This is a genomic window from Nonomuraea sp. NPDC050022, assembly GCF_044460705.1.
Taxonomy (GTDB): domain Bacteria; phylum Actinomycetota; class Actinomycetes; order Streptosporangiales; family Streptosporangiaceae; genus Nonomuraea.
Genome location: NZ_JBITKE010000021.1, coordinates 1 through 114,770, shown reverse-complemented (window position 1 = coordinate 114,770; position 114,770 = coordinate 1). Strand labels below are relative to the sequence as shown.

The 114,770-nt window shown below is 70.8% G+C and carries 103 protein-coding genes and 1 pseudogene (1 of these 104 running past the window's edge); 49 read left to right on the top strand and 55 right to left on the bottom strand.

Going from position 1 to position 114,770, the window contains the following annotated elements; translation table 11 throughout:
* The 3 genes from ACIBO2_RS55375 to ACIBO2_RS55365 form a co-directional block, all read left to right on the top strand.
* On the top strand, window positions 1-154 hold the 3' end of the coding sequence (locus tag ACIBO2_RS55375; RefSeq protein ID WP_358541422.1) for an ISAs1 family transposase. It extends 920 nt beyond the left edge of the window; the window shows 154 of its 1,074 coding nt (coding positions 921-1,074); its start codon lies beyond the left edge, outside the window; the stop codon is at window positions 152-154.
* 92 nt (window positions 155-246) lie between these two features.
* Entirely contained in the window at window positions 247-519 is a 273-nt protein-coding gene (locus ACIBO2_RS55370; RefSeq protein ID WP_358443838.1) for a hypothetical protein, read from the top strand.
* Between the two features lie 301 nt (window positions 520-820).
* Window positions 821-2,002 carry an ISAs1 family transposase gene (locus tag ACIBO2_RS55365; protein WP_358541130.1) on the top strand — a complete coding sequence of 394 codons (1,182 nt, stop codon included), beginning with the start codon at window positions 821-823 and terminating at the stop codon, window positions 2,000-2,002.
* A gap of 72 nt (window positions 2,003-2,074) precedes the next feature.
* Here the strand turns inward: ACIBO2_RS55365 and ACIBO2_RS55360 are convergent, their stop codons facing one another.
* Entirely contained in the window at window positions 2,075-2,599 is a 525-nt protein-coding gene (locus ACIBO2_RS55360) for an NUDIX domain-containing protein (RefSeq protein WP_358541132.1), read from the bottom strand.
* A 40-nt stretch (window positions 2,600-2,639) separates the two neighbouring features.
* Window positions 2,640-4,013 carry a transcriptional regulator gene (locus tag ACIBO2_RS55355; RefSeq protein ID WP_397305068.1) on the bottom strand — a complete coding sequence of 458 codons (1,374 nt, stop codon included), beginning with the start codon at window positions 4,011-4,013 and terminating at the stop codon, window positions 2,640-2,642.
* A 273-nt stretch (window positions 4,014-4,286) separates the two neighbouring features.
* Between ACIBO2_RS55355 and ACIBO2_RS55350 the strand changes: the two genes are divergently transcribed.
* Window positions 4,287-4,511, top strand: a complete 225-nt coding sequence (locus tag ACIBO2_RS55350) for a hypothetical protein (protein WP_358541137.1) — start codon at window positions 4,287-4,289, stop codon at window positions 4,509-4,511.
* 475 nt (window positions 4,512-4,986) lie between these two features.
* Here ACIBO2_RS55350 and ACIBO2_RS55345 read toward each other — a convergent pair whose 3' ends face one another.
* The gene (locus ACIBO2_RS55345) at window positions 4,987-6,210 is read right to left on the bottom strand and encodes a helix-turn-helix domain-containing protein (RefSeq protein WP_358541140.1); all 1,224 of its coding nucleotides are present in this window, start codon (window positions 6,208-6,210) and stop codon (window positions 4,987-4,989) included.
* 141 nt (window positions 6,211-6,351) lie between these two features.
* On the opposite strand from ACIBO2_RS55345, the gene ACIBO2_RS55340 reads away from it, so the two are divergent.
* From ACIBO2_RS55340 to ACIBO2_RS55330, 3 genes are all read left to right on the top strand, one after another.
* Entirely contained in the window at window positions 6,352-6,954 is a 603-nt protein-coding gene (locus ACIBO2_RS55340; protein WP_397305067.1) for a hypothetical protein, read from the top strand.
* Window positions 6,955-7,141: 187 nt separating this feature from the next.
* Window positions 7,142-7,669 (top strand): MFS transporter, encoded by a 528-nt coding sequence (locus tag ACIBO2_RS55335; protein ID WP_358541144.1) that lies wholly within the window; start codon window positions 7,142-7,144, stop codon window positions 7,667-7,669.
* 85 nt (window positions 7,670-7,754) lie between these two features.
* Window positions 7,755-9,623: a cytochrome c oxidase assembly protein gene (locus ACIBO2_RS55330; RefSeq protein ID WP_397305066.1), complete on the top strand. Its 1,869-nt coding sequence runs from the start codon at window positions 7,755-7,757 to the stop codon at window positions 9,621-9,623.
* A gap of 21 nt (window positions 9,624-9,644) precedes the next feature.
* On the opposite strand, the gene ACIBO2_RS55325 is transcribed toward ACIBO2_RS55330, so the two are convergent.
* Complete coding sequence (locus tag ACIBO2_RS55325; protein ID WP_397305065.1) at window positions 9,645-11,945, bottom strand: glycoside hydrolase family 3 N-terminal domain-containing protein; 2,301 nt, start codon at window positions 11,943-11,945, stop codon at window positions 9,645-9,647.
* A gap of 230 nt (window positions 11,946-12,175) precedes the next feature.
* On the opposite strand from ACIBO2_RS55325, the gene ACIBO2_RS55320 reads away from it, so the two are divergent.
* Complete coding sequence (locus ACIBO2_RS55320) at window positions 12,176-13,186, top strand: substrate-binding domain-containing protein (protein ID WP_358541150.1); 1,011 nt, start codon at window positions 12,176-12,178, stop codon at window positions 13,184-13,186.
* A 96-nt stretch (window positions 13,187-13,282) separates the two neighbouring features.
* On the opposite strand, the gene ACIBO2_RS55315 is transcribed toward ACIBO2_RS55320, so the two are convergent.
* Window positions 13,283-14,020, bottom strand: a complete 738-nt coding sequence (locus ACIBO2_RS55315; RefSeq protein ID WP_358541152.1) for a phytanoyl-CoA dioxygenase family protein — start codon at window positions 14,018-14,020, stop codon at window positions 13,283-13,285.
* A gap of 93 nt (window positions 14,021-14,113) precedes the next feature.
* Between ACIBO2_RS55315 and ACIBO2_RS55310 the strand changes: the two genes are divergently transcribed.
* A complete protein-coding gene (locus ACIBO2_RS55310; protein ID WP_358541154.1) occupies window positions 14,114-14,959 on the top strand; it encodes an AraC family transcriptional regulator in 846 nt (281 codons plus the stop codon).
* Window positions 14,960-14,993: 34 nt separating this feature from the next.
* On the opposite strand, the gene ACIBO2_RS55305 is transcribed toward ACIBO2_RS55310, so the two are convergent.
* Entirely contained in the window at window positions 14,994-17,072 is a 2,079-nt protein-coding gene (locus ACIBO2_RS55305; protein WP_358541157.1) for an alpha-galactosidase, read from the bottom strand.
* A gap of 512 nt (window positions 17,073-17,584) precedes the next feature.
* On the opposite strand from ACIBO2_RS55305, the gene ACIBO2_RS55300 reads away from it, so the two are divergent.
* Window positions 17,585-23,809, top strand: coding sequence for an RHS repeat-associated core domain-containing protein (locus tag ACIBO2_RS55300; protein WP_397305064.1), 6,225 nt, complete (start codon window positions 17,585-17,587; stop codon window positions 23,807-23,809).
* 185 nt (window positions 23,810-23,994) lie between these two features.
* Here the strand turns inward: ACIBO2_RS55300 and ACIBO2_RS55295 are convergent, their stop codons facing one another.
* A complete protein-coding gene (locus tag ACIBO2_RS55295) occupies window positions 23,995-24,648 on the bottom strand; it encodes a TetR/AcrR family transcriptional regulator (RefSeq protein ID WP_358541163.1) in 654 nt (217 codons plus the stop codon).
* 110 nt (window positions 24,649-24,758) lie between these two features.
* Between ACIBO2_RS55295 and ACIBO2_RS55290 the strand changes: the two genes are divergently transcribed.
* A complete protein-coding gene (locus ACIBO2_RS55290; RefSeq protein WP_358541165.1) occupies window positions 24,759-25,244 on the top strand; it encodes an RDD family protein in 486 nt (161 codons plus the stop codon).
* Here ACIBO2_RS55290 and ACIBO2_RS55285 read toward each other — a convergent pair.
* Together ACIBO2_RS55285 and ACIBO2_RS55280 are read right to left on the bottom strand one after the other, a co-directional pair.
* Window positions 25,231-26,013 carry an alpha/beta fold hydrolase gene (locus ACIBO2_RS55285; protein WP_397305063.1) on the bottom strand — a complete coding sequence of 261 codons (783 nt, stop codon included), beginning with the start codon at window positions 26,011-26,013 and terminating at the stop codon, window positions 25,231-25,233. The genes ACIBO2_RS55290 and ACIBO2_RS55285 overlap by 14 nt on opposite strands.
* Complete coding sequence (locus ACIBO2_RS55280; protein ID WP_358541171.1) at window positions 26,004-27,206, bottom strand: MFS transporter; 1,203 nt, start codon at window positions 27,204-27,206, stop codon at window positions 26,004-26,006. The genes ACIBO2_RS55285 and ACIBO2_RS55280 overlap by 10 nt, the downstream gene beginning before the upstream one ends.
* A gap of 80 nt (window positions 27,207-27,286) precedes the next feature.
* On the opposite strand from ACIBO2_RS55280, the gene ACIBO2_RS55275 reads away from it, so the two are divergent.
* The gene (locus ACIBO2_RS55275) at window positions 27,287-28,165 is read left to right on the top strand and encodes a LysR family transcriptional regulator (RefSeq protein WP_397305062.1); all 879 of its coding nucleotides are present in this window, start codon (window positions 27,287-27,289) and stop codon (window positions 28,163-28,165) included.
* On the opposite strand, the gene ACIBO2_RS55270 is transcribed toward ACIBO2_RS55275, so the two are convergent.
* Window positions 28,146-28,619 carry a hemerythrin domain-containing protein gene (locus ACIBO2_RS55270; protein ID WP_358541177.1) on the bottom strand — a complete coding sequence of 158 codons (474 nt, stop codon included), beginning with the start codon at window positions 28,617-28,619 and terminating at the stop codon, window positions 28,146-28,148. The genes ACIBO2_RS55275 and ACIBO2_RS55270 overlap by 20 nt on opposite strands.
* A gap of 86 nt (window positions 28,620-28,705) precedes the next feature.
* Here ACIBO2_RS55270 and ACIBO2_RS55265 point away from each other — a divergent pair, with 86 nt between their 5' ends.
* Window positions 28,706-29,248 (top strand): isochorismatase family cysteine hydrolase, encoded by a 543-nt coding sequence (locus ACIBO2_RS55265; protein WP_358541180.1) that lies wholly within the window; start codon window positions 28,706-28,708, stop codon window positions 29,246-29,248.
* A 3-nt stretch (window positions 29,249-29,251) separates the two neighbouring features.
* Here the strand turns inward: ACIBO2_RS55265 and ACIBO2_RS55260 are convergent, their stop codons facing one another.
* Window positions 29,252-30,283, bottom strand: a complete 1,032-nt coding sequence (locus tag ACIBO2_RS55260; RefSeq protein WP_358541183.1) for a LuxR C-terminal-related transcriptional regulator — start codon at window positions 30,281-30,283, stop codon at window positions 29,252-29,254.
* The gene (locus tag ACIBO2_RS55255; protein WP_358541186.1) at window positions 30,270-31,256 is read right to left on the bottom strand and encodes a LuxR C-terminal-related transcriptional regulator; all 987 of its coding nucleotides are present in this window, start codon (window positions 31,254-31,256) and stop codon (window positions 30,270-30,272) included. The genes ACIBO2_RS55260 and ACIBO2_RS55255 overlap by 14 nt, the downstream gene beginning before the upstream one ends.
* Window positions 31,257-31,404: 148 nt before the next feature.
* Between ACIBO2_RS55255 and ACIBO2_RS55250 the strand changes: the two genes are divergently transcribed.
* A complete protein-coding gene (locus ACIBO2_RS55250) occupies window positions 31,405-35,373 on the top strand; it encodes a S8 family peptidase (protein WP_397305061.1) in 3,969 nt (1,322 codons plus the stop codon).
* Between the two features lie 52 nt (window positions 35,374-35,425).
* Here ACIBO2_RS55250 and ACIBO2_RS55245 read toward each other — a convergent pair whose 3' ends face one another.
* From ACIBO2_RS55245 to ACIBO2_RS55205, 9 genes are all read right to left on the bottom strand, one after another.
* On the bottom strand, window positions 35,426-36,367 hold the full coding sequence (locus ACIBO2_RS55245; RefSeq protein ID WP_358541192.1) for a hypothetical protein: 942 nt from the start codon (window positions 36,365-36,367) through the stop codon (window positions 35,426-35,428).
* 116 nt (window positions 36,368-36,483) lie between these two features.
* Window positions 36,484-39,423, bottom strand: a complete 2,940-nt coding sequence (locus ACIBO2_RS55240; RefSeq protein ID WP_397305060.1) for an AAA family ATPase — start codon at window positions 39,421-39,423, stop codon at window positions 36,484-36,486.
* Between the two features lie 81 nt (window positions 39,424-39,504).
* A complete protein-coding gene (locus tag ACIBO2_RS55235) occupies window positions 39,505-39,981 on the bottom strand; it encodes a hypothetical protein (RefSeq protein ID WP_358541198.1) in 477 nt (158 codons plus the stop codon).
* A gap of 129 nt (window positions 39,982-40,110) precedes the next feature.
* Window positions 40,111-40,284 (bottom strand): winged helix-turn-helix transcriptional regulator, encoded by a 174-nt coding sequence (locus tag ACIBO2_RS55230; RefSeq protein WP_358541201.1) that lies wholly within the window; start codon window positions 40,282-40,284, stop codon window positions 40,111-40,113.
* Between the two features lie 224 nt (window positions 40,285-40,508).
* Entirely contained in the window at window positions 40,509-41,144 is a 636-nt protein-coding gene (locus ACIBO2_RS55225; RefSeq protein WP_358541203.1) for an SRPBCC family protein, read from the bottom strand.
* 65 nt (window positions 41,145-41,209) lie between these two features.
* A complete protein-coding gene (locus tag ACIBO2_RS55220; protein WP_358541207.1) occupies window positions 41,210-42,106 on the bottom strand; it encodes an AEC family transporter in 897 nt (298 codons plus the stop codon).
* Window positions 42,107-42,233: 127 nt separating this feature from the next.
* On the bottom strand, window positions 42,234-43,046 hold the full coding sequence (locus ACIBO2_RS55215; protein WP_358541210.1) for an SAM-dependent methyltransferase: 813 nt from the start codon (window positions 43,044-43,046) through the stop codon (window positions 42,234-42,236).
* A gap of 173 nt (window positions 43,047-43,219) precedes the next feature.
* Complete coding sequence (locus ACIBO2_RS55210; RefSeq protein WP_358541213.1) at window positions 43,220-44,125, bottom strand: CHRD domain-containing protein; 906 nt, start codon at window positions 44,123-44,125, stop codon at window positions 43,220-43,222.
* A gap of 193 nt (window positions 44,126-44,318) precedes the next feature.
* Window positions 44,319-44,681, bottom strand: coding sequence for a nuclear transport factor 2 family protein (locus ACIBO2_RS55205; RefSeq protein WP_397305059.1), 363 nt, complete (start codon window positions 44,679-44,681; stop codon window positions 44,319-44,321).
* 219 nt (window positions 44,682-44,900) lie between these two features.
* Here ACIBO2_RS55205 and ACIBO2_RS55200 point away from each other — a divergent pair, with 219 nt between their 5' ends.
* The gene (locus ACIBO2_RS55200) at window positions 44,901-45,443 is read left to right on the top strand and encodes a hypothetical protein (RefSeq protein WP_397305058.1); all 543 of its coding nucleotides are present in this window, start codon (window positions 44,901-44,903) and stop codon (window positions 45,441-45,443) included.
* Between the two features lie 69 nt (window positions 45,444-45,512).
* Entirely contained in the window at window positions 45,513-46,142 is a 630-nt protein-coding gene (locus ACIBO2_RS55195) for a TetR/AcrR family transcriptional regulator (RefSeq protein WP_358541222.1), read from the top strand.
* A gap of 69 nt (window positions 46,143-46,211) precedes the next feature.
* Here ACIBO2_RS55195 and ACIBO2_RS55190 read toward each other — a convergent pair whose 3' ends face one another.
* From ACIBO2_RS55190 to paaA, 8 genes and pseudogenes are all read right to left on the bottom strand, one after another.
* The gene (locus ACIBO2_RS55190; protein WP_358541225.1) at window positions 46,212-47,162 is read right to left on the bottom strand and encodes a 3-hydroxyacyl-CoA dehydrogenase family protein; all 951 of its coding nucleotides are present in this window, start codon (window positions 47,160-47,162) and stop codon (window positions 46,212-46,214) included.
* Window positions 47,159-47,899, bottom strand: coding sequence for an enoyl-CoA hydratase/isomerase family protein (locus ACIBO2_RS55185; RefSeq protein ID WP_358541228.1), 741 nt, complete (start codon window positions 47,897-47,899; stop codon window positions 47,159-47,161). The genes ACIBO2_RS55190 and ACIBO2_RS55185 overlap by 4 nt, the downstream gene beginning before the upstream one ends.
* Window positions 47,896-48,069: pseudogene (locus tag ACIBO2_RS55180) on the bottom strand (3-oxoadipyl-CoA thiolase); the annotation flags it as partial. The pseudogene ACIBO2_RS55180 and the gene ACIBO2_RS55185, both read right to left, overlap by 4 nt.
* Before the next feature lie 541 nt (window positions 48,070-48,610).
* The gene (gene paaE, locus ACIBO2_RS55175) at window positions 48,611-49,702 is read right to left on the bottom strand and encodes a 1,2-phenylacetyl-CoA epoxidase subunit PaaE (protein WP_358541231.1); all 1,092 of its coding nucleotides are present in this window, start codon (window positions 49,700-49,702) and stop codon (window positions 48,611-48,613) included.
* 1 nt (window position 49,703) lies between these two features.
* Window positions 49,704-50,222 carry a 1,2-phenylacetyl-CoA epoxidase subunit PaaD gene (gene paaD, locus ACIBO2_RS55170; RefSeq protein WP_358541425.1) on the bottom strand — a complete coding sequence of 173 codons (519 nt, stop codon included), beginning with the start codon at window positions 50,220-50,222 and terminating at the stop codon, window positions 49,704-49,706.
* An 83-nt stretch (window positions 50,223-50,305) separates the two neighbouring features.
* The gene (gene paaC, locus ACIBO2_RS55165) at window positions 50,306-51,214 is read right to left on the bottom strand and encodes a 1,2-phenylacetyl-CoA epoxidase subunit PaaC (RefSeq protein ID WP_397305057.1); all 909 of its coding nucleotides are present in this window, start codon (window positions 51,212-51,214) and stop codon (window positions 50,306-50,308) included.
* Between the two features lie 111 nt (window positions 51,215-51,325).
* The gene (gene paaB / locus ACIBO2_RS55160; RefSeq protein ID WP_397305056.1) at window positions 51,326-51,619 is read right to left on the bottom strand and encodes a 1,2-phenylacetyl-CoA epoxidase subunit PaaB; all 294 of its coding nucleotides are present in this window, start codon (window positions 51,617-51,619) and stop codon (window positions 51,326-51,328) included.
* Complete coding sequence (gene paaA / locus ACIBO2_RS55155) at window positions 51,616-52,614, bottom strand: 1,2-phenylacetyl-CoA epoxidase subunit PaaA (protein ID WP_397305054.1); 999 nt, start codon at window positions 52,612-52,614, stop codon at window positions 51,616-51,618. Before paaA ends, paaB begins: the two co-directional genes overlap by 4 nt.
* Before the next feature lie 170 nt (window positions 52,615-52,784).
* Here paaA and paaZ point away from each other — a divergent pair, with 170 nt between their 5' ends.
* Together paaZ and ACIBO2_RS55145 are read left to right on the top strand one after the other, a co-directional pair.
* The gene (gene paaZ, locus ACIBO2_RS55150) at window positions 52,785-54,839 is read left to right on the top strand and encodes a phenylacetic acid degradation bifunctional protein PaaZ (protein ID WP_358541239.1); all 2,055 of its coding nucleotides are present in this window, start codon (window positions 52,785-52,787) and stop codon (window positions 54,837-54,839) included.
* A 1-nt stretch (window position 54,840) separates the two neighbouring features.
* Window positions 54,841-55,701, top strand: a complete 861-nt coding sequence (locus ACIBO2_RS55145; protein WP_358541241.1) for an enoyl-CoA hydratase-related protein — start codon at window positions 54,841-54,843, stop codon at window positions 55,699-55,701.
* A 142-nt stretch (window positions 55,702-55,843) separates the two neighbouring features.
* Here ACIBO2_RS55145 and ACIBO2_RS55140 read toward each other — a convergent pair whose 3' ends face one another.
* From ACIBO2_RS55140 to ACIBO2_RS55130, 3 genes are read right to left on the bottom strand one after another with little or no spacing between them, the layout of a single operon-like run.
* A complete protein-coding gene (locus ACIBO2_RS55140) occupies window positions 55,844-56,998 on the bottom strand; it encodes a M20 family metallopeptidase (RefSeq protein ID WP_358541244.1) in 1,155 nt (384 codons plus the stop codon).
* Window positions 56,995-58,413 carry an aldehyde dehydrogenase family protein gene (locus ACIBO2_RS55135; RefSeq protein ID WP_397305053.1) on the bottom strand — a complete coding sequence of 473 codons (1,419 nt, stop codon included), beginning with the start codon at window positions 58,411-58,413 and terminating at the stop codon, window positions 56,995-56,997. Before ACIBO2_RS55135 ends, ACIBO2_RS55140 begins: the two co-directional genes overlap by 4 nt.
* 36 nt (window positions 58,414-58,449) lie before the next feature.
* Entirely contained in the window at window positions 58,450-60,012 is a 1,563-nt protein-coding gene (locus ACIBO2_RS55130; RefSeq protein ID WP_397305052.1) for a GMC family oxidoreductase, read from the bottom strand.
* Between the two features lie 132 nt (window positions 60,013-60,144).
* On the opposite strand from ACIBO2_RS55130, the gene ACIBO2_RS55125 reads away from it, so the two are divergent.
* On the top strand, window positions 60,145-60,621 hold the full coding sequence (locus ACIBO2_RS55125; RefSeq protein WP_358541251.1) for a hypothetical protein: 477 nt from the start codon (window positions 60,145-60,147) through the stop codon (window positions 60,619-60,621).
* On the opposite strand, the gene ACIBO2_RS55120 is transcribed toward ACIBO2_RS55125, so the two are convergent.
* Window positions 60,618-61,127 (bottom strand): Lrp/AsnC family transcriptional regulator, encoded by a 510-nt coding sequence (locus ACIBO2_RS55120; protein WP_358199960.1) that lies wholly within the window; start codon window positions 61,125-61,127, stop codon window positions 60,618-60,620. The two genes, ACIBO2_RS55125 and ACIBO2_RS55120, sit on opposite strands and share 4 nt — an antisense overlap.
* Window positions 61,128-61,247: 120 nt before the next feature.
* On the opposite strand from ACIBO2_RS55120, the gene pdhA reads away from it, so the two are divergent.
* From pdhA to ACIBO2_RS55085, 7 genes are all read left to right on the top strand, one after another.
* Complete coding sequence (gene pdhA / locus ACIBO2_RS55115; protein WP_397305051.1) at window positions 61,248-62,354, top strand: pyruvate dehydrogenase (acetyl-transferring) E1 component subunit alpha; 1,107 nt, start codon at window positions 61,248-61,250, stop codon at window positions 62,352-62,354.
* Window positions 62,344-63,372, top strand: a complete 1,029-nt coding sequence (locus ACIBO2_RS55110; RefSeq protein WP_397305050.1) for an alpha-ketoacid dehydrogenase subunit beta — start codon at window positions 62,344-62,346, stop codon at window positions 63,370-63,372. The genes pdhA and ACIBO2_RS55110 overlap by 11 nt, the downstream gene beginning before the upstream one ends.
* Window positions 63,369-64,886, top strand: coding sequence for a dihydrolipoamide acetyltransferase family protein (locus ACIBO2_RS55105; RefSeq protein ID WP_397305048.1), 1,518 nt, complete (start codon window positions 63,369-63,371; stop codon window positions 64,884-64,886). Before ACIBO2_RS55110 ends, ACIBO2_RS55105 begins: the two co-directional genes overlap by 4 nt.
* A 100-nt stretch (window positions 64,887-64,986) precedes the next feature.
* The gene (hisC, locus tag ACIBO2_RS55100) at window positions 64,987-66,042 is read left to right on the top strand and encodes a histidinol-phosphate transaminase (protein ID WP_397305047.1); all 1,056 of its coding nucleotides are present in this window, start codon (window positions 64,987-64,989) and stop codon (window positions 66,040-66,042) included.
* A gap of 174 nt (window positions 66,043-66,216) precedes the next feature.
* Window positions 66,217-67,035 (top strand): SDR family oxidoreductase, encoded by an 819-nt coding sequence (locus ACIBO2_RS55095; protein ID WP_358541264.1) that lies wholly within the window; start codon window positions 66,217-66,219, stop codon window positions 67,033-67,035.
* Window positions 67,036-67,167: 132 nt separating this feature from the next.
* Window positions 67,168-68,199 (top strand): LacI family DNA-binding transcriptional regulator, encoded by a 1,032-nt coding sequence (locus tag ACIBO2_RS55090; protein WP_397305046.1) that lies wholly within the window; start codon window positions 67,168-67,170, stop codon window positions 68,197-68,199.
* Window positions 68,200-68,239: 40 nt separating this feature from the next.
* Entirely contained in the window at window positions 68,240-70,345 is a 2,106-nt protein-coding gene (locus ACIBO2_RS55085) for a beta-galactosidase (RefSeq protein WP_397305045.1), read from the top strand.
* A 48-nt stretch (window positions 70,346-70,393) separates the two neighbouring features.
* On the opposite strand, the gene ACIBO2_RS55080 is transcribed toward ACIBO2_RS55085, so the two are convergent.
* From ACIBO2_RS55080 to ACIBO2_RS55055, 6 genes are all read right to left on the bottom strand, one after another.
* A complete protein-coding gene (locus ACIBO2_RS55080) occupies window positions 70,394-70,702 on the bottom strand; it encodes a MiAMP1 family antimicrobial peptide (RefSeq protein WP_225291077.1) in 309 nt (102 codons plus the stop codon).
* Between the two features lie 135 nt (window positions 70,703-70,837).
* Window positions 70,838-71,575: an SDR family oxidoreductase gene (locus ACIBO2_RS55075; protein WP_358541271.1), complete on the bottom strand. Its 738-nt coding sequence runs from the start codon at window positions 71,573-71,575 to the stop codon at window positions 70,838-70,840.
* 150 nt (window positions 71,576-71,725) lie between these two features.
* Window positions 71,726-72,280, bottom strand: a complete 555-nt coding sequence (locus ACIBO2_RS55070; protein ID WP_358541273.1) for an HNH endonuclease family protein — start codon at window positions 72,278-72,280, stop codon at window positions 71,726-71,728.
* A gap of 70 nt (window positions 72,281-72,350) precedes the next feature.
* Window positions 72,351-72,854, bottom strand: a complete 504-nt coding sequence (locus ACIBO2_RS55065) for a GNAT family N-acetyltransferase (protein WP_397305044.1) — start codon at window positions 72,852-72,854, stop codon at window positions 72,351-72,353.
* 41 nt (window positions 72,855-72,895) lie between these two features.
* Complete coding sequence (locus ACIBO2_RS55060; RefSeq protein WP_358541279.1) at window positions 72,896-73,921, bottom strand: substrate-binding domain-containing protein; 1,026 nt, start codon at window positions 73,919-73,921, stop codon at window positions 72,896-72,898.
* Window positions 73,905-76,334, bottom strand: coding sequence for a glycoside hydrolase family 3 N-terminal domain-containing protein (locus ACIBO2_RS55055; RefSeq protein ID WP_397305043.1), 2,430 nt, complete (start codon window positions 76,332-76,334; stop codon window positions 73,905-73,907). Before ACIBO2_RS55055 ends, ACIBO2_RS55060 begins: the two co-directional genes overlap by 17 nt.
* A 276-nt stretch (window positions 76,335-76,610) precedes the next feature.
* Between ACIBO2_RS55055 and ACIBO2_RS55050 the strand changes: the two genes are divergently transcribed.
* The 4 genes from ACIBO2_RS55050 (at window position 76,611) to ACIBO2_RS55035 (ending at window position 80,281) form a co-directional block, all read left to right on the top strand.
* The gene (locus tag ACIBO2_RS55050; RefSeq protein ID WP_397305042.1) at window positions 76,611-77,948 is read left to right on the top strand and encodes an extracellular solute-binding protein; all 1,338 of its coding nucleotides are present in this window, start codon (window positions 76,611-76,613) and stop codon (window positions 77,946-77,948) included.
* Complete coding sequence (locus ACIBO2_RS55045; protein WP_357952107.1) at window positions 77,945-78,871, top strand: sugar ABC transporter permease; 927 nt, start codon at window positions 77,945-77,947, stop codon at window positions 78,869-78,871. Before ACIBO2_RS55050 ends, ACIBO2_RS55045 begins: the two co-directional genes overlap by 4 nt.
* 1 nt (window position 78,872) lies before the next feature.
* A complete protein-coding gene (locus ACIBO2_RS55040; protein WP_358541287.1) occupies window positions 78,873-79,766 on the top strand; it encodes a carbohydrate ABC transporter permease in 894 nt (297 codons plus the stop codon).
* Between the two features lie 188 nt (window positions 79,767-79,954).
* On the top strand, window positions 79,955-80,281 hold the full coding sequence (locus ACIBO2_RS55035; protein WP_358541289.1) for an STAS domain-containing protein: 327 nt from the start codon (window positions 79,955-79,957) through the stop codon (window positions 80,279-80,281).
* Between the two features lie 36 nt (window positions 80,282-80,317).
* Here ACIBO2_RS55035 and ACIBO2_RS55030 read toward each other — a convergent pair whose 3' ends face one another.
* From ACIBO2_RS55030 to ACIBO2_RS55015, 4 genes are all read right to left on the bottom strand, one after another.
* Window positions 80,318-80,968, bottom strand: a complete 651-nt coding sequence (locus ACIBO2_RS55030) for a hypothetical protein (RefSeq protein WP_397305041.1) — start codon at window positions 80,966-80,968, stop codon at window positions 80,318-80,320.
* An 85-nt stretch (window positions 80,969-81,053) separates the two neighbouring features.
* Entirely contained in the window at window positions 81,054-81,347 is a 294-nt protein-coding gene (locus ACIBO2_RS55025) for a hypothetical protein (protein WP_358199743.1), read from the bottom strand.
* Between the two features lie 3 nt (window positions 81,348-81,350).
* Window positions 81,351-81,668 (bottom strand): hypothetical protein, encoded by a 318-nt coding sequence (locus ACIBO2_RS55020; protein ID WP_357952112.1) that lies wholly within the window; start codon window positions 81,666-81,668, stop codon window positions 81,351-81,353.
* Window positions 81,669-81,757: 89 nt separating this feature from the next.
* Window positions 81,758-82,228, bottom strand: coding sequence for a hypothetical protein (locus ACIBO2_RS55015; protein WP_358541295.1), 471 nt, complete (start codon window positions 82,226-82,228; stop codon window positions 81,758-81,760).
* A gap of 218 nt (window positions 82,229-82,446) precedes the next feature.
* On the opposite strand from ACIBO2_RS55015, the gene ACIBO2_RS55010 reads away from it, so the two are divergent.
* Both ACIBO2_RS55010 and ACIBO2_RS55005 read left to right on the top strand, forming a co-directional pair.
* The gene (locus tag ACIBO2_RS55010) at window positions 82,447-83,664 is read left to right on the top strand and encodes a cytochrome P450 (protein WP_358541298.1); all 1,218 of its coding nucleotides are present in this window, start codon (window positions 82,447-82,449) and stop codon (window positions 83,662-83,664) included.
* Between the two features lie 14 nt (window positions 83,665-83,678).
* Window positions 83,679-83,873, top strand: coding sequence for a ferredoxin (locus ACIBO2_RS55005; protein ID WP_397305040.1), 195 nt, complete (start codon window positions 83,679-83,681; stop codon window positions 83,871-83,873).
* Window positions 83,874-83,884: 11 nt separating this feature from the next.
* On the opposite strand, the gene ACIBO2_RS55000 is transcribed toward ACIBO2_RS55005, so the two are convergent.
* Window positions 83,885-84,532 (bottom strand): TetR/AcrR family transcriptional regulator, encoded by a 648-nt coding sequence (locus tag ACIBO2_RS55000; protein ID WP_397305039.1) that lies wholly within the window; start codon window positions 84,530-84,532, stop codon window positions 83,885-83,887.
* Window positions 84,533-84,733: 201 nt separating this feature from the next.
* Here ACIBO2_RS55000 and ACIBO2_RS54995 point away from each other — a divergent pair, with 201 nt between their 5' ends.
* Together ACIBO2_RS54995 and ACIBO2_RS54990 are read left to right on the top strand one after the other, a co-directional pair.
* Window positions 84,734-86,188, top strand: coding sequence for an MFS transporter (locus ACIBO2_RS54995; protein WP_397305038.1), 1,455 nt, complete (start codon window positions 84,734-84,736; stop codon window positions 86,186-86,188).
* Window positions 86,189-86,230: 42 nt separating this feature from the next.
* Entirely contained in the window at window positions 86,231-86,896 is a 666-nt protein-coding gene (locus tag ACIBO2_RS54990) for a helix-turn-helix domain-containing protein (RefSeq protein ID WP_358541310.1), read from the top strand.
* A gap of 67 nt (window positions 86,897-86,963) precedes the next feature.
* Here the strand turns inward: ACIBO2_RS54990 and ACIBO2_RS54985 are convergent, their stop codons facing one another.
* The 7 genes from ACIBO2_RS54985 to ACIBO2_RS54955 form a co-directional block, all read right to left on the bottom strand.
* A complete protein-coding gene (locus ACIBO2_RS54985) occupies window positions 86,964-88,148 on the bottom strand; it encodes a tetratricopeptide repeat protein (RefSeq protein ID WP_397305037.1) in 1,185 nt (394 codons plus the stop codon).
* Window positions 88,145-89,554, bottom strand: coding sequence for an ATP-binding protein (locus ACIBO2_RS54980; RefSeq protein ID WP_358541316.1), 1,410 nt, complete (start codon window positions 89,552-89,554; stop codon window positions 88,145-88,147). The genes ACIBO2_RS54985 and ACIBO2_RS54980 overlap by 4 nt, the downstream gene beginning before the upstream one ends.
* Window positions 89,555-89,719: 165 nt before the next feature.
* Complete coding sequence (locus tag ACIBO2_RS54975; protein WP_358541319.1) at window positions 89,720-90,670, bottom strand: catechol 2,3-dioxygenase; 951 nt, start codon at window positions 90,668-90,670, stop codon at window positions 89,720-89,722.
* Between the two features lie 12 nt (window positions 90,671-90,682).
* Window positions 90,683-91,837, bottom strand: coding sequence for a 4-oxalomesaconate tautomerase (locus tag ACIBO2_RS54970; RefSeq protein ID WP_397305036.1), 1,155 nt, complete (start codon window positions 91,835-91,837; stop codon window positions 90,683-90,685).
* Entirely contained in the window at window positions 91,834-92,544 is a 711-nt protein-coding gene (locus tag ACIBO2_RS54965; RefSeq protein ID WP_397305035.1) for a 4-carboxy-4-hydroxy-2-oxoadipate aldolase/oxaloacetate decarboxylase, read from the bottom strand. Before ACIBO2_RS54965 ends, ACIBO2_RS54970 begins: the two co-directional genes overlap by 4 nt.
* Window positions 92,541-93,329, bottom strand: a complete 789-nt coding sequence (locus ACIBO2_RS54960) for a PIG-L deacetylase family protein (protein WP_397305034.1) — start codon at window positions 93,327-93,329, stop codon at window positions 92,541-92,543. Before ACIBO2_RS54960 ends, ACIBO2_RS54965 begins: the two co-directional genes overlap by 4 nt.
* 72 nt (window positions 93,330-93,401) lie before the next feature.
* On the bottom strand, window positions 93,402-94,052 hold the full coding sequence (locus ACIBO2_RS54955) for a GntR family transcriptional regulator (RefSeq protein ID WP_397305033.1): 651 nt from the start codon (window positions 94,050-94,052) through the stop codon (window positions 93,402-93,404).
* A 148-nt stretch (window positions 94,053-94,200) separates the two neighbouring features.
* On the opposite strand from ACIBO2_RS54955, the gene ACIBO2_RS54950 reads away from it, so the two are divergent.
* Both ACIBO2_RS54950 and ACIBO2_RS54945 read left to right on the top strand, forming a co-directional pair.
* On the top strand, window positions 94,201-95,493 hold the full coding sequence (locus tag ACIBO2_RS54950) for an MFS transporter (RefSeq protein ID WP_397305032.1): 1,293 nt from the start codon (window positions 94,201-94,203) through the stop codon (window positions 95,491-95,493).
* 82 nt (window positions 95,494-95,575) lie between these two features.
* Window positions 95,576-96,253, top strand: coding sequence for a GntR family transcriptional regulator (locus ACIBO2_RS54945; RefSeq protein ID WP_358541337.1), 678 nt, complete (start codon window positions 95,576-95,578; stop codon window positions 96,251-96,253).
* A 64-nt stretch (window positions 96,254-96,317) separates the two neighbouring features.
* Here ACIBO2_RS54945 and ACIBO2_RS54940 read toward each other — a convergent pair whose 3' ends face one another.
* Window positions 96,318-97,067 (bottom strand): SDR family NAD(P)-dependent oxidoreductase, encoded by a 750-nt coding sequence (locus ACIBO2_RS54940; RefSeq protein ID WP_397305031.1) that lies wholly within the window; start codon window positions 97,065-97,067, stop codon window positions 96,318-96,320.
* Window positions 97,068-97,223: 156 nt separating this feature from the next.
* Between ACIBO2_RS54940 and ACIBO2_RS54935 the strand changes: the two genes are divergently transcribed.
* From ACIBO2_RS54935 to ACIBO2_RS54920, 4 genes are all read left to right on the top strand, one after another.
* Window positions 97,224-97,778: a TetR family transcriptional regulator gene (locus ACIBO2_RS54935; RefSeq protein ID WP_397305030.1), complete on the top strand. Its 555-nt coding sequence runs from the start codon at window positions 97,224-97,226 to the stop codon at window positions 97,776-97,778.
* Window positions 97,779-97,918: 140 nt separating this feature from the next.
* On the top strand, window positions 97,919-99,502 hold the full coding sequence (locus ACIBO2_RS54930; protein ID WP_397305029.1) for an AMP-binding protein: 1,584 nt from the start codon (window positions 97,919-97,921) through the stop codon (window positions 99,500-99,502).
* 202 nt (window positions 99,503-99,704) lie between these two features.
* A complete protein-coding gene (locus tag ACIBO2_RS54925; protein ID WP_397305028.1) occupies window positions 99,705-102,056 on the top strand; it encodes a CoA transferase in 2,352 nt (783 codons plus the stop codon).
* A gap of 70 nt (window positions 102,057-102,126) precedes the next feature.
* On the top strand, window positions 102,127-102,909 hold the full coding sequence (locus tag ACIBO2_RS54920; RefSeq protein WP_397305027.1) for an enoyl-CoA hydratase/isomerase family protein: 783 nt from the start codon (window positions 102,127-102,129) through the stop codon (window positions 102,907-102,909).
* Window positions 102,910-102,989: 80 nt separating this feature from the next.
* Here the strand turns inward: ACIBO2_RS54920 and ACIBO2_RS54915 are convergent, their stop codons facing one another.
* Entirely contained in the window at window positions 102,990-103,331 is a 342-nt protein-coding gene (locus ACIBO2_RS54915) for a ferredoxin family protein (protein ID WP_357952134.1), read from the bottom strand.
* 33 nt (window positions 103,332-103,364) lie between these two features.
* Window positions 103,365-104,336 (bottom strand): NAD(P)/FAD-dependent oxidoreductase, encoded by a 972-nt coding sequence (locus tag ACIBO2_RS54910; protein WP_397305026.1) that lies wholly within the window; start codon window positions 104,334-104,336, stop codon window positions 103,365-103,367.
* Between the two features lie 248 nt (window positions 104,337-104,584).
* Between ACIBO2_RS54910 and ACIBO2_RS54905 the strand changes: the two genes are divergently transcribed.
* From ACIBO2_RS54905 to ACIBO2_RS54865, 9 genes are all read left to right on the top strand, one after another.
* A complete protein-coding gene (locus tag ACIBO2_RS54905; protein ID WP_397305025.1) occupies window positions 104,585-105,871 on the top strand; it encodes a Rieske 2Fe-2S domain-containing protein in 1,287 nt (428 codons plus the stop codon).
* Window positions 105,871-106,815 (top strand): hypothetical protein, encoded by a 945-nt coding sequence (locus tag ACIBO2_RS54900; RefSeq protein ID WP_358541358.1) that lies wholly within the window; start codon window positions 105,871-105,873, stop codon window positions 106,813-106,815. Before ACIBO2_RS54905 ends, ACIBO2_RS54900 begins: the two co-directional genes overlap by 1 nt.
* Window positions 106,812-108,122, top strand: a complete 1,311-nt coding sequence (locus ACIBO2_RS54895) for a hypothetical protein (protein ID WP_358541361.1) — start codon at window positions 106,812-106,814, stop codon at window positions 108,120-108,122. The genes ACIBO2_RS54900 and ACIBO2_RS54895 overlap by 4 nt, the downstream gene beginning before the upstream one ends.
* A 14-nt stretch (window positions 108,123-108,136) precedes the next feature.
* A complete protein-coding gene (locus ACIBO2_RS54890; RefSeq protein ID WP_358541364.1) occupies window positions 108,137-108,994 on the top strand; it encodes an alpha/beta hydrolase in 858 nt (285 codons plus the stop codon).
* A 2-nt stretch (window positions 108,995-108,996) separates the two neighbouring features.
* Complete coding sequence (locus ACIBO2_RS54885; RefSeq protein WP_358541367.1) at window positions 108,997-109,131, top strand: hypothetical protein; 135 nt, start codon at window positions 108,997-108,999, stop codon at window positions 109,129-109,131.
* Window positions 109,132-109,139: 8 nt separating this feature from the next.
* On the top strand, window positions 109,140-110,018 hold the full coding sequence (locus tag ACIBO2_RS54880) for an alpha/beta fold hydrolase (protein ID WP_358541369.1): 879 nt from the start codon (window positions 109,140-109,142) through the stop codon (window positions 110,016-110,018).
* Window positions 110,018-110,974, top strand: a complete 957-nt coding sequence (locus tag ACIBO2_RS54875) for a zinc-binding dehydrogenase (RefSeq protein WP_358541372.1) — start codon at window positions 110,018-110,020, stop codon at window positions 110,972-110,974. The genes ACIBO2_RS54880 and ACIBO2_RS54875 overlap by 1 nt, the downstream gene beginning before the upstream one ends.
* A 297-nt stretch (window positions 110,975-111,271) precedes the next feature.
* Window positions 111,272-111,487: a DUF2933 domain-containing protein gene (locus ACIBO2_RS54870; protein WP_358541375.1), complete on the top strand. Its 216-nt coding sequence runs from the start codon at window positions 111,272-111,274 to the stop codon at window positions 111,485-111,487.
* Window positions 111,484-114,051, top strand: a complete 2,568-nt coding sequence (locus ACIBO2_RS54865; protein ID WP_358541378.1) for a heavy metal translocating P-type ATPase — start codon at window positions 111,484-111,486, stop codon at window positions 114,049-114,051. The genes ACIBO2_RS54870 and ACIBO2_RS54865 overlap by 4 nt, the downstream gene beginning before the upstream one ends.
* Before the next feature lie 194 nt (window positions 114,052-114,245).
* Here the strand turns inward: ACIBO2_RS54865 and ACIBO2_RS54860 are convergent.
* The coding region (locus tag ACIBO2_RS54860; RefSeq protein ID WP_397305023.1) for a universal stress protein at window positions 114,246-114,770 on the bottom strand (525 nt) is incomplete at its 5' end.

Below are 114,770 nucleotides of genomic sequence, written 5' to 3'. Positions count from 1 at the left end.
CCGCACCGGCACCGCACCCCGGATCATGGCCAGCCTCCGCAACCTGGCCATCGGCCTGGCCCGCCTGATCGGCTGGACCAACATCGCCGCCGCCACCGACCACTACCGCAGCCACCCCGCCGACGGCCTCCAGCTACTCGGTCTTACAACATGAGAACGTTTCGACCCTGGGCTGAAAGCGATCGGTGAGCGATCTGTAAGCGCCGTTTCCTACGGTTGCGGCATTCCCAACTTCGAGGAGAGTCGATGCGAGTATCCAAGCTGGCCGCCGGTGCGCTGATGGCCGCCGCGCTCGTCACCCCCGCCCTGGCGGCCACCCCCGCCCTGGCGGCCACCGCAGCGCAGGCGGCGCCGCCGCCGACCACGACGGACTGGACCCAGGAGGGGCCGTTCTCCACGTTCGACGCCTGCGATCACCGCAGGCGCTTCTGGGACCAGCTCGACGGGCGTTCGCACTACTGCCAATGGGCCGACGGCACCCACGAGAACCGCGGCTGGTGGATCCGCACCCGTGGCTGAGCCGCGCTAGCGCCGCCGCAGCAGGTACGTGTCCATGGTCCAGCCCTTGCGCGCGCGGGCCCGCGCACGCACCTGTTCGAGGTGGCCGGCCACCTCGGACAGCGGGCCGGCGATCAGGATCTCGTCGGGCGTGCCGGGGTAGGCACCCAGTCAGGGGCGAAGCGTTCTCGGCTGGTAGGACCTACGCGGGCTCGACGAGGCCGGGTGGTTGAGGGCACCCCCGGGGTGTGAATGACAAACGCGGCCCCTGATGATCGTTGGTTGTCTACGCCAGTCGATCAAGAACAGGGGCCGCGTTCGCGTGCCATCATCCCCGATCGACGTGCTCGCCCGCCACCTGGAGCACGTCTCCCTCACCGACCCACTGACCGACCTGCTCGATCTGCCGGCCCTGGCCGAAGTGCTGGACACGGTGCCCGACCCGCGCAGCCGCCGGGGACGCCGCTACCGGCTCGGCCCGCTGCTAGCGTTATCCCTGCTCGCCGTGCTCGGCGGCGCAACTTCCCTGGCGAAGATCACCCGGGTCATCGCCGGATACGACCCACACCTTCGCGCCCGCGCCGGGCTGCCTGGCACGGCCAAGCTGGCCGCCAGCACCCTGGGGCGGCTGCCGTCCCGGCTGGACGGCGACGCCTTCGACACTGCCACCTGCGGCTACCTGGCCTCACTCGCCGCCTGCGGCCCACCCTCGGACCGAACCCCGCTCATCGGCCTGGCCGTGGACGGCAAGACCCTGCGCGGCAGCCGCACCCCCGACACCACGGTGCACCTGCTGGCCGCCACCCGCCACGACACTCAGACCGTCGTAGCTCAGCGGCAGGTCGAAGCCCACAGCAACGAGATCCCCGCGTTCACACCCCTGCTGTCCGGACTCGACCTCACCCACACGGTGATCACCGCCGACGCCCTGCACACCCAGCACGAACACGCCCGCCACATCATCGCCGCCGGCGGCCACCACCTGTTCATCGTCAAGGGCAACCAGCCCACCTTGCACCGCCGACTCAAGGCCCTGCCCTGGCGCGAAGCGATCCTCAACGACCGCACCGACGAGACCGGACACGGCCGCCGCGAGATCCGCCGCATGAAGATCTGCACCGTCCGCCCCGGGCTGCCCTTCCCCCACGCCGCCCAGGCGATCCAGGTCAAACGCCGCCGCACCGACCACCGCACCGGCAAGACCACCATCGTCACGATCTACGCCGTCACCAGCCTCCCACCAGGACGCATCACCCACGCCCAGCTCGCCGCCCTGATCCGCGGACACTGGAGCATCGAAAACCGGCTCCACCACGTCCGCGACGTCACCTACGGCGAACACCACTCCCAAGCCCGCACCGGCAACGCACCCCGCAACATGGCCGCCCTGCGCAACCTCGCCATCGGCGCGCTACGCCTGACCGGCGCGACCAACCTCGCCCAAGCCATCCGGCACCTCTCCCGCGACGCCACCCGCCCCCTGACCATCCTCGGACTCACATGATCAACTAACTTTGCCGGGGCCCTGGAAGAACCGCGAAGCGGTGAGGGCTGGCGGCACCACAGCCGCGAGTCGCTACACCCCCGCGAGGACGTAGAGCAGAGCGTTCATGCTGGTGCCGCTGATGATGTCGCGCTTGTCGATCAGGCGGCGGATGTCCGTCAGGGGGACCCATTCGATGCGCTCCGCCTCCCATCCTTCGGTGGGCGGCCCGATGTGCTGGGCGCTGTCGGCGCGGAAGATGTGGTGCTCGGAGTCGGAGATGCCGTTGGTCGGCTGGGTGTAGAGCAGTGGCGACAAGGGGCCAGGTCGCCAGCCGGTCTCTTCTTCGACCTCGCGGGCGGCGGCGGCGATCGGTTCCTCGCCCTCCTCGATCTTGCCGATCGGGATCTCCCAACCCCAGGTGTCGGTGATGAAGCGGTGCCGCCAGATGAGCAACACACGGTTCTGCTCGTCAGTGACGACTGCACCGGCTCCGGGCGCGGTGCGGATGAGCCGATGATCAAGATGCCGTCCGTCTGGCAGTTCCACATCGGCCACGCGGACGTCGAGCCAGCGGTCAGTGTAGAGCGGTTCTTCCGAGTGGACCTGCCAGCGCATGCGACTGCTCCCCTGCGTGGACGCCTGGACCGGCACCACGCTACAAGGGGATGCCAGCCTGCTGCCTCGCGCGGGCGACAAACACCTTGACCGGTTGCGTGTCGTAGGCACTCAGGGCCGTCGTCACCGATTCGATGCGCTCGGCAAGGCGCTCGGACTCCATGCCCTCGGTACAGTCGAGCATGCTTTCCGCGGTGGAGGCGGCTTGTTCCAGTTCTCCGCGTTCGGCCAGGATCAAGGCGAGAGTCGCCTGCCGGTGAGCCTGCCCCCGTAGATGGCAGGTGCTGGCCGAACGCAGAGCCTCCTCTGCGTACTCTTGGGCAGGTGTCAGGTCGCCGAGACGGCGCAGGGCCTCGGCGTGCTGGCACTCAAGCAGACCTGGTTGTACATAGCCGGTCTCCGGAGGCTCCTCTCCTTGCCGGATCTGCCCTGCCGTGGCCTCCGACAGGCGCATGTGCGCGTGGCAGCTCGCCCGGTCGCCGACACGTGCGTACGCCTTCGCTTGGAGAATGTGCAGGTCCGTCGCGAGGGCGGGACTCAGGTGACCCCGCGCTGCGCGCAGAGCTGTCTCGCAATACTGGATGACGCGCCGGTACTTCGCCTGGGCCATCGCCTGGTTCGCCAGCAACGCGATCACGTAGCCGCCGAAGGCCAGGTTGCTCGACGCTTTGGCCGTCCTGAGCGCGTGGAACAGGTAGCGCTGCGACAGCGCCTGCCTGTCGGAGTCGTACGCACATATGCCCGCGAGCGCGATCAGCCCACCAGCCGCCCGGAACAGTCGCCTGCCGATCTCGTCGTCATGGCTACCTCTGAGCAACGGCGTCACGCCGGTGTTGAGGAAGGCCACGAGGCGCGGCCGTACCGGGATGCCGCCTACCCTGCGGTACATCTGCTCATGGCGGCCACGCGCGTCCTTGAGCACCTGGACGTCGTCCATCGACACTGGGCGCGGACCTCGCTGCGAGACGTCGATCTCGTACGGCGGGTTCTCCCACTCGAAGACCGGTGCGATGGCGGCCGAGCCCTCGATCAACGATGCGCCCACCGGAAAGACCTTGTTCCCCAGGTCTCCTCGCCACAGGGCGACGGCCTGGTCAACAACCTTGGGCAACTCCATCTCACAGGCGTCACCCGCCGTTCTCGCCATCCCGATATCTGACAGTGCGAGGACCCGCCCGACCTTGGGCCCGATGATCTCGCAGATGATCTCCGGAACGTCACCCCTTGGGATGGCGTGATCTCTGACCCATCGCGCTACGGCCGTGTGGTCGTAGCGCGTGGGGCGACGGGCGGTCGCGGTGGCCTTGTTGATTCGTGCGGCCATTCCCGCGTGCGAGATGCCCGCCTCCGCAAGCAAGGCATCCAGCAGGATGTTCGGCTCACTCACTTCAGCCCCTCCGTCGAGCGACGCCATATCCGGAGTGTAAGCAGAAAGTTACAGAACGAACAGGCAGGTCGACAGGCGAGCGCATCACAGCTTTATCGCATTCACACAGGGTGTGAACCGACTCCCACCACCCGTCGCGATCACGCGCTTATGAGAGCGATCCCGCGCCGAGTCCACTGGCTCCATGACCCGGAACCAACCAGAAATCACTCGCCCACCTCACCCCTTGCATGCCGCCCGCGACATAGGCCAAGCCTCGGCGTCCCTGCCGACATCCACGATGGATACGGGCTGGCCCTGGTGTCGGTTTGGGTGGGCCTGGTGGTCTGGTGCGATGGCGACCGCTACTGGTGGCGTACCGGCTGGGACCCGCACCGCAAACGGGTCATCTACGCCTACCATCCCGCGCTCGATCCCGAGCGGGCTGCCCGTCGCGTCGCCTCCCGCTACGCGGACCTCCGCAGAAGCCATCCCCTACCCCAGCCGATATACGTGCAGGCGGCAGCTTCGGGGCCAGTCAGTTGAGCATCGACACGCGACAAGTGGGAAGCCGCGTCACGATCACGGAACTCCTGCACAGCCACGCACGAACCCGCGCTCACCGTGCCAGGCTCATCGGGCGTAGCGGCACAGTGATCAGGATCCTCACCCACGGTACCAACGCCTTGATCCGGCTTGACGGGGATCACTTCGACCTGCCCGCCGGCATTCGCCGTTGGCCTGTCCATTGGGATGACCTCACCATCGAACCCGTTGCCGATGCGGGAACAGCACCCCCGCGCGAGTACCGGACGGGCGTCTTGGGAAGCGGGCAGGACGCCGTACTACACGCCGTGCTCCCCGGCACATCCACCGGCCTGTGCGCGGAGCCGGTCGGCCCTCTGCCGATCTGCGGCTGGTCTCTGCCGTTCGCGCCGACCTCGCGCCGCGCCTGCGTCCGATGCGTGGCCTTGCAGGCATCTCCATCTTGACCGCCGCACATGGCCGTGCCCCAACCGCCTCACCGGGCCAGCAGGCGCGCCACCGCCGTGCTGAGCATCCGTACGCCGAGGGTCGACCCGGGCTCGAGGCCGGTCACCTTGCGGGCGCGCTGCAGCCGGTAGTCCAGGGTGCGCGGATGGATGCGCAACGCTGCCGACGCCGCCGCACGGTTCATGTCGTGGCTGTAGTAGGCGTGCAGGGTCGCCACGAGGTCCGGCCCCTTGGACAGCCGCCGGGCGAAGGCGCGCAGCCATGCGTCGATTTCCGGCGTGTTCGCCACGGCCATCTCCACGAACAGGTCGGCGAGGACGTACAGGCGGGCCGGCCGGTCCTCCGTCGGCGCCACCCGGCTGGCCTCCCGCGCCCAGGTGAGGGATTCGGCGAGCTGACCGGTCACGCCCTCCACGGAGGCGACCTGGCAGGCCCGCCCGAGCAGCGCCACCGCCGACCGCACTTGGTGCAGCGCCACCGTACGATCCACGGTGCCGGGAGTCAGGAGGACCAGCTCGCCACAGCTCAGCCAGGCGACCAGCGAGCCGGTGGCGAGCGCGCTCACCACGGTGGAGCGGTCCCGCTCGGGTACGGCGGGGGCGGGGACGCGCACCACTGACACCGCGTAGCGGGAGGCCACCAAGGGCCGCAGCGGGTCGGTCAGTCGCGGCTCCACCGGCTCGTCCGCGAGCAATGTGCGCGCGAGCAGCTCGTTGCGGGTCGCCAGCGACCGTGACCGGCCCACCCCGTCGGTGTACCCGTGCAGGTACGCGCTTCTGGCCCGGACGCTCTGCGAGCCGACCCAGCCGAGCATCCGCAGCAGGTCGTCGCCGTCCTCCGGGCCGGCCACCTGGTGGATCTCCTGAAGTGTGAGATGCGTGTGCAGCCCGAGTACCCGCTGCTGCGACAGTACGGACAGCCCCAGCTCGGCACGCTGGCGGCCCACCGACGAGATCGTCGACAGGTCATCGTCGTTGAGCGGCAGCCGCGCCGGTGCCAGGTCGAGCCTGCGGGACCGGATGAAGACGGCGAAACCGTACATGCTCGCCTGGTGGTCGCGCTCGCCGCCGATGCTCGGGATGTCTCGATACTCGGGGATCTCGCGCTGATACGCCGACACGGCGTTGCGCGCGTTGTCCTCCACCTGCTCACGTAACGACTCGAACAGTCCGCCCACGTTCCGTTCCCCCTCAACGGTCAGGTTCGGTGCTTGCCCCCCGGCGTATTCGTCGTCCCGCTCGTCGTGGATCAATGCTCCTTACGCGAACGCGCAACAGCGCGTGTGACCTTGTGTCGCCGCCACGAAGACCTGCTCGCCGGGCGAATTTGATACTTGGCAGGCCGCAGCGTGGTTCGGCTGCGGCGCCATCCACCCTCCGACGAAGGGATCGGTATGCGACTGCGTCATCTCATCCTGACCGTGCTGCTGGCGTGCCTGGGCGCGACCTGGCTGGGCGCCTCACCCGCCCAAGCCGCACCGCTCACAGTCCAATCGGTCGACGCCTACCTGGGCGGCGTCGACCTCAACGGCTACTGCAGGTCGATCGGGTACGACCATGCCAAATTGGTGGGCAGCCATTTCGATGGCTGGCGGTGCGTCAGCGGCAACGACGAAGTCGGCCTCTCGGTGGCCAGTGCCTGCCAGTGGCAGTTCAGCCCGCTCGTGGCCGCCGGCTATCCGGTCACCGCGTCGACCAACGGCACCAGCGCCGGCGAGTGGAAGTGCCATGCCACGCCGGGAGCGACCGAGTTCTACAAGGGCATGAACCTCGCCGGTTTCTGCCAGTCGATCGGCTACAACGGCGCGAAGCACTTGGGCGACAATGTGACCGGCTGGGTCTGCACCAGGAACGACGGTGCTCAGATCCGCCTCGACCTGCATGCGGCCTGCACCTGGCAGCACGCTGACAAGGTCGCCCAGGGATGGACCTTGGTAGGGGTCTGGGAAGGCTACGGCGACTCGTTCAAGATCAATTGTCGGGGCTTGCACGCCTGACGCTCACCTGATCAGCGCGCCGGTGGTCCCGATACGGATGCCACCGGCGCGCGCTCATGCGTTGAGCGGGCCGCTCGGCGTCACCGTTATAAGCCTGGAAAAGCTGAAATTTCGGATAAACGCTATAGGTGGGAACGCGCCTCACGGCGAGCTGCTGGTGTGGGAGCATTTGGGCACCATGCGAGCCATGCTGCCGTTGCGATTAGCGCGGTCGGCCCTCTTCGCGGCCGTCTGTGTGACGCTGGCCGCCCTGGCCCACTGGTTCGCCGACGGCACTCTGCCGGGCCCCGGCCATCTCGCGCTCGGCGCCGGACTCGTGACGGCGAGCGCCGCCGCGCTGGCCGGCCGGGAGCGCGAACCGGTCCCGATCGCCGTCCTGCTCGGCTCGGCACAAGTCCTCCTGCACGGGCTGTTCTCCTGGCACGACGCCCCCGTACCCATGCCGCCCGGACACGGACCGGCAACCGACGCGGGCATGGTGCTCTGCCACCTCACCGCCACTCTGGTGAGCGGATGGTGGGTGGCCAGGGGCGAGACCGCGCTGTGGGCGGTGCTGCGGCGGCTGGCCGTACGCCTGCTCCTGGTCCTGGCGCCGTGCCCCGCATCCCCACGCACTCCACCGGCGCCCGCCTATCGCTCACCCGGCGGACCGTACGAAAGCGTCCTGCGTCACGCGGTCGTCCGGCGTGGACCACCGCTCCCGGCTGCCTTCTGACCCCCCGTCCCGCAGCCACGTGGAGATCACCATGCCGTCAACCCCCCGATGCCGTCGACCCCTGCCCTTCGGCACCTGAGCAGCCGTGTCCACTTTCCGAGGCGGGGCGACGCCGGCCCGCCGATATGCCGTCGTCGCCGTGGCCGCCGGAGTCCTGGTGCTGGTCGCGGCCCTGCTGTTCGGCGGAAGCGTACCGCAGCCGTCGATCCCGGGCCTGCCCAAGGCGGGACCGTTCACCGACTGGGGGATGCCCCTGGCCCGGTTCGCCTACGACCTGTGCGCCTTCGCCACCGTCGGAACGCTGGTGGCCGCCGTGCTCCTGGCGCCGCGCGGCACGCCGCAGGCCGCCGCCTGCCTGCGCGCCGCCGGCCGCTGGGGGCTGGGCTGGGCCGCCGCCGCGGCGGCGACGTACCTGCTGACGATCTCGGAGGTCGTCGGCCTGCCGCTCACCGACCTGTTCGAGAGCCCGTCGATCCTGTCGTTCGGCACGACCGTCCCGCAGACCCAGGCGCTGCTCATCGTGGCCGCGGCGGCGGGGGTGGTGGCGATCGGCACCAGCTTGTGGCGTTCGCCCTGGTGGAACGCCTTCCTGCTGGCGGTCGCCGTCTTCGCGATCCTGCCGCCCGCCTACGTCGGGCACGCCGCCTCGGCGGGTGACCACGACATCGCGATCTCCGCGCTGATGGCGCACCTGGCGGCGGTGGCGGTGTGGGTGGGCGGCCTGGCCGCCGTCCTGGTCCACTTCCGGCGGTCGGACCGGCTCACGGACGTGGTGCCCAGGTTCAGCACGCTGGCCCTGGCCTGCTTCGGCGCGGTGGCCGTGTCGGGCGTGGCCAGCGCGTGGGTGCGCCTCGACGCCGTCGCACAGCTGTGGCAGACCCGTTACGGCCTGCTCATCCTGGCCAAGGCGGCCGCGCTGGTGGCCCTGGGCGTCTTCGGCCAGAACCATCGCCGCCGTACCGTCGCGGGCCTGGCCGAACGCCCGGTGCGACGCACGTTCGTCCGCCTGGCCACCGGTGAGGTGATCGTCATGGCGGCGGCCGTCGGGCTCGCGGTCGCCCTGTCACGCACCCCGCCGCCGCCTTCAGAGGGCGGCGGCGGCCACGACCACCTCCTGCTGGAGTACAACCTGCCGCCCTTCTCGATCGGCGGCCTGCTCACCGAGATCAGGCTGGACCCGCTGATCCTGCTCGTGCTGGCCGGCCTCGCGATCGGCTACCTCGTCGGGCTGCGCCGCCTGGCCCGCGACGGGATCGTGTGGCCGCCGGGCCGTACCGCCGCGTGGCTCGCCGGGCTCGCGGTGCTGGCGTTCGCCCTGCTCAGCGGCGTGGGCGGCTACGCCCGCGCGATGCTGTCCGCGCAGGCGCTGCAGTACGGACTGGTCGCGCTCGTGGCGCCCCTACTCCTGGCGCTGGGCGCGCCGCTGACGCTCGCCGCCCAGACCACCACGGACCGGTCCCAGTACGGCGACGTGACCCGCGCGATCCTGGACAGTCGCCTCGCCTCGCGGCTCACCCATCCGGTGATCGTCGCCGCCGCGCAGATCGTGCCGATCGCGGTGCTGTACGGGACCGGCTGGCTGGGGCAGTCCTTGTACAGCTACGCGCTCCATCTGCTCACCCTGACGGTGCTCTTCTGCACCGGGGCGTTGTGCTTCTGGGCGCTGGCCGGGGTGGATCCGCTGCCGCGCCCGATCACCTGGGTGGCGCGGGTGCGGCTGCTCGCGGTGGTCGCCGTGGCGCAGCTCGCGCTCGGGCTGGCCCTGCGGTTCGGGCCGGGGGTGGGCGTGGACTGGTTCACGCTGGTGTCGCCGCCGGGGGTGTCGGACCTGTCCGCCGACCAGCGGACTGCCGGGCTGACGGTGCTGGTCGTCGCGGTCGTGGTGCTCGTGGCGCCGGTGGTACGACTGGCGTCGTGGCGGCGGGCCGCTCAGCGGAGAAGGACACTCGTCTGAACGACTGTGGTCAGCCGCCGTTCAGTGGAGGAGGACGCTTGTCTGATTGACCGTGGTCAGCCGCCGTTCGGCGCCGGTGATCTCGTACACCGGCCCGGTCAGCGTCACCGACCGCTCGGCGACGACGTCGGTGACGGAGCGGCGGACGCTCACCGTCACCTCGCCGGGCTCGACGACCCGCCGGCCGTCGCGCCCGGTGAAGGCCAGCAGCCGCGTCGGCACCTCGAAGCCGACCGAGGCCCGCTCGCCGGGCGCGAGCTCGACGCGCGCGTATCCGACCAGCTGGGCGACGGGCCGGGTCACCGAGGCGACCACGTCCGACGCGTAGACCTGCACGATCTCCGCGCCCGCCCGCTCACCCGCGTTGCGGACGACGATCGAGCAGTGGATCGACCCGTCCGCCGCCGGAGCGGTCGCGGCCACGGACACCTCGTCGTAGGCGAAGCTCGTGTAGCTCAGCCCGTGACCGAACCCCAGCTCCGGAGCGGGGTCGATGTTGCTCACCGAACCGGCCGCGCCGAGCCGGGGATGCAGGTAGCTGTACGGCTGACCGGCGGGCGAGCCGGGCATGCTCATCGGCAGCCGCCCCGACGGGTTGACGGCTCCGCTGATCACCCGGGCGATGGCCCCCGCGCCCTCCTCGCCGGGGAAGAACGCCTGCACCACGGCGGCGGCCTCGCGCAGGATGCCCGGCACGGCGTAGGCCCGGCCGGTCAGCAGGACCGCCACGACCGGAGTGCCCGTGGCGAGGACCGCGTCGGCGAGTGCCTGCTGGGCGCCAGGCAGGTCGAGGGTGTCCACGTCGCAGCCCTCGCCGGAGGTGCCCCGGCCGAACAGGCCGGACCGGTCGCCGAGCACGAGGATCACCACGTCGGAGGCGGCCGCCAGGTCCACGGCCTCGCCGAACCCCGCGCGGTCACCGTCGTCGACACCCGTGCCGTGCGCGACCCGCAGCACCGCGTCCGGGAACTCCGCCCGCAGGGCGTCGAGCGGCGTGGGCGACTCGATGCCCGGCTCGACCTCGGGAAAGTGCGGCAGGACGTGGTTGACGAAGGAGTAGCAGCCGAACAGCGCGGTGACGCTGTCCGCGTTCGGGCCTATGACGGCGATGCGCTGTCCCGCGCCGTCGCCGAGGGGGAGCAGGCCGTTGTTGGTCAGCAGCACGATGGACTCTTCCGCCAGCCGCCGCGCCAGCGCCCGGGACTCGGCACCGTCCAGGTCGACGGGCCCCGAAGGAACCGGCTCGTAGTCGTCGTCGAGCAGGCCGAGCTTCGCCTTCTGCAGCAGCACCCGGCTCAACGCCCGGTCGATCAGCGATTCGGCGATCCGCCCGCTCGACACGGCCTGCTTCAACGGCGCCAGATAGGCGACCCCGGTGGGGAGCTCGACGTCGATCCCCGCCGTGAGCGCCTGCACGGCGGCGTCCTCGGCGTCGGTGGCGACGGCGTGCAGCGTGTGCAGGAAGGCGACCGCGAAGTAGTCCGCGACGACGGTGCCGTCGAAACCCCACTCGTCACGCAGGATCCGGGTGAGGTAGTGGTCGTCCGCGGCGATCGGGATCCCGTCGATCTCGGCGTAGGAGTTCATCACCGAACCCGCCCCCGCGTCCCGGATCGCCACCTCGAACGGGAACAGCAGCACGTCGGCCACCTCACGCGGCCCCGCGTGGACCGGGGCCAGGTTTCGCCCGGCGCGGGAGTTCGAATAGCCGACGAAATGCTTCAACGTGGCGATCACGCCCGCGGACTGGAGCCCCCGCACGTACGCCGCCCCGATCGTCGCGACCTCGTACGGATCCTCGGACACGCACTCCTCGACCCGCCCCCACCGCTGGTCGCGAATCACGTCGAGCACGGGAGCGAGCCCTTGGTGAACGCCGAGCGCGGCCATGCTCGACCCGATCCGTTGACCCATCCGCTCGACCAGCTCGGGGTCGAACGACGCGCCCCAGGCCGGCGGGACGGGGTAGGTCGTCGCCTGCCAGGCCGCCAGGCCGGTGAGGCATTCCTCGTGCGCCAGTGCCGGGATGCCGAGGCGGGTGTGGTCGAGCAGCCATCGCTGCCGCGCGGCCAGCAGGGTGCTCGCCCACTCAGGATCGACGGGCCGGGTCCCGTAGTGCCGGGTGATCTGCCCGAGTCCGTGGCGGGCGAACTCCTCGAACGCGACGTCCTCGCCCTGCATCGAATCCTGCAGCGGCGCGACGACACCCTCTTCGCGATTGACGTTCAGCCACACGCCCACGAGCTGCGCGAGCTTCTCGTCGAGCGACATGTCGGCCAGCAGGTCGCCGACACGTCGCGCTCGACGCTCATCGATCGTCATGCACGCACCCTCACTGTTGATCCGGTACGCCCGGGTGGGCGCGGGCTTCCGTCATCGCATCGGAAAGTTTCCGGATAGTTTTCCGAAAAGATGCCGTGACATTGCCGTTTCGTTACGGTAGATTCAGGCTTGCAGTCGTGTCAACACTTGCCGCACGCGCCTGATCAGCCCAGTTGGATAAGTGCCTGCGGGCCAGACAATTTTCCGAAAGTCGGCAAACGGGAGGTACTGTGCCCCGACCCACGCTCTCCGATGTCGCGGCGGCGGCCGGGGTGTCGGTCCCCACGGTCTCGAAAGTGCTGAGCGGCAAGAAGCACGTCTCCGCCGCCACCCGCGGCAAGGTGCTCGAAGCGGTCCGCGCCTCCGGGTACGAAGCGCTCCGCCCGCCCAGCGCCCCGCAAGTCGGGCTGGTCGACCTGCTCATCGACGGGCTCGGCTCGCCCTGGGCCGAGGTTCTGGTCAAGGGTGCGGAGCAGGCGGCCGCGCGCTGGGGATTCTCGCTCGTCGTGACCTCCTCCGCGCGCGCCGACTTCGACCTGCGGCGCTGGATCGGGATGGTGCGCAAGCGCGGCACCGACGGCATCGTCCTGGTGCTCTCCCGCGCCAACCAGGAGGAGATCGCGGCCGTCGAAGAGCTGCTGCGGGTCCCGCTGGTGCTCCTGGATCCGGTCGGCAAGCGCGACCCCCGGCTCTCGACCGTGGGCGCGACCAACTGGTCGGGCGGGGTGATGGCCACGACCCATCTCCTGGAGCTGGGGCACGAGCGGATCGGCTTCATCGGCGGGCCGCTCGACACGCAGTGCACCCTCGACCGCTACGAGGGCTATCTGGCCGCGCACCGCACCTTCGGCGTCGAGCCGTCGGCGGACCTGACGCGGTTCGCCGACTTCCAGGTCTCCGGCGGCAAGACGTTCGGCGCCGAATTGCTCGACCACCCCGACCGGCCCACAGCCATCTTCGCGGGCTCCGACCTGCAGGCCGCAGGCGTCTACCAGGCGGCGACCGAGCGCGGCATCCGCATCCCCGAAGAGGTGTCCGTGGTCGGCTTCGACGACTCCCCGCTGTGCGAGATGCTGTCCCCGCCGCTCACCACGGTCCGTCAGCCGCTCGACGACATGGCCAACGAGGCGGTCCGGCTGATCACCGAAGAGCTGGCCCATCGCAGAGGTTCGGCCGGCACCCGGATCGAGCTCGCCACGAGCCTCATCGTCAGAGGCAGCGCGACACGCCGACCCGGGTGACGCCGGGGTGCAGAGGCAGCACGACGCGCCGACCCGGGTGACGTCGTCGGGTCCAGAGGCAGCACGACGCGCTGACTCGAATGACGTCGGGGTCGATCAGCGAGCGAAGCTGGGGAAGTGCTCGTCGGGCAGCGGCAGGCCGGGGGTGAGGCCGAGGGGGTCGGTCAGCACGTGCGCCGGTTCGGCGGCGAAGACCGCGTCGGCGTCCATGTAGATGACCACGTGCGCGATGCGCGGGTCGTCGGTGAAGTTGGGCGTGGCGCAGTGCGCCAGGTACGAGTTGTGGAAGGTGCAGTCCCCCGCCCTCAACGGGACGGTCACCCGCTGCCGCCACCGCAGCTCGGGCGCGATCCGGAAGAGGTCCTGGCCGTCCGACAAGTCCTGGGCGCGCAGGTCCTGGAGGTCCTGCGAGCCGGGCACGAACGTCATGCAGCCCCGCTCGACCGGCACGTCGACCAGCGCGATCCAGGCCGACAGGGCGTGCCGCGAGCCGGTGTGCGGCCAGTACGGCTGGTCCTGGTGGAACTCGGTGGCCGCGCCGTTGTGCGGCTTCTTGATCAGCAGCTGGTCGTGCCACAGCCGCAGCGGCACGCCCGCCAGCTGGGTCGCGAGCGCGGCGAGCCCCGGGTGCAGGGTGAGCTCGCGCAGCGTCTCGTCCTGCTGCCAGAGCTGCAGCAACTGGACGAAGATGTCACCTTCCCGATTGTCCCGTACGGTCTCTTGTGCGGCCAGCGCCGCCTTGGCGTACCGGGCGGCCTCCTCGCGCGAGATCACCTGGGGCAGGTGGATGAAACCGTCACGTCGGTACGCGGACACCTGAGCGTCGTCAAGCATGTTCTTCTCCCTTGTCGGTGGTGCCTCCACTCTTGCCGGGCGGTGCCGGGACGGGCTAGGACGGGGGTTGCTCGCATGTAGCACAATCCTGATGTGCACCATGTACGACGCGACGACGTCTTCACCCCCGACCGGCTGCCCGTGGTGGCGGAGCGGCACGCGCTGGCCGCCGACAACAGCGCGCACAGCCACGACTTCCTGGAGCTGGCCGTGGTCACCAAGGGGACGGCCACGCACGTCTCGGCCATCGGGGAGCAGGAGCTGAGCCGTGGCTCGGTCGCGCTGCTGCGACCGGGCGACTGGCACGGCTACCGCGACTGCCGCGGGCTGGTGGTGCACAACGTGTATGTCGGTCCGGAGATGTTCCAGCGGGAGCTGGCCTGGCTGCGGGCCGAACCGCACGTCGGCAGGCTGCTGCACCGCTCGGGGCATGTGTCGCGGCTGGACGACGGGGCGCTCGCGGTGGTCGAGGCCGCGCTTCCGGCGGCGGTGGGCGGGCACATCACGCAGGTGGGAGCGCTGCTGTGCCTGCTGGGCGGGGCGGCGGCCTCACTGGCCTCGCTGACTTCGCTCGGTGAGCCCGCCGCCGGGAGCGCGGGGACGCATCCCGCGGTGCTGCTGGCCGTACGGGAGCTGGAGGGCGACCCGCGGCGGGACTGGTCGGTGGACGACCTGGCGGTGCTCGCGCGCGTCTCGGCCGCCCATCTGGCCAGGACGTTCACCGCCCAGCTCGGCATCGCGCCGATGGCCTACCTGAACCGGCTGCGCGCCGAGCGGGCGGCGGCGTTGCTCATCGAGACGGATCTGCCGGTCGCGGCGATCGGCAGGCAGGTGGGGTGGAGCGACCCCAACTACGCCAGCCGCCGCTTCCGGCAGTTCTTCGCGATGAGCCCATCCGGTTACCGAGCCAGGTTCAGCGCATCCGCGCCAGAGGCGTGACCAGCGCCATGACGAGCGCGGTGGCGGGCGAGGGTCAGCGCACCTCCTCCAGCTCGAAGACCAGCGCGGTGGCGGGCTTCAGCGCCGGGGACGGCAGACCGATCTCGGCCAGGACCGAGCCCTGCAGGCGTACCGGGGCCGCCGTCCACTCCGGCAGCCCGACACCCGTGGGCAGGCGGCCGGCCACCCGCACCTCATAGACGGCCTCGGGGTCCAGTCCGGGCAGGCGCAGTGGGGCCGGGCCCATGGCCACCCGGGAGGCGAGCTGGACGCAGGCGAACACCGCGTGCCCGTCCCGGACCACGCCGTGCAGCAGCACCGCCGGGTCGGGATGGTCGGCGCGGACCACCGTCCCGCCGTGCAGCGTCGGCCGCAGCCGCTTGTGCAGGGCGATCCATTCCGCGAGCTCCTCGCGTTCGGCCTCGCTCGCCGACGTCAGGTCCCACTCGACGCCCATGTGACCGAACAGCGCGGTGGCGCAGCGGAACGACAGCGCCAGCGACCGGCCGGTGACGTGGTCGCGGGGCGCGCCGACGTGGCTGCCCATCAGCTCCGGCGGCACGAGCAGGCCGGTCCAGCGCTGAATCGCCTGCCGGTCGAGCGCGTCGTTGCTGTCGGAGGTCCAGACCCGGTCGGTACGGGCCAGGATGCCGTAGTCGATCCGCGCGCCGCCGGACGAGCACGACTCGATCTCCAGCCCGGGATGGCGGCGGCGCAGCTCGTCGATCAGCCGGTAGGCGGCCACGGTCTGCGCGTGCACACCCGCCACGCCGTCATGCACGGGCTCGGCGATGTCGCGGTTGTGGTCCCACTTGATGTAGTCCAGCTCGTACTCGCTCACCAGCGTGCCGATCCGGTCCAGCAGGTAGTCGAAGACCTCCGGCCGGGCCAGGTCGAGCACGTGCTGGTTGCGCTGCGGGGGCGGGAGCCGATCGGCGCGGCCGAGGACCCATTCGGGGTGCTCGCGGGCGAGGTCGGAGTCGAGATTGATCATCTCCGGCTCGAACCAGAGCCCGAACTGCATGCCGAGCTTGCGCACGTGCTCGGCCAGCGGGTGCAGGCCGTCGGGCCACACCCCCTCGTCCACGTACCAGTCGCCGAGCCCGGCCTTGTCGTCGCGGCGGTGCCGGAACCAGCCGTCGTCCAGGACGAACCGCTCGATTCCCACCTCCGCGGCCCGGTCGGCCAGCGCCAGCAGCCGGTCGAGGCCGTGGTCGAAGTAGGTGGCCTCCCAGTTGTTCAGGGTGACCGGGCGGGCCGGGCGCGGGCCGCGCGAGCGCAGGTGACCGTGCAGCCGCCCGGCCGCCGGGTCCAGCCCGGAATCCGACCAGGTGAAATAGACCAGCGGCGTCTCGTACGTCTCGCCCTGGCCCAGGATGATCTCGCCGGGCGCGAGCAGTTCACCGGCCGCCAGCAGCGTCACGCCCTCCGGCAGCCGCTCGACGTAGTGGACGTGGTCACCGCTCCATCCGGCGTGCGCCGCCCACACCTCGCCGTGCCGGAACCCGAACCCGCCCGTTCCCGCCACGAGCAGGCCCGTGCCGTCGTGACCGGTGCGCCCGCGCCGGTTCTCCCGCGACCAGACGCCGTAGGCCAGCGGCCGGCGCTGCGGCACCTTCTCCAGCGCCCACCGCCCGGTGAAGTCGAGCAGTTCATCCGCCCGCGCTGGCAGCGGCAACGCGCAGGTCAGCTCCTCCACGCGGTACGGGTCGGCGGCGGTGTTGGTCAGCGCGTGCCGCATCGTGACCACGCCGTTGGCGTCCATGGCCAGCTCGCTCACCAGCCGGAGCCCCGCCTGTTCGTCGCTCGCGGTCACGGTCACGCTGCCGCCCGCTCCGGGCACGGCCCGCGTCTCGACCGGGCCGTAGAGGCTCCACCTGACCGGCCGATGCGCGGACGTACGGGCTCCTGACAGGCCCGGCCGGCCGTACCAGCTGTCGCCCTGGAGCGGCACCAGCGGCGGCGCGGGCGTCAGAGAGGCCAGCGCGGGCAGGAGGTGCTCCTCGGCGACCGCACCGATGTCTGCGCCGAAATGGCGCACTCGCGGCAGGCCGGAGCCCGCGACGTCAAGGACGAGACAGGTGCCTGCAGCGGAAAGGATCACGGGGGACACGTCGGGCTCCTCACACTCGGACGGGCGCCGGGCCCGCTTTCGTGTAAGAGGTTCGCACGGTGCGCTGAGCGACCGGCGAGCAGGTGCCGCAATCGGCGCGCCGGGCGACAAATCGCAGCTTCTCGCTCGCGGAGCCGGAACGGAAGAAGAGCGGAAGAAAAACGGAAGATCATTCTCTTAACGTCGGCCTCGACCTGGTAGACGAAGCGATGACCGAGTGCCGGTGCCGCATGACGGCACCGGATGAAGATGGAAATCGGGCGCATGGCCATCGCGGCCGGCCAGGACGGGACGGCGACCCTCCGGCTCACCCCGCGTCACGACGGCGTGCTGAACCCCCCACAGATTTTCCCAATAGCCGCACACCAGTCCCGACTCGTTCCGCAGATTGGGTGAGCTCAATGGATGAACCGTCCGAGTTAGACCTGCCCGAATCTCACTGGAATCGGTTTCAACAACCACCACGTCCGTCGCCGTGGCCGCGGCGGCTGGCGACCATCCTGGCCGTCATCATGGTCGTGCCGCTGACGCACGCGATGCCCGCGAGCGCCGCGCCGCGCTCGGCCCCGGCCACGCAGAGCGACACCCCGGTCCGCGGGCGGGCGGTCCCGGTGCGGCCCATGGCGCCCGATCAGGCGGCGAAACAGGCGTGGCAGGCCCCGCCCGGCGTCTCCTGGCCGAAACCGCAGGCCGTCGAGCTGGACGCGACCGGCAAGACGCAGACCCTGACCGCCGGCTTCCCGGTGCGGCTCGCCCTGCCGAAGTCGGCGGCCAAGACGACTGAGGCCAAGACGACTGAGGCCAATACGACCACGGACAAGACGACCACGGACAAGACGGCCAAGACGACTGAGGCCAACACGACCGCGGACAAGACGGCCAAGACGGCTGAGGTCGAGGCGGCCACTCCTGATCGGGTCCGCGTCGAACTGCTCGACACCGCGCCGACGGGTCTGCTCGGGCTCGCACTGCGGGTCTCGCCAGGGCAGGGCCTTGCGGCCAAGAACGGGAAGACCCGTCTGGAGATCGACTACTCCGGGTTCCGCTACGCGTTCGGCGGCGACTACGGCGCCAGGCTGCGCATGGTGCGGCTGCCGGAATGCGCGCTGACCGCCGCGGCCGGGTGTCCCCGGCCGGAGCCGGTACCCAGCGACAACGACACGAAGACCGGCAAGCTGTCCGCCGACGTCGACCTGCCGGCACTGTACGCGGTGACGGCCGCGCCGTCGGGCTCGTCCGGCGACCACTCCGCCACCTCGCTGGCCCCCTCCGCAGACTGGAGCGTCGGCACCCAGTCGGGCGACTTCAGCTGGAGTTACGAGCTGCGCGCGCCGCCGGCGCTGGGTGGTGACGAGCCGGAGATGTCGATCGCCTACTCCTCGCAGAGCGTGGACGGCCGCACCGCCGCCACCAACAACCAGCCGTCGTGGGTGGGCGAGGGCTTCGAGCTGACCCCGGGCGGCTACATCGAGCGGCGCTACAAGTCGTGCATGCTCGACGGCAAGAAGACCGGCGACCTGTGCTGGGACCAGGAGAACGCCACGCTGTCTCTTGGCAACTCGTCCGTGGAACTGGTCAAGGACGCCACGACCAAGCAGTGGCGGCCCAAGCGCGACGACGGCACCCGGATCGAATACCTCACCGGAGCGGTGAACGGCGACAACAACGGTGAGTACTGGCGCGTCACCACCGCCGACGGCACCCAGTACAGCTTTGGGCTCAACCGCCTGCCCGGCTGGGCGTCGGGCAAGCCGGAGACGAAGTCCACCTGGACGAATCCGGTGTTCGGCAACAACAGCGGCGAGCCCTGCTACTCCAGCACCCCGGCCAACGCCTGGTGCCAGCAGGCGTACCGGTGGAACCTCGACCTGGAGGTCGACACCCACGGAAACGCCATCACCTACTGGTACGAGGCGGAGAAGAACTTCTACGGCCGCAACATGAAGCCAGAGCTGGGCACGGAGTACGTGCGCGGCGGCTATCTCACCCGGATCGACTACGGCTACCTGCGCAACGAGCTGTTCACCAAGGCGCCCGCGGCCCGCGTGGCCTTCGACGTGGCCGAGCGGTGCGTCCCCGGCGGGACCGTCACCTGCGCCGTCGACCAGCTCAAGAAGGAGACGGCGAGCCACTGGCCGGACGTCCCCTTCGACCAGATCTGCGGCTCAGGCCAGAAGTGTACCGACCGGCTCGCGCCGACGTTCTTCAGCCGCAAGCGGCTGGCGAAGGTCACCACGCAGGTGGTCAACACCGACGCCGCCAAGTGCTCGGGCGCGCAGTACTGTGCGGTGGACTCCTGGGTGCTGGCGCACCAGTTCCCCGCCACCGGTGACGGCCTCAGCCCGTCGCTGTGGCTGGCCTCGATCCAGCAGAGCGGCCACGTGGGCGGCACGATCACGCTGCCGAAGATCACGTTCATCGGTGTCCAGCTGCCCAACAGGGTGGACGCCACCGAGGGCCGCGCGCCGCTGGTCAAGTGGCGGGTCCAGGCGGTGAACAACGAGAGCGGCGGCGAGCTCCGGATCAACTACGCCCCAGCCGACTGCAAGCCGGGCGACCTGCCGGCCGCCGACAAGAACACCCGGCTCTGCTTCCCGCAACGGTGGGCACCGCCGGACGAGGGCGAGGTCACCGACTGGTTCCACAAGTACGTCGTCAAGCAGACCCTCGAGGTGGACCGGGTCGCTGGTTCGCCGCCGGTGGTCACCGACTACGAGTACCTCGACGGGGCCGCCTGGCGCTACGCCGACAACATCCTGGTCAAGCCCGCGCACCGCACCTGGTCGGACTGGCGCGGGTTCGGCCGGGTGCGCGTCCGCGAGGGCGACGGCCAGGACGGCAAGCGCACACTCACCGAGCTCAGGTACTTCCGTGGCATGGACGGCGACCGCCTGGCCGACGGGTCCAAGCGCGACGTGCAGGTGGTGGACTCCGAGGGCGGCAAGCTGGACGACCTCGACCAGTACGCCGCCATCCAACGGGAGGAGATCCTCTACGACGGCGACGGCGGCGCGATCCTTTCGGCGACGGCGGAGGAGCCGTGGTCGCTGAAGACCGCCCAGTCCAGCCAGGACGGTGTCACCAAGACCGCGTACATCGTCGAGAAGAAGTCGATGGTCAACCGCGAGACACTGGCGGGCGGCAAGTGGCGGCGCGTCGGCGAGACCCGCGCCTTCGACGAGCACGGCCTGCTCACCCAGGTGGACGAACAGGGCGACCTGGACACCTCCGACGACGACCAGTGCACACGCTTCACCTACGCCCGCAACAGCGCGGCCTGGATGCTCGACTACACCAGCAGGATCCAGAAGGTCGCCGCCGGCTGCGGCGCCGCAGTGGCCAAGCTGGCCGCCGGTGACGTGATCTCCGACGAGCGGGTGCAGTACGACGGCAAGCCCTACGGCCAGGGGCCGGTCAAGGGCGACGTCACCACCATCCAGCAGACGTCCGGAGATGGCACGACCATCACCAACTCCGTCCTGACCTACGACACCTACGGGCGCACGACCAGCGAGACCGACGCGGTCGGCACCAAGGTCACCACCACCTACTCGCCGGCCTCCGGCGCCCCGGCGACCGAGGTCAGGGAGACCAACCCGCTCGGGCACATGGAGCGTACCTTCCTCGAACCGGCCTGGGGCGAGCCGGTGGCCGAGATCGACGCCAACGACCGGCGCACCGACATGGAGCACGACGCGCTGGGCCGCCTGGTCAAGGTGTGGCAGGCCGACCGGAGCAAGGCGGCGGGTCAGTCGCCCAACACCGAGTACTCCTACCTGACCCGCACCGACGGCCCGAACGTCGTCACCACCAAGACGCTGCGCGGCGACGGCGGCTACACCACCAGCTACGAGCTGTACGACGGCCTGCTGCGCGACCGGCAGACCCAGGAGCCCGCCCCGCGCGACGACCAGACGCAGGACCCGGCGCTGCGCGACGGGCGCACGATCACCGACACCTTCTACAACTCCTTCGGTGAGGTGGCCAAGAACAACAGCGGCTACTTCAGTCCGGGCGAGCCGTCCACCGACCTGCTCGGGGTGGCCGACACGGACGTGCCCACCCAGATGGGCTACCTGTACGACGGCGCCGGTGACGTGCGCGCCCAGGTCCTGCGGGCCAAGGGCGTGGAGAAGTGGCGGGCCGGTGTCACGCAGGAGGGCGACCGGGTGCACATCACGCCTCCGCCCGGCGGCACCGCCGTCACCCGCATCGGCGACGCCGACGACCGGCTCATCGAGCTGCGGCAGTACAAGGGCGGCACGCCGACCGGCGAGTACGACGCCACCAAGTACGCCTACGACAACGCGGGCCGGCTGTCCACCGTGACCGACGCCGCCGGCAACGTCTGGCGCCACACCTACGACCTGCGCGGACGGGAGATCAAGACCGAGGATCCGGACAAGGGCGTCACCACCTTCACCTACAACGACGCCGACGAGATGCTCACCTCCACCGACGCGCGCGGCAAGACTCTGGCCTACGACTACGACGTGCTGGGCCGCAAGGTGGCCACCCACGAGGGCTCCAGGGACGGCCCGCTGCTCGCGGAGTGGAAGTACGACGAACTGGCCAAGGGGCACCAGAACGCCGGCATCCGTTACGTCGGCGGGCAGGCGTACAAGGCGGAGATCAACGCGATCGACGCCGAGTACCGCGCTCTGCGGGAGACCGTCACCGTCCCGGAGCGGGAAGGGAAGCTGGCCGGTTCGTACGTGCTCAACACCCGCTACACCCTCGACGACCAGGTCCAGTCGGTCAGCTTCCCGGCCGCGGGCGGGCTGGACGAGGAGTCGGTCGTCTACACCTACGACGAGCTGAGCCAGCCGACCAAGGTCGCCGGTCTGTCGTCGTACGTCACGGCCGCCCGTTACTCCAAGATGGGCGAGACTCTTCAGTACGAGCTGAGCGCCGGCGGCAAGAAGAGCTGGCTCACCTTCACCCACGACGAGGTCACCCAGCGGCTGACCCGGACGCGACTCGACCGCGAGAACGCCCCGGAGAGCGATCTGGATCTCAACTACACCTACGACCCGGTCGGCAACATCACCAAGGTCGCCGACAGGGCGGGCGGGCAGTCGCCGGACACCCAGTGCTTCACCTACGACTACCTGCGCCGCCTGACCTCGGCGTGGACGGCCACCGACGACTGCGCGAGCGGCACCCCGCAGTCGGACAAGATCGGCGGCGTGGCCCCGTACGCGACCAGCTACGCCTACGACGTCACGGGCAACCGGATCAAGGAGACCAAGCACGCCTGGGGCGGCGCGCCCGAGTCGGTCCGCACCTCCACCTACCCCAAGCCGGGTGAGAAGCAGCCGCACGCCCTCCAGTCGGTGGGAGCCGACACCTTCGCCTACGACGAGACGGGCAACACCACCAGGCGCAAGGTCGGAACCGCCGACCAGACCCTCGTCTGGGACGCCGAGGGCAACCTCGAGTCGGTGACGGAGGCGGGCAAGACCACCTCGTTCGTCTACGACGCCGACGGCGACCGGCTCCTGCGCAAGACGCCGACGGACTCGACGCTCTACATCGACGACATGGAGCTGCGCCTGGACAACGCCAAGGACGTCGTCGAGTGCACCCGCTACTACACCATCAACGGCGAGCCGGTGGCGGTGCGCACCCCCGACGACAATGTCTACTTCCTGGCCTCCGACCACCAGGGCACCGCGCAGGCCGCCGTCAACGCCGCCAACGGTGAGGTCGCCGTCCGGAGGATGACGCCGTTCGGCGAGGACCGCGGCAGCCCGCCACCGTGGTGGCCAGGCCAGCGCGGATTCGTCGGCGGCGTCCAGGATCACTCGATCGGGCTGGTCCAGCTCGGAGCCCGCGAGTACGACGCCAGGAACGGGCGGTTCCTGTCCGTCGACCCCGTCATCGACGAGGAGGACCCGCAGCAGTTCAACGCCTACGCCTACGCCAACAACAGCCCCGTCACCATGAGCGACCCCGACGGGCAGTGGGTCTGGATCGCCGCCGCCGTCATCGCCAGGCTCGCGGCGCGGGCGCTGGCCAGAAAGCTTGCCCAGCAGGCGCTGAGACGGGCGATCGCCGCCCGCCGGGCCCTGATGCGGGCCCTTGCCAAAGCGGCCAGGAAGTTGAAGGAGGCACTGGCCAAGAAGAGAAAGGCGCTGAAGGAAGCGAGAGAGGCCGCGGCGAAGGCCAAGAAGAAGGCGAAGGAACTGCAAAGGCGGAAGAAGGCGGAGGAGGCCAAGAAGAAGGCGGAGGAGATGCGCAAGAAGGCCGCCGAACAGGCCCGCAAGCGCAGAGCCGCGAAGGCCGCACGGCAGGCCAAGAAGGTCGCGAGACAGACCAGGAGACACGTGAAGAAGGTGACCAACGGGCGGGTGACCAGGCTCCCGGTCAGACAATCGACACGCCCACGTCCCGCCAGGAGACCGACCAGCCACCGGGCGGCGCAGCGGCAGTCGCCGCCCAAGGCGACCCGCTCGGCCGCCGTGCGGCCGGGACAGGTCTACGGCAACAACGGCGTGGCGCAGCCGACCCAGTCCGTCTCGGTGTTCCGCAACGGGAAGATGTATCCGGACGGGGAACCGCCGCCCAACCTGGTCCCGCCCTCGAATTCGGGCCAGGGCATGAGACAGGACTACAAGCCGCTGGAGCAGGAGCCGCCCCAGACGAAGACGGGCACCATCAGCGACACCACGGGTCGTTTCATCCGTTACTTCGACCAGAGCGGCCTTGACGACTTCTTCGGAGGACTGTTCTGATCCGACCGGCGCGTCTGATCTGACCGGCGCGGGGCCCGGGGCCCCGCGCCGACTTAGCGCGCTGAGCGCACATAGCCGTCTTCAGAGCGTGGCTTCAGAGCGTGGCTTCAGAGCGTGGCTTCAGAGCGTGGCTTCAGAGCGTGGCTTCAGAGCGTGGCTTCAGAGCGTGGCTTCAGGGCGTGGCTTCAGGGCGTGGCGAGGGCGAGGTCGAGGACGTGCCGGGCCGTGGCGTCCAGAAGCTCGGGGCCGGGCGGGCCGCCGTGGACGAGCGCCTGATAGTAGAGCGGGCCGAGCAGCACGCTCAACAGGGTGTCCACGGCGGGCTCGGCCATCGCGCGGCCGGTGTGACGTTCGAGCACGGCGCGCAGCCCCCGCAGGTCGCGTTCGCGCTGCTCACGCAGGAACTTCTCGCGCAGCGCCTCAGCGGTGGCCTGGTCGGTCTGGGCGTGGCCGAGCAGCGCCCGCAGGACCTGGCCCGCCGGCTCCTGGAAGAACCCGGCGATCCGGTGGAGCTGCGCTTTCAGCTCCTCCTCGGCGTCCTCCTCAGCGTCCACCTCGCCACCCGGCCAGGCCAGCGCGTCGCGGGCGTCGTCGGCCAGGGTGTCGAGGAGGATGTCGACTTTTGACTTCCACCATCGGTAGACGGTCTGCTTGGCGACCCCGGCCCGGGCGGCGATGCCCTCGATGGTCACCCCGTTGAACCCCCGCTCGACCAGGAGATCGTCGGCGGCGTTGAGCACCGCGAGCCGGATGCTCTCGCTGCGCTTGGGGCCCGTCCGGCTCACCACGGCCGTCCGTCCGGCGGCGGGCTCGGCGTTTCGGTCGGCGGGGATGGTCATTCGTCCTCTCGGGTACGTCTCGGCACCTCGATTCTGGCATGCCCCCGGTCCGTGGAACGCGATGGAACGCCCCTCGGAGAGACCACTACTCAATTAACCGGAGAGAATCCATGTCCGAGTCAGTGTGGCGCGACGGCCCGCCCTACGGCCATCTCGCGCAGGAGTTGATCGCGGGACGCTGGCGGCGGCTACTCGCCGGTCTCTTCGATGCCGTCCTCCTGGTCTTGCTTACCCGGCCCCTCCTGGCGCGGGCCGGGGTCTTCGAGCCGATGGACCCGGCGAAGGACTTCGCCGACTTCGTCTTCCACCTGGACTGGCGCTGGCTGATCGCCGGGGCGCTCGCGTGGTACGCCTATCACTGGCTGCTGGTCGGCTACTGGAACGGGCAGACCGTCGGCAAGAAGGCGTTCGCCATCCGCGTGGTGCGGGAGAACGGTGCCCGGCTCACCCCGGCCATGGCGGCGGGGCGCGCGCTGATGTCCGGGTTCTTCGTCGCGGTGGGCCTGACCGTGATCGACCTCGTCTGGATCATGTTCACCCGGCGCAAGCACGCCCTGCACGACCTGGCCGCCAACACGGTGGTCATGATCGACTGATCAGGAAGTCCAGGACCGCCGGGCCCGCGACCTCGCGGAACTCCTCGAAGTAGGCGTGCCTGGCGCCGGGGATGAGACGGAGCGTCGCGCCGGGGATGCGGCCCGCGAGCAGGGGCGCGTTGGCCGCCGGGTTGAAGACGTCGTCGGTGCCGTGGACGATCAGCGTGGGCGCGGTGATGCCGGGCAGCGCGTCCCAGGCGTCGTGCCCCGCGCTGGCGGCCAGGTGCCGCCGCCGGGCGAAGGCGGGCATGCCGGGATCGCCGATGGTGGTGTACGGGCCGGGGTGGGTGGCCAGCCAGGCCGGGGTGTACATCAGCTCCAGCAGCGCCTGCCGCGCCGCCTGCCGGTCGGGTTGGGCCAGCGACCTCTTCACGGTGTTGTCCCGTTCGAGGCCGTGCGTGCCGCCCGGCGAGGTGCAGCCGAGGATCAGCGACCCCACCCGGTGCGGGTGGTCGGCGGCCAGCCACTGGGCCACGCGCCCGCCCATCGACGTGCCGTACACGTGGGCCCGGTCGGCGCCCAGGTGGTCGAGGACGGCGACCACGTCGGCCGCGAAGCCGCGGGTGGTGTAGGGGACGTCGGGCTTGTCGCTGTCCCCGGTGCCGCGGTAGTCGAGGGTGACGGTGGTGTGGCGGTCCTCGAAGTCGTCCCTGACGCCGTCCCACCAGTGGTGGTCGTTGGCCTGCCCGGCCAGCAGGACGAGGGGTTCGCCCCGGCCGCGGATCTGGTAGGAGACGGCGACGCCGTCCCCGGTGACGGCTACCGGCATGATCGGGTGTCGAAGCGGCGGGCCAGGTCCAGCAGGAATCCGGCGCCGACGAGCAGACCGACGGAGACGGTGATCACGCTCGTCCAGCCGCCGGTCTCCCACCGGTAGGCGGCCAGCGAGCCGAAGACCGAGCTGCCGGCGTAGTAGGCCAGCAGGTACAGCCCCGCGGCCTGGCCCACGCCGACGCCGACCCGGTGGGCGCGGTCGGAGACCCAGCCGCTGACCAGGGAGTGCGTACCGAGGAAGGCGAAGGTCACCAGGGCCAGTCCGATCACGATGGCGGGGAGTTGGGGTGCGGCGGTGAGCAGCGTACCGGTCACCAGGAGCGCGACACCGAGCAGGGCGGCCAGGCCGAGCCCGCGCCGCAGTGCCAGCCGCCCGGCGGCCAGTGGCCCCGGCACGCCCACCGGATAGGCCAGGAACACCAGCGCGCCCGCGCCGCCCAGCAGATAGGGCGCCGCCTCCAGGCGGAAGGTCAGCGCGTTGCACAGCCCGACGAACGCCCCCATCGTGGCCGCGCCGACCAGGCACAGCGCCACCAGGGACGGGTCCCGCAGCGTGAGCGCGGTGTTGCGCAGCAGGTCGCCCAGCCGCGGGCTGGAGCGTTCGAAGTGCCGCGACGGCGGCAGCAGGACCCACAGGCCGATGGCGCAGAGCAGCGTGACGACCCCCACGACGGCGCTGGCACCGCTCCAGCCCCACACCGCCTGAACAGGGCCGGGCAGCAACCGCCCCGCCGCCCCGCCGAGGGCCGTGCCGGTGATGTAGGTGGCGTTGGCCCGTACGTGGGATCCTTCGGGCATCTCCTCACGCAGGTAGGCGAGCGCCACGGCGGGCAGCCCGGCCAGCGCGACGCCCTGCAGCCCGCGCAGGATGAGCAGTGAGTGCCAGGTGGGCGCGAACGCGGTGGCGATGCCCAGGACGGCGCAGCCGGTCAGCGACCACCGCATGATCACCACCCGGCCCACCACGTCGGAGATCGGGCCGACGAACAGCAGCGCGACCGCCATCGTGATCGTGGCCAGCGACAGCACCGCCGTCGACTCCGAGGCGGAGACCCCGAAGTGGTCGGCGACGCCGGGCAGCAACGGCTGGACGTAGTAGAGCGCGAGGAAGTTGGCCAGGCCGCCGAACATCAGCCCGTATCTGATCCGGAGGGAGGCGCGATCCCCTGACACGCGAGTCGAGAGCACCCGTCGAGCGTGCCCGCTCAGGGCTGATGCGCAAAATGCATAATTTGCCGGAGCTGATGTAAAAGGGGCATCATCGCAGGATGGAGCTGCAGACCCTGCGCTGGTTTCTGACGCTGTGTGACACGGAGAACATGCGCGACACCGCGGCGATGGAGGGGATCAACCAGTCCACGCTGTCGCGGGCGCTCGCCCGGCTGGAGGCCGACCTGGGGGTCGAGCTGTTCCACCGGCATGGGCGCCGGCTCGCGCTCAACCGGTTCGGCCTGCTGTTCCGCGAGCACGCCGCCCGCGCCGTGGACGAGCTTCAGGGCGCGCGCCGCCGCATCGACGCCCTGACCAACCCGGACACCGGCCTGATCCGGCTGGGCTTCCTGCACTCGGTGGGCCGCTGGCTGGTGCCGGAGATCCTGCGCGACCTGCGGGCGGGCGCGCCCGGCATCCGCTTCGAGCTGCACCAGGGCTTCGCCAGGGAGCTGTTCACCTGGCTGGCCCAGGGCGACATCGACGCCGCCCTGGTCACCCCGCCGCCGGAGGGCAACCCCGCGCGCTGGCACCCGCTACGTGAGCAGCGGCTCTGCCTCGCCCTGCCCGTCGAGCACCCGCTCGCCGCCGTTCCGGGGCTGACGCTCGCCGACGTATGCGACGAGCCGTTCGTCGCCTTCGCCCCGACGACGGACCTGCGCCGGGTGATCGACCGGCTGTGCGAGGAGGCCGGGTTCGAGCCGGTCATCGCGTTCGAGAGCGAGGAGATCGCCACCGTACGCGGCCTCATCGGCGCCGGGCTCGGCGTGGGCGTCCTGCCGCTGCCCGCCTCGCTGGAACACGACGACCCGACCTACCGTCCGCTCGCCCCGGCCCAGCACCGCCCCATCGGTCTGGCCTGGAACCCGCTACCTGCCCCGACCGCGGCCGCGGCCCTGTTCGTGGACCACGTGACAACTACTGCGAGGCGCTCTTGACGGCGAGCGGCTCGGCGGGGGCCTCGGCCTTGGCGGCTTCCATGCGCTCGCCGAGCTCCCGCAGCTCCTTGCGCCCCATCGCGGCACGGACCTGCGGGAACCAGTCCTTCTCCTCCTCCTCGACGTGGTGCCGGACGTTCTCGATGAGCACCGTGACCTTCGCTTTGAAGTGCTCGTCCTTCGGGTCGAGGTCCTTCAGCTCCGACAGCAGCCACACCACGACGTGGTGCTCCTCGACGCTCTCCAGCACGTGGTCGCTGGTCTCCGGCACCTTGGCGCGGGCGGCCGGGTAGAAGTACTCCTCCTCGATGTAGGCGTGCGTGACCAGCTCCTTGGTGATCTGGTCCACGAGGCGGCGCTTCTCGGCGTAGGCCCGCTCTCCGGCCTGCTCGAACTTCTTGAACAGCCCTTCGACCGTCTTGTGGTCGTCCTTCAGCAGCACGATGGCGTCCATCGGATCTCCTTCGTTCCCTCGTCCGGCTGCTGGCGTCTGCCCGGGGCCGGTCGGCTAAAACCGCACGTCGTGGACAGTAAGCAGGAATGGCAAGAACCGCGCTGGTCATCATCGACATGCTGAATCCGTACGAGCACGACGACGCCGAACCTCTGTGCCGCAACGTAGCGAAGATCATCGAACCGATGGCGAAGCTGGTGGCGCGGGCGCGTTCCCGCGACGAGGTCGAGCTGGTGTACGTCAACGACAACTACGGCGACTTCACTCGGGATCGGCGGGAGATCGAGGCCCAGGCCCTCAACGGCCGCCGCCCGGACCTGGTGGAGCCGATCCTGCCGCCGCCGGACTGCGCGTTCCTGCCCAAGGTCCGCCACAGCGCCTTCTACGGCACCTCGCTGGAGTACCTGCTGGGCCGCAGCGAGGTCGACACCGTCGTTTTGGCCGGGCAGGTGACCGAGCAGTGCGTGCTCTACAGCGCGCTGGACGCCTACGTACGTCACTACGCCCTGAGGGTGCCGCCCGACTGCGTGGCCGCCATCCACCACGACCTCGGCGAGGCGGCCCTGCGCATGATGGAGCGCAACATGTCCGCCCGCCTCGCCCTCTCGGCCGAGTGCCTGGACCGGTGAGCCTCACTCCTCCGGCGGCGGAGGGTGGCGGAAGGCGGCCTGGACGCCCGCCTGGAAGCGGGTGTGGGCGCCGAGCCTGCTCATCAGGTTCGCGATGCGCCGCTCCGCCGTACGGTAGCCGACGCCGAGCTGCCGGGCGATGGCCTCGTCGGTCAGCCCGGCCACCAGGAGCGCGATCAGCCGCTCGTCGTCGTCCGCCGAGGCGCGCGCTCGCGCGGGCGGCGCCGCGCCGGGCGCCGGAGGCCGCAGGCGCAGCGGCAGCGCCCGCTGCCACAGCCCTTCGAACAGCCGGCTCAGCGCCTCCAGCAGCCCGGACGGGTGGACCACCAGGGCGGCGTCGGCGTCGGGGTCCTCCGGGTGGTGCCGTAACAGCAGCAGGGCGAAGCGGTCGTCCATGAGGTAGAGCTTCATGGGCAGGCTGGGCAGCACCCGCGCCTGCTGGCCCGCCCCGACCATCGTCTCGATCTGGCGCAGCGCCCCGATCCGGTCGACGAACCCCCGCTCGTAGATCATGCGGCTCGTGACGCCCCGGTCCAGCAGCTCGCGCTGGGCCGCCACGCTGCCCGGCGGGTCGAAGTAGGGCGGCTTGGACAAGCAGCGCAGCTGGTGCCAGGCGGCCCGCTGGATCTGGGCGTGCCGCTGCTGGACCGCCCGCTGCCCGGTCACGACCTCGACGACCGCCGGCGGCGTCTCCCCGGCCGCCCGGCGGCGCTGGAAGGCCTGGTCGAGTTCGCCCGCGCGCTCGCGGGCGCGCAGCAGCTCCCGCTCCGCGGTGACCAGGAGCACGTCGAGCGCGGCCTCAGGAGCCACGGCGGCGTAGTGGGCGCCGGACCGGGTGACCAGCCCCTTGGCCTCCAGCGCGGCGAGCACGGCGGGCAACTGGTCTGGGCGGAGCCCGGCCGGCGCGCCGAGCGAGGCGATCCGGGCGGTGGTGGCCGGCGAGCCGTCGATCAGCAGCTCGTACACCGCCTCCTCGTCCGGGGTTAGCCCGGCCGCGCCGAGCGCGCCGACGCCGTCCCGGTCATTCCGGCTCATCTTGTACGCCCTTCTCATCGGCCAGCCAGCCGCGCAGGACGGCCTGGTAACCGGCCTGGAAGCGAGTCTGGGCGTCCAGCTGGATCATCATGGCGTGCACGTGACGGCGTACCGTGCGGTCGCTCCAGCCGAGGTGGGCCGCGATGGCCTTGTCCGTCTGCCCGGCCACCAGCCGGGCCAGCAGGTCGCGCTGAGCGTCGGTCGGGCTCCTGGTCTCCGGCAGCCGGGCGCGCCCATGGCTGACATGCAGGGGCACGGCGCGTTCCCAGTACATCTCGAACAGCGCCGCCAGGGCGTCGAGCAGCGTCGAGTCGTACACGACCAGGGCCGACTCGACCATCTGCAGATCATGCCGGAGCGGCACCAGGGCCATGGGGTAGTCGCTGAGCACCAGCTTCATCGGCACGTCGCCGACGCGCACCTGCTCGCCCGCGGCGATGTAGTCCACGATGGTCTTCAGCGTGCCGCGCATCTCGATGGCCCGCCGGTCGTAGACCACCCGGTAGTCCACGCCGCGGCTGAGCAGGTCGAACTCCTGGGTGTTGCCGCCCACCTCGCCCGCGTACGGCGGCGCGTCGAACATCCGGATCTCCCGCCGGGTGCCGCGCTGCAGCTGCTCGAACCGGCGCAACACCGCCTCCCGCCCGATCACCACCTCCACCAGCCCGCCCGACTCCTGGGCGGGCGTGGTGAGGTGATAGCGCGTGGACAGCTGGGCCACCCGCAGCCGGGCGTCGGCCAGGGCGCGGGCCCGCTCGCGGATGAGCGCGTCCAGCCCCATCTCCGGCGGTACGACGACGAACCGGGGCGGGTCCTCGGGCAGGCGGGCGATCAGCCCCAGCTCCTCCAGCCCGACGGCCAGGCCGGGAGTGCCGGCGAGCTCGTCCAGCTCTTCGAGGGTGACGGGGGAGTGCTCGACCAGAGCCTCGTAGAGGGCCTGCTCCGCCGCTGACAGGCCGAGGATGCGCAGCATCCCAACATGATCACTCAAAACCCCGCTTCCTGGCCGTCCTTTTCCCGTCATTGGCGGGAAAAGGACGACGAGTCACCTTTTCAGGATATTTCTTGACATGTCATGGTTCGGGAGAGTCGATCATGCCTGCTATCCCGCGAGGAGAACCATGACTCGTCCACGATGGCGCAAGCCGTCCATCGGGCTTTTAGCGCTGGGGCTGGTGCTGACGACCGGCATGGCCGTAGAGCCGCCGGCTTCGGCCACCCCCGCACCCGCCCTTTCCGGCCAGACCGTCGCCGCCGTCGAGTCGTCCGGAACACCGGCCAAGGACGCGCCGAAGATCACGCTGATCACCGGTGACGTGGTCGCCTACGACACCGGCCCCGGCGGTACCCCGCGCCACCAGGTCACCCCCGCCAAGCGGCCCGACGGCGCCCCGGTGAACTTCATCTCCGTCCGCGACCGGGACTCCTACTACGTCTTCCCCTCCGACGTGATGGACCTGGTGTCGTCGGGCCGCATGGACAAGGGCCTGTTCGACGTCGCCTACCTGGCCAAGAACGGCTACACCGACAAGGACAGCGCCGGCCTGCCGCTGATCGTCCAGTACGGTCCGGCCAAGCAGCCGGCCAACACCCTGTCGGCGCAGGCCGACGCCCTGCCCGCCACCTCCGCGCCGCGCGGGCTGCCCAGCGTGGGCGGCGCGGCGATCCGGGTGGACAAGCAGGCGGTCCAGCAGTTCTGGACCGCGCTCGATCCCCCCGCGGCGGACAAGAACGCCACGGCCAAGCTCGGCAAGGGCGTCTCGGCCATCTGGCTCGACCGCAAGGTGCAGGCCGTACTCGACAAGAGCGTGCCGCAGATCGGCGCGCCGGAGGCGTGGGCCGCCGGGCTGAAGGGCGAGGGCGTCAAGGTCGCGGTCCTCGACACCGGCATCGACCTCGGCCACCCCGACCTCGCCGGCCGCGTCGCGGCCAGCGCGAACTTCACCGACGAGGCGGACGTCCAGGACGGCCACGGGCACGGCACCCACGTCGCCTCCACGATCGCGGGCGACGGCGCCGCCTCCGACGGCAAGTACACCGGCGTCGCACCCAAGGCGTCGCTGCTCATCGGCAAGGTCATCGACAAGAGCGGCAACGGCGCCGAGTCGGACATCATCGCCGGCATGGAGTGGGCGGTCGGCCAGCAGGCCAGAGTGATCAGCATGAGCCTCGGCGGCTGCTGCTACACCGGGCCCGACCCGATGAGCCAGGCGGTCGAGAACCTCAGCGCCCAGTCGAGGTCGCTGTTCGTCATCGCGGCGGGCAACGACTACCTCAACCGGAAGATCGCCTCGCCGGGCTCGGCGCCGTCGGCGCTGACCGTCGCCGCGGTGGACGGGTCGGAGAAGCTCGCCGAGTTCTCCAGCAGAGGCCCGGTGCTGGCCGACTACAGCCTCAAGCCGGACATCGCCGCCCCCGGCGTCGGCATCGTGGCCGCGCGGGCCGCGGGCACCACGATGGGCACCCCCGTGAACGACCGCTACACCGGCGCGTCGGGCACCTCGATGGCCACCCCGCACGTCGCGGGCGCGGCCGCGCTCCTGGCCCAGAAGCACCCCGACTGGACCGGCGCCCAGCTCAAGAACGCGCTCACCAGCACCGCCCGCGACGACGGCTACGGCTCCTACGAGCAGGGCGCGGGCCGGGTGGACGTGGCGCGCGCCGTGAAGCAGGCGGTCACCGCCTCGGGCGGCATCGACTTCGGCCTCATGGCCTACCCCCACACCGCTCCCGTCACCAAGACGCTCACCTACACCAACGACGGCGACCAGCCGGTGACGCTGACGCTCAAGACCGGGCTCAAGGCCCACAAGGGCACCGCGCCCGCGCGTACGCTCACCCTGGACCACGACACGGTCACCGTCCCCGCGCACGGCACCGCGCCCGTCGCCGTCACCTTCGACCCGTCGGGACCGGATACCTGGTACGAGGGCTTCGTGCACGCCACCGACGCGAGCGGCGTGAGCGTCAACACGGCCGTCGGCGCGTTCGTCGAGCCCAAGAAGGTCACCATCAAGACCCGGATGGTGCTGCCCGACGGCGCGACCGACGTGCAGGGCATCCCCTGGGCGATCCTGCGTACCGACGACCGCGACGACCTCGACGTCGAGTGGTACCCCGGCAGCGGCACCGAGACCGAGACGAAGGTGTACGCGGGCACCTACAGCGCGAACTCCGGCATCAGCTGGCGTGGCAGCGACGGGCAGTGGAACATCGGCCTGCCGTCGCAGCCGGAGTTCGAGGCCACCAAGGACACCACGATCACCCTCGACATGCGCAAGGCCCGCCAGGTCACCCAGAAGACCCCGGACCCCACGGAGGTCTACAACTCCCAGTACGCCTCCGAGCGTGAGGCGGCCAACGGTGTCGGGTCCGTCCGCTTCGAGTCCGCCTACCCCACCTACGGGCTGCACAACTACTGGCTGCTGCCCACCCGCTCGATCACCCAGGGCACCTTCGACGTAGCGGGACAGATCCTGCGCGGCGCCCCCGTGATCAGCATGAAGGCCGACAAGCTCACCCTGAGTCCCCGCTACCAGAGCCTGGCGGAGGACGTTCCCAAGCTGAACGGCCGCAGCACGCTCACCCTGGTGTCCGGGGGCCGCGGCCAGGCGGCCGACCTCGCCGGCGCCGGTGTACGCGGCAAGCTCGTCCTGCTCGACCTGTCCGACCTGTGCCCGGCCACCGGCTGCACGGGCGACGCGCTCGACCGGGTCAAGGCCGCGGCCGACGCCGGCGCCGCCGGGGTGCTCGGCTACGGGGCGGTCAACCGGCCCTTCCTCGATCTGGCGAAGTACTGGCCGATCTACCCCATCCCGACGATGAGCCTGCCCGCCGGCGAAGGCCGCGCGCTGGCCGCGCTGCTGGCCAGGCGGCCGGTGAGCATCCAGGCCGAGGGCGTCACCGCCACGCCGTACATCTACTCGCTGCTCCTCCACGAGCGCCTGCGCGTCCCGGCCAAGCTCGACTACGAGCTCGGCAGGCGCAACCTGTACGAGATCAAGAACCGCCTGCACGCCGACCGGCCCGCCCTCGCCTCCATCTCCTGGTCGGCGACCGTGGTGACCCACCCCGGCTGGCTGCTCGGTCCGCGGTTCGGCTCCTCCTGGCCCGCGCAGAGCACCGTGACCGAGTATGTCGGGCCGGTCTCGCGGGACGTGTCGTGGACCCGCGAGACCCAGCTGACCTACCCCGAAGGCGACGCCTCCGGCCAGAGCTCCGGAATGTGGGCGACCGCCGTGGACGTCTACCCGACGGCCGGTGGGAAGACCGAGGAGTGGGGCGCCCAGCCGCGCGTGCCCGGCAACCCGGTGTTCTCCGACCTGACCCGCTCCGCCGGGAACACCACGTGCTTTCCCTGCCGCAACGGCGACACCTTCGTGGCGGCCCTGCCGATCCTGGGCCCGGAGCCGAACCACCAGGAGGCGTTCACCTGGAACGCGCGCTTCTACGAGGAGCGCGGCGGCAAGGACGAGCTGCATCTCTACCGTGACGGCCAGGAGATCCCCATGGTCGAATCGGGCACCAGCGGCCCGGTCCTGATCCAGATGCCGAGGTTCGAGCTGCCGGAGGGCGAGGCCCGCTATCGCCTCACCGACAAGTTCCACACCCCGCAGCCGCTGCAGAAGTACGCCACCGACGTGGCGACGGAGTGGACGTTCAAGTCCAAGCGCCCGACCGACGGGATGCGGACGCCCAGCGACGGCCTGTGCGTCGGCTGGTTCTTCGCCAGCACCCTCGCCCCGTGCGAGCCGGTCCGCCGGCTCAACCTCCGCTACGACCTGGACCTCGGCCTGGACAACACGACCGCGGCGGCCAGGCCGCACAAGATCACGGTCACCGGCTACCAGGGCTCCTACGACGTGCCCGACGCACGCCTCGGCAGCCTGAAGCTCTGGGTCACCTACGACGACGGTGCCCACTGGAAGCCCGTCACCACCGCCAAGAAGAACGCCACCTCCTACACCGCCATCATCGCCCACCCCGCCCTGTCGGCCACCAACGGCACCGTGGGCATCCGCGCCCAGGGCGTGGACGCCGAGGGCAACACCGTCGACCAGACGATCACCCGGGCCTACGGCCTGAAGTAACGCGAAAACGGATCGGCACGCCGGGCGTGCCGATCCGTTTTCGCGTGTTTTGCTACTCGCTTTGCTGGTTGTACAGGCCGTCCATGGTCTGAAGGAGCGGCGCGGGGTACGAACCCGACCCCGCGTCACTCCGCTGCCCGCCCCACGACGCCTGCCACGCGCCGGTCGAGGTCGTCCGCATGGCGGTGTGGCTCAGCGTCCCGCCGTCCGCGTTCTTGTCATAGACCGCCCAATGATGGGCAGTGCGCTTGTTGGTCGCCGAATCGACGCTGACCGTGTCGTCGTGGCTCGAAGCGAGGAAGGTGTAGTCCGTGCCCATCTGGGAGAGTGGCTGCTTCGACAGCCAGCTCAGGAAGCCGCTGCCCGGACGCATGTCGCTGCACTGCTCGTGGGTGATGGCGCACGCGGTCACCAGCGCGCTGCCGATGCCCTGGTGCGGCGTGGAGAGCGTGACCATGTCCTCGATGTACAGGTACGGAGGCCAGCCGCTGGGCCACCCGGCCGCGCCGATGTTGTTCAGATCGACATTCAGCCCGCTCAGATCGGGCGGCGTCTTGCCCACGCCGTACCTGTTGACGCCCTCGATCGCGGCCTTGGCGACCAGACCGCCCATGGAGTGCGCCACGACGTCGATCGCCGTGTCATGGCTGGAATAGAAGTAGTAGACGGTCCACGCGAACTGGCGGCCGATCTCCTGGATGCGGGAGTCGGTGGTGCCCTGATATCTGATGTCGCAGTTGGTGGCCTTGTTGTAGTAGCCGAACGTACGGACCTCGCCCCAGCCATTGGCGTTCAGCAGGTTCTTGGCGTCCTTCCAGCTGCTGGCGCAGTTGGTGTCGGCCTCACGGTCGAAGCCGTGGACCAGGAGGGTGACCCGCTGCCCGTCCTGGCGCGCGGGCGCGGCGGAGGCGGCCGGTGCCGTGGCCATGAGGGCGGCCGCGACCAGGACCCCGACCAGGGGCAGGGATAAGCCGGATCTGACTAATCTGTGCATCCACGCGCTCCGTTTCCGTGAGGTCGGAAGCACGGTAAAGCGCGGGCGATCATCCGCGAATCGGTCGGCGCGCGGCGCCTGACCGGTCATACGGGCTCGCGACTAAGTAGCCGCGGTCACTCACCTAGGTCGAGGTCGCCGAGCTGGGCTCGGGAAGCCACACCGAGCTTGGGAAACGCTTTGTACAAATGATGTCCCACCGTACGCGGGCTGAGGAACAGCCGCGCGCCGATCTGCCGATTGGACAGCCCGGCCGCCGCCAGCCGTACCACCTGACGCTCTTGCGGCGTCAGCCGGTCGAGCAGGCCGCCGCTCCTGGACACGGCGGCCTCGCCGGCCGCCTCCAGCTCGCCGTGGGCGCGGCGGGCCCACGGCGCGGCGCCGAGCGCGTCGAACGCCTCGAAGGCGGCGCGCAGCCGCCGCCGCGCGTCCGAACGGCGATGCGCGCGCCTGAGCCACTCGCCGTACAGCAACTCGTTGCGCGCCTGCTGGAACGGCTGATCAGCGGGTACGGCCACAGCCCGCGCGAAGTGCCTGCCCGCCTCGTCGCCCTCGGCCAGCAGCCCCCTGAGCCGGGCGGCGACCGCGTTCGCCCAGGGGCGCTCCACGACGGCCGCCCAGCCCGCGAACCTGGCCGCCGCCCCCTCCGCCAGATCCGCCCGCCCGGCGCGGACCGCCGCCTCGACCAGATCGGGCGCCGCGCAGAGCGCGACCACGGGATGGCGGTCGCCCGCCGTCCGGAGGTGGTCGAGAGCGGCCCCGGCCCTGCCCTGGCCCAGCTGGGACAGACCGAGCGCCCAGGCGGCCAGCGCCCTGGTGGCCTCGACGTCGCCGTCCGCCTTCGCGGCCAGCTCCAGACAGCGCTCCTCCGCACCGCTGACCGCGGCCAGCCAGGCCAGCAGCCCGTACACGTGGCCGGCCCGATGGGCCTGGTGGATGTCGGAGGCGACGGTCAGCGCCTCGGACGCGGCGGCCGACGCCTCGCGGTGCCTGCCGCGCAGCATCTGGGCCTGCGCGAACAGCGCCAGCGCCTGGGGGAGCAGGCCGATCAGCCCGTGCTCGCGGCAGCGGGCGACCAGCGACTCGGCCAGCCCGTGGGCCGTGACCTCGTCACCCGAGACGATGCTCAGGGAGGCGGCGAGGGGCAGCAGGTCGGCGGAGTCGCGCGCCAGCCGGGCGGCCGCGCGGATGGGGGAGAGGTCCATCACGGCCTGGCCCTCCACGAGCCGCGCCATGACCGCCATTCCGGCGGCGAGCACCCCGGGCCTTTGGGGTAGCGGCCGCGGTTCGTCTGGCTGTGGCGGTTGCGGCCCTTTTGGGAGCGGTAGTGCGAGCGCGCTGAGTCGGTGGTCGGCGTCGTGGGCGAGCTCGGGGTCGGCGGCGAAGGAGGCGTAATGGATGGCCTCGGCCAGCATGCGGGCCGCGAGCGCGGGGTCGGCGGTCCGTACGTGCTCCGCGCCCTCGGCCAGGATCCGGCCCGCCGCGCTCGGCGAGCCCTGCTCCACCTCCACGCAGGCACGTACCTGGGCGAGGCAGGCGAGCTCGGCCGGGGTCGTAGCGAGTGTCGTGGCGAGCGGCGCCGCCCGGTCGGCCAGCCCGGCGGCCCGCTTCAGCTGACCCGCCTGGACCGCCAGCTCCGCCGCCGCGATCAGCCTGCGCGCCGTGCGGGCGGTGTCGGCGGTGAGATCGGCGGCCCGCTCGAACGCCACGGACGCGGCGGCCGTGCCCTGCCGGTCGCGCGCCCGTAAGGCGGCGCGCTCCAGTTCCCCGGCGACCCTCTCGTCCGGGCCGGTCGCGGCGGCGGCCCGATGCCAGGCCCGCCGATCGGCCCGCGCCTGGCCATCGAGCGATTCGGCCGCCTGATCGCCCAGGGACGCGGCCATCCAGTTGCTCTGGGGCGCGGCTGTTCGGTCGTCTAGGGGCACGGCCGTCCCGTTGTTCAGGGGCGCGGTCGTCCGGCCGGCCAGGGGTCTGCCCATGGGGTCGCCCAGACACCTGCCTGTCTGCTCGCTCAGCGACTCCGCCAGCGCCAGGTGGGCCGCGACCCGGCGGAAGTACGGCGCGCCACGGTAGGCCGCGCTCCTGATCAGCGGGTGCCGGAACGACAGCCCGGCCGCCGAGAGCTCGATCAGTTCCTCGCGTTCGGCCACCGCCAAGTCCGCGACCGTCGCGCCGAGACGGGCGGCGGCCCGCAGGATCAGGTCCAGATCCCCGGTGTCGTCGGCCGCCGCGACGAGCAGCGCCGCCCTGGCCGGCTCGGGGAAACGATCGATGTAAGCCTCGAACGTGGTCCGCACCCGGTGCGACAGCGGCCCCGACTCGCCCGCGAACGGAAGTGGGCTCAACCGCCCCGCCTGCTGCTCAGGGGTCAGTACGGCGGCGAACTCGATCAGCGCCAGCGGGTTGCCCGCCGCCTCGTCGAGGACCCGGCGCCGCACCTGCGGCGCCAGATCGCGAGCCCGATCGGCCAGGAACTCCTCGGCCACCGCCGCCTCCAGCCTGCCCAGCCGCAGCTCGGCCACCCCGGGAGTGGCCATCGCCCCAGGGCGCGGGGTGGCCGCGCCGTCCCGGAGGGCGAACAGCATGACCACGCCTTCAGCGTCGAGCCGCCTGGCCGCGAACAGCAGCGCGTCGGCGGAGGCGTCGTCGAGCCACTGCGCGTCGTCGACCAGGCACAGGATCGGCCCGTCGCCCGCGAGGTCGGACAGCAGCGTGAGCGCGGCCAGTCCGACGAGAAACCGGTCGGCCACCTCGGCGGGTGCCGCCCCGATCGCACCGCGCAACGCCGCCGCCTGGCCGGGCGGCAGCCGTTCGGCATGCCCGAGCACCGGCCGCAGAAGCAGATGGAGAGCGGCGAACGGCAGCTCGGTCTCCGACTCCACCCCCAGCGTGCGCAGCACCGGCCAGCCGGCGGCCCGCCCGGCGGCGTAGCCGAGGAGCGCCGACTTGCCGATGCCGGTCTCGCCCTTGACGACGACCGCGCCGCTGCGTCCGGCCCTTGCGGCTTCGAGCAGCGCGTCGATCTCACCCTGCTCGGCCCCACGTCCGTACAACATCTGGCCTCCCGACGATCAAGTCAGGGAGTCAGTATGGAACCTCGACAAGCCAGGAGTAAGACGGAGGCGCCATCGCGGACGTTATCCGCAGTTGCCCCACTTCGCACGGCCCCCACTGGCGACCGCCGGGTCGTGGCCGAGCGGCTTGATCGAGCCCCAGAACTTCACGCACCTGCCCTGCGCCCAGTACTTCACCGGACCCGCGTAGGACTTGAAGTTGCCGCGGTCGGAGCGCACGATCGGGCTCTGCTTCGTGTCCTTGATCGGCTTGGCCATGATCGTGAGCTCGGCGCTGACCGGGGTCTTGGTGCCGACGAAGCTCGACTTGATCGTGACCACGCAGTTGTAGCCGTTGCCGCGGTTGTAGAGCAGGTAGACCGTGCCGTACCGGCGGCCGCTCGAGGTCTTGACCGGCTGCGTACCGCCGGTGATGCGCGCGTAGCCGGAGCCGCAGATGCTCTCCGGGCTCGCCGCCGCGGCGGCGTTCGCCGGGCTCGCTATGACACCGCTGAGGCAGAGTGCCGCCGTAAAGATTGCCGCCTTTGTCGGCATTCTCACCTGATTGTCCCTTCATAGACCACTTTACTGATGATCTCGACAAGCATGCCCGAAACTTGGTTATCGGTCCAGGATCTAGGGATTAACGGTGGGTATCGGGCCATGCACGGGCGTGATGTCAGAGCCGGCTCAGCCGCCTTGCCCCTCGTGGGCTGCCTGGGCGGCGAGGATGGCGTTCGCGTGATCCCGGATCCAGTCGGACAGCACCTGAAGGGGCTCGGTGATCCCCTGGCCGAGGTCGGTCAGCGTGTAGCTGACCTGCGGCGGAGTGGAGGGCGTGACGGTGCGCACCCGCACCCGCACGCGACCGCCAAGGCCGCGCTCGACACCTTCGCGCGGCACGTCGCCGCCGAAGCCGGCGGGTGGGGCATCGTCGTCAACACCGTGGACGCCGGCTACCGCGTCCTGCCCGGCCGAGGACAGGACGCGGTAAGGGCGTCACCTCTCGAACGCGACCAACCGGCCCGTCGCAGTCGGCCCTGTGACTACCTGGCCCGTCGCAGTCGGCCTTGCGACCGGCCGGCCCGTCACAGCCGGCCGCTCTCGATGGCCTCCTTCAGCGCCACCTGGGTCTGCTGGTGGGAGGAGACGCCGTTGGTCACGGTGAAGTCGATGAGCAGGACGTTCGCCTCGAACGTGAGGTGCTCGGTCACCCGGGTCCGGCCGCCGCCCAGGTCGGTGAAGTCGATCCGCTGATGGGTGACGACGTTGGGCATGGTCCAGGTGTCTGTCTCGTAGAAGTACTCCGCCGCGTGGACGCGCTGCTGGGCGTGCGTGTTGACGGTGACGGGCACCCCGTCGGTGACCGGGACGTCCTCGACGGCCGTGAAGTTGACGTAGCGCAGCCCGTCCTGGACGTAGTCGGCGTGGGTGGCGACGCGCTTCAGGAAGGGGTGCAGGCCGATGTGGTGGTTGATGTCGGAGTACGCCGCGAAGACGTGGTCAAGGGGGGCGTCGATGTCGATCGGGAGGTCACGGGTGACCGCGGTCCGGCCGTCCAGGGGGAGGGGGCCGGTCAGGTGCTCGTAGAAGCGGTAGGTGTCCCAGGCGAGCTGCCACTGGGTGGCGAGCAGCGGGTCGCTGTCGGCGCGGGCGGGGGCGCCGGTCAGGACGAGGGTCACGATGAGCAGCGGGGCGGTTAACAGGCGCAGAAGTCTCGACACGGGTACCTCATGGAGCTGAGTTCGATGTTACGAGTACCTTCTACCCAAAGATCGCTGGTTGGCGATCACTTGAGGGTGAGCGCGCCCGCGCCCCCGGCCAGCACGGCGATCACCGAGAGGGTGGCCAGCGACAGGACGCTCGAGACCAGGATGGTGTCGCGGGGCAGCTCGGTGGGCCGCCCGTACTCGGCGGCGTAGACGTAGGTGTTCTGCGCGGTGGGCAGCCCGGCGAACAGGACGGCCGCGAACAGCGCGTGGCCGTCGAGATGAAGCAGGAACCGCCCGACCAGGAACGCCACCAGCGGCTGGATCAGCAGCTTGAGCGTCACCACGGGAGCGACCCGGCGCCAGGCGACGGCCGAGCCGTTCAGCGACATGCCCAGCGCGAACAGCGCCAGCGGCACCGCCGCGCCGCCGAGCAGGTTCAGTGGCCGCATCACGGGTTCGGGCAGCTGCCAGCCGAGGGCGGACATGCCCAGGCCGAGCACCGAGGCCACCACGATCGGCATCCGCAGCGGGGCCAGCAGGGAGGAGCGTTCGACGCCCAGGCCCAGGAAGATCAGCGGAGACATCACCAGCACCTGGAAGATCAGCACCGACACCACGAAGGTCGCGTCGTGCAGGACGTACAGGCCGATGGGGATGCCGAGGTTGCCGGCGTTGACGTAGGCCGACGACATCGCCCCGATCACCCGGTCGGGCAGCTTGCCGCGCAGCGTCACGAGCGCGAGCACGCCGACGAAGACGGTGCTGATCGCGAAGGCGAGCAGCGGCCGCGGCTGGATCTGGCTGAGCGGCGTACGGCTGAGCGTGGTGAACAGTACGGCGGGCATGGCGATGGTGAAGGTGAACCCCGTGAGCGCCTGCTGGAACTGCCCGCTCGCCACCCGGAAACGCCCGGTCAGCCACCCGAGGGCGCCGATGATCCAGATGGGGGTGAACGCCGTCACTACCGTAAGCATTGGACACACCGTACTCATCGCCGAAACGCGCGCCGAGGGCGGGTCGTCCCGCGGAGTCCTGGTCAGCGGACCGGCGTGGACGGCCCGGTCACGGACGATCCGTCGGCGGCGGCCGCAGTCACGGGCCTCAGGGTTTGCGGCCGATTCCGCAGAAGCCGGGCACCTCGGCGGGCTCACCCCAGGGAGTGGCCTCGACCCGCCAGCGTGACATCGAGACCAGGCCGGGTTCCACCATCTGCAGGCCGTCGAAGAACCGGCTGATGTCGGCGTGGGTGCGGGGGGTGATCGGGTCGGCCTTCTTGTTCCATTCCTGCTGGGCCTCGGCCTGCTCAGTCGCTTCACCGTCGAGATCGAGGGTGGCATGGGTGATCGCCAGGCAGCTGCCTGGGCCTACGGCGTCCAGCAGGCGCATCACGATCTGGTGCGCTTGGTCGAAGTCCGGGATGAGATGCAGAATCCCCAGCAGCATGATCGCGACTGGCTCGTCGAAGTTCAGCGTCCGCGCGGCCAGCTCCACAATCTTGTCCGGGTCGCGCAGGTCGGCGTCGATGTAGTCGCAGACCCCCTCCTCAGAGCTGCTCAGCAACGCCGCGGCGTGCAATAACACGAGGGGATCGTTGTCGACGTAGACGATGCGGCACTCCGGGGCGACCCGCTGGGCGACCTCGTGGGTGTTGTCCATCGTCGGCAGGCCGGTCCCGATGTCCAGGAACTGGCGGACGCCCTCGCCGGTCAGGTAGCGCACAGCCCGGCCAAGGAAGGCGCGGTCGGTCCGGGCGATGTCGACGATCCCGGGAAACATCTCCTTGTACTGCTCAGCTGCTTCGCGGTCGACGGGGTAGAAGTCCTTGCCTCCGAGGAGGTAGTTCCACACCCGCGCTGAATGCGGCCTCGTGGTGTCGATCTTGCCGAAGAATGCCTGGCCCGGGATGTCGGTCATGGGGGATCTCCTGCGCCGCTTTGTCCTGGTTGTCAACCCTTAACGTAGCCGCACGAGGCGCTCCTGAGCGGCTGACCGGCAGCTGGGCGGAGGCGGATGCGAAGGCGGCGCGGGTTTCGTCAGAAGGTGAGGGGGCCGGCCCTGATCGGCCGGCCCGCGCGGTATCGGAGGTCTTACCAACCGCCGCCGTGGAGCTGGCCGCGCACCGCGCCGCCGGGGAACTCACCGGTGTGCAGGTTGACGTACCAGTTCTTCGGGTTGTGCTTGATCCCGCCGGCCACCTTGGCGGAGGTGCTCGCCGTACCCGCGATGCCGTTGATCCCGGCGGGCAGGCCGTTGGCGGCGCTGAAGAAGTTCACGACCACGGGGCCGTTCTTGCCCTTCTTGCCGCGGTGGATGTGCCCGTTCGTCGGCGCGGCGATCTTCTTCCAGGCGGTGGCGAAGTGCACCTGGGTGCCCTTGACCCAGACGAGCCAGGCGGCCCGCCCGTCCTTGTCGCCGACTTTCGTACCGGGCGCCGGGACCTCCTGGCGGCCGTCGGCCGAGGCGGTGAGAGTGGAGTGCGAGCCGTTCGCCAGCACCGACTCGAGCGCCACCGGGCGGATCTTGTACAGCTGGGCGCGGACGGCGCCGCCGGGGAACTCGCCGGTGTGCAGGTTGGCGTACCACTTCTTGGGGTTGCTCTTGATCCGGTTGAGCAGGCCGGAGTCGCTGATCTTGACGGTCCCCTTCACGGCGCTCAGGCTGCCGGGCAGCGCCTCGCCGAAGAACGGGATCTTGACGTCGCCGTTCTTGCCCGCCTTGCCCTGGTGGATGTGGAACGCGGTCGGGGTGGCGATGTTCTGCCAGCGGATGGCGTAATCGACCTGGTCGCCATGGATGCGGAACACGGCGATGGCGCTGCCGTTCTTGTCGCCGACCTTCGCGCCCGCCGCGGGCACCTCGTTCTTGCCCTGCAGCGAGGCGGCCAGGTAGACATCGGAGCTCGTACTCGCCTGCGCCGCGGCGGGCGCCAGGCCACCTGCGACCAGAGCGGTAGCGAGAACCAGGCCGGGGACGGTGAGGATGCGCTTCGTCATGATGACCCTTTCAAGCGCCTCGAGGGTGAGGCTCGTAGCTGTGTTGACGCACGGTTGTACGGGGTGCGGCGGCAGCCGGGTTCAACGACGGAACGTGTAGAAATACGCATTGGAAAAGCGCCCGAGATATTGATTTACCTTGTAAAGGCGCATACCGCTTATAGCGATCTTGTAGGCCAGAGATCCGATCTGACTAAGCCGCGTAGACGGGCGCGAGGTCGATGAAGATGCGGTAGTCCGAGATCAGTCCGTCGTCGCGGGTGCGCCAGATGGACACGGCCGCGACGCTGACGTCCTTGCCGTCGAGCCGCCGGTAGGTGACCTCGGTCTCGGCGATGGTGTCGGCGTCCACCTGCCAACTCCGGACGATCCGGTGCCGCAGGCCGCCGATGGTGGAGAAGAACGTCCGCAGCCCGGCGGCGATGGCCGCGCGTCCCACTGTCGGCTCGGCGTTGCCGAACACCAACGTGGCGTCCTCGGCCAGCAACAGGACGAACTTGTCGGGGTCGAATGTGTCGACCACCTGGAAAACGCGTCGCGCCACATCGTCGGACATACCGATCATTCCTTACGTGGTCGTCGGGGCCGCTGGTGAGGACGATACGGAATCAAGCGCCATGCGCAACTATCACGAAGGTGGTTGTCTCGTCGCCGGGTGAATCGGCTGATCGCTCGCCGCGAATTCCTGCCTCCTGGTGAATAACGGATAGGCGATCTATCTTTGGTCTGATCGTGCGACCCTCAAGGAGCATGTTCGCGAAAGGAGATGTACACGGTGAAGAGACTTCTCGAAGGAACCCCATTACGTACCGGTGTCGTCGCGGCCGTCGCGCTGGCCGGCGGCCTGCTGACCGTCTCCCCGGCCGCCGCCACGGCGATCGGCGAGCGTACCGTCGCTTCGGTTTCGCAGGCGGCCGACTCGGCCGCCGCTTCGCGGCCGCGCAATGGCAGGATCCTGTACGACCGCGTCAGCGGCGGCCAGGGCACGCTCAAGATCAAGAACGGCACCTCCAGGGACGGCGTCGTCACATTGGTCAAGGGCGGGACCAAGGCGATCAGCATCTACGTTCGCGCCAGGTCCAGCGCCAGCGTCAGGGATGTCAGGGACGGGACGTACCGGGTCTACTTCACCACCGGCTCCCGGTTCAGGGTGTCGAAGGGCAGGTTCAGCCAGAGCGCCGTGTACCAGCGGTTCAACGATCGGCTGAGGTTCACCACGACCGCCACCTCAAGGAGCGTTTGGACCCTGACCCTCAACCCGGTCAGGGGCGGCAACGCGCGGACCACCTCGATCAACCCCAAGGACTTCCCGGCGTGAGCGCGCGGCCGGCCGTCAAGGCGCAAGGCGGCCACCGGGGCGCCTGAACTGCCGTGAGATCCTTCTTTCGTGACGACGACCGAGCCCGCCGAGCCGACCCCGCGCCGTGGTCGTGGCCGTCCCGGCTACGACCAGGCCGCGATCCTGCGCACCGCCGTGGAGCTGTTCAACCGCAAGGGGTACGACGCCACGAGCATGGGAGACCTGGCCAAGGAGCTCGGACTGACGAAGCCGGCCATCTACCACCACGTCACGAGCAAGGAGCAACTGCTCAGCCAGGCATTGGACGACGCTCTCGACGAGCTCACCGCCGTCGTGACCGCGGCCGCTCGCGATCGGGCCGGGGCGACGGCGTACGAACGATTGCGTGAGGTGGTGCGGCGCAGCGTCGAGGTCCTCGTGGCGCACCAGCCCTCCGTCACGCTTCTGCTCCGGGTGCGCGGCAACAGCGGGATCGAGCTGGCCGCCCTGGAGCGGCGCCGCTGGCTCGACGACCGCTTGGCCGCGCTCGTCGCGGACGCCGTCGCGGAGGGCTCCCTGCGCGACGACGTGCCGCCGACGCTCGTGAGCCGGCTGCTGTTCGGCATGGTGAACTCGCTGGTCGAGTGGTATCGCCCGGACGGTGTGTACGACGCGGCGACGGTCGCCGACGCCATCACGGTCATCGCCTTCGACGGCTTGGCCCGCCACCAAGCCTGAACTCCCCGAGCGACCCGCCGACCCTGAAGCCTCAGCCCGCGCGACGGCGCCCACCTCAGCGCCGCCCGCTCACCACACGTAAAAGCCCTGGCCCGTCTTGCGGCCAAGGTGCCCGGCGGCGACGAGGTCGCGCAGGATCCGCGGCGGCTCGAAACGGGGTCCCAGCTCGCGCGCCAGATGCTCGGCGATCGCGAGCCGCACGTCGAGCCCGACCACGTCGGTGGTCCGCAGCGGTCCCATCGGGTGGCGGTAGCCGAGGGTCATCGCCGTGTCGATGTCGGCCGCGCTCGCGACCCCCTCCTCCAGCATCCGCATCGCCTCGAGCGCCAGGCAGACGCCGAGGCGGCTGCTCGCGAAACCCGGCGAGTCCGCGACGGTGATCGGCGTCTTGCCGAGGGCCGTCACCCACTCCTGCGCCCGCGTCACGAGCGCCGGCTCGGTGCGGGGCCCGGTGACGATCTCGACGAGGTCGCTCACCGGGACGGGGTTGAAGAAATGCAGCCCGAGAAAGCGGCCCGGCGCGGCCAGACCGGCGGCGAGCCCGCCGATCGACAGGCTGCTGGTGTTCGAGGCGAGCACCGCGTCCGGTGCCCGCCGCTCGACCAGGGCGAGCACCTCGGCCTTGAGCGCCGCGTCCTCCGGAACCGCCTCGATGACGAGCTCGCACGGGGCCAGCTCGCCCGGGTCGGTGGTCGTCCGCAGCCGGGCCAAGGCGTCCGGGAGCGGGACTTCGAGCTTGCCTTTCACGCCGGCCTTGGCCAGGCTGTCGCCCACCCGGGCGTTGGCCTGGCCGGCCGCTTCGGGGCCGTCCTCCACGACGATCACGTGGCTGCCCGAGGCCAGGAACGCGTGCGCGATCCCGGACCCCATCCGCCCGCCGCCGAAGACACCCACCGTCCGTGGCAGGGCACCGCCGGTCGTGAGTCGCGTCTGCGCGAGGGGATCACCGGTCGCGTGCCGCGTCTGGGCGACGGGATCGCCAGTCGTGTGCCGCGTCTGCGCCTGGGCGTCGCCGGTCATGAGCTTCGCTCCTGTCGCCGGTTCAGGAATGCCGTCATGCGGGTGTGTTTCTCCTCCGTCTCGAACAGGACCGCCTGCGCGACGTCGTCGACGAACGGGTGCGCGGCCCGCGGGGCGTGGAAGACGGCCTTGGTCAGCCGCGTCGCCAACGGCGCCCGCGCGGTGATGCGGTCGGCGAGCCGATGTCCCGCGGCCAGCAGGTCTTCGGGCTCCACGACGTCGTTGAGCAGGTACACGGCCCGCGCCTCCTCAGCCGTGAGGACACGGCCCGCGAGGAGGATCTCCTTGGCCAGGGGTTCCCCGACGAGCTCGGCGAGGCGCCAGGCCGCGCCGGCCGCCGCGACGATGCCGAGGTCCGTCTCCGGGTTGCCGATCCGCGCGCGCGGCGTGCCGATGCGGAAGTCGCAGGCGTACGCGAGCTCGGCCCCGCCGCCCAGGGCGTACCCGTCGATGAGGGCCACGGTCGGCATCGGCAGCCGGTGGATCCGGTCGAAGATCTTCGAGTTGATGCCCCGCAGCGCGTCCTCCCGGTTCCGCTCGCGGAGCTGGGCGATGTCCGCTCCGGCCGCGAAGGCCGGCCCCTCGCCGGTCAGGAGTACGACACGCGGCTCCTCTTCGACGGCGGCGCACGCCTGGTGGAGCGCGGCGACCAGCTCGCGGTCGATCGCGTTGCGGACCTCGGGTCTGTTGAGCCGCCACACGACCCGGTCGGCCCCTTCCTCGACGATCAGCGTCATGGCCGCTCCACCAGGAGAGCGCTGCCCTGGCCGACACCGACGCACATGGTCGCCAGCCCGCGCCGGCCGCCGGAGCGTTCGAGCCGGCCGAGCAGGGTGACGAGGATCCGGGCCCCGGACGCGCCCAGCGGGTGTCCGAGAGCGATGGCTCCGCCGTCGGCGTTGACCGCGAGATCGTCGGGGCGGACGTGGGCGAGCGCGCCGCCGTAGCGGCCTATCGGCGTCCGTACGCCGGAGACGACGAAGGGTATGAACCGTTGCCAGCGCTCGCTAGGCCAACCTGTGGTTGCCGGAAGAACTGTGATCGAAGTTTCCGATCGATCGCTACTGAAGGTAATCAGATGGTAATGTTCAGTCACAGACGGGTGCCTGACTGGCGCTCGGTCCCCGCCCCGATTGGTGTTCGCACCAACCGGACAGCGTCCGGCGGGGCGGTGGCCCAAGAGCCGCACCCCATCTGGGAATGCGGAATCAGGCCCCGACAACGCGGCTCTCAACCACGGTCCGCCCGGCTCGCCGGACGGACGCGGCATCGGCTTCCACCGGATCGCCTCCCGACCTCGGCCGGAAAGCGACGAGGCTACGCTGATGTCCGTTTTACTCAGGTAAACACAGAGAGTTGAAGACGCTTCGGTCACGAAGAGCTCCTGTGGTCGGGAAACGAAGAGAACATCGACTGGCGAAAGGAATGTCAGGCAGTGAAAGCGATGGTCAGGCGTCGAAGTCGACCGTGACGTTCTCGCTCACGGGAAACGTCTGGCAGGTGAGGACGAACCCGGCCGCCACCTCGGACTCTTCGAGGGCGTAGTTACGGCGCATGTCCACCTCACCCTCGCGGACGACCGCGCGGCACGTCCCGCAGACCCCGCCCTTGCAGGCGAACGGCAGGTCGGCCCGCGTCGCCTGGGCGCCGTCGAGGAGCGTCGTCTCCCGGGAGACGGTAGACGTCGTACGCAGTCCGTCGAGCACCGTCGTCAGTACGCTGCTCGCGCCGGTCGTCATCTTGTCCTCCCGCCGCGGCGGTGGCGGTGGCGCGTCGGCGTAGAAGAGTTCGACGTGGACGTTCCGCGCGGGGACGGCGAGTTCGGTGAGTACGGTCCGCGCGTCCTCGACCATGCGCAGCGGCCCGCACAGCCAGACGTGATCGAAGGTCTCAACCGGAACCAGCTGGGTGAGCAGGCGACGCAGCCGGTCACCGTCGAGCCGCCCCGAGAACAACTCGACCTCGCGTGGCTCGCGCGACAGCACATGGACGACCTGGAGCCGGGGACCGTACCGGTTCTTCAGGTCGCCGAGTTCCTCCGCGAACATCACGGTACGGCTCGTCCGGTTGCCGTACAGAAGCGATACCTGGGCGCCGGGATGGGCCAGCACCGTGGAGGCGACCGACAGCATCGGGGTGATGCCCGACCCGGCGGCTATGCACAGGTGCCGCTCTCCCAGCGCCGGGTCGGCCCGCCACGAGCCGGTCGGAGCCTGCACCTCGATCCGCGTTCCCGGCACCACCTCGTGGACGAGCCAGGAGGAGAAGAGCCCGTCCGGTATCTCGCGGACCCCGATACGCGGCGGGGCGCCGGCCGGTGCGCAGATCGAGTAGGACCGCCGGTGCTCCTGGCCGTCCACGAACCGGCGGAGGGTGAGCGACTGCCCGGCCCGGAAGTCGTACACCTCGCGCAACTCCTCGGGCACCGCGAACGTGATCGCCACGGCGTCCTCGCACAGGTGGTCGACCGCCGCCACGGTCAGCTGGTGGAAAGCGGCGGACGCCCGGGTCGTCGCGCGGCCGGGCGCGAGCGTGCTCATCTCATATCTCCTTGACATGCTCGAACGGCTCAAGGCAGTCGGTGCAGCTGTAGAGGGCCTTGCAGGCGGTGGCGCCGAATTCGGAGACCAGGCGGGTGGCCGTCGAACCGCAGCGCGGACAGGCCGGGGCGAGCCGCCGGGGCCCGAGCGTGAGCGCCACCGGCCCCCTCTGCCGACGGGCGGGGCCGGGGGCCGACAGCCCGGCCTCCCGCAGGGCGGCCCGTCCCCGCTCGGAGATCCAGTCGCTCGACCAGGCCGGGTCGAGCACGACGCGGACCTCGACACGGGGGAATCCCGCGTCGTTCAACCGATGGACCAGATCGTCGCGCATGGTGCCCATGGCCGGGCAGCCGGTGTAGGTAGGGGTGATCGAGGCGACCACGACCTCGTCGCCGTCCGTCGTCCGCTCGACGTCGACACCGCGCAGCACACCGAGATCGGCGAGAGTCAGCATCGGCATCTCGGGATCACGCACCTGCCCGGCGACCTCGGCGGCCCGCTCCCGTCCACTCACCGGCACCCCCTCGACATCGGCGGATCGCTCTTGGGCGCTCGCCGCTACCCGCTCAGCCCCGGTGATCTCGACGGCGCGGTCTTGGGCGGTCACCAGCGCCCGCTCGGGTGTGCGCGTGCGACCACCTGCATCTCGGCGATCAAGTCGCTGAGGGCCTCGGTGTGCGCGCCGTGCCGCCCGCCGTCGCCCGCCAGGGGCGGACGGTCCGGGCGGGCGACGCCGCTCATGGCGAGCACCTGGTCGAGGATGTCGTCCACCTCGGCGCGGACGGTCGCGGGGTCGACACCGACCCGGGCCCGCGCGAGCGAGCGCTCGACAGGATGCGTGGCGACAAGTTCCGGCTGGTACGGCCACAGGTCGCCGAAGGCGGTGACGAGTCTGCGGCGCGACTCCTCGGTGCCCTGCGCCAGCGTGAGGAACCAGCGGGCCGCCCAGTCCCGGTGGTAGGTGAGCTCCTTGACGCCCTTGGCCGCCACATGGGCCAGCACCGTGTCGGTGCTCGCGCGCAGCCGTTCCAGCAGCGCGAGCCGGGCCACCGAGAACAGCAGCAGACGTACGACGACGTGCGCGAAATCGCCGTTCGCCACCTCGGCCAGGCGTACGTTGCCGAACTGCCCGGCGTCACGGAAGAACGCCAGCGCGTCCTCCGCGGGCACCGGCGAGCCCTCCGGGAGGGCGGGCACGACGCCGGGGTCGGCGGCGGCCGCCCGCGCCAGGAGCAGGCGTGCCTGCCCGAGGAGGTCGAGGGCGATGTTCGCCAGCGCGATGTCCTCTTCGAGGTCCGGCGCCCGGCTGCACCACTCGGACAGGCGCTGCGACATGATCAGCGCGTCGTCGCCGAGCATGAGGCAGTACGCGGCGAGTTCGGCGTGGTCGACGCCGTCAGGCACGGTCGTGTCGACGCCGGCCAGCGGGTCCTCGAAATCGGTGCCGAACGCCCACTGCGCGGAATCCCCGCCGATCAGGCCGTCGAAGACGCTGCCGTGGTCGTCGCTCATGGTGGTCCGCCTTCCGGACGTGTCGGTGGATTGAAGTGGACTGGATGGATCGGGCCGGATGGCCTGGATAAAGCGGAGCGGGCCGGATGGGCGGGGGAGTGGTCGGCCGGGTCACATGTGCGGCACGTTCTCGGGGATCTCGTAGAACGTCGGGTGCCGGTAGACCTTGTCGCCGTTCGGCGCGAACAAGGGATCCTTCTCGTCCGGGCTGGAGGCCGTGATGACGTCGGCCCGTACGACCCAGATGCTCACGCCCTCGTTGCGCCGCGTGTAGACGTCGCGCGCGTGCCGCAGGGCCATCGCGTCGTCCGGGGCGTGCAGCGACCCGACGTGGACGTGGTTGAGCCCGCGCTTGCTACGGACGAACACCTCGTAAAGCGGCCATTCCCGCCGGTCGCCGCTCATCGCGCACCGCCCTCGTCGGAGGGGTCCACCGACGTCGAGCCGTTCGCTTCGGCGGAGCGGCTCGCGAATGCCGACGCCGCCTCGCGTACCCAGGCGCCGTCCTCGTGGGCCGTGCGGCGGTGGCGCAGACGTTCGGCGTTGCACGGCCCGTCGCCGCGGATGACCGCGGCGAGCTCCGCCCAGTCCGGGTCGCCGAAGTCGTGGTGCCCGCGCTCCTCGTTCCAGCGCAGGTCGGGGTCGGGCAGCGTCACCCCGAGGGCGTCGGCCTGCGGGACCGTCATGTCGACGAAGCGCTGGCGCAGCTCGTCGTTGGAGTTGCGCTTGACGCCCCACGCCATCGAGCGCGCGCTGTTGGGGGACTCGCCATCCGGCGGGCCGAACATCATCAGCGACGGCCACCAGAACCGATCGACCGACTCCTGGACCATGGCGCGCTGGGCGTCGGTGCCGCGCATCATCGTCATGAGCAGCTCGTAGCCCTGCCGCTGATGGAAGGACTCCTCCTTGCAGATGCGGATCATGGCGCGCCCGTACGGTCCATAAGAGGTGCGGCAGAGCGGCACCTGGTTGCAGATCGCGGCTCCGTCGACCAGCCAGCCGATCGTGCCGACGTCGGCGTAGGACAGCGTCGGGTAGTTGAAGATCGAGGAGTACTTCTGCCGGCCGGCCAGCAGCAGCTCGGTCAGCTGGATGCGGGAGACGCCGAGGGTCTCGCACGCCGAGTACAGGTAGAGGCCGTGCCCGGCCTCGTCCTGCACCTTGGCCAGGAGGATCGCCTTGCGGCGCAGGGATGGGGCGCGTCCGATCCAGGCGCCCTCGGGCTGCATGCCGATGATCTCGGAGTGCGCGTGCTGGGCGATCTGGCGTACGAGCGTCCTGCGGTAGTCGTCCGGCATCCAGTCGCGGGGCTCGATCCGGTCGTTGCGCGCGATGGTCGCGTCGAACCCGGCCTGCAGCCGCTCCTCCAGTTCCGGCTCCGCCGGAGTCGTGGTCATCTTTCCTCCGAGACATCGGTGACATCGATCGTATTTACTTATCGCTCGGTCAGTAATACCATCGCATGGGTCGGGGGTCCCGCGCAACAGGTCGCGGTGACGGGGAATGTTCTAGAGGACCGATGCCCCCCGCCAACCGCGAAACCGCAGAACCGCAGAGAGGAGACAGCGTGAGCGCGCTGCTGGAGAGCTACGCCGCCGGACGATGGTTCCGGGCGGCGGACGACGGGCAACCTCTGCTCGACGCCGCCACGGGTGAGGAGGTCGCGCGAATCTCGAGCCGGGGGCTGGACGTCGCCGCGATGGTCCGGCACGCCCGGGACATCGGCGGACCCGCGCTGCGATCCCTGACCTTCCACGAGCGGGCGGCCCTGCTCAAAGCGCTGGCCAAGCACCTGATCGCGCGGAAGGAGGAGCTCTACGCACTGTCCGTACGGACCGGAGCCACCTCACGGGACACGATGGTCGACGTGGACGGCGGCATCGGCACCCTGTTCAGCTACGCCAGCAAGGGGGTCCGCGAGCTGCCGAACGACACGGTGTTCCTCGACGGCGGCCTCGAACGTCTGGGCAAGGGCGGCACCTTCGTCGGCCAGCACATCTACACCTCGCGGCCGGGTGTCGCGGTGCAGATCAACGCCTTCAACTTCCCGGTCTGGGGCATGCTCGAGAAGCTGGCCCCGGCCTTTCTCGCCGGGCTGCCGTCGATCGTCAAGCCCGGGAGCCAGACCGCGTACCTCACCGAACTCGCCGTCCGGCTGATCATCGAGTCGGGGATCCTGCCCGAGGGGACGCTCCAGCTCGTCGCCGGCGGCGCGGGCGGCCTGCTCGACGAGCTGACGATCCAGGACTCCGTCGCCTTCACCGGCTCGGCGCACACGGCGGGCGTCCTGCGCCGCCACCCGAACGTGCTCGACGGCGGCGTCCTGCTCGGCGTCGAGGCCGACTCGCTCAACTGCTCGATCCTCGGGCCGGACGTGCTGCCGGATGATCCGGAGTTCGACCTGTTCGTCAAGGGCGTCGTCACCGAGATGACGGTCAAGGCGGGGCAGAAGTGCACGGCCATCCGCCGGGTGCTCGTACCCGAGGCGATGGCCGACCAGGTGGTCGACGCGCTCACCGCCCGCCTGGCGAAGGTGACCGTCGGAGACCCGCGCAACCCGGACGTGCGGATGGGCCCCCTCGCCGGGCTCGCCCAGCGCGACGAGGTGCGCAAGGCCGTCGAAGCGCTCACGGCGGGTGCCGAGGTGGTCTTCGGCGACCCCGAAGGCGCGGCCCTGCTCGACGGCGACTCCGAGCGCGGTGCCTTCATGACCCCGCTCGTGCTGCGCGCGCGCCCCGGCGCCGGCGAGCCGCACGACGTGGAGCCGTTCGGCCCGGTGAGCACCGTGCTCACCTACGACGGCGTAGACGCGGCCGTCGCCCTCGCCGTCCGGGGCAAGGGTAGCCTCGTCGCCTCCGTCGTCACCCACGACCCGCAGGTCGCGCGGTCCGTCGTACTCGGGCTGGCGCCCTGGCACGGTCGCGTCCTCGTCCTGGACAGGGACGACGCCGGGGAGTCCACCGGGCATGGCTCGCCGCTGCCCGTCCTGGTCCACGGCGGCCCCGGGCGGGCCGGGAGCGGTGAGGAGCTCGGCGGCATCCGAGGGGTCCTGCACCACATGCAGCGCACCGCCGTACAGGCATCCCCGGACCAGCTCACCGCGATCACCGGACGGTGGACGACGGGCGCCGCCCGCGTCGACTCCGGCGTCCACCCCTTCCGGAAGTCCCTGGCGGAGCTGCGCGTGGGCGACACGATCGCCTCCGCGCCGCGTACGGTGACGCTCGCGGACGTCGAGCACTTCGCCGAGTTCACCGGGGACACCTTCTACGCGCACACCGACGCCGCGGCCGCCGCGCGGAACCCGCTGTTCGGCGGCATCGTCGCCCACGGGTACCTCGTCGTGTCCCTGGCCGCCGGTCTCTTCGTCGACCCGGCGCCCGGACCGGTCCTGGCGAACTTCGGCGTCGACGGACTGCGCTTCCTCACCCCGGTCAAGCCCGGCGACGCGATCGACGTGGCGCTGACCGTCAAGCAGATCACCCCGCGCGGCGGCGCGGACTACGGCGAGGTCCGCTGGGACGCCGTCGTGTCCAACCAGGACGGCCAGGCGGTCGCCACGTACGACGTGCTGACCCTCGTGGCGAAGACCTGGCCGGCGACGTCCGCGCCGGAGTCCTGACGTGTCCGGACCGAGCCAGGACGCGACCCCGGTCACCGTCGAACGTGACGGCGCCCCGGTCATCTCCGAGCGTGACGCGGCCCCGGTCACCGTCGAACGTGACGGGGCCGTGGCCGTTCTCACCCTGAACCGCCCGGATCGCCGCAACGCGCTGGACGCCGGGATGAAGACGGCGTTGCGCCGGGCGCTCGAGGAGGCCGCGTCCGACGACGCCGTCCGCGCCGTACTGCTGACCGGCGCGGGCAGCGCCTTCTGTGTCGGTCAGGACCTCGCCGAGCACGCGGCCGCCCTCCGCGCCGACGCGGCGCACGCGTTCGACACGGTCGAGGAGGACTACGCGCCGATCATCCGGCTTCTGGCCACGATGGGCAAGCCGGTCGTCGCGGTCGTCAACGGTACGTGCGTCGGCGCGGGGCTGGCCCTCGCGCTGGCCTGCGACCTGCGCGTCCTCGCCGAGGAGGCCGTCTTCGCGACGGCGTTCACCGGGATCGGGCTGACGTGCGACTCCGGGCTGTCCACGACGCTCACGCGGTCGGTCGGTGAGGCCCGGTCCAAGGAACTCGTCCTGCTCGGCGAGTCCTTCACCGCCCAGCAGGCCGTCGCGTGGGGGATCTCGGGCCGCGTGGTCTCGCGAGCGGACGTCGGTACGGCGGGCCGTGAGCTCGCGGCCCGGCTCGCGGCCGGGCCGACCGCCGCCTACGCCGCGTCCAAGCTGCTGATCGCACAGTCCTGGGGCCGGGACCTAGGGACGGTGCTCACGGCCGAAGCACGCGCCCAGGCGCAACTGGGCCGGACCGCCGACCACGCAGGAGCGGTCGAGGCGTTCCTTGCCAAGCGCAAGCCCGTCTTCGAGGGGCACTAACCCACCGCCCCCAGGGTGCAGATCCACTGCCTCTGGGGGCTGCGCCCGCCCCTGGGGTGCTTAGCTCGCTCCTCTCCAGCACGACGTCCGCCCCGGTCATCAGTGAGGTGACCGGGGCGAACGCGGGCTCGCGGGCTGGGGCTCAGTCGTGGGAGGCCCGCTGAGCGGATGCGGCGTGGGCGAGGTCGATGGCGGTCCACGCCATGGCGGTGGCGCCGTCCAGGACCGCTCTGTCGGCGGCCGGAGTGGCGCAGGCCGCGGTGAACTCGGGCTGATGGTTGACCGCGGGCAGGCAGTCCAGCCCCAGCATGGGATGGATGGTGGGGACGACATGGGAGACGTTGCCCATGTCCGTGGCCGCGCCCGCCGGAGCGCCGCCGGGCAGATCCGGGAAGACACGCCCCAGCGCCTCGGCGTTGGCCCGGTACAGCCGCAGCATCCCCGCGTCGGGCCGCAGGTCGGCGTAGTCGGGGCCCAGGGGAGTGATCGTCAGCTCACACCCGGTGGCCACCGCTCCCGCGTCGAAGCAGCGCCGCACGCGTGGCTTGAGCTCGGCCAGGGCCTCCAGCGTGGAGGCGCGGACGATCCACCGCCCGTGGCTGGCGTCGGGGATCACGTTCGGCGCGGTGCCGGCCTGGGTGACGATGCCGTGGACGCGGTCACCGGCGCCCGTCTGCTGGCGCAGCAGCCCGATCGCCACCTGTGCGACGGTCATCGCGTCGGCCGCGTTGACGCCCAGCTCGGGGTACGCGCCGGCATGGGCGGGCTTCCCAAGGTAGGAGACCTCGAACTGGGCGACGGCCGAGCCGGGCATCGCCGCCATCTCGACCGCGGCGGGATGGACCATCATCGCCGCGTCGAGCCCCGCGAACGCGCCGCGCTCCAGCATGAGGACCTTGCCGCCGCCGCCTTCTTCGGCCGGAGTGCCGAGGACGGTCACCGTCAGCCCGAGATCGTCGGCCAGCCCGGCCAGTCCGGCTGCGGCGCCGACCGCGGCGGCGGCGATGATGTTGTGCCCGCAGGCGTGCCCGATCTGCGGCAGGGCATCGTATTCGGCGCAGATCCCGATGTGCAGCGGACCCGTTCCCACGCTCGCCCGTACGGCGGTGGGCAGGTCGTAGCAGCCGTGCTGGACGTCGAAACCGGCGGCGCTCAGCGCGTCCGATACCCACGCGCTGGCCCGCGTCTCCTCGAAGGCCGGCTCGGGGTGGGAGTGGATGCGATGGGACAGCTCGACCAGGCGGCTGCTCCAGGCGCCGACGGCGTTGGCGGCATGCCGCTTGGCGTCGGCCGTCACGCGGACGGGGCGGTGTGGACCGAGACGGGGCGGGTGGCCGCGTCGTAGGCGGCGCGGGACCCGGTCGCCCCCATGCCGCTGTCACCCGCCGGCTCATACAGCCGCTCGGGCCCGCCGCCCTGCCACTGGTTGACCCACACGACCCCGGCCGGGATGTCGCGAGCGGCGGCCATGTGCGCCGGGTCGTTGGTGTACACGGTGGCGGCGAGGCCGAAACGCGTGCCGGCCGCCTTCTCCAGCCCCTCCTCGAAGGAGGAGACGACCTCGACCGGGGCGAGCGGGCCGAAGGTCTCCTCGGTCATGACCAGCATGGAGTCGTCCACGCCGGTGAGCACGGTGGCGGGGTAGAAGAAGCCCTTGCCCTCGGGTACGGTCCCGCCCGTGCGGACGGTCGCGCCGCGGTCCACCGCGTCGGTGACGTGCCGGTCCACGATGTCGCGCTGACGCCGGTCGACCAGCGGGCCCAGCACCGTGCTCTCCTCGCGCCCGTCTCCCAGGGCGTAACCGCCTGCGGCCTCGACGAGGGCGTCGACGAACGCCTCGGCGATGTCCTGGTGCACGTAGACGCGTTCCATGGACGTACAGATCTGGCCGGAGTTGGCGAACGCGCCGAACGCGACCGCCGCGGCGGTCGCGGCCGGGTCGACTCCCGCGTCCACGACCACGGGGTCCTTGCCGCCGAGTTCGAGGATCGCCCGGTGCAGCAGGCCGCCGCTCTCCGCGCCGACCCGGCGTCCGGCCTCGACCGAGCCGGTGAAGTGGACGAGCCCGATCCGTTCGTCCGCGACCAGCGGCGCACCGGCCCGGGAGTCGCCGAGGACCAGGTTCACCACGCCGGCCGGCAGGTCCATCAGCTCCAGCAGCCGTACCGCCGACATGGGGGAGCGCTCGGACGGCTTGAGCACGACGGTGTTGCCCGCCGCCAGCAGCGGGCCGAGCGCCCCCAGCGCCATGGGCACCGGGAAGTTCCACGGCACGATGACCGCCGTCGCGCCGAGCGGCTTACGCAGGATCGTGGTGGCGCTCCCGCCCGGACCGGCGACGGTCTCCTCGAACGGATAGTCCAGGGCCTCGGCCACCGCCGCCTTCAACCCTTGCGCCGCGCCCCCGATGAAGGTACGGCCGAGCGCGACGGGCTTGCCCATCTCCCGGCATTCGAGCTCCGCCAGCTCCTCGGCGTGCTCGGCGATCGTGTCCGCCCACCGGGACAGGCGCTCCACGCGTTCGGCGACCGGGAGTGCCGCCCAGGCCGGGTGCGCCTGGACGGCCGCGTCGACGGCCAGGCGGACGTCCTCCGGCGAGCCGCCGGGGGAGCGGCCGACGACCTCTTCGGTCGCCGGATCGATCACGTCGTGGAACGCGTCACCACGCGAGTCCTCCCACATGCCGCCGATCAGATTCTGCAGGGTCTTCACGAAATGGTGCTCCTTGCCAGGTAAGTAGGGGCCGGCTCAGCCGAGACGGTCGGCCATGAGCTCGCCGACCATGATCGCTGCCAGGTTGGTGTTGGCCCGCGGGACAGAGGGGAAGATCGAGGCGTCGACCACGCGCAGCCCGTCGACCCCGAGTACACGGCACGACGGATCGACCACCGTGACGGCGTCGCCGGGCGCGCCCATCCGGCAGGTGCTGGTGCCGTGCTGGGCGTCCACGGCGGTGGCCAGGAGGTGGTCGTCGAGTTCGGCGTCGTTGTCCAGCACCGCGAACAGGCGGCTGTTGCGGCCCTTGACCGAGCCGTCGAGGATCGGGGCGACCTCGGGGCCGCGCGCCATCTCGACCAGGGCGCGGACCCCCTGACGCAGCCGTTCCAGATCGCGGGCGTCCGACAGCATCCGCTCCCGTACCTCGGGCTGAGCCTCGGGGTCGGCGGAGGTCAGCGTCAGTACGCCGCGTGAGTGGTTCTGGTTCAGCCACACGCCGAAGCCGCCCGCCGGGAACCGGGTGTCGGCGGCCTCCATGGACAGCACGTTCTGGTTCAGCGAGACGAACATCATGTCGTGCGGCAGACCCCCGGGACCACTGGTGTAGCGGACGCAGACATTGGTGTGGCGGTCGTCGGCCGTCTTGATGGCGGCCTGCGCGGTCAGCGGCAGCTCGACGACGATCATCGGATGGTCCTGCATGCCGAGGCCGACCGGCAGGTCCCGCCGTACCATGATCCCCAGCCGGCGCAGGTCGGCGGCCGGGCCGACCCCTGACCGCAGCAGGATCGCGGGGGAGTGGATGACGCCCGCGCTGAGCACGATCTCGTCCGCGTACTCGGTCGTCGCCGTCCCGTCCACGATCACCCGGACGCCGGTGGCGCGGTCGCCGTCGAAGACGACCTGATCCACCAGGGCCCCGCCGCGTACGGTGAGGCCGGGCAGGGCTCGGCCCGGTTCGAGGTAGCCGTCGTTGACGGTGACCCTGCGCCCGGCGCGCGAGTTGATCGGGTAAGGCGAGACCCCGCTCGCTCCGGGCGCGTTCACGTCCGGCGCCCACGGGTGTCCGGCGGCCAGCGCGGCGGCCGACAGGGCGGAGTCCACCGCCCCCCACCGCCCTTGCGGCATCCGGAAGATCGGCGTCGGCCCGCCGCGCCCGTGGTACGGCTCGTCTCCGAACTCCGCGTCGTCCTCAAGCTTCGCGAAGTAGGGCAGTACGTCTTGCCATGACCAGCCGGCGCAGCCCGCCGCGGCCCAGTCGTCGAAGTCCTCCATCGGCGGGCGGATCGCGATCTGCCCGTTGATCGACGAGCTGCCGCCCACTCCACGCCCGCGCCAGTACGGCGCCTGCGCCTGCTTGTCGGTCCGGGAGGAGTTGACGCCCATCCAGACCAGGCCCTCGGTGGCGCTGGGATCCAGCAGCGCGCGGACGGGGTTCGGCGAGCGCCACGCCTCGTGCATCTGCGCCGACCGGTAGTCGGGCCCGGCCTCCAGCAGCAGGACGCGCTTGCCCCGCTCGGCGGAGCGTACGGCGAGTGCCGCGCCGGCGGAGCCGGCTCCCACGACGATGATGTCCCAGCCCGTGCCTGTCACGGCGAACCTCCTGCATTCAGGCAGCGCGGCTCCAGACATGCCCGAACCGCTGTTAGCCGGTAGACTGCCCTCCAGCGGAAAGTTCAGTCAATAGTGAAAGTTCATTTTTTTCTGAGCGATGGGAGTCCGGTGGTGTCCAGCCCCGTCGGCGACGATGCGGTGAATCCCCTGATCGACGACTTCGGGCTGCACATCGGCCGGGCGATGGGCTGGCCGCCGATGGCCGGACGGGCCGCGGGCGTCCTCATGCTCAGGGAGGCGCCCATGACGATGACGGAGCTGCAGGACGCCCTGGACGCGAGCAAGGGCTCGGTGTCGGAGACAACGCGCCTGCTGATGGTCAGCGGAACCGTGCGGCGCTTCAAGCAGCCGGGTTCCCGGCAGTACGTCTACGAATGGCGCGACGACGCCTGGAGCGGCTGCCTGCAGCACCAGCTGGAGCAGACGACCGAGTTGCTGGCCCTGGCCGAGAGCGCGCAGCGCCGCGCCGCCGACCTGCCCGAGCGGCAGGGGGCGCGCCTGCGGGAGATGCACGAGTACTACATCTTCATGGTGCGCGGCCTCGACGCGCTCCTGGAGGAGTACAAGTCCTCCCGGGACGCGCGCTAGCTCTCCCGTGCCCCCCAGTCCGTCCCCCGGCCGCGGGCCTCGTCGAACACCAGCCAGGTGCGGGTGGCCCGGACGCCGGGGACGTCCTGGATGCGTTCCAGCACCACCTGCCTGAGCGCCGCGTTGTCCGGCGTCCTGACCAGGGCCAGGACGTCGTAGTCGCCGCCGACCATCGCGAAGTGCTCGACGTACGGGATGCTCCGGAGCCTGGCCGACACCGTACGCCAGGAGTTCTGCTCGATGGTGACCGAGACGTACGCGCTGGTGCCCAGACCGGCCTTGTGCGGGGCGAGTTCGGCCGTGAAGCCGGTGATCACCCCGTCGTCCATCAGTCGCGTGAGGCGGGCGTAGGCGTTGGCGCGGGAGATGTGGACGCGCTCGGCGAGCGTCCGCATCGACATCCGGCCGTCGCGCAGCAGCTCGGCGATGATCGCGCGGTCGACTCCGTCTAGTTTGCTGGCCGAATGTCCCGGCCAGCCCCCCTCAACGCCCTCGTCGGCTGACATTTGGCCCTCCCCGCGTCCCCATTGAACCCATTTGTCGCTCATCATGCCCGATGTCTTGAACAGATGGTTCTGGAGGTCGACGCTTTCCTTGTCAAACGTCCAGAGAAAGTGAGCGTCGCGATGTCCGTGCGGACGCGCCGTCAAGCGGTCGACGGCCTTCTCCCCTCACCCGAGCCGGTGCGCTTCATCGCCGAGGACGGTACGGCCGTGCGAGCGCCCGCCGGTTACCCGGCGCCCGCCGATGAGCAGTTGCTGGAGGCGTACCGCCGGATGGTCCTGGGCCGCCGCTTCGACCGTCAGGCCACCGCGCTGACCAAGCAGGGCCGCCTGGCCGTCTACCCGTCCAGCCGCGGACAGGAGGCCTGCCAGATCGCCGGGGTGCTGGCGCTGCGCGAGGAGGACTGGCTGTTCCCCACCTACCGGGACTGCGTGGCCCTGGTCTCCCGCGGCATGGACCCCGTCGAAGTGCTCACCCTGCTGCGGGGCGGCTGGCACTGCGGGTACGACCCCGCCGCCACGCGGGTCGCGCCGCAGTGCACGCCGCTGGCCACCCAGACCATCCACGCGGTCGGCATGGCCGAGGCCCTGCGCCGCAAGGGCGAGGACGGCGTCGTCATGGCCTTCATCGGCGACGGCGGCACCAGCGAGGGCGACTTCCACGAGGCGCTCAACTACGCCGCGGTCCTCCACGCCCCCGTCGTGTTCTTCGTGCAGAACAACAAGTACGCGATCTCCGTACCCCTGGCCAGGCAGACCGCCGCCCCCGCGCTCGCGTACAAGGGGATCGGCTACGGCATCCCGTCCGAGCAGGTGGACGGCAACGACCTCGTCGCGGTGCTGTCCGTCCTGACCGAGGCGGTGCGGCGGGCGCGGACCGGCGGCGGCCCCTTCCTGGTCGAGGCGCACACCTACCGCATGGACGCCCACACCAACGCCGACGACGCCACCCGGTACCGGGATACGGAAGAGGTCGAGCGGTGGGAGTCGGCCGATCCCCTCGCCCGCCTGGAAACCTATCTGCGCGGCCGGGGCCTCCTGGACGCCGAGGCCGTCGCCGCGGCGCACGCGGCCGCCGAGGAGTACGCCGCCCACCTGCGCGACGAGATGAACGCCGACCCGGAGACGAACCCGTTCGAGCTGTTCGACCACGTCTTCGCCGAGCCCACACCCCAGCTGCGCGAGCAGCGGGCGCTGCTGGCGTCCGAGCTGACCGCCCATGAGGACTGACATGACCACGATGACGATGGCGCAGGCGCTGAACACCGCGCTGCGCGATGCGCTGCGCGAAGACGAGCGGGTTCTCGTCTTCGGCGAGGACGTGGGCCCGCTGGGCGGCGTCTTCCGCGTCACCGACGGGCTGACCAAGGAGTTCGGCGAGGATCGGTGCTTCGACACCCCGCTGGCCGAAGCGGGGATCGTGGGCCTGGCCGTGGGCATGGCCATGGGTGGCTTCCGCCCGGCGGTCGAGATGCAGTTCGACGCCTTCGCTTACCCGGCCTTCGAACAGATCGCCTCACACGTGGCCAAACTCCGCAACCGCACGCGCGGGCGGCTGTCGTTGCCGATGGTGATCCGGATTCCGTACGCGGGTGGCATCGGCGGTGTCGAGCACCACTGTGACTCCAGCGAGGCCTACTACGCCCACACTCCGGGCCTGAAGGTCGTGACCCCCGCGACCCCGGACGACGCGTACTGGCTGCTGCGCGACGCCATCGCCGACCCCGACCCGGTGATCTTCATGGAGCCCAAGCGCCTGTACTGGTCCAAGGGCGACATCACGCCCGCCGACCGGCGGGCCGGGGGGTTCGGGCAGGCGGTGGTACGGCGCGAGGGGCGCGACGCGACCCTGGTCGCCTATGGGCCGAGCGTCCCCGTGGCCCTCCAGGCCGCCGAAGCCGCTGCCCAGGACGGCATCTCCCTGGAGGTGGTGGACCTGCGGACGATCGTTCCGTTCGACGACGAGACCGTCGTGGCCTCAGTACGCAAGACCGGCCGCTGCGTGGTGGTCCAGGAGGCCCAGGGGTTCGCCGGGGTCGGCGCGGAGATCGCGGCCCGCGTACAGGAGCGCTGCTTCCACTCCCTGGCCGCCCCCGTGCTGCGTGTCTCGGGATTCGACATCCCCTACCCGCCGCCCATACTCGAGCACGCGCATCTGCCCGACGTCGACCGGATCCTCGACACGGTCGACCGGCTCCAGTTCGGCGACGAGCCCGATCTCCTGCACCTGGCCCGGGAGGCGTCATGACGACCACTGCCGCGCGGCAGGTGTTCCGCCTGCCCGACCTCGGCGAGGGGCTGACGGAAGCCGAGATCGTCGTATGGAAGGTCGCCGTGGGCGACAGGGTCGAGATCGACGAGATCGTGGTGGAGGTCGAGACCGCCAAGGCGGCCGTGGAGGTGCCGGTCCCCTTCGCCGGAACCGTCCTGCGGCTCCACGCGCAGGCGGGCACCGTCCTGACGGTCGGCGAACCACTCATCGAGGTCGGCCCCGCCGCCACCGACCAGGACGCGGCTTCTGCGCCCACCGTCGACCAGGACACGAACCCCGCGGCGGCCCGCTACCGCGAGGAGGAACAGGCCGGCTCCGGCAACGTCCTGATCGGGTACGGCACCGGCCGCACGTCCGGCACGCGGCGGCGCCGGGGCGGCTCCCGGCGCACCGACCACAAGACCCCCGAAGCCGCACCGGAAGCGTCCGCTTCCCCTCTCGCCGCCGGACCTGGGCTTGCGACCGAACCGGGGCTTGTGGCCGGACCCGGGCTTGCCGCCGAACCCGAGCTAGCCGCCCAACCGGAGCTTGCCGTCGGTCCGGAGCTTGCGGCCGAACCCGAGCTTGCGCCGGGGCACGCGCGCGAGCGCGCACTGGGACAGGCGCCGCGCGTGGTTTCTCCGCTCGTCCGCCGGATCGCCCGCGAGCACGGACTGGATCTCACCGTCATCACCCCCACCGGACCTCGCGGCGTGATCCTGCGTCGTGACGTCGAGCAGGCCATCGCCGACCTCGGCAAGGCACCCGAGACCCCCGCGCCGCCCGCGTCCGCGCTCGGCTCGGCCGGGACGGCGTTGACGGCGGAGCGCATTCCCCTGCGCGGGTTGCGGCGGGTGGTGGCCGACAAGCTGACCCGCAGCCGCACCGAGATCCCCGACGCCACCACCTGGGTGGACGTCGACGCCACCGGCCTGCTCGCGGTGAAGGACGCGCTGCGACAGGACCGCCCGGAACTCGGCATCGGGCTGCTCGCGCTCCTGGCCCGCATCTGTGTGGCCGGTCTGCGACGCTTCCCTGAGCTGAACTCCTCGGTCGACACCGCCCGCGCCGAGATCGCCCGGCACGGTCACATCAACCTCGGCTTCGCCGCGCAGACCGATCGCGGTCTGGTCGTGCCGGTGGTCCGGGACGCGCACCTGATGACGACCGTGGAACTCGCCGCGGAGCTGACCCGCCTCACGGGCCTCGCCCGCTCGGGCGGGCTGCCTCCCACGGCGCTGACCGGGGGTACGTTCACGCTCAACAACTACGGGGTCTTCGGCGTGGACGGATCCACCCCGATCATCAACCATCCCGAGGCGGCGCTCCTCGGCGTCGGCCGCATCATCGACCGCCCCTGGGTGACCGACGGCGCGGTCGTACCCCGCAAGGTCACCCAGCTGTCACTGACCTTCGACCACCGAGTCTGCGACGGCGGCGCCGCCGGCGGCTTCCTGCGCTACGTGGCCGACTGCGTGGAGAACCCCGCGATCCTGGTCGCCCACGTGTAGCGACCGGCACAGACTCGCCGACGCACAGCCACCCGCACAGCGACCGGCACCGAAAGCTCGCCACTTACTGCGACCGGCCCCGAAAGGAAGTGAGACCCACGTGGTCCATGTACGCCCGTCCCTGATCGGACTCCAGTCCTACGTGCCGGGATGCAAGGTGCCCGGAGCCGTCGTCCTGGCCAGCAACGAATGTCCGTACGGTCTGCTGCCCAGCGTCGCCGCCCGGCTCGCCCGGCTGACCGGCGGCCTGTCCCGTTACCCGGACATGGGCGCCGGCCGCCTGCTCGAAGCGCTCGCCGACCATCACGGCGTGACCACCGACCGCGTCGCCGTGGGAGCGGGCTCCTCCGAAGTCTGCGGACAACTGCTGCACACGGTGTCGGCGCCGGGCAGCGACGTCGTCTTCGGCTGGCGGTCGTTCGAGGCGTACCCCATCCTGACCGCGGTGGCGGGCGGAACGGCCGTACCGGTGCCGCTGCGCGACCACGTCCAGGACCTGCAGGCCATGGCGGCGGCCATCACCGAACGGACCCGCCTGGTCTTTGTCTGCAACCCCAACAACCCGACCTCGACGCCCGTCGGCGAGAGCGCCCTGCGCGCCTTCATCGACCGGGTGCCCGAGCACGTGCTGATCGTCGTCGACGAGGCTTACCACGAATATGCGGATCCGTCCGTCGTACCGGACGCGCTCGCGCTCTTCGGCGACCGGCCGAACGTCGTCGTCCTCAGAACCTTCTCCAAGGCGTACGCGCTGGCGGGGCTGCGGATCGGTTATTGCGTCGGGGCGCCCGAGATCATCGCGCAAGTACGCAAGACGCAGACCCCGTTCAGCGTCAGCGCCCTCGCCCAAGAGGCGGCGATCGCCGCGCTCCAGGAGCACGAGGAGGTGGCCAGGCGGGTCGCCCGCACGGTCGAGGAGCGCGAGCGCGTCACTCGTGAGCTCCGGGCCCTCGGCTATGACCTGCCCGCCTCCCAGGCGAACTTCGTGTGGCTGCCGCTCGGCCAGGACAGCACGGCCTTCGCCGACCATTGCCTCGCCAACGGGGTCATCGTCCGCGCCTTCTCCGGAGAAGGCGTCCGCGTCACCATGGGACTGCCGGAGGAGAACTCGGCCTTCCTCGCCCTGGCCGAGACCTGGAGACCGGCCTTCACCTAGCCCGTCCAGCTGATCGATGAGGAACAGCCGGTCGGCCAGCACCATCGGCTCGAGCGGCTGGTCCGTCGTGCGCTGAGGCTCACAGTTTGCTTCGAGGCTCGAAGCTGTTACCTTGTTTCTTGCTTTGAGGTTCGAAGTAAATAGCGAGGCCGAGCACGAGGAAGCGATACACCCATGTACAGGTACACCGGCATCACCGCGCTCGTCACCGGCGCCTCGAAGGGTCTCGGCGTGGCGTACGCCGGTGAACTCGCCCGACGAGGGGCCGATCTCGTGCTCGTGGCCCGCTCCGGCGACGCGCTGCGCCGGGTCGCCGACGAGATCCAGCAGGAGCACCGGGTCGAGGTCGCGACCGAAGTGGCCGATCTCGCCGACCCAGACGGGGTGGCGCGCCTGATCGCGGAACTCGACCGGCGGGGCCGCACCATCGATCTTCTGGTCAACAACGCGGGTGCGGGCGCCATCGGTCCGTTTCTGAGCTCCTCGCTGCGGCGCAACGTCGACTCCGTCGAACTGAACGCCATCGCCCTGATGAGCCTGACCCATGTGCTCGGCAACCGCATGGCGGAGCGGGGGCGCGGCGGAATCATCAACGTGGCCTCCACGGCCGCCTTCCAGCCGATGCCGTACCAGGCCAGTTACGCGGCGACGAAAGCGTTCGTGCTGTCGTTCACCGAGGCGCTGGCCGAGGAGTTGCGCGGCACCGGGGTGCGGGTCATGGCGGCCCACCCCGGAGCCACCGCCACGGGGTTCTTCGACGCCACCTCCGCCACCATGAACCCGGCCTTCACCGACGCGCCGGAGGATGTCGCGGCCAAGACCCTCGACGCCTTCGCCAAGGGCGCCGTCAACTCCTACCCCGGGCGGGCGATCAACAGACCGGCGACCTGGCTCTCCCGCGCGTTGCCCCGCACCACGGTCGCGCGGCTGACCGGGCGCGTGAACCGGGCCATGGGGTTGCACCGCGCCCAGGACCTCGACGTCTTGGCGTGATCGCGTGGCCTTGAAGGCAGTGACACACGCTGAGCGCTGGGGTGGCAACGTTCCGGTAACAAGCCGTTGACGTGGGGGAGGAGTTACCGGAGACTCCTGACTACGTAGTCAACGGCTCCCGGAGCGTGACCCATGCGCGATACAGGTCGCGGCCCCCGCCGCCCGGCCGGCAGCATGGACGTCGCGCGGCTGGCCGGAGTGTCGCAGAAGACCGTCTCCCGGGTGATCAACGCCGAACCCAACGTCCGCGAGCACCTGCGCGAGCGCGTGCTGCAGGCCGCGCGAGAGCTCGGCTACCGCCCCAACACGGCCGCGCGGGCGCTCATCAAGGGCAGATTCCACCGCATCGGGGTCGTCTCGCTCGGCAGCACCCTGTACGGCCCCGCCGCGACGCTGGTCGCGCTGGAGCGGGCGGCCCGCAGGACCGGCTACTCACTCAGCATCGTGTGCACACTCGAAGGCGAGCCGGGCGGCATCAGCGCCGCAATCGACTCGCTGATCAGCCAGGGCGTGGACGGCATCGTGCTGTCGGAGCCCATAGACGAGGGACAGGACCTGGCCCTCGACCCGGACGTACCGGTCCTGAGCTTCAACCAGCTGAGCCCGCCGTACGCCGACAACGGCGTGTTCATCAGCGGTGGCGGCGTCGCCGCCGGGCGCGTGGCCACCGAGCACCTGCTGTCCCTGGGCCATGCCACCGTCTGGCATGTCGCGGGGCCGCAGCGCTGGTGGGCCGCGCGTGATCGGCTGGCCGGCTGGCGGGAGGCGCTGGCCGCGGCCGGCGTGCCCGAGCCGCCGGTCCTGGAGGGCGACTGGTATCCCGCGTCGGGGTACGCCGCAGGCGTCGAGTTGGTCGCGGCGGGCGATGTGACCGCCGTGTTCGTCGCCAACGACGACATGGCGATAGGCGTCATGCGGGCGTTCGCCGAGGCCGGGCTGCGCGTGCCGGAGGACGTCAGCCTCGTCGGCTTCGACGACTCGCCGCACGCCGCCTACCTGGTCCCGCCCCTGACCACCATCCACAGCGACTTCGAGGGCGCCGCGGTTCGCGGCCTTCAGCTGCTGGTGGAGCGGATCGAGGGGGCCACGGGCCCGGCGGTGCTGGAGGAACCACCGGCCGAACTCATCCCGCGCGGCTCGACCGCGCCCCCGGAATCGAGGTGACCGGCTAACGGTCAAGCAATGACCCGGATGGGAGAACGTGTTGCTACCCGAGCAAGTGCTCTTCGGCGCCGCCTACTACCACGAATACCAGCCGTACGAGCGGTTGAAGACCGACCTCGACCTGATGGCCGGGGCGGGCTTCTCGGTCATCCGCGTGGGCGAGTCCGTCTGGTCCACCTGGGAGCCGGACAACGGCCGGTTCGAGCTGGACTGGCTGCGGCCGGTGCTCGACGGCGCGCACGAGCGCGGCATCCACGTCGTGCTGGGCACCCCGACGTACGCCGTGCCGCCGTGGCTGGCCCGCCAGTACCCCGAGATCGCCGGGGAGCGGCGGACCGGTGAGCGCATCCCGTGGGGGGCCAGGCAGGAGGTCGACTTCACCCACCCCGCCTTCCGCTTCCACGCCGAGCGGGTGATCCGGGTGATCGTCGCCCGCTACGCCGATCACCCGGCGGTCATCGGCTTCCAGGTGGACAACGAACCCGGCTTGGAGCTGCTCCACAACCACGGCCTCTTCCAGCGCTTCGTGGACCACCTGCGCCGCCTCTACGGCGACGTCGAGACGCTGAACCGCGAGTGGGGCCTGGTCTACTGGTCGCACTGCCTTTCCACCTGGGCCGACCTGTGGACTCCCGACGGCAACATCCAGGCCCAGTACGACCTGGCCTGGCGCCGCTTCCAGGCCGACCAGACCGCCGAGTTCATCGACTGGCAGGCCGGCATCGTGCGGGAGTACTCGCGGCCCGGGCAGTTCGTCACCACCTGCATCTCCTACAACCGGCCCGCCCTGGCCGACGACCGGCTGACCCGCCACCTGGACGTCACCGCCGGCAACCCGTACTACGCGATGCAGGACGGCCTGGCTTTGCCCGGCGCCGACGCCGGCCCGCAGGGCTGGACGACCAGCGGGACCTGGGCGCTCTACCACAGCGCCGACCGGATGTACTCCTCCCGCCAGGAGCCCTTCCTCGTCACCGAGACCAACGCGCAGTCGATCGGCGCCCCCTGGATGAACCGCCCCGCCTACGATGGGCAGTGGCGCCAGGCGGCCTACGCCCTTGTGTCGCGCGGGGCCGGCATGATCGAGTACTGGCACTGGCACACGCTGCACTTCGGCGCCGAGACGTACTGGGGTGGCATCCTGCCGCACAGCGGCCGGCCGGGGCGCGTCTACCAGGAGATCGCGCGCATCGGAGCCGAGCTCAGGACCGCCGGGGACCTGATCGCGGGGCTCACACCGGACGCCGACGTCACGATGCTCTACTCCGCGCCGAGCAAGTGGGCGCTGGAGTTCTACCCGCCGCTCACCGACGGCGAGGGCGGGCCAGACCGGCGCTCGTACGAGGGCATCTTCGACCCGTTCTACCGAGGCGCCTTCGACGCGGGACTGCAGGTGCGGATCATGCACACCGGGCAGCTCACCGAGCAGGAGCCGGCGGACGCCGCCGGCCGGCATCCCGTCCTGGTCGTCCCCGCGCTCTATATCGCCGACGATGACACGCTCGACTGGCTCGCCGCCTACGCCGCCGCCGGCGGTCACCTGGTGCTCGGACCGCGTACCGGCTACGGCGATCTGGAGGCGCGGGCCCGTACGGACGTCATGCCGGGCCGCCTCGCGGAGCCCGCCGGCATCTCGTACGAGGAGTTCGCCAACCTGGACGCCGACCTCCCGGTCCACGCGCCCGAGGGCTCGCCGCTGGCACTCCCGCCCGGCGCGGCGGCCACGCGCTGGGCGGATGGGGTACGGGTGGAGGCGGACCGGGTGCGGGTGGAGAGCGCGCAGGTGCTCGCCCGCTACGAGCACCCGCACTACGGTCGGTGGCCCGCCGTCACCAGCCGCGCGCACGGAGAGGGACGGATCACCTACGTGGGGACCGTGCCGGACACCGTCCTGGCCCGCGCCCTGTTCGACTGGGCCGTCCCGGCCGAGCCGTCGGGCTGGCGGTTCGGGGCCGCGAGCGTGACGTCCACGGGCGCCACCTCCCGGGACGGGCGCAAGGTCCGCTTCGTACACAACTGGTCGTGGGATCCGGTCGCGGTCCGGCTGCCCGTCGCGGTGCGGGACGTACTCGATGGGAGCGACCACTACGCCGGCGGGGAGCTGACCCTCGGGCCCTGGGACGTGCGGATTCTCGTGGAGCGCTGACGCCACGGGGGGCGCCCGCCGAGCGGACGCCCCCCGTGGTCGCTCAGATCAGCAGACGATGAAGATGCTCTGCCAGCCGACCGGCGTCCGCTGCTCCGCGTTGCGGTTGGAGGGCAGCTCGAAATGCATCACGCCCTGCGCGTTGGGCTGGTTGTACATGCGCCCGGACTGACCGTCGCCGTACCACTTGTAGGACCCGTGGAAGGGGATGTTGGACACCCCGCACGCGTCGAGGACGACGGACCTGCCGGTGAAACCCCGGCCTTCGTAGGCGATGTACTGCGAGGCGTAGGCGGCGCTGGCGGTGAGGGCGATGATTCCGGCGGTCAGGGCGGGTACGAGGAGGATTCTCTTCACACTGCTCCTTGATGCAAGTTTCCGCTGGGCGGGCGCGTGGCCCGCCGTAGGACGCCCTCCATCATGTACGGAAAGTAGTCGAGGCAACACTTACTGTGACGACAGGCTGTGCTCGCCTCAGCGCCGATCCGCGTTTCAGCGCAGATAAGAGGCGCCGTTGAGGTCGAGCACCGTGCCGCTGACGAACTCCGCCTCGGCCGAGGCGAGATAGCGCACCGCCGCCGCGACCTCCTGCGGCTGGGCGATCCGGCCGAACGGGCTCTGCGCCTCGACGCCGGCCCGGTTCTCCTCGGTCAGGATGGAGGCCGCCATGTCGGTCTCCACGAAACCCGGCGCCACCGCGGAGACCGCGATGCGGTGCGGCGCGAGCGCGATGGCCAGCGACTGACCCATCGCGGTCAGGCCGGCCTTGGCGGCGGCGTATCCCGGCGCCTGCGGCTCGCCCCGGTAGGCGCCGCGGGAGGCGACGTTGACGATGCGTCCGCCACGGCCGCGCTCCACCATGTGCCGGGCCACGCACCAGGAGACGTTCGCGGCGCCGAGCAGGTCCACCTCGACGGTCCGGCGCCAGATCCGCTGCCAGGAGGCGTAGTCCACGGTCAGCGGATCGTGGAAGAGGTAGACGGCGGCATTGTTCACGAGCACGTCGATGCCGTCGAGGGCGTCGATCGCCGCCGAGACGAACGCGGCGACGGCCTCCGGATCCGCTATGTCTCCCTGGACGACGGCGTGGCCGTCGCCGTCGAGCGCCGATCTGACCTCCTCCGCCTCGCGGGGGGAGTCCCGGTGATGGATCGCGACCCGGTCGCCGTCGGCGGCGAAGATCTTGGCGATCTCACGGCCGATCCCACGCGACGATCCGGTTACGAGCACGCCTCGACTGTCCACGATCGACCTCTTTCCCAACAGACTTCCGGCGGTACGCCGTCGGGCCACGCTAATGCAGATCGCTGGACGACCAAGCTGCGGGGTGGAAGGCACCACGTCCGCTTCCTCGAAGGCGTGGTGCCGTTAGGTTGGGAGTCAGCAGGAGGCGAGCATGCTGCTCAGGGCCGTCTTCTCGGCGCTGTCGAGGGTCAGGCTGTAGTACCACTTGACCTGGATCCAGGATCGGGCGTACCGGCAGCGTTCGGCGGTACGTGGGGGCTGCCATTCGGCCGGGTCCTGGTCGCTCTTGGACTGGTTGACATTGTCCGTCACAGCCCACAACTCGGGGCCGCCCAGGTCGTTGGCGTACTGCTGGCGCTGGGCGGTCGTCCACGCCCACGCGCCCGAGGCCCATGCCTCGGCAAGGGGGACCATGTGGTCGATGTCGACGTCGGAGGCGGCGGTCCAGGTCGCGCCGTCGTAGGGGCTGTACCAGCTGCCGGAGACGGCCGCGCAGGCGGAGTCGGTCACCACGTTGGTGCCGTCGCGCTTGAGGACCTCTTCGCGGGTGTTGCAGGTCCCGCTCTGGGTGATCCAGTGCGGGAACAGGTCGCGGTCGTAGGTGCTGCCGTGGGATTCGGCGGCCACGGTGAGGGTGGCGAGCCGGGAGGTGGCGGTGGCCGCGGACGGGATGTTCGGCGGGGTCGCCACAGCCGGTTGCGTGGTGATGGCCAGGGTCAGGAGAGTGGCGCAGGTGATGTTGAAGGCAGCCGATAGCGCCTCAGGCGGCCAGGCGCCGTACGTACCAGTCGTGGTCGTCCTGGCCCCGTCTCAGGTAGGTGAAGCCGGCTCGGCCGGCCACCGCCGCCGAGGCGGTGTTCTCCGGATTCACCCTGATGGCCGCTTGGGTGGCCCCGGCGGCCACCGCGTGCAGGCAGGCCAGCCGCACCGCGCGGGTGGCGATGCCACGGCCGCGCCAGGCCGGGTAGAGCCCGTAGGCGAGATTGACCTGCCCGGGGACCAGATACGGCTGGTCGAACTGCACGTCGATCGTCCCCGCGAGGACCCCCTCCGTACGCACCCCGAACGTATGCACGGGCCCACCGGCCGCCCACCGCTCCAGGCACCGGCGTATGTGCGCCTCGACCGTGGCCCGGGTTCCCGGGCCTCCGTTGAGCCAGCGCACCAGCTGGTCGTCCTCCCCGGCCAGGTGGGCGTCGACGTCATCCAGGCACAGGGGCGAGAGGGTGACCGTGCTGTCGGACAATCTCGATATCTCGGGCATCTGGCGAGTCTCCGCCGGAGCGCAAGGGTGACGCCAGCGAATTACGCCGGTCCGCCGGCCGGAGCGGTCGAGCCCCGGACGATCAGTTCGGTGGCGAGTTCCACGTGGTGGGAGTCGATCTTCTCGCCGGCCGCCAGGCGCAGCGCCGTACGCAGGGCGACGCCGCCCATCTCGCGCAGCGGCTGGCGGACGGTGGTCAGGGGGGGTGAGGCCATCGGGGCGAGCTGGGTGTCGTCGAAGCCCACGACGCTGAGGTCCTCGGGGATGCGCAGGCCGCGCGCCCGGGCGGCCTCCATGACGCCCAGGGCCATCTCGTCGTTGGCCGCGAAGATCGCCGTCGGCGCCTGGGCCAGGTCGAGCACCGCCGCGCCGGTGACCATGCCGTCGTGGTAGTGGAAGCGCCCCGTCTGTACGTACGCGGGCGGCACGGGCACTCCCTCTGCCTCCATGGCGGCGCGGTAGCCGTGCAGGCGGGCCTGGTTGCAGGCCGCGGACGCCGGGCCGCCGAGGTAGGCGATGCGCCGGTGCCCGAGGGAGAGCAGGTGCTGGGTCGCGGCGAAGCCGCCCGTGAAGTTGGTCGAGCCGATGCTGGTCACGCGGACGCTGGGCAGGTTCAGCGGGTCGATCACGACCAGCGGCAGGTGAGCCCGGGACAGGGCGGTCAGTTGCGCCGAGGTCAGCTCGCTGGTCACGGCGATCAGCGCCCGCCGGCCGGCGGAGATCAGGGAGCGGACCCACCCGGGGGTACGCTCCCTGCCTCTGCGGATGCTGATCACGACCCCGATGCCGACCTCGGCCCCGGCCTCGACCGCGCCTTGGATGATCTCGGCGGAGTACGCGGTCAGATCCGTGTCGAACTGCACCTCGATCGTGGCGACCCCGGTCGCCTCGGTCCGGCGCGGCGACGGCGCGACGTAGTCATGCTGCTGCAGCAGGGACTGCACCAGGGAGCGGGTCGCCGGCGCGACGTCGCTGCGGCCGTTGAGCACCTTGGAGACGGTCGCGACGGACACGCCGGCCGAGGCCGCCACGGTGGCCAGCGTGGCCCGCCTAGGACTGACCGGCATCTCTGCCCTCCTGTTTCCCTGCCACGGGGTCCACGTCCACGGGTGTGACAAGCCGCCGGCCGCGACCGACGGGCCGCAGCGGGCCGGTCAGCCGGATGACGCCGCGGCACGGCAGGTCGGCGGCGGAGGTGCCGACGAGCACCTCGACGTCCCCGGGCTCGACGATCCGCCGCAGGTCACGGCCGGTGAAGGCGGTCCGGTCAGCGTGTACGCGAAAGCGCACGCACGCGCTCGCACCCGCCTCCAACCGGACCCGCGCGAACCCGGCCAGCTGCCGCACCGGCCGGGTCACCTGGGCGAGCACGTCGTGCAGATACAGCTGGACGACCTCCTCGCCCGCCCGGCCACCGGTGTTGCGGACACGGACCGACACCGTGAACTCCCCGTCCGTGGGCACCTCGGCGTCGCTGATCAGCAGGTCGCCGACCTCGAAGGAGGTGTAGGAGGTGCCGTAGCCGAAGGGGAACAGCGGAGTGGGATCGAGATTGCTGATGCCGTGGCTGTTGAGGCCCAGCGGCGGCTGCAGGTAGGTGCCCGGCTGCCCGCCCGGCCGGCGGGGGATCTGGACGGGCAGCCGGCCGCCGGGCTGCACCCGGCCGGACAGCACCCCGGCGATCGCCGCCGCGCCCTCCTCGCCGGGCATGAACGCCTGGACGAGCGCGGCGGCCCCGGCGTGCACCTCGCCCAGCGCGTACGGCCGGCCCGAGACGACGACCACGACGACCGGCGTCCCCGTGGCGGCGAGCTCGGCCAGCAGGTCCTCCTGCACCCCGGGCAGCCGCAGGTCCTCGGCGTCGCAGCCCTCGCCCGAGGTCCCCTGCCCGAACAGGCCCGCCAGGTCGCCCACGACGGCCACGCACAGGTCCGCCGCGCGGGCCGCGGCCGTCGCGGCGGCGAAGCCGGAGCGGTCCTCACCTCGCACGTCGCAGCCGCGTTCGTGGAGGATCTCGGTGTCCGGCAGCTCCGTCCGCAGGGCGTCGAGGACGCTGGGCGCCTCGAGGCCGAGCCCGAGGCCGGGGTGGCGGGGCAGGACGTGGTTGGGGAAGGCGTAGCAGCCCATGAAGGCGCGCGGCTCGGCCGCGGCCGGCCCGACGACCGCGACACGGCGCAGCTCCTGCGCGCGCAGCGGCAGCGCGGTGCCGCCGTCGAGCAGGACGATGGACCGCTCGGCCATCTCGCGGGCCAGCGCCCGGTTGTCCGGCGAGTCCAGGTCCACCGTGTCCGCCGCGGACACCGAGCCCTCGGGCGTCCAGTCCTGGTCGAGCAGCCCCAGCTGGACCTTCTGGGTGAGCAGGCGGCGCGCCGCCCGCTCCACCAGGGCTTCGGGCAGCTCGCCCCGGCGTACCCGCTCCACCAGGTGCGGGCCGAAGCCGAGGGTGTCGGGCAGCTCGACGTCGATGCCCGCGCTGAGCGCCAGGACGCCGGCCTCGTCGGTGTCGGCGGCGACCTCGTGCATGGTCGCCAGGAACGGCACGGCCCAGTAGTCCGAGACGACGGTCCCGGTGAATCCCCACTCCTCGCGCAGCAGGTCGCTCAGCAGCCAGGAGTCGGCGGCGGCCGGGACGCCGTCCACGTCGGAGTAGGAGTTCATCACCGAGCGCGCGCCGCCCTCGGCGATGGCCGTCTCGAAGGGCGGCAGGATCATGTCCATCAGTTCGCGGCGGCCCATCGGGACGGGACCGTGGTTGCGGGCCGCCCGCGCGGCGGAGTAGCCGGCGAAGTGCTTGAGCGTGGCGATGATCCCGGCGCTCTCCAGGCCGCGGACGTAGGCGGCGCCGAGCATCGAGACGAGATAGGGATCCTCGCCCATCGTCTCCTCGACCCTGCCCCAGCGGTAGTCGCGCACGACGTCCAGCACAGGGGACAGGCCCTGGTGCACGCCCACGGCGCGCATGTCCCGCCCGATGGCGGCGGCCATCCGCTCCACGAGGCCGGGGTCGAACGTCGCGCCCCACGCGATGGCGGCGGGGTAGACGGTCGCGCCGTACGTCGTGAACCCGGTCAGGCACTCCTCATGGACCAGCGCCGGAATGCCGAGCCGGGACCGTTCGACGACCAAGCTCTGCAGGCGGACCACCTCCGCCGCGCCCTCGGCGGCGGTGACCGGTCCGCTGCCGAAGACGCGGGTCAGGTGACCGAGCCCGTGGCGGCTCGCCTCCTCCAACGGGATGGTCCCGGACGCGGCGAACACGTCCTGCATCGGCGCCACATTGAGGGTCACGTCCGGGTCCGGATCGGGCTGGTCGGCCGGCCGCATGTCGTTGCCCACCCACCGGCTGCCGAGCTGGCCGACCTTCTCCTCCAGGGTCATCTCGGCAACGAGGGCGTCGACCCGTTCGGCCACGGGGAGCGTCTGGTCCTGCCACGGGCGGAGAACCCGCTCCGCCGCGAGGGGCCGATCTACAGCCGTCATCTGCTGCTCTCCTTAGTGCCGCAATATTTCGCAATGTTTCGGCGCCGTCAAGTGATCTTTGCGGGTAGCGCTTGCCGGTCGTTCCTGGGTCTTGACACGTCAACAGCCGAAATCTAGATTGACGGCCGCGCGGTCATTTCGCAAATGTTTCGAGAACCTACTTAAAGGCGGATTGGGGGAGAGGCATCGGGGGGTGCTGCTCCACGACCGCCGGCCACCGCATCCCATGATCAACGAGCCGCGGCCCGCCCCCGGCATTCGAGTACGGAGATCAGCGTGGAGTCCAGGACAACGTCTCGCCGCACCTTCCTCAGCCTCTCGATGGGCCTGCCCCTGGGCGCCGCGCTCGCCGCCTGCGGCAGCTCCGGCCCCACCAAACCCGGTGCCAGCAGTGGTGGCGGTGGCGCCAAGGCCACCTACTGGTACCTGTCCACCCAGCCGCAGGAAGGCATCCGCACCGCCGCCATGGAGCGGTTCAACAAGGCCAACCCCAACGGCCAGATCACCGGGACGACCTTCCAGAACGACGCCTTCAAGACGAAGATCAAGACGGCGATCGGGGCCGGCCAGGCGCCCACCATCATCTGGGGCTGGGGCGGCGGCGGCCTGCGCAGCTACGTACAGGCCGGCCAGGTCGAGGACCTCACCTCGTGGTTCGGGCAGAACGCCGCGGTCAAGGACCGGCTGTTCCCGTCCTCGTTCGGGGCCGCGACGGTGGACGGCAAGATCTACGCGATGCCGTGCGAGACCGTGCAGCCGATCGTCCTGTACTACAACAAGAAGCTCTTCGAGCAGATCGGCGCCCAGCCGCCCCAGTCCTGGGGCGACATCATGGACCTGGTGCCCAAGTTCAACGCCAAGGGCATCGCGCCGTTCTCCCTCGGCGGGCAGTCCCGCTGGACGAACATGATGTGGCTGGAGTTCCTCTTCGACCGCATCGGCGGCTCCGAGGTGTTCCAGGCCGTGTTCGACGGTCAGAAGGACGCCTGGTCCAACCCGGCCGCCATCGACGCCCTGACCAAGATGCAGGCCCTGATCAAGGCCAACGGGTTCATCAAGGGCTTCTCCTCGATCACCGCGGACTCCAACGCCGACCAGGCGCTGCTGTACACCGGCAAGGCCGCGATGATGCTCCACGGCGGCTGGACCTACGGGAGCATGTCCAAGGACGGCGGCGACTTCGTCTCCGGTGGCAGCCTCGGCTACATGAACTTCCCGCCGGTCGACGGCGGTAAGGGCGACCCCAGCGACACGGTCGGCAACCCCGGCCAGTACATGTCGATCTCCGCCAAGGCGACCCCGGAGCAGAAGGAGATCGCCAAGAAGTTCTTCGCCTCGTTGCTCTCGGACGAGGAGATCAAGGCATGGGTCGGGGCCGGCTCGGTGCCGATCGTCAAGGGCGCCGACAGCGCGTTCGGCTCCTCCAAGGACGCGGAGTGGCTGAAGTTCGTCTACGGCATCGCCAGCAATGCCAAGACCTTCGCCCAGTCCTGGGACCAGGCGCTCAGCCCCACGGCGGCGGAGGTGCTGCTCGACAACATCGCCAAGCTGTTCCAGCTGTCGATCTCACCGCAGCAGTTCACCACCAACATGAACGCGGTCATCGGCAAGTGACCACCATTCCGACCTCCGCCGGACCAGGTCAGCCATCGGCCCGGGCGCGAGGGGGACGCAACCTCCCCCTCGCGTGGCTGACCGTTCCGGCGCTGGTGTTCTTCGTGGGTTTCGGGGTGATCCCGCTGATCGGGGTCCTCGCGCTCAGCTTCACCACTTGGGACGGCATCGGCGACATCCACTTCTCGGGCTTCACCAGCTGGCACGCCGTCCTCACCGACCCGGGCCTGCCGCACGCGCTGTGGGTGACGTTCCTGATCATGGCGCTGTCCTGGCTGGTGCAGACGCCGGCGAGCATCCTGCTCGGGGTGTTCCTGGCCGGGGCCCAGCGCTACCGCGCGGTGCTGTCGGTGCTGTACTTCATCCCGCTCCTGCTCAGCTCGGCGGCCATCGCCATCACCTACAAGGCGCTGCTCGACCCGAACTTCGGCCTCGGCGCCGGACTGAAGATCGAGCTGCTCAGCCAGGACTGGCTCGGCCGGCCCGGCCTCGCCCTCGGCGTCGTGGTCTTCGTGGTGTCCTGGCAGTTCATCCCGTTCCACTCGCTGATCTACCAGGGCGGCGTACGGCAGATCCCGAAGTCGATGTACGAGGCCGCGGAGCTGGACGGCGCCGGGCGGGTCCGCAAGTTCTTCAGCATCACCCTGCCGCAGCTGAAGTACACGATGATCACGTCCACGACCCTCGTGCTCGTCGGCTCGCTGACCTTCTTCGATCTGATCTTCGTGCTGACCGCCGGAGGGCCGGGCGACGCCACCCGGGTGCTCGCCCTGGACATGTACAAGCGGGGCTTCCAGGCCAACCTCATGGGCCCGGCCAGCGCGATCGCCCTCATCCTCGTCCTCGTGGGCCTCGCCCTGTCGCTGTTGCTGCGCCGGCTCGGCGGCGGCAAGGCCGACCACAGCCAGATGGAAGGGGCCTGACATGGGGACGACCCTGACAACACGCCCTGAGCGGACCAGCGCCCAGCGGCCCCGGCACGAACGCGACGCGCCCGCCCGTCACTGGAACTGGCTGGGCGGCGCGACCGGGTGGCTCTGGCTGGTCGTCGTGGTGGTGCCCATCTACTGGATCGTCATCACCAGCTTCAAGACGCAGAGCAACTACTACGCGATGAACCCGCTGGCGCCGCCGACGGAGCCGACCCTGGCCAACTACCGCATGGTCATCGAGTCCGACTTCATCCAGTACTTCGTCAACAGCCTCATCGTCACCGTCGGCGCGGTGATCCCCGCGGTCGGCGTCTCCTTCATGGCGGCCTACGCGATCGTGCGGGGCTCCTCCTCCCGCCGGTTCATCCGGTCGGTCAACTCCCTGTTCCTGATGGGCCTGGCCATTCCGCTGCAGGCGACGGTCATCCCGATCTACCTGATCATCATCCGGCTGCACCTCTACGACACCCTGCTGGCGATGATCCTGCCGTCGATCGCCTTCGCGATCCCGCTGTCGGTGCTGGTGCTGTCCAACTTCATCCGCGACGTCCCGAAGGAGTTGTTCGAGTCGATGCGGATGGACGGCGCCACCGAATGGGGGACGCTCTGGCGCCTGGCCTTCCCCCTGTCCCGCCCGGCCGTGGTGACGGTGACGATCTACAACGCGCTGACGATCTGGAACAATTTCCTGCTGCCACTGATCCTCACGCAGAGCCCGGACAAGCGGACCCTGCCGCTGGCTCTGTGGACCTTCCAGGGCCAGTACAGCATCAACGTGCCGGCCGTGCTCGCCTCGGTCGTCCTGACCACGCTGCCGATCCTGACCTTGTACGTGGTGGGCCGGCGTCAACTCCTCAGCGGCCTCATGGCGGGCTTCAGTAAATAATCGCGCGAAATATCCCTTTTTGGTTAATGAATCCTCCAATACACCATTCCGAATGCTGACCGCGAAATGCGATAAACTCATCCCACCGAGGACATTTCGTGCGTTGGCACTCAGGTCAGCGTCGCCCACGGGTCTCTCCAGAGGCATGGACGGGGCACGCTGAGCTCGGACCTCGATGGGGGATCATCATGACCATCACGCACGCCGTACCGCTTCCCAGGGCCGTCGGAGCGTCCGCTCCGACCACGATCCAGCTGAGCGGTGAGATCGACATCTTCACCAGCAAGGAGCTTCGGCAGAGCCTGGTGGCGGCCCTGACGACGTCCACCAGCACGCTCATCATCGACCTGTCGGGGGTGTCGTTCTGCGACGCCACCGGCCTGGGCATCCTGGTCGGCATCCAGCACCGCGCCCGGGCGCAGGGCATCACGCTCGCCCTGGCCGGGCCCCGCCCGTTCATGCTCAACCTCCTGCGCGTGTCCGGGCTGGACCGCAGCCTGCCGATCGTGGTGTGACCCCTATCGCCCCGGGTCCTCGGAAATCGGAAACGGTCAGTCGGCGATGTAGCCGATCGACTGGACGTCGTACCCGCGTGTGACCGAGCCCTTGAGGTGCATCAGCAGGGCGCCGCCGTCGTAGGAGTAGGCGCAACCGTAGCCCTTCGGCTCCTTGGTGCAGCCCTGGAAGTAGTAGGTGACGCCCTTGGGGTCGTACTTGACGCGGAAGAGCTTGGCGACCGCCCGCTGCGAGGCCACCTCGAGGCCGAGGTTGCGATCACTCTGGTGCCAGGCCGTGAGCAGCTGCTTGGCGGCCACCGCCGGCTTGGTCACGTGGCGCGACTGGTAGACCCGGGTCACCTTCGAGCCTGAGACGATCATGAGCAGGCCGTTGAGCCCGCCCGGCACCCGCACGCTGGTGTGGACGAACCGGCACGCGTTGCCGGCGCAGCCCGCGAACTCGTCGGGCGCGCGGTAGGCGTAGGAGAAGATCGAATTCACCGCCGCCGGAGTGGCCACCTTCGCGGCCGCCGCGCGGTCGCGCCGCAGCCACGCGTGGAACAGCTTGTTGGACACCTTCGCCGGCGTGGCCGCCGGTGCCGCTGTGTTCGGGGCGGCGGTGACGGCCGCCGCCGGAGAGGATGTGGCCAGCAGCGCGGCGACCGCGGTCGCCGCGCCGGCACCGAATAACCATCGTCGTGACATACCGGCGACGCTAACGACACCCGCTTGCACGGAGATTGACACCGGCTTGGCAGCGGAGCCAGGCGCCGGTCGGCCGGGACCGTGGCTAAAGGGTGGAAGACTCCTCCGTCACCAGGGCCCCGCTGGAGGTGTCGACCCGCATGTGCACCGGGCCGCTGATCAGCGACGGGTCCACGTGCAGCGTCCGCAGCGCGGCGTAGTCCAGCCCGCGATCCCTGGCCAGCGCGAGCGCCCGCTCGGCGACCACGCTCTCCGGTGTCTCCTCGACGCCCTCCATGTCCACGACGTGATGGACATGCTGGATCACGCCGTCGGCGTCATAGAGGACGCAGCTCTTGACGTAGGCGACCCGACCGCCGCCCGTTGACCTGAATTCCATCTCTCACCCCCAGAAGTCGAGCCGCGCGAGCAGCCAGCCGGTCTGATCCGTGCCCGTGGCGATCGCCAGGGTGACGCTGCTGACGCGGTCGAAGACCAGCGGCGGCCACGAGGGCCACTCGCCGAAGTCCACGTCCTGGTCGGCGCCGGAGTCGAGCCTGCGCCGGAAGTGCTTGATCCCCGCGTACTGCGTCCCGCCCCCGGTCGCGCCGTACAGCGAGACCGACGTGCCGACCAGCGCCGGGGGAAGGTTGACATCGACCGTGTGGTAGCCGTTTCCCCAGGCGGAGAACCAATGCCAGTCGATTCGAGTGACGGCCATCGCGCCCCCTCTCTCTTGGTTGTGCCGTTAAGCCAAGAGTGAGGAGGAATGGAGCGCCGCACCTGAGTAGTCCCCTACCCATTCGGGCCTCAGGAGTGGACGGCGCGGATCTCCGTGACGATGAACTCGTCGACGATGTGCTGGTTCTGCAGCAGGAACCCGACCATGCCCGCCACCGCCTCCGCGCCCAGCTCGGCGCGTATCTGCCCGCTCAGCAGGTAGACCAGGGGGGTCGACGGCTGGTCCAGCGCGAAGCGGCGGCCGTGGCGGTGTACGTCGTGCAGGGTCTTGATCGGGATCGGCCGCGCCGAGGTGAACCAGACCGCGACCTCCCACAACGGCAACGCCGGATCGGCGTCGGCCGAGACCTCGTAGCAGGTGACGCAGCCGTGCCCGGCGTGCTGCCCGTGCGGGCAGGTCCACTGGGCGATGTCGGCCCGGCTCTGGTCATGGCTGCTGAGGATCGCCGCCTCAGTCACGCGCCGGCGCGCCGATCGCCGCGGGCCCTCGGACGAGGGAAAGTGGTCGTTGACGATGATCGGGTCCCTTCTCTCCCACATTTCCGATCTATTGAGCCTAGCTCCCACGCGACGCTCCGCGACGGCCCCGCGCCCGACGGTCGCCCGTCGCCGGTCAGCCACACCACCCGCCGACCGCGAAGCCCGTTATGCACCAAAGGCGGCCTGGAAAGGCATCCGAGGGCCATTTCAAGGAGGTTGCCTTAATAAAGCAGGCGACTTAAGGTGAGTTCGATCAGGTTCCCGAACTGGAGGGCACGATGACTGCTGAGGCGATTCCTGACTATCCCTTCACCCGGGCCACGGCTCTGGAGCCCCCCGCGGAGCTGGCGGAACTGCGCGAGCAGTGTCCTGTCGCGCACGTCCGGCTGCCCAGCGGCGACGTGGCCGGGCTGGTGACCCGGTACGACGACGCCCGGGCGGTGATCTCGGACCCGCGGTTCAGCCGCAACCTCGCCCGTGAGGGCGCCGCCCGCATGTCCACCACGAAGGACGGCGGCCTGTTCAGCCGGCGCCGGATGGGCAGCGAGAACATCAGCGAGGGGGAGGGGCACCTGCGGTGGCGGCGGCTGCTCAGCCGCTGGTTCACGGTCCGGCGGATGGAGGTGTGGCGCCCCAGGATTCAGGCGATGACCGACGACCTGGTGGACGGCCTCGTGGCCAAGGGCTCCCCGGCGAACCTGTCGGCCGGGCTGGGACTGCCGCTTCCGGTGCGCGTCATCTGCGCGCTGGTCGGCGCGCCCAGTGAGGACCAGGACAAGTTCGCCCACTGGTCGAGCACCATGCTGACCCTGACGCGTAACACCCAGGAGGAGGTCGACCAGGCGTACGAGGACTTCAACGCCTACGTCTCCGACCTGATCGCCCGCAACCGGGCCAACCCGGGCGACGACCTGCTCAGCGAGCTGACGCAGATCACCGACAGCGAGGACGGCCGCCTCAGTCACGCCGAGCTCATCGCCACCGTACGCGGGCTGCTGCTGGCCGGGCACGAGACCACGTCGAACATGATCGCCATCATGGCGGCGATGGTGCTCTCCGAGCGGGAGCGCTTCGAGGCGGTGATCGACGATCCCGAGCTGATCCAGGGCACGGTCGAAGAGGTCCTCCGCATGGACAGCACGCTCTCGGCGATCGGCGTGCCCAGGTTCATCACCGAGGACGTCGAGCTGAGCGGCGTGACGGTGCCCGCGGGGACGACGCTGATCCCCAGCGCGCCCTCGGCCAACCGGGACCCGCGCAAGTTCCCCGAGCCCGAGCGGTTCGATCCGCGGCGGCAGGCCAACCAGCACCTCACCTTCGGCGCGGGGCCGCACTTCTGCATCGGCCAGCCCCTGGCCAGGATGGAGCTTCAGGTCGTGCTGGGCACGCTGGCCCAGCGGCTGCCGAGCCTGCGGCTGCGGGACGCCCCCGACGACCTCAAGCTCCGTACCGGAGGGATCTCCGGCGGGCTGCAGGACGTCTGGGTCACGTGGTAACTGGAGGACTTGTCATGAAGGTCATCGCCGACCAGGACTTGTGTTGCGGCAGCGGGATGTGCGTGATGACCGCCGACCAGGTCTTCGACCAGCGCGAGGAGGACGGCATCGTCGTCGTGGTGGACGAGGCGCCCCCGCCGGAGCAGCATGAGGCGGTGCGCGTCGCGGCCGCGGGGTGTCCCGCCTCGGCCATCCGGCTCGTGGAGTGACCTCCGCCTGATCAGGGAGTGGGGCTGACCGGGGCCAGCCACAGGCCGGTGATCGCGTCGATCATCCCCGTCGCGGCGGCGTCCCACGTCGCGTGCGGGGTGGCCGTGCCCTCGTGCAGCGCGCGCTCCCGCTCGGCGCACATGTGCACCAGCAGGTGCCGGATCATGTCCTTGCGCTCCTGTCGTACCTGCTCGGGCAGGTCGGGTACGAGCCGGGAGATCCCGTCGAGGGTCTGCCGCAGCGACGAGGACGTGATCGTGTCGTCGGTGACGAGCTTGCGGAAGGCGGGGTCGGTGGTGACCTGGGCGGCGAAGCGGGCGTACCAGGTCGGGGTGCCCAGGTCGGCTATGTGTTCGGTGACGGGGCGTACGAGGCAGGCGATCCACTCGTGCAGGCCGGCCGAATCCGTGATCGTCGTGATCATCTCGGCGCGCCGCCGCTCCATCGGCTCGGCGTGCCGGCGGACGATCGCGAGCACGAGATCGGTCTTCGTGCCGATGTGGTAGCCGACCGCGGAGTTGTTGGCCTGCCCCGCCGCCTCGCTGACCTGGCGGTTGGACACCGCCGCCACCCCGTGCTCGGCGAACAGCCGCTCGGCCGTCGTCATGAGCAGCTCGCGGGTCTCGCCGCCACGCTCGGGCTTGGTCGTGGTCACCATTACCTCCGCACGGTCGTGGGAGCACCGTAGAGGGAGCGCCTTGATTAAGTCAACTGCTTGACTCTATTGAGGCGATCGCCTTACGGTTGGGATGGCCGCCGCGCGATCTTCGCGTACCCAAAAAGGGGGCAGGCGTGAGCGCGGCGCACAAGGGGGACTGGTCATAGAGCCCCATATCGCAACGATCGAGACAGGACGTCGATGACGACGCTGGTCCCTGAGACCGAGGTGCGGGCGCCACGCGGCGGCCTGACGGTGGCGGTGCTGGCGTTCGCCGGCATCGTGGTCGCGCTCATGCAGACCTTGGTCATCCCGTTGGTCCCGCAGCTGCCGACCCTGCTGCACGCCACCCCGTCGAACACCTCCTGGGCCATCACCGCCACCCTGCTGGCCGGTGCCGTGGCCACCCCGGTGTTCGGGGGCCTGGGGGACATGTACGGCAAGCGGCTGATCCTCGTGCTCTGCCTCGGGCTGCTGGTGACCGGGTCGGTCGTCTGCGCGCTCAGTAACTCGCTGACCCCGATGATCGTGGGCCGGGCCCTTCAGGGCGCGGCCGCCGGCGTCATCCCGCTGGGCATCAGCATCATGCGTGACGAACTTCCCCCCGAGAAGCTCGGCTCAGCGATCGGGCTGATGAGCTCCTCGCTGGGCGTGGGCGGCGCGCTGGGTCTGCCGAGCGCCGCGCTGCTCGCCGAGCACATCGGCTGGCACGTGCTGTTCTGGGTCTCGGCGGTGCTCGGCGCCGTGGTGGCCGGACTGGTGCTGGCCATCGTGCCGGAGTCGCCGCTGCGCACCGGTGGCCGCTTCGACCTGCTGGGCGCGGTCGGGTTGACGGCCGGACTGGTGTGCCTGCTGCTGGCCATCTCCAAGGGCGGCGACTGGGGCTGGACGAGTGGAACGGTTCTCGGGTTGTTCGCCGCCGCCGCGGTCATCCTGCTGCTGTGGGGTGTGTGGGAGCTCCGCGCGCGGCGGCCCCTGGTGGACCTGCGGATCACCGCCCGCCGCCGGGTGCTGGTGACGAACCTCGCCTCCATCACGGTCGGCTTCTCGATGTTCGCGATGTCGCTGGTGCTGCCCCAGGTGCTGGCGATGCCGGCGGCCACGGGATATGGCCTCGGCCAGTCGTTGCTGGTGATCGGCCTGTGCATGGCGCCGGGCGGCCTGGTGATGATGGCCACCTCGCCGCTCGCGGCGCGGCTGTCGGCCGCGCGGGGCCCGAAGGTGTCGCTCATGACGGGCTCGCTCGTGATCGCCGTCGGCTACTTCCTGGGCATCGCGCTCATGGGCGGGGTCTGGCAGATCGTCGTGTTCACCTGCGTCATCAGCGCCGGGGTCGGCATCGCGTACGCCGCCATGCCCGCGCTGATCATGTCGGCCGTCCCGGCGTCGGAGACCGGCGCGGCCAACGGCCTGAACGCCCTCATGCGCTCGATCGGCACCTCCACCTCCAGCGCGGTGATCTCGGTCGTCCTGGCCAACATGGTCATCCGCTTCGGCCCCGCCGAACTGCCGTCCCTCACCGGCTTCCGGGTCGCCATGATCATCGGCGGCGGCGCGGCGCTGGCCGCGTTCCTGATCGCCGCGTTCATCCCGAGCGGCCGCGATAGGGGTAATCTGGCCCCGGTGGAGGCAGGGACCGCGACCAGCGCGCGGTGAACCAGAGCGAGGTCGGACAACGGTCATGAAGGTCAGTGCAACGTGACGCTCTCCGAGACGGCCACCTCGATCTCGCCCCGCTCCGCGCTCGCCAGGGACAAACTGATGCACACCGCGGAGCGGCTCTACGCGGAGCACGGGTTCGCGAACGTGTCGATCAGGAAGATCGGCGAGGCGGCGGGCCAGCGCAACAAGTCGGTGGTGCAATACCACTTCAGCACCCGTGACGAGCTCATCCACGCGATCCTGGCCCGGCACATGGCCGCGATCGAGAAGCACCGCGTCGCGATGGTGGCCGCGCTGGGCGAGTCGGGCGAGATGTCCCTGCGGGACTGGGCCACCTGCCTCGTCCTGCCGAGCATCGAGCATCACATCGACGTGGGCACGCCGTCCTGGTACGGCCGGTTCCTCGCCCAGGCCGTCGTGGAGCCCAGCCTGCGCGAATACACGATCCAGGCGCATCTGAACATGCCGTCGTTCCGCCGCCTGGAAGAGCTCGGCCAGCCGCCCGGGCGGACCGCCGACCCTGAGCTCTCCGCGCAGCGGGGCGCGATGATCCGGCAGCTGATCGTCCACATGAGCGCCGAACTGGAAGCCGACCTGGCCGACCGCCGGGCGGACCCCGGAACCGCCGAGCGGGCTTGGCGGCGGCTGGGGGACAACCTGATCACCGCCATCACCGGGCTCAGCTCCGCCCTGCGGGAGTAGCGCCAGCTGTGGTGGCCGCGGCGGTGGCGAACCGCCAGCCGTGGTGGCCGAGTGTGCGCCGTGCGCCTTAGCCGTGGTGGCCGAGCACGCGCCGTACTCCTGCCGCCACCCAGATCGTGGCCAGCCCGGCGTACACGCTCAGCAGCGCCACGCCCGTCGAGGCCAGGATCGTCGCCGTGACGATGGCGAGGACGAGCAGGCCCGTCCAGCCGTACAGGATCGCCCGTCCGCGCGCCGACCCGGTGTGCACGGCCTCCTGGACCGCGGTGACCAGGGCCATGACGGCCACGCCCGCGGTGCCGACCGTGTCCTGACCGAGCGCCACGCCCAGCACGAGCACCGCCGCGCCCACGGCCACCAGACCGCAGCACAGCACGGCCACGCGGGCCTCGGCGCCCTCGAAGAGCAGGCGGGTGGCCTTGGCACGGGCCAGCCGCAGCGTGGTCCACGCCTCGGCGACCCACGCCACCCAGTGCAGGAGCGCGATGATGATGAAGACCACGACGAGCGGCGGGACCGCGGGCAGCAGGAACACCAGCCGGCCGCCACGGAACCCGCCCCGCAGCCGCGCGAGCCGCCGGTAGAGCGGATTGCGCTGCTTCAGCGCCGTCACCAGGAGATCCCTGGCCTGGTCGAAGCCGGGGTCGAGGCGGAGCACCTCGCGGAAGGCGTCCGCCGCCTGTCGGGGATCGCCGAAGGCCAGCGCCGCCCGGCCGTACGCCAGGTGCGCGATGGCGCTCTCCGGGTCCAGCCCCACGGCGTCCGCGGCCGCGGACGTGGCCTGCTCCGCCTCCCCGAGCTCGGTGAGCGCCACCGCCAGCAGGCTCACCAGGTCCGACTCCTGCGGATCGATGGCCAGCCCGCGCCGCGCCGCCTCGGCCGCCTGGTGCCACTGACTCTTGGACACGTGGACGCGGGCCAGCAGCTCCCAGATCGGGGCGTACTCGGGCTCGAGCTCAAGGGCCACGTGGAGCGCTGCCATCGCCTCGTCGGGCCGGCGGGCGAGCTGATGCACCTGTCCGGCCACATAGTGGGTGAGCCATTGGTCGGGCGCCAGCCGGATCGCCTCATGCGCCTCCTCGACCGCCTCGGCCACGACGCCCTGCTGGGCGAGGGCGAGCGCCAGGAAGGAGTGCGCGGTGACGTGCTGCGGATCCTGGGCGAGCGCGCCGCGCAGCTCCCGCTCGGCCTCGGCCGGACGGCGCATCCCCAGCAGGGTCCGCGCCCGCCGTACCGGATCGGCGGTGGTCACCACTTGGCTTTGACCCAGGGCAGCAGCTCGTCCCAGGCGCCGGAGTCGTTGGAGTGCATCACGTAGTTGCGCGCGGTGGCCATCCATTCGCGAACCGCGGTCGGCCGTACGCTCTGCGCCGCCGTCAGCAGGTCGGGCGTCGACAGCGGGATGGGACGGCCCGCGCTGATCGACTGCTGGAGCTTGACCTCCACCGCCCGGTCCACCACGCCCTTCAGATCCGCGCCGACGAAATGGTCGGTGACCCGCGCGACCGCGTCGAAGTCCATCTCGGCCAGGGGCTTGTCACGACACAGCAGGCGCAGGATGGCCGCGCGGGCCGCCGGGTCGGGCGGCGGGACGAACACCGGCTGGTCCAACCGGCCGGGACGGCGGAACGCCACGTCCACGTACCAGGGGGCGTTCGTGGCCGCCAGCACCAGGACACCTTCGTTGGCGTTCTGGTCCACGCCGTCGAGCTCGGCCAGGAACTGGTTGACCAGCTGCCGCGTGTGCGCCTGGCGCATGTCCGAGCGGCGGGCGGCCAGCGCGTCGACCTCGTCGAAGAACAGCACACACGGCCGGTTGCGCCGGGCCAGCTCGAACGTGGCCCGCAGGTTGCGCTCGCTGGAGCCGATGTACATGTCCAGGATGTCGGCCAGGCCGACGTTGACGAACGACGCGCCGAGCTCTCCGGCGGCGGCCCTGGCCAGGTGCGTCTTACCCGCTCCCGGCGGGCCGTACAGCAGCACTCCGCCACCGGCGCGCTTGCCGTAGGCGGCGAACAGATCCGGCTGCTGGATCGGCAGCAGGAGCTTGACCCGCAGCGACTCCTTGACCGCCTCCATACCGGCCACGTCGGCGAAGTTGAGCTTGGAGCGCTCGACCTCGGCAGTGGCGCCGTCCACCTGTGCGGGCGCCGACGTCGCGTAAGCCTGTCCAGTGGGAGGGGGCGGTGCGGCGTAGGACTGCCCGGGAGGCGCCGGTGGAGCGGCAGGCGCCGGTGCCCCGTACGGTGGGGCGGGCGGGGCCGACAGCCGGGCGGCCAGGTCGGCGTCTCCCACGGACGGATCGCGGGAGACCGCCTCGTGGTAGCGGTAGCCCGCCCGCGCGGTGTCCCCCTCGCCGAGCAGTGCCCGAGCCGCCAGCACGCCCACCTTGGGCGGGTAGCCGGGCGAGGCCAGCAACGGCTCGAGCGCGGCCAGCGCGGCACCGTAGGCGCTCTGCCGGACGAACGCCTCCGCCAGCCCGGCCATGATGCCCGCGTCCTTGGGCGCGAGCACGAGCGCGGCGCGGTATTCGGCCTCGGCCTCGCCGAGATACCCCTTGGCCAGGAGCTGCCCGGCCAGGTGCTGCCGCAGGGGAAGGTTGTCCGGGGATAGGCGGGCCGCCTCGCGGAGCGCCTGGAGACCGGCATCGTCGAGCACGTGCCGTCCCTTCTGTAGCGGGTGGTTTCGGTCGGTCCTGAACTACGCAAGATACCGAAATCAGCTCAGACAGGGGCGCATAGGGCGTGAGCCCGGCAGCTACAGACGCCAGGCCTGGCGGGCTCCGACGTCAAGCCCTTCGACGAAGCGTCAGGAGGGAGGGCCTCAGGCGAGGGGTGGGGTGCCGTGCGTGTGGAAGGAGTCGATGGTCTTCAGCCCCCAGGCCTGTCCCTTGGCCCGTTCCTCCTCCGTCCAGGTGATCAGCGGCCAGTCCGGGGCCAGCACCAGGCGGGTGAGCGGGTTGCACAGCTCGATCCGGTTGCCGCCGGGCTCGTAGACGTACAGGAAGAACGTCTGCTGGATCGCGTGCTTGTGCGGTCCCGTCTCGATGTGGACGCCGTTGTCGAGGCACAGGTCGGCGGCGCGCAGGATGTCCTCGCGGCTGTCAGTGGCGAACGCGACGTGGTGCAGGCGCCCATGCGAGCCCGACCGGTCCTCGGTGTAGACCAGGTCGTACGACTTGTTGGTGAAGGTCAGCCACTGCGCGCTGAGCCTGCCGCTGTTGAGCACGATCTGCTCGGTGGGCCTGGCCCCGAGCAGCCGGTGGGTGAAGTCGGCGTTGGGGGCGACGTCGGCGGCGAGGAAGTTGACGTGGTCGAGCCGCCGTACGCCGACACCCTGGCCGGGCTTGGCCTGCGGCTGGTTCTTGAGCCCTGGGCGTAGCTCGGGGGGCGCCTGATACCACTCGCTCTCCCAGTAGAGGGCGATCTCGTGCCCGTCGGGGTCGTGGGTGACGTACAGGGGGCCGATCCCGGGCTCGTCCTCCATCCACGCGCCGGTCAGGCCGGCGTTCTCCAGAGCCTTGACCCGCGCGTTCAGCGCCTCCTCGCTTGAGGTCCGCAGCGCTGTACGGCTGATGCCGGAGGTGGAGTGGGCGGTGAGCGTCAGGCTGTGGTGCTCGTAGTCGTCCCAGGTACGCAGGTGGACGGAGTCGCCGGAACGGCCGCTCTCGGTCATGCCGAGCATCTGGGTGAAGAACCACAGGCTGCGGTCGGGGTCGGGGGTGAGGAGCCGGACATGGCCGAGATGGGCGATGTCCCCCAGCGGCGGGGCCATAGCAGAGCCTCTCTAGGAGTCGGACGGGCGTGGGTGGACCGTGCCGTCGAAGATTTTGCGGGCGGTGCGGACGACGGCCGTGCGTACCGCGTAGGGGGAGCCGGACGGCCCCTGCTCGACGACGGTCTCGACGTCGAGGAACCCCGTCGGATGCTCGATGCGCACCCGGTCCCCGGCACCGGCGAGCGGATGCTCGGCGCTCAACCGATCTCCGGTACCGGCGAGCGGATGCTCGGCGCTCAACCGATCTCCGGTACCGGCGAGTACGGCCAGGTCGTGGCCGATGCCGTCGGCGAGCAGCAGCCCGGCGGCGACGCTCGCGGCGCCGAGCACGCCGATGGCGGTGTGGCAGCGGACCGGGATGAACGTCCGGGTGCAGACGGCGCCGCCGTCGCGGGGCGGCGCGAGCAGGGTCAGTTTGGGCACGGTCGTGTCGCGTACGTCGCCGAGGCCCATCAGCTTCCCCGCCGCGAGGCGTATCTCGCGTAGCCCGGCGGCGAGCGCGGCGTCGCCCTCCAGTGCGGCCGGGCTCTCGTATCCCGTGATGCCGAGGTCGGCCGCCCGCGCGAGGACCACCGGCATGCCGTTGTCCACGCATGTCACCTCGACGCCGGCCACCTCGTCGCGGGCGCGGCCGGTCGGCAGCAGCGGCCGGTCGCCGGTTCCGCCGGTGAACTCGATCACGATGGCGGCGGCGGTGCCCGGCACGCCGGAGATCTCCGTCGAACCCTCGTAGCTCACCACCCGGCCCGGGCTCGGGAAGGTCGCCGCGGCCAGCTCCCCGGTGTTGAGCATCCGGATCCGCACGGTGGTCTCGCCGTCGCCGGCCGGGACCAGCCCGCGCTCGACGGCGAACGGGCCCACCCCGGCGAGGAGGTTGCCGCAGTTCTGCCGGTCGGATACCTCGGCGGTCTCGACACCCGTCTGCAGGAAGAGGTAGTCGACGTCGGCGGCGTCGTCGCCGGAGCGGGCGACGACGGCCACCTTGCTGGTCAGCGGGTGCGCGCCGCCCAGGCCGTCGATCTGGCGCGGGTCGGGGCTGCCCATGACGCGCAGCAGCAGGTCGTCGCGGGCCGCCCGGTCCGCGGGCAGGTCCTCGGCGAGGAAATAGGCGCCCTTGGAGGTGCCGCCGCGCATCAGCGCGCACCGCAGGCCGCCGGAGGTCATGTGGCCGCCTCCTCGCGTCCGTACTCCTCGGCCGTCACGTAGCGCACGCCCAGCCGGGACAGCGTCTCGCGCAGGCCGTACCGGTCGAGGCCGAGCTCGCCCTCGGCGAAGGCCGCCCGCGTGGCCTCCTCCTTCGCCGTCCGCGCCGCCGCCGCCTTCACAGCCGTGGCGACGAGGTCACGGGGGACGCGCAGCACCCCGTCGTCGTCGGCGAGTATCGCGTCGCCGGGCCTGATCACCTGGCCGCCGACCACCACGGGCACGTTGACCGACCCCGCGCTGGCCTTGACCGTGCCCTGCGCGCAGACGGCCGCCGACCAGACCGGGAACCCCATCGCGCGCAGCTCCGCGGTGTCCCGTACACCGGCGTCGATCACCAGCCCGCGCACGCCGCGCCGCCGCAGCGCCGTGGCGAACAGCTCCCCGAACAGCCCGTCGGTGGACGGCGAGGTCGTCGTTACCACCAGCAGGTCGCCCTCGCGGCACTGCTCGACCGCCGCGTGGATCATGAGGTTGTCGCCGGGCCAGCACAGGACGGTGACCGCCGTGCCGCCGACGCGTACGCCCTGCTGGATGGGCCGCAGCCCGGGACCGAGGCTCCCCGTACGGCCCAGGGCCTCGTGCACGGTGGCCACGCCGAAGCGCGCCAGCGCGGCCACGTCGGCGGCGTCGGCCCTGGGCGGGTCGGTGACGATCACACCGGTCATGCCAGGACCCCCGTCACCTGGGGGAAGGGGCGCATGTACGCCTCGCCGTACGTGGTGTGGGGCAGTCCCAGATTCGGACCGGCGTTGCGCTTGAGCTGCACACCCCGGCGCGTGGCCAGGTCGGTGTAGTAGTCCCACAGATGCCGCTGGGCGGGAAGGCACTCCATCGCCTTGCGCTTGGTCTCGAAGACCTCGGTGATGTCGAGCAGCACCTGCGGGGTGAAACCGCACATCTCCGGCTGGTGGGGCTCGAAGAAGAACACCGGCGGCGCGCCGAGCGGCTCACCCGGCCCCGGATAGCCGATCGCCTGCGCCAGGATCCGGGCCTGCAGCGCCATCCGGGCCGCCGTGGGGTGGTCGCCGTTGTACGGATCCTCCAGCGGGTGCGTGAGCACCACGGTCGGCGTCACCTCCCGGTAGAGGCGTACGAGCTCGTCCGTGAGCTCGGGCGTCTCCCGCAGCGGGTAGTCACCGGCGTCCAGGAACCGGATGTCCGCCCCCAGGGTCGCGGCGGCCTGCTCGGCCTCGGCTCGCCGCAGCCGCTTGATCTCTTCGAGGGATCTGCCCTCGCGCCAGGCTTTCGCGGACTCACCGCGTTCGCCGAAGGACAGGCACACGATGGTCACCTTCTCGCCCCGCGCGGCGGCCAGGGCGATCGCCCCGCCCGCCCGCCAGACGAAGTCGCCGGCATGCGCGCTGACCACCAGCATGGACTGCGCCGTCAGCGTGGACTGCGCTGCCGGCGTGGACTGCGCCGCGGCCGCCGGGCTCGCGTCGTCGGTCATGATCGCTCTCCTCGGGGTAGGGGTCGGCCGCGGGCCCTGCCGGCCCGGCCGGCTTCGCGCTGCCGGACGGCGCTATTCGCGCAGGGCCGCGATGACGCTGGCCAGGTGGGCGTGCGCGGCATCCTGGGCCGCCGCCGGGTCGTGGGCGCGGATCGCCTCGATCAGCGCCAGGTGCTCGTTGAGGGACTTCTGCGGCCGGCCGGGACGCAGGGCCAGCTGGAAGCGATGCCGGACCAGCTGGGCGTTGAGCCGTTCCAGCAACTCGACCGCCACCTGCTGCCCGGAGATGTCGCGGATGTAGGTGTGCAGCTCGTGGTTGAGCGCCGAGTACGTCAGCGGCTCGCCGTCGGCGACCGCCTTGGCCATCGCCTCGCCCATGGCCGCGAGCTCGGCCAGCTGCTCCTCGGTGGCCTGCGCCGCCGCCTTGGCCGCGCACAGCCCCTCCAGGACCATCCGGCACTCGGTGATGGCGACCGCCTCCTCAAGGGTGACCACCCGGACCCGGGCACCCCGGTTGGGGATGCGCTCGACCAGCCCCTCGGCGGTCAGGTCGATCAGCGCGGCCCGGATGCCGCCCCGGGTCACGCCGAACCGCTCCGCGAGCTCGTGCTCGACCAGGCGCTGGGCGGGCGCCATGTCCCCCCGCGTGATGGCCTCGCGCAACGCCGCCAGAGCGCGCAGTTTCGCCTGTTCGCCGCTGATCGGGCCGTCTTCGTACGGCATCGCTCGCCCTTCTCTGTGAGTGCTTGATGAGGCTAAATCTAGGGCGACAAAATTGTCAACAATCTTGTTAGCCATATTGCCAACAGGATTGTCGCGAGTTACGGTCGGCGGCACTCCTACCCCCCCGGGAACCTCCGAGAGGAACCAGATGTCCTCAACACCACCGGCCGTCGCCTCGGGGCGGCCCACCAGGCTCGTCGCCCTGGTGATCGGTTTGTGCTGGATGGTCGTGCTCTTCGACGGGCTCGACATGTTCATGTACGGCGCCGTACTGCCCAAGATGCTCGACGACCCCACCCTGGGACTGACCCCCGCGAAGGGCGGCGAGATCGGCAGCTACGCCACCTTCGGGATGCTCGTCGGCGCGCTCGCGGCGGGCACCGTCACCGACTGGGCGGGCCGCAAGAAGGTCATCGCCGGATGCTGCGCGCTGTTCTCGATCGCGTCGGGCGTCTGCGCCGTCGCGCCGTCGCTCGGGGTGTTCGGCTTCGGCCGTCTCCTGGCCGGACTCGGCCTCGGCGGCCTGCTGCCGATCGCGATCGCGATGGTCGTCGAGTACGCCCCGCGTGGCCGCGGCAACCTCATGATCGGCCTGCTCATGACCGCCCACCACGCGGGCGGCATCCTGGCCTCCGCGCTGAGCCTGTGGCTGGTGGCCCCCTTCGGCTGGCGCTCGTTGTACTGGGTGGGAGTCGTACCGCTGGTCCTCGCGGTGCCGCTCGTGGCGCGCTTCCTCCCCGAGTCGCTGGGCTTCCTGGTGGCCCGCGGGCGCCGCGACGAAGCCGAGACGCTGGCCCGCCGGCACGGCGTCGACCTGGCCGAGTTCCCCGCGAGCGGCGACGCCCCGGCCACCCCCGCCGACCGGTGGGCCGCCCTGCGCGGCCTGTTCCAGAACTCCCTGTGGCTGCCGACCTTGCTGTTCTGGCTCGCCTCCTTCGGAGGCCTGCTGCTGGTCTACGGCGTGAACACCTGGCTGCCGACCATGATGCGGGCCAACGGCTACGAACTGGGCTCCGCGCTCGGCTTCCTGCTCGTCATCAACCTCGGCGGCATCGTGGGCATGCTCGTCGCGGGCCGGATCGCCGACCGCTTCGGTGCCACCCGCGTCTCCGCTCTCTGGTTCGCGCTCACCGCCGTCGGCACCTTCCTGCTGGGCGTCCGCATGCCGCTGCCGCTCACGTACGTCGTCGTCTTCCTCACCGGCGTATGGCTGTTCAGCGCCCAGACGATGGTGTACGCGGCGGTCGCCGGACGCTTCCCCACGGAGAGCCGGGCCACGGCCCTGGGCTGGACCGCCGGGATGGGCCGCTTCGGCGCGGTCTTCGGACCCTGGCTCGGCGGTGTCCTGCTGGCCAACCACGCGCAGAGCTGGGGGTTCACCGTGTTCGCCGTCACCGCGGTCTTCGGCGCGATCATGATCACGCTGAGCGGCCGGGAATAGTTAACCGTTAACGGGTAACATTTACCGTCTACGGCAAGCAACGATAGTCTCCGTCCGGGTGGACAACATGGGAGGAGAGCCGGTGACGATCATCAATCCGTTGCGCAATCCCCCGCTCGGAGATCAGCTGCTCGTCCAGCTCCGCTCGCTCATCGTGCGCGGCGAGCTGGGTGTGGGCACGCATCTGGTCGAAGGCAGGATCGCGGAGCGCTTCGGGGTGAGCCGCGGGCCGGTCCGCGACGCGCTGCGCCAGCTGGAGATCGAAGGGCTGGTCGAGACGCGCAAGCGGGGCGTCTTCGTCCGTGGGCTGTCCGACAAGGACCTCCTGGAGCTTTACTCGCTGCGCGGTGCCCTGGAGAGCCTGGCCATCCAGGAGACGATCGTCCGCCTGGAGACCGCCGACTGGGGGCAGATCGACGAGGCTCTCGACCAGATGCGGATCGCGGCCGATCCCGCCGATCCCGCCAAGTTCGCCGCCGCCGACCTCGACTTCCACAGCGGGTTCTACACGCTCGGCGGCAACCGCTGGCTTGCCGCCACCTGGGCGCTGCACCGGCCGCTGTTCGCGGCGGTGATGGAGATCACCAACACCGACCGGGACCTGGCCGGCGTCGCCGACGATCACGTCGTCCTGAGGGACGTCGTCCGCTCGGGCGACGTCGACGCCGCGCTGGCCGCGCTCACCGCCCATCTCGACGGCTCCTGCAGCCGGATTCGCACGACGCTGAGCGAGCGCCCGCGCCCACAACCCGCCTTCTGACCCGCACGCCGACCTGGCTGCCCCTCGCCAGCCGGGACCCGAAGACGTCCTGACCGGCGCTCGCTCAGCCGGCCGACCAGCCGCCGTCCACCGGGACGATCGCGCCGTTGATGAACGAGGCCGCGTCGGAGGCGAGGAAGAGGGCGGCGTCGGCCATCTGCTCCGGCTGGGCCATGTTCTCGCCGAGGGCGAGCACGGGGGCGAGGCGGGCGGCGCCGGCCGGGTCGAAGGTGGTGTTCGTGGCGATGCCGGTCATGGTGGGGCCGGGCAGGATGGCGTTGCAGCGGATGCCGCTCTTGGCGTACGCCCAGGCCACGCTCTTGGTCAGGCCGACCACGCCATGCTTGGAGGCGGTGTAGGCGGCCCCGGCCGTGCCGCCGCGGATGCCGGCCTCGGAGGCGGTGTTGACGATCGCGCCACTGTTCTGGCTCAGCATGTACGGCAGCACCGCGTGCGTGACCAGGAACGTGCCGGTCAGGTTGACGCGCAGCACCCGCTCCCACAGTGAGAGCGGGATGTCGGCGGGCAACGCCATGGTGTCCATGATCCCGGCGTTGTTGCACAGCACGTCGATGTGCCCGTACGCGCTGATCGCGGTCTCGACCAGCGCGGTCACCGAGGCCTCGTCGGAGATGTCGGCCGCCACGCCGATCGCCGCGTCACCGAGGTCGGCGGCGGTCCGCTCGGCGCTGCCGGAGTCGATGTCGCAGGCCACGACGCGGGCGCCGGCCTTGGCGAAGGCGACCGCCATGGCCCGGCCGATCCCGGAGCCCGCTCCGGTGACCAGGGCGACCTTGTTGTCAAAGGTGCTCAAAGAGAAGGTCCTTTCGATAAGGCAAGCGGTGGCAGGCCATAACCGGACAATCGTGTCCGGTGACAACGTAACCGTTGGGCCTGACGTGTGTCGAGAGGGTCGGATGCACGGAGTCGAGCAATCGGACTCTGATGTCCGGTTGCTATCGTTGCTGCCATGCCTGACGTACGCCGGATGAACAGAGGACCCGGCGCCGCGGCCGGGAACCGCGCGGCGCTGATCGCGGCGGCCCGCGACGTGTTCGCCACCGCGGGCTACGACGCGCCGCTCAGCATGGTCGCCCGCACGGCCGGCGTCGGCCAAGGCAGCCTCTACCGGCACTTCCCCGATCGCGTCAGCCTCGCGCTCGCCGTGTTCGAGGAGGGGGTGACCGCGCTGGAGGCGCTGGCCGCCGAACCGGGCGCCACGCTCGACGACGTACTGGCCCTGATCACCGAGCAGGCCATCGCCTCGACCGCGTTCATCGACATGGTGCGCGTGCCCCCCGCGGACCTCCGCCTCATCGCGGTGCGCGACCGCGTGGCGGACCTGCTGACGGACAAGCTCGCCGAAGCTCAGCGCGCTGGGCGGATCCGTCCGGACCTCACCCCTGAGGACCTGGTCATGGCCGTCGGCATGCTCGCGGCGGCCCTCGTCCAGCGGCCGGCACCTGCCCGGCGAGTCGCCGCCGCACGGGCGTGGGCGTTGTTACGCAAGGGGCTGGACGCCTGACCGCCCGCTCTTTAGGTCCGCCGGAAATCCACGACCTCAACTGATGACTATAAGAGGCCCGCCCCTGAAACCTCCACCCGCTGTCGTCCCCGGGATGAGGCATGGGACATCCTCACATAGTGCCGATCGTGAGGGGGACCATGGAAAACGCGGATGATGTCACGGCCTCGCCCGAGACGATGCTCGACGTGCTGGAGCGTCGCGCGGCCGTCGCACCGGAGGCGGAGCTCGTGCGGTTCGAGGATGGCACGTCGCTCCGCGTCGAGGAGTGCCGGGCGCGGGCCACCGCAGTCGCGCGCGGGCTCGCGGGTCTGGTGTCTCCTGGCGATCGGGTCGTCACCTGCCTGCGTCCTGGTCCGCGGTTGGTCGAGGTGATGTTCGCCCTGGCCAGGCTCGGTGCCGTCGAGGTGCCGCTGGCGCTGGACGTCCGGCTTCCCACGGCTCGGCACCTCACCGGGGCCACGGGGGCGCGCGTGCTCATCGCCGGGACGGACGCCGTACGTGACAATCCCGATCTCGTCGCCCTGGCCGTGGAGATGGAGCGCGTGGTGCTCGTGACCGAGCGGGAGCGGGCCGAGCTGGCGGGGTCGGTGGACATGGGCGACCTGCTCGCCGATCCGCGCCGCCTGCCGGAGTGGCGTCCGGGACCGGCGGATCCGGCCGCCGTCATGGCGACCTCGGGCACCACCGGCCGGGCCAAGGGTGCGCTGCTGCCGCATTTCGCCGGCGTCCGGCAGGCCCGGCGGGTGGCCTGGGCCATGGGGTACGAGGAGGGGGACGTGCTGTTCAACGTGTTCCCCTGGAACCACATCAACGTCAGGCACGCGGGGTTGCTGCCCGCGTTGATCTCCGGTGCCACGCTGGTGGCCCACTCGCGCTTCTCCGCCTCCCGGTTCTGGGACATCTGCCGACGGGAGAGGGTCACGGCGTTCAACTTCATGGGCGCCGTTGCGGCCATCCTCGAACGGGCTCCGGCTACCGAGTCCGACCGTCTGCACCAAGTGCGCCGCGCCTATGGGGGACCGGCGCCGGAAGCCCTGACGAGGCGTTTCCAGGACCGGTTCGGCGTGCCGCTGCTGGAGGCGTACGCGTGCACCGAACTCGCCGACGTGGCGGTGAGCACGGCCAGTGTCCGGCGGCCGGGCTCAGCCGGCCGGCCCGTCCCGGAGTACGAGGTGGTGATCAGGGACGAGGACGGCCGGCCGCTTCCGGCGGGACAGGTCGGGCAGATCACCGCGCGGCCCAGAACGGGGTCGATCATCTTCAGCGGGTACGCCGGCGACGACGCCGCCACCGGGAAGGTCCTGCGCGACGGCTGGTTCACGACCGGGGACCGTGGCCGGCTCGATGACGACGGCTTCCTCTATTTCGCCGGCCGCCGCGCCGACGTCATCAGGCGGCGCGGCGAGAACATCGCGACCTGGGACGTGGAGCAGGTGGTGGCCGCGATGCCGGGCGTCCTCGACGTGGCCGCGGTGGGTGTGCCCTCCGAGTTGACCGAGGAGGAGGTGCTGGTGGCGGTGAGCGCCGCGCCCGGAGCCGTCGTCCGCGCGCCGGAGGTGTACGCCTGGTGCCTCGACCGGCTCCCGCGCCACGCCGTCCCGCGATACGTGCGCGTACTCGACGACCTGCCGCGCAACGCCGCCACGAAGGTCGTCAAGGGTGAGCTGCGCGGCGACGGAGTGCCGCCGGACGCGTGGGACTCCGGCGCGGAGATCGCCTGACCGGGCGTACTGCCGGACGGGTGGAACGCCGACGCGGGGACCGCTGGACGTGTCGGATGTCGGCGCGGGGTCGCCTGACCGCGCGGATCGCTGGACAGACCGCATGGTCGGCCGGACCGCTGGACAGACCGGGATGGTCGCGTCCCGGCGATTCCGCGCTCTACGTTCGAGCCGTCAATACGTGCCGCTGAGAGGAGCGGGTGTGCCGGACAGGTTGCGGGTTCTGGACCTCACCGACGAGCTGGCCTTCAACGGGGCGAGGCTGCTGGTGGGGCTCGGGGCCGACGTCGTACGCGTCGAACGTCCGGCCGCCGCGGCGCTGTCGCGCGCGGAGACCCTGCACTGGCACGCGGGCAAGCGGGTCGTGGGCGTACCCGAGAGCGCCGAGGTGCTCGACGGGCTCGTGGAGCAGGCGGACGTGGTGATCGAGAGCGGCCCGCTCGAAGAGCTCGCGGGCGTGCGCGCGGGATCCGGCGCGGTGTCGTCGCGCTGGCCGCGGGCCGTCCATGTCGTGGTCACGCCGTTCGGTACGAGCGGCCCTCGAAGCGCCTGGCGAGCCGACGATCTCGTGGCCGCGGCCGCCGGTGGCATGGGCTGGCTGGGCGGGCAGCCCGGCGGGCAGCCCAAGCCGCCGCCCCGCGAGCAGGCCACCCAGCTCGCGGGCGCGCACGCGGCCATCGCGGCGCTGCTCGGTGTCATCGCCCGCGACCGTACCGGGCGGGGGCAGCTCATCGACGTCTCCGTGCAGGAGGCGGTGGCCGCCACGCTGGAGACGGCCGCCATCTCCTGGATCCACGCCGGCCGGTACCCCTCCCGCAATGGCGGGGTGTACGAGCACGTGGCGCACCGCGTCTTCCGTGCCGCGGACGGTCATGTCGCGGGCGGATACTCCGGCAGTGACCGTATGTGGACGGATCTGCTCGCCTGGATGGCGGAGTCGGGCGAGGCGGCGGACCTGACCGAGGAGAAGTGGTCCGATCCCGTCTTCCGCTGGCGGGGCCGTGAGCACGTGGACGAGATCGTGGCCAGGTTCGTGGCGAAACGCTCCGCCGCGTCGGTGGCCGAGGAAGGACGCGCGCGGGCGCTGCCGTGGGCGGAGGTCGCCACGGCCGCGCGCCTGCCCGCCAACTCCCAGCTGGTCGCGCGCGGCTTCTTCGCCCGCATCCTGGGCGAGGGCCTACCGGCGGACGGTGTCACGGACGTGGGGTTCCCCTTCCCCGCCGTGGAGCCACCGCGCCCGGTACGCCTCACCGAGCCGCTTCCCGCCCCCGTCGAGGCCCCCTGGCGGACCGCGCACCCCCGAGGCCGCCGGGCGGCGACGGGCACCGGGCGCCCGCTGGCGGGGGTCCGTGTTCTGGACCTGACCTGGGTGCTCGCCGGCCCGTACGCGACCAAGACGCTGGCGGAGCACGGCGCGGACATCATCAAGATCGAATCTCGGCACCGGCAGGATCCCACGCGTTTCGCCCCGTCGATGAGGCTGCGCCCCGACGCTGGGTTCGACGACAGCGGCTACTTCATCAACTTCAATCGGGGCAAGCGCGGCGTCGCGCTCAACCTGCGTACCGAGCCGGGCCGCGAGGTGCTGCGGCGGCTCGTCGCCGAGTGCGACGTGGTCATCGAGAACTTCAGCCCCGGCGTGCTCGCCAAGTGGGGGCTGTCCTACGACCAGATGGCGGAGCTGAACCCCGGCGTCATCCTGGTATCGATGGCCGGGGTCGGGCAGAGCGGGCCGTGGCGGGACACGGTGACCTTCGCCGACACGCTCGCCGCCATGTCCGGGCTCACCAGCGAGACCGCCGATCCCGGGGAAGGCCCGCAGGGGCTGACGTTCGGGCTGGGGGACATGGTGGCCGCCAACTCGGCCGTCCTGGCCGTGCTCGACATGATCGCGGCCGGTCGGGCGGGTCATGTGGATCTCTCCCAGCTGGAGGCGATGGCCGCGTCGATGGGACCGGCCGTACTCGAAGCCGAGCTCGGGGACTCGCGCACCGAAGCCGAGTCCAGGGACCCGCGTGCCGTGGTGCGGCCCAATCGGCATCCGCGGATGGTGCCGCACGGTGTCTACCCGACCAGCGGAGACGATCGCTGGCTCGCGCTGGCCGTACGCGGGGACGAGGAATGGCGGCGCCTCGCCGAGCACACCGGAGCGCCGGAACTGGCCGCGCTGGCGTCTGCCGGGCTGGAGGAGCGGCGCGGGCGCGAGGACGAGATCGACGACGCCCTGGCGGTCTGGTGCTCGCGACACGACGGCGCGTCACTGGCGGCCGAGCTGCAGGGGCTGGGCATAGCCGCCGCCGTCGTCGCCACCGGGCGGGACCTGGTGGAGGCCGACGAGCACCTGGCCGCGCGCGGCTTCTACCCGGTGCTGGATCACCCGATCGCAGGTCCGGTCCGGCATGAGGGCATCGTGATCCGCATGTCCGACACTCCCGGAGCGCTCACGGCACCGGCGCCACTGCTGGGCGAGCACACCGACGCGGTGCTGAAGGAGCTGCTCGGCATGGACGAGGAAGAGCTCGCCCGGCTACGCGACGCCGGCGTCCTGGAATGACACCCGCCCCCTTGACCCACGACCTTCTCCCCGCGGCTGAAGCCCGGGGTCTCGACACTCAGGAGTCTCGATGAACCAGCCGAACCGGCCGGTCCTGGACGTACGGCGCGACGGAGGGACGGCCACCATCGTCATCGACCGACCGCCCGCCAACGCCGTCGACCCCGCGATGATCGAGGAGTTCTTGGAGATCATCCCCGAGCTGGCCAAGGACGTCACGGTCCGCTGCCTCGTCATCCGCGGCACCGGCCGCTTCTTCGTGGCGGGGGCGGACATCGCCGTGATGCGGGACCTCTCGACGGCCAACCACGTGAAGATGCGCCGCTGGATCGAGGTGCAGCGCCTGCTCGAACTGGCGCCCAAGCCGGTGATCGCGGCGATGAACGGTCACGCCCTGGGCGGCGGCGCCGAGCTGTCCCTCGCCTGTGACCTGCGCATCTTGGCGGCCTCGGCGACGATCGGCTTCCCCGAGATGAACCTGGGGCTGTTCCCGGGGGCGGGCGGCAGCCAGCGCCTGCCGCGCCTGCTCGGTCCGCACCGGGCCAAGCGGCTGATGATCGACGGTAAGCGCCTGTCTGCGGGCGAAGCGCTCGGCCTGGGGCTGGTCGACGTGGTGGCCGACGACCAGGACTTCGACCGGGTGGTGGCCGAGCACGCCGAGAGCCTGGCGGCCAAGCCGACCGGGACGATCGGCCTGCTCAAGCACGTCGTGGACGCCGGGTACGGCCTGCCGATCGAAGAGGCGCTCGAAGTGGAGCGCGAGGCGGTCATGGAGCTGATCCACACCGACGACGCCGCGGAAGGACTCCAGGCGTTCCTGGACAAGCGCCCGCCCCGGTTCACCGGACGCTGACGATCGCGGAGCATCCGAGCTGACGCCGGATGCTGACGACCGCGGATGTCCGAAGTGCTCACTCCGGACATCCGCGGTTTTCAGCCGTCGTAGCCGGTCACCAGCGCGGTGTCGGTGTTGAGGTCGCCGACCTTGCGGGCGCCTCCCGGGTTGCCGAGCGGCTCGTCGCGGCCGGCCAGCACCTCGGTGAAGAAGTCCTTGGCGTCCTGAAGGAAGAGCGTGCGCGTCTCGTCGCCGCGCGCCGTACGGTCGACGAAGATCGCCTCAACCGGGCACTCCGGCTCGCAGGCCCCGCAGTCGATGCACTCGGCGGCGTTGATGTAGCTCTTGCGGTCGCCGACGTAGATGCAGTCGACGGGGCATACGTCCACGCACGCGCGATCGTTGACGTCGATGCAGGCCGGGCCGATGACATAGCTCATGGATCTCTCCTGTCTTCTGGGTGAGGTACGGGGTCAGGCGGCGTCCGTGGAGTGGCCGGGGAAGAGGCCCAGTGCGGGGTCGAGCTCGACGGCGGCGTTGTTCACCGCGGTGGCCACCTCGCCGAAGCCCACCGACATCAGGCGGACCTTGCCCGCGTGCTCGGTGAGGTCGCCGGCCGCGTACACGCGGGGCAGGTTCGTTCGCATGCGCTGGTCCACCAGGACGGATCTGCCGCGCAGTTCCAGGTCCCAGTCCGCGAGCGGGCCGAGGTCGCTGATGAATCCGAGGGCCGCGATGACGGAGTCCGCGGGCAGTGCCCGGTCCCCCTCGCCCCGCGTACGCAGGTGCGCCTTCTCGACCCGCTCGCCGCCGGACAGGGAGACCACCTGGCTGTCGACCACGATGCGTACCCCCGCGACCCGGGCGGCCTCGACGCCCGCGGCGTGCGCGCGGAACGCGGCCCGGCGATGCACCAGGGTGACCGACCTGGCCAGGGGCGCGAGGGCGAGCGACCAGTCGACCGCGCTGTCCCCGCCGCCCACGACGACGACATCGCGACCGGCGTGTTCCGACGGGTCCGGCACGAAGTACGTCAGCCCCCGGCCGAGCCATTCCTCGCCGGCCGGCAGCGGACGCGGGGTGAACGTCCCGATGCCCGAGGTGAGGATGACGGCCTGCGCGTGTACGGCCGTGCCGTCGGACAGGACCACCACGGGTCGCCCGCTCTCGTCGCGGCGCAGCTCGACGGCCTGCCTGCCCAGCAGGTAGACCGGGTCGTAGGCCGCCGCCTGGGCCGTCAGCGCGTCCACCAGCGAGCGCCCGAGTATGCCGGGGATGCCGGCCACGTCCCGTACTTCCTTCTCCGGGTACAGCGCCGAAATCTGCCCGCCGACCTGAGGCAACGCGTCCACGACCACGGACCGCAAGCCGCGGAAGCCCGCGCAGTAGGCCCCGTAGAGGCCGGTCGGCCCCGCTCCGATGATCACGATGTCGGTCTGGATCATGCTGATTCCACCTGGGTCCTCCGGTAGTCGCCTGTCAAGCCACGGAAGCTACACACCCCGGCGACGGGACCTCGCAGGTCGCGGACCGCTGACCGGAACGCGGCTCGCTCAGTGGGACACGGTCCGCTGGGCGGGATGATCCGCTGGGCCGCCCGGCCGCGCCGGTGGTGAACTGCCTGTCGTGGTCGAGCGGCGCGTCTGAGCGCCTCTACCGGCCACCCGACAAGCCATGGGAAGCGGAGGCGAGAATGAGTGCAGAGGCGGGTGCGCCGGCTGCGAGCGGGGGTGTCGCCAGACGCCGGCCGTCACGACGGGGCAAGCTGCCCGGACGCCAGGACTGGTCGAGCTGGCCCCACTACCAGGGTGCCGACAGCGGGTTTCGCGGCTACTGGTATCCGGTGGCGTTCTCCTCGCACATCACGGGAAAGCCCAAGGCGATCACTCTGCTCGGCGAGCGCATCGTCGTCATCCGTGACGGCGGCAAGGCGTACGCGCTCAAGGACCGGTGCCCGCACCGGGGCGTGCCGCTGAGCTACGGCAACCAGCAGTTCCCCGGCACGATCTCGTGCGCGTACCACGGCTGGACCTTCGACCTGGAGACCGGCGATCTGAAGGCGGCGATCACCGACGGACCGCAGTCGCCGATCTGCGGGAAGGTGACCCAGCCCACCTACGAGGTCGAGGAACGCCTCGGCATGGTGTGGATCTTCGTGGGGAACGGCGAGGACGCGCCGCCCATCGACGACCAGCTCCCCGAGGAGCTGCGTGACAACCCCGCCGTGATCGGCGCGCGCATCCAGGCGCGCGAGGGGAACTGGCGCTTCGCCTGCGAGAACGGCTATGACGAGGGGCACGCGAAGTACCTGCACCGCACCGCGTTGTGGCGGCTGTTCAAGGCCATGCCGGTGTGGAACGAGACGCGGATCGAACGCCGCGGCCGCTGGATCTACCGGGTGCAGGAGGCCCAGCACTGGGACGCCGACTTCCCGGGCCTCGGCCGGTGGAACAACCAGGCGTGGTTCAAGCTCAAGCCGCCGAAGCAGGTCGCCAACATCGGCAACACGGGCAGCCACCGCAAGGTGAACCCGGCCATCGCCGCCGAGGACTTCCCCGGCTTCGCCTCGGTGAGCATGCCGGGCGTGCTGCGCATCGTCTACCCGACCTTCATTCACTACGAGTTCTACGTGCCGGTCGACGCCGACAACCATCTCTATGTCGGCGCGATGGCCAACTTCGAGAAGGGCGTCAAGACGCTGCCCTTCTACGCCAAGTATCTCGGCGCCGTCCGCTGGCTCTTCCACGGCCAGTTCTCCGGCCAGGACAAATGGATGGTCGAGGTGACCGACGCGCCGCCGGAACGGCTCTATCGTCCCGACGACTCGCTCCTGCAGTGGCGCAAGCTCGCCGAGGACGTCACGGAGGAGCGCATCGAACGGCTGCGCGCCTCCGGGCTCGCCGTCGACGACCCCCAGCCTCCGAAGCAGGGCGCCCAGTCTTCGAAACAGGACGTCCGGCCGCCGAAGCAGGCCGGCTGATGGCCAGGATCGTCCTGGGCGTGGGCGCGTCCCACTCCACGCTCATGAACACGCACTGGGACCAGGTCGAGCACAAAGACGACGCCGAACGCTTCCGCGACGCGCTCGGCACGGCCCGCGACGCCCTCGCCGCAGCCCGCCCCGACGTGGCGATCATCATCGGCTCGAACCACTTCCGGGGCTTCTGGCTGGACCTGATCCCCGCCTTCACCCTCGGGGTGGACCAGGTCGTCTCTTCCGGAGAGGCAGGGACGCCGTCCGGACCCCAGCGCACCAACCCCGCCGTCGCCCAGGCCGTCGCCGAATCCCTGGTGGCGGCGGGTACCGAGGTGGCGATCTCGGCGAAGCTGCAGATCGACCACGGCCAGAGCCACGCGATCCAGTACCTCCTGCGTGACCTCGACGTGCCGGTGATCCCGCTGGTGGTCAACGTGTTCGCCACTCCGCTGCCGCTCATGCGGCGCTGCGTCGAGCTGGGGCGCAACATCGCCGCAGCGGTGGCGGCGCTGCCGGACGAGCTGCGGGTCGCCGTCATCGCCTCGGGCGGCCTGTCGCACCGGCTCCCGTGGCCGAGCCGCTGGCAGGACCCCGAAGGAGAGGACGAGGAGTTCCTGGTCGAGGCCTGGCGCGAGGGCAGGGGCGACTGGCAGCGGTACGACGCGCGCAGGCGGCAGATCATCACCGCCGCCCGGCCGACCATCTTCCCCGAGTTCGACGAGGAGTTCCTCGCCGCGCTGGAGAAGGGCGAGCTGGCGCGCTACGCGAATCTGTCAACGGCGGAGATCGAGGCGGTGGCCGGCAACGGTGGCCAGGAGCTGCGTACCTGGTTGACCATGGCGGCGGCGCTGGGCTTCGCACCCGGCCGGACGCTGACCTACGCGCCGATGCCGGAATGGCTGACCGGCATGGGGGTGGCCATCATCGAGCCCACCCGATCGATATGAACGAGGACGAGCGCGAGCGGATAGTGGCCCAGGCCCTCGCCACGATCACCGAGGCCAGGCTGCGCAAGACCGCGGTGGAGGTCACCTCCATCGCCAGCCCCACCGGAGGGGAGGAGCCGCTGGCCCGGCGGCTGGCCGAACGGCTCGCCGCCGCGGGCCTGGAGTCGCACCTGCAGCGCATCGACGACGGCCAGGCCAACGCGATCGGCCGGTTGAGGGGCGACGGTACGGGCGCCGACCTCATGCTGTACGCCCCGATCGACACCCTGACCACCGGCGACCCGGACGAGGACGTACCGTGGATCGGCCCCGGGCTGCGCCCCGACATGCGGGCCGAGGCACAGTGCGACGGCCCCTACGTCACCGGCCTCGGCGCGAGCAACCCCAAGGGCCACGCGGCGTGCGTCCTCATGGTGGGCGAGGCCCTGGCCTCGGTGGGCGTGCGGACCGCCGGAGACCTGCTGGTCGCCTTCGGGGCGGGCGGCATGCCGACCAACGCCATCGACGGCACCGGCCGCCTGAACACCGGGCAGGGCGCCGGCTGCTCCTTCCTGCTCGAACGCGGCTGGCAGCCCGACTACGCCGTGATCGCCAAACCGGGCGACTTCGTCGCGCACGAAGAGGTCGGTCTGTGCTGGTTCGAGATCGTCGTACCGGGGATCCACACCTACGCCGGCAGCCGGCACCGCCTGCCGTACCACAATCCGATCGTGACCGCCGCCAAGGTGGTGACGCGCCTGGAAGGGTGGCTGGCGGCCTATCCCGAGCGGCACCGCACCGCGACGGCCGCGCCTCAGGGGATCATCGGCTCGATCGCCGGCGGCTGGGAGCGCATGCCGGCGGTCACGCCCGCGGCCTGCCGCATCCGCCTCGACCTGCGGATCGCGCCCGGCACGACGCCGCCGGCGGCCAAGCGGGAGCTCGCGGAGTACGTCCGCGGGCTGTCGGCCGAGCTGGGCGTGGAGCTGACGGTCGAGATGGTGCTGGCCATCCCCGGGACGCGTACGCCGCCGGAGGACTGGGTCATTCGCAGTGCCGTTCGCGCTTGGGAGAGCGTGGCCGGGCGCCCGCACGAGCCCATCGACGGCAACAGCGGCGCGACCGACGCCAACATCCTGCGCGCGCGGGGTATCCCGACCGCCCGGGTGGGCATGCCGAAGGTCGCCTCCACCGACTTCGACGTCGATTTCGCCCGAGGGATGAACACCGTCGACGTCAGAGCCATGCGCCGCCTGTGCGAGCTGCTCCTACGGGTGGCCGTCGACACCACCACGCGGACCCGGGCCGAGATCGACGAGACCAAATGACTAAAGGAGGCGATATGGAACCCCCCGCCGGTTCGTACGCCGACGCCGACGGCGTCAAATACCACTACCTCGACCTGGGCTCGGGGGCGGACACGATCTTCCTGCACGGTGGCGGCCCCGGCTGCACCGGGTGGAGCGACTTCGGCCCGGTGGCGCCACTGTTCGCCGCCGACCGCCGCTGCCTGATCGTCGACATCCTGCAGTACGGCAAGTCGGAGAAGTGCCTCATCACCGGCCCGATGTGGGACTTCCACGCGGCCAAGACCGTCGCGCTCATGGACACGCTGGGCGTGGAGCAGGCCGACTTCGTCTGCAACTCCTGGGGCGGCACCATCGCGCTGTGCCTGGCCGCCCGCTACCCCGAAAGGGTGCGTTCCCTGGTCATCACCGGCAGCATGCCGGTGTTCTACGGCCCGCTCGCGCCGCTGCCCGAGAACGGCCGCCGGGGTCGCGCCGCCCGGGACGCCTATTACGGCGGCGAGGGGCCGACGCGGCAGAAGATGCGCGACCTCATCACCCGGCTGGAGTGGTACGACGGCGACAAGTTGCCCGAGACCACCCTGGACCTGCGCTACGAGCAGAGCCTGGACCCCGGTGAGCGGGAGCTGGCCGCCATGTCGGACTCGCCCCGTGGCGAATGGCAGGACCTCACCGCCGAACTGGGCCAGATCCAGGCGCCCGCGCTGTTCATCTGGGGCATGCAGGACGCCTTCCTCACGCCCGACTATCCGCTCATGCTCGCCCGCATGGTGCCACGCGGGAACCTGCACATCATGGACCACGCCTCGCACCACCTGCAGGAGGAACGACCGGGCGCCTACCACGCGGTGGTCACCGGGTTCCTGAACTCCCTCAAGGACCCATGGAGATGAGCATGTCCAGATCGAAGAAGCTGCTGATCGCCGTGCCGGTCGTCGCGCTGGCCGCGATCCTGGGCCGCCTGCTCGCGGCCCGCAGCAACACCCAGGTGCACCGCATCAACCAAGACAAGCCCGCTCTCGACCGCTGAAGGTGACGATGAGTATCTGGACCGAACTGAGCCCCCTGAGCCTGAGCGTCTCGTACGTGGACGCCGCAGGAGTGCGGACCCGCAGCCTCCGGGCCGGGTCGGGCGAGCCCGTGGTGTTCCTGCACGGGACCAGCGGCCACCTTGAGGCGTTCACCCGCAACCTGCCCGCGCACGCGGCGGACTACGAGTGTCACGCCATCGACATGCTGGGCCACGGCTACACGGGCAAGCCCGACTACGCCTATGAGATCCCGCGCTATGTCGACCACCTGCTGGCCTACTTCGACGCGGTCGGCATCGAGCGCGCCCACATCGTGGGGGAGTCGCTGGGCGGCTGGGTCGGCGGGCGCACCGCGATCGACCACCCCGACCGCGTGGCCAGCCTGCAGCTGCTCTGCGCGGGCGGGACCGTGGCCAACCCCGAGGTCATGAAGCGGATCCGGACGAGCACCCGCGAGGCCGTGGTCAGCGATGACGTGGAGCTGACCCGCAAGCGGCTGCGGCTGCTGATGGCCGACCCGGCCGACGCCACCGAAGAGCTGGTGGAGGTGCGCCACGCCATCTACCATGAGCCCGAGTTCGTCGACAACCTCGACAATCTGCTATGCCTGCAGGACATGGACACCCGCCTGCGCAACATCCTTCGCCGCGACGACCTGGCCAAGATCACCCAGCCCACGCTGATCGTCTGGGGGCGCAAGAACCCCTTCGGCGACGTGCCGGAGGCCACCGCCATGCACGAGGCCATCGCGGGCTCGGAGCTGGAGCTGTTCGAGGAGTGCGGCCACTGGCCGCAGCACGAGCAGGCCGCCCGCTACAACCCGCTCAGCCTGGCCTTCCTGGCCAAGAGCTCGGCGGCGGGCTTCTCCGGCAAGGGACGCGGCTGATGCGCGCGGCCCGCTTCCACGAGTGGGGCGCCGCGCCGGTCGTGGAGGAGCTGTCCGAGCCCGTACGCAAGCCCGGAGAGGTGCTGGTCGAGGTACGGGCGGCGGCGCTGGGGCATCTGGACCTGACCGTCGCCGGCGGGTCTTTCGGTATGAAGCCCCCGCTTCCGTACGTGGGCGGCGTCGAGGCCGCCGGCGTGGTCCTGGAGTCCGACACCCTGGCTCCGGGCACGCAGGTGCTCCTTCGCGGTGGCGCGCTCGGCCTGCTGCGCGACGGCTGCTGGCGCGAACGCCTCAGCGTCTCTCCCAAGGCCGTCACCCCGCTGGCGTCGCCGCTGCCCCCGGAGGTCGCGGCGTCGTTCTTCGTACCGACCACCACGGCGTACGTCGCCCTGAACGACGTCGCCCGCCTGGAGCCGGGCGAGGAGGTCATCGTGACCGGCGCGGCCGGCGCGGTCGGCGCCATGGTGGCCCAGCAGGCCCGGCTGGCCGGAGCCACGGTGACCGGGGTGGTCGGCCGGGCCGACCAGCTCGGCCAGGTGCCCGAGGGGATCCGCGGGGTGGTCACCGACGACGCCGAGGCGGTCGCGGAGCTGGCGGCGGCGCGCTCGGCGTCCCTGCTGGTCGACACGCTCGGTGGGAGCGCACTGGTCGAGCGCTCGCGCTGGGTCCGTCCCGGCGGCCGGGCCGTCGTGATCGGCTACGTACTGGGGGCCTCCGTCACCGTCGATCTGCCGTCCTGGCTGCTCGACGACGTGGCGCTGCTTCCGGTGAACATGGTCCGGCATGAGCGGCGCGCTCGCGAGGTGGCCCCGGCGCTGATCGAGCGCCTGGCCGCGGGGGAGCTCAGCGTGGAGGTCGAGCGGTTCGACCTGTCCGAGATCGCGAAGGCTCTGGAACTGCTGCGCGAGGGCAGGTTGCGCGGCCGTGCCGTGGTGGAGTTCGGCGCGGGGGCTTAGCGCACTCCGTACAGACAGGGAGGAGGTCGTCTCAGGGTCATCTACTACGGCCGGTAGCACTCCGTTAGTGGGACTTTCGACCCCTATCATCAGGACGTTCTGCTGTAGCACAGGCCAAGCCTCCGTCGCATGCTAGCGAGAGCATAGTAGAGAAGGACGGAGGGAAACCGACGTGCTCTGGTATTTCGTTGATCCCGCCCTCGTCGTTCTCGGCATCCTCGTGCCCCTCGTGTTCGTGATGACGGACACGGGGTCGATTCGCCAACGGCATGCATACGACAACCTGCGGAGGTCATCATGACGAAACAGCACCTGATCCTGGCGGCTGTCGCCGCCGTGGCCGTGATCGTGGCCGTCTGGGCCGGCGCCCCGGCGAGTACGGTCCTGTTCGTGGTCGCCCTGCTGGGCTGCCCGCTCATGATGCTGATGATGATGCGATCCATGAGCGGCCACGACGGCGACACGCAGCATGACCGTCAGGGCGAGGACCACAAGAAGGCAGGGCGGTCGTGACCGCCACCGACTGGGTCGTGATCGGCGTCTCCCTGGCCTTGCTGGGTTTCCTCGGCTGGTACTTCTTCGGGCCGAGGAAGAGCAGCCTGGCCGAGCTGCGTGACGGAGTACAGGAGATCGAGATCGTCGTGCGGGGCGGCTTCTCGCCGGACATCATCCGGGTACGGCAGGGCACCCCCGTGCGGCTGACCTTCAACCGGAGAGAGAGCGGGGACTGCACCTCCAGGGTGGTGTTCGCCGATTTCGGGGTCAGCCGGGCGCTGCCTGCCTTCGCCAAGACCACAGTGGAGTTGCGGCCCGGCGATGCGGGGGAGTACGGCTTCGCCTGCGGGATGAACATGGTGCACGGCCGCCTGATCGTCGAACCGGGCTCCGGCGGCGGTCACGATGTCGCCGCGAGTACCGCACCTTTGTCGACTGAACTGCCGTCACAGGATGTCGAGGCGACGGAGCGGCGTGCCGAGATCGCCGACCTGTCGCGTCGGGTCCTGGTCGGGGCTGTGCTGACCCTGCCTGTGGCGTTCGTCGTCATGGCGCATGAGCTCTTCGGCGCGGGATGGATCCCGGAGTTCCTGCTCAACCGCTGGGTGCAGCTCGCGCTGATCGCGCCAGTGATGTTCTATACAGGCTGGCCGATCCACCGCGTGGGCTGGCTCGCTCTACGGCACCGCTCGGCGGACATGAACAGCCTGATCACGCTGGGTACGAGTGCCGCCTTCTGCTACAGCCTGTTGGTCACGGTCGCGCCCGGCTCGCTACCGGAGGGGGTCCGTGACGTCTATTACGAGGCCGTCGGGGTCATCCTGACGCTGATCCTGCTCGGCCGTTTGCTGGAGGTGCGGGCCAAGGCGGGCACCGGCGAGGCGATCCGCAAGCTGATCGGTCTGCAGGCCAGGACTGCCCGGGTTCAGCGCGACGGCGCGGAGATCGAGATTCCCATCGCGGACGTCGTGCCGGGCGATGTGGTGGTCGTACGGCCGGGCGAGAAGGTTCCGGTCGACGGGGTCGTCGTGAAGGGGCGCTCGACGCTGGATGAGTCGATGGTGACCGGCGAGTCGATCCCGGTGGACAAGGGCCCGGGCGATGACGTGGTGGGCGCGACGGTGAACCAGACGGGATCGTTCACGTTCAGGGCCGAGAAGGTCGGCGCGGAGACGGCGCTGGCTCAGATCATCCGTCTCGTCCAGGCTGCCCAAGCCTCCCGTGCGCCGATCCAGCGGCTGGCCGACCTGGTGTCCGGCTATTTCGTCCCGGTGGTCATCGCTATCGCGATCGTGACTTTCGCCGTGTGGTTCGTCGCCGGACCGGCTCCGGCGTTGTCGCTGGCATTGGTGGCGGCGGTAGCCGTACTGATCATCGCCTGTCCGTGCGCGCTTGGGCTGGCCACCCCACTTTCGATCATGGTGGGCACCGGCAAGGGGGCTCAGTCCGGCATCCTGATCCGCGACGCCGAAGCCCTGGAGACCGCGTGCAAGCTCGACACGATCGTCCTGGACAAGACCGGCACCATCACACGTGGCAAGCCGGCGCTCACGGACGTCGTTCCGTACGGTGACTGGGCAGCCGATGAGGTGCTACGCCTGGCCGCCTGTGCCGAACGTTCCTCCGAGCACCCCCTGGGCCAGGCTGTGGTCGAGGGCGCGACCGGGCGCGGCCTGATCCTCACCGAGCCGTCGGAGTTCGAATCGGTCACCGGGCAGGGCATCGCGGCGACCGTCGAGGGGCGTCGTGTGCTGGTCGGCGGGAAGCGCCTGCTCGGCGACACCTCGGCGCTTGAGGAAGAGGCCGATCGCCTGGCCCGGGCGGGCCGTACCCCGATCATGGTCGCCGTGGACGACGAGCCCGCTGGGGTGATCGCGGTGGCCGACACCGTCAAGGACGACTCCCGCCAGGCCGTCGCGGCTCTGCAGCGGCTGGGACTTCAGGTGGTGATGATCACTGGGGACAACCGGCGGACGGCCGAGGCCATCGCCCGCCAGGTCGGCATCACCCGAGTGCTGGCCGAGGTGTTGCCCGCGCACAAATCTGCCGAGATCGCCCGCCTGCAGGGAGAAGGGGCGAGGGTCGGCATGGTCGGCGACGGCATCAACGACGCGCCCGCGCTGGCCCAGGCCGATGTCGGCTTCGCCATCGGCACCGGCACCGACGTGGCGATCGAGGCCTCCGACATCACGTTGATCTCCGGCGCGCTCGGCGGAGTGGTCACCGCGGTACGGCTGTCGCGGACCACGATGCGCAACATCCGACAGAACCTGTTCCTGGCGTTCGTCTACAACGTGGTCGGCATCCCGGTCGCGGCGGGGGTGCTCTACCCCTTCCTCGGTATTCGGCTCAGCCCGGTCTTCGCTGCCGCCGCCATGGCACTGTCGTCGCTGTCAGTGGTGGGCAATGCCAACCGGCTGCGCCGCTTGACTCCGCCGGCGTTGCCCCCGGCGCCGCCGCTCCCGCCCGATCAGCACGTCACCGTCGAAACGGGAGCCGAGTTCACCGCTGTCACCGAGCCGGTTTCGCGGGATGATGGTCGCTTCCAGGTCCAACCGAGATACCGGCAACACCGGGCATGAGAACCGGAAGCCCGATCGCGCGGGTGCGCCCCGCCGCCGCCCATCGCCTCGGTTCCGAACAGGTGCCGCGGTGCCGTAGGCGGGAGGCGAGCTGTGGCGAGTGCGCGGAAGTCGGTGTTGAGTTCGATTCCGAGGAAGGGGCGCTGCTGTTGGGCTTGTTGCCGCCCTCCCTGGCGCGGTGAGAGAGCCGGATGTCATGCCGTAGTAGGTGCGTCCTTGGCGCGCACCACCGTCACCGTGCAGTGGGCGTGGTGCAAGACGCCTCGGCTGACCGAGCCGAGGACGATCGACTCGATCGCGTTCCTGCCGTGCGAGCCAACGACCAGCAGGTCGGCCCGGTCGCCGGCGGCGGCGAGCGCGTTGACGGGGTGGGCGCACCGCACGTCCGCGATCACGTTGACCTGCGGGTGTCTCTCCCGCCACGACGCGAGTTGTTCGTCGGCGACGTGCTGGTGGGCCTCACGCAACGCTTCGAAGTCGCAGGAGAAGCCGGCGGCCAGGGCGAACGGCAGCGCCCAGGCGTATACCGCCCGCAAGGTGCTTGCGCGTAGTTCGGCCTGCCGGAAGGCGTAGGCCAGGGCGGGTTCGCAGGTAGGGGAGCCATCGAGACCGACGACGATCTCACCGTGGGCCACCGCGGTCCTTGGCCGGACGACGACCACCGGAACCGGCACCTGGCCCGCGACGTTCATGCTGACCGAGCCAAGGACGGCTCCGGC

Coding starts and splice junctions, on each gene's coding strand:
- ACIBO2_RS55370 (WP_358443838.1), top strand. CDS start 247: ATGCGAGTATCCAAGCTGGCCGCCGGTGCGCTGATGGCCGCCGCGCTC.
- ACIBO2_RS55360 (WP_358541132.1), bottom strand. CDS start 2,599: ATGCGCTGGCAGGTCCACTCGGAAGAACCGCTCTACACTGACCGCTGG.
- ACIBO2_RS55355 (WP_397305068.1), bottom strand. CDS start 4,013: ATGGCGTCGCTCGACGGAGGGGCTGAAGTGAGTGAGCCGAACATCCTG.
- ACIBO2_RS55340 (WP_397305067.1), top strand. CDS start 6,352: ATGCGACTGCGTCATCTCATCCTGACCGTGCTGCTGGCGTGCCTGGGC.
- ACIBO2_RS55335 (WP_358541144.1), top strand. CDS start 7,142: ATGCTGCCGTTGCGATTAGCGCGGTCGGCCCTCTTCGCGGCCGTCTGT.
- ACIBO2_RS55325 (WP_397305065.1), bottom strand. CDS start 11,945: ATGACGATCGATGAGCGTCGAGCGCGACGTGTCGGCGACCTGCTGGCC.
- ACIBO2_RS55315 (WP_358541152.1), bottom strand. CDS start 14,020: ATGCTTGACGACGCTCAGGTGTCCGCGTACCGACGTGACGGTTTCATC.
- ACIBO2_RS55300 (WP_397305064.1), top strand. CDS start 17,585: ATGGTCGTGCCGCTGACGCACGCGATGCCCGCGAGCGCCGCGCCGCGC.
- ACIBO2_RS55295 (WP_358541163.1), bottom strand. CDS start 24,648: ATGACCATCCCCGCCGACCGAAACGCCGAGCCCGCCGCCGGACGGACG.
- ACIBO2_RS55290 (WP_358541165.1), top strand. CDS start 24,759: ATGTCCGAGTCAGTGTGGCGCGACGGCCCGCCCTACGGCCATCTCGCG.
- ACIBO2_RS55285 (WP_397305063.1), bottom strand. CDS start 26,013: ATGCCGGTAGCCGTCACCGGGGACGGCGTCGCCGTCTCCTACCAGATC.
- ACIBO2_RS55275 (WP_397305062.1), top strand. CDS start 27,287: ATGGAGCTGCAGACCCTGCGCTGGTTTCTGACGCTGTGTGACACGGAG.
- ACIBO2_RS55270 (WP_358541177.1), bottom strand. CDS start 28,619: ATGGACGCCATCGTGCTGCTGAAGGACGACCACAAGACGGTCGAAGGG.
- ACIBO2_RS55265 (WP_358541180.1), top strand. CDS start 28,706: ATGGCAAGAACCGCGCTGGTCATCATCGACATGCTGAATCCGTACGAG.
- ACIBO2_RS55260 (WP_358541183.1), bottom strand. CDS start 30,283: ATGAGCCGGAATGACCGGGACGGCGTCGGCGCGCTCGGCGCGGCCGGG.
- ACIBO2_RS55255 (WP_358541186.1), bottom strand. CDS start 31,256: ATGCTGCGCATCCTCGGCCTGTCAGCGGCGGAGCAGGCCCTCTACGAG.
- ACIBO2_RS55250 (WP_397305061.1), top strand. CDS start 31,405: ATGACTCGTCCACGATGGCGCAAGCCGTCCATCGGGCTTTTAGCGCTG.
- ACIBO2_RS55245 (WP_358541192.1), bottom strand. CDS start 36,367: ATGCACAGATTAGTCAGATCCGGCTTATCCCTGCCCCTGGTCGGGGTC.
- ACIBO2_RS55240 (WP_397305060.1), bottom strand. CDS start 39,423: ATGTTGTACGGACGTGGGGCCGAGCAGGGTGAGATCGACGCGCTGCTC.
- ACIBO2_RS55220 (WP_358541207.1), bottom strand. CDS start 42,106: ATGCTTACGGTAGTGACGGCGTTCACCCCCATCTGGATCATCGGCGCC.
- ACIBO2_RS55215 (WP_358541210.1), bottom strand. CDS start 43,046: ATGACCGACATCCCGGGCCAGGCATTCTTCGGCAAGATCGACACCACG.
- ACIBO2_RS55210 (WP_358541213.1), bottom strand. CDS start 44,125: ATGACGAAGCGCATCCTCACCGTCCCCGGCCTGGTTCTCGCTACCGCT.
- ACIBO2_RS55205 (WP_397305059.1), bottom strand. CDS start 44,681: ATGTCCGACGATGTGGCGCGACGCGTTTTCCAGGTGGTCGACACATTC.
- ACIBO2_RS55190 (WP_358541225.1), bottom strand. CDS start 47,162: ATGACCGGCGACGCCCAGGCGCAGACGCGGCACACGACTGGCGATCCC.
- ACIBO2_RS55185 (WP_358541228.1), bottom strand. CDS start 47,899: ATGACGCTGATCGTCGAGGAAGGGGCCGACCGGGTCGTGTGGCGGCTC.
- paaE (WP_358541231.1), bottom strand. CDS start 49,702: ATGAGCACGCTCGCGCCCGGCCGCGCGACGACCCGGGCGTCCGCCGCT.
- paaC (WP_397305057.1), bottom strand. CDS start 51,214: ATGAGCGACGACCACGGCAGCGTCTTCGACGGCCTGATCGGCGGGGAT.
- paaB (WP_397305056.1), bottom strand. CDS start 51,619: ATGAGCGGCGACCGGCGGGAATGGCCGCTTTACGAGGTGTTCGTCCGT.
- paaA (WP_397305054.1), bottom strand. CDS start 52,614: ATGACCACGACTCCGGCGGAGCCGGAACTGGAGGAGCGGCTGCAGGCC.
- ACIBO2_RS55120 (WP_358199960.1), bottom strand. CDS start 61,127: ATGTCAGCCGACGAGGGCGTTGAGGGGGGCTGGCCGGGACATTCGGCC.
- pdhA (WP_397305051.1), top strand. CDS start 61,248: ATGTCCGTGCGGACGCGCCGTCAAGCGGTCGACGGCCTTCTCCCCTCA.
- ACIBO2_RS55110 (WP_397305050.1), top strand. CDS start 62,344: ATGAGGACTGACATGACCACGATGACGATGGCGCAGGCGCTGAACACC.
- ACIBO2_RS55105 (WP_397305048.1), top strand. CDS start 63,369: ATGACGACCACTGCCGCGCGGCAGGTGTTCCGCCTGCCCGACCTCGGC.
- ACIBO2_RS55095 (WP_358541264.1), top strand. CDS start 66,217: ATGTACAGGTACACCGGCATCACCGCGCTCGTCACCGGCGCCTCGAAG.
- ACIBO2_RS55090 (WP_397305046.1), top strand. CDS start 67,168: ATGCGCGATACAGGTCGCGGCCCCCGCCGCCCGGCCGGCAGCATGGAC.
- ACIBO2_RS55065 (WP_397305044.1), bottom strand. CDS start 72,854: ATGCCCGAGATATCGAGATTGTCCGACAGCACGGTCACCCTCTCGCCC.
- ACIBO2_RS55060 (WP_358541279.1), bottom strand. CDS start 73,921: ATGCCGGTCAGTCCTAGGCGGGCCACGCTGGCCACCGTGGCGGCCTCG.
- ACIBO2_RS55055 (WP_397305043.1), bottom strand. CDS start 76,334: ATGACGGCTGTAGATCGGCCCCTCGCGGCGGAGCGGGTTCTCCGCCCG.
- ACIBO2_RS55040 (WP_358541287.1), top strand. CDS start 78,873: ATGGGGACGACCCTGACAACACGCCCTGAGCGGACCAGCGCCCAGCGG.
- ACIBO2_RS55035 (WP_358541289.1), top strand. CDS start 79,955: ATGACCATCACGCACGCCGTACCGCTTCCCAGGGCCGTCGGAGCGTCC.
- ACIBO2_RS55030 (WP_397305041.1), bottom strand. CDS start 80,968: ATGTCACGACGATGGTTATTCGGTGCCGGCGCGGCGACCGCGGTCGCC.
- ACIBO2_RS55025 (WP_358199743.1), bottom strand. CDS start 81,347: ATGGAATTCAGGTCAACGGGCGGCGGTCGGGTCGCCTACGTCAAGAGC.
- ACIBO2_RS55020 (WP_357952112.1), bottom strand. CDS start 81,668: ATGGCCGTCACTCGAATCGACTGGCATTGGTTCTCCGCCTGGGGAAAC.
- ACIBO2_RS55015 (WP_358541295.1), bottom strand. CDS start 82,228: ATGTGGGAGAGAAGGGACCCGATCATCGTCAACGACCACTTTCCCTCG.
- ACIBO2_RS55010 (WP_358541298.1), top strand. CDS start 82,447: ATGACTGCTGAGGCGATTCCTGACTATCCCTTCACCCGGGCCACGGCT.
- ACIBO2_RS55005 (WP_397305040.1), top strand. CDS start 83,679: ATGAAGGTCATCGCCGACCAGGACTTGTGTTGCGGCAGCGGGATGTGC.
- ACIBO2_RS55000 (WP_397305039.1), bottom strand. CDS start 84,532: ATGGTGACCACGACCAAGCCCGAGCGTGGCGGCGAGACCCGCGAGCTG.
- ACIBO2_RS54995 (WP_397305038.1), top strand. CDS start 84,734: ATGACGACGCTGGTCCCTGAGACCGAGGTGCGGGCGCCACGCGGCGGC.
- ACIBO2_RS54975 (WP_358541319.1), bottom strand. CDS start 90,670: ATGGCCCCGCCGCTGGGGGACATCGCCCATCTCGGCCATGTCCGGCTC.
- ACIBO2_RS54970 (WP_397305036.1), bottom strand. CDS start 91,837: ATGACCTCCGGCGGCCTGCGGTGCGCGCTGATGCGCGGCGGCACCTCC.
- ACIBO2_RS54965 (WP_397305035.1), bottom strand. CDS start 92,544: ATGACCGGTGTGATCGTCACCGACCCGCCCAGGGCCGACGCCGCCGAC.
- ACIBO2_RS54960 (WP_397305034.1), bottom strand. CDS start 93,329: ATGACCGACGACGCGAGCCCGGCGGCCGCGGCGCAGTCCACGCCGGCA.
- ACIBO2_RS54955 (WP_397305033.1), bottom strand. CDS start 94,052: ATGCCGTACGAAGACGGCCCGATCAGCGGCGAACAGGCGAAACTGCGC.
- ACIBO2_RS54950 (WP_397305032.1), top strand. CDS start 94,201: ATGTCCTCAACACCACCGGCCGTCGCCTCGGGGCGGCCCACCAGGCTC.
- ACIBO2_RS54935 (WP_397305030.1), top strand. CDS start 97,224: ATGCCTGACGTACGCCGGATGAACAGAGGACCCGGCGCCGCGGCCGGG.
- ACIBO2_RS54930 (WP_397305029.1), top strand. CDS start 97,919: ATGGAAAACGCGGATGATGTCACGGCCTCGCCCGAGACGATGCTCGAC.
- ACIBO2_RS54920 (WP_397305027.1), top strand. CDS start 102,127: ATGAACCAGCCGAACCGGCCGGTCCTGGACGTACGGCGCGACGGAGGG.
- ACIBO2_RS54915 (WP_357952134.1), bottom strand. CDS start 103,331: ATGAGCTATGTCATCGGCCCGGCCTGCATCGACGTCAACGATCGCGCG.
- ACIBO2_RS54910 (WP_397305026.1), bottom strand. CDS start 104,336: ATGATCCAGACCGACATCGTGATCATCGGAGCGGGGCCGACCGGCCTC.
- ACIBO2_RS54905 (WP_397305025.1), top strand. CDS start 104,585: ATGAGTGCAGAGGCGGGTGCGCCGGCTGCGAGCGGGGGTGTCGCCAGA.
- ACIBO2_RS54900 (WP_358541358.1), top strand. CDS start 105,871: ATGGCCAGGATCGTCCTGGGCGTGGGCGCGTCCCACTCCACGCTCATG.
- ACIBO2_RS54895 (WP_358541361.1), top strand. CDS start 106,812: ATGAACGAGGACGAGCGCGAGCGGATAGTGGCCCAGGCCCTCGCCACG.
- ACIBO2_RS54890 (WP_358541364.1), top strand. CDS start 108,137: ATGGAACCCCCCGCCGGTTCGTACGCCGACGCCGACGGCGTCAAATAC.
- ACIBO2_RS54885 (WP_358541367.1), top strand. CDS start 108,997: ATGTCCAGATCGAAGAAGCTGCTGATCGCCGTGCCGGTCGTCGCGCTG.
- ACIBO2_RS54880 (WP_358541369.1), top strand. CDS start 109,140: ATGAGTATCTGGACCGAACTGAGCCCCCTGAGCCTGAGCGTCTCGTAC.
- ACIBO2_RS54875 (WP_358541372.1), top strand. CDS start 110,018: ATGCGCGCGGCCCGCTTCCACGAGTGGGGCGCCGCGCCGGTCGTGGAG.
- ACIBO2_RS54870 (WP_358541375.1), top strand. CDS start 111,272: ATGACGAAACAGCACCTGATCCTGGCGGCTGTCGCCGCCGTGGCCGTG.